The sequence below is a fragment of the Pseudomonas sp. GW821-FHT09C09 genome (assembly GCF_059418105.1).
The window spans coordinates 209,981-324,732 of sequence record NZ_JBWKPF010000007.1; the positions used below are offsets into that span (position 1 = coordinate 209,981).

The following is a 114,752-nucleotide window of genomic DNA, read 5'->3' on the forward strand; positions in this document are numbered from 1 at the left end:
CCGGTTCGACCGAAGAAGAACAGTTCCACTGATCGACTTCGCCTGAGCAAACGGCCTTTGCGGACCGTATAGAAAGCTAACCGCATTGCCGAAAGACTGACGCCCCGACTGGTTCGGGGCGTTTTTTTGCCTGCGACCTGCTGAACGCCGCAGAGCTGGCACAGCCTTTCAGGCGAAACATTGATCCAGAGCGGTATTCGCACGACAAAAATCGGGTAAAACGGGCGCCGCCGCTACTTGCAGTAACGCGGATATAAGACAACTTCCCAACTGCCCACTCGCTGAACAGTTACAAAACCGCCTCAAACGATATTAATTATCATTTAGCAGCAACTATGTTCGTTACATTTCCTACAAAACATAATTCGTGAAATCCCGGCTAATGCCCGCAACGCTTGGGCTACAGGGCCATAGAGGTGCGCTATGTCCTTATTCCAATAAATAATTTCGCTATAGGAATTTTACTTGCAGGGTGTTTAGCCATAAAATCAGCGCGATTGATTGCTGCGACATATCGTCACTGCCTTATTTCTTTATCAAGCTCAGAGACCTTTGCTCTCTGTTAAGGATTTCCAGCATGCCCGAAGCGACAGGACTCATGGCCCACAACTGGGGCTTTGCCATTTTCCTTCTGGGTGTAGTCGGCCTGTGTGCCTTCATGCTCGGCGTCTCCAGCCTCCTCGGGTCAAAAGCCTGGGGCCGCAGCAAAAACGAACCGTTCGAGTCCGGCATGCTACCTACCGGTGGCGCCCGCTTGCGGCTCTCAGCCAAATTCTATCTGGTCGCGATGCTGTTCGTGATCTTCGATATCGAAGCCCTCTTTCTCTTTGCATGGTCTGTGTCCGTCCGCGAAAGCGGCTGGACCGGATTCGTCGAAGCTCTCGTTTTCATAGCAATTCTGTTGGCAGGTCTTGTCTACCTGTTCCGAGTGGGCGCCCTTGACTGGGCTCCGGAAGCTCGTCGCAAGCGGCAGGCGAAGCTGAAACAATGAGGCTTTGGCAATGCAATACAATCTCACCAGAATCGACCCCGATGCTCCTAACGAGCAGTATCCGATCGGCCAGCGGGAAACCGTTTCCGATCCGTTAGAAGATCAAGTCCACAAAAACATTTTCATGGGCAAGCTGGAAGACGTGCTGAGTGGCGCGGTCAACTGGGGACGTAAGAACTCCCTGTGGCCGTACAACTTCGGTCTTTCGTGCTGCTATGTGGAAATGACCACCGCCTTCACGGCGCCCCACGACATCGCGCGCTTCGGCGCCGAAGTTATCCGGGCATCACCGCGTCAGGCTGACTTCATGGTTATCGCCGGGACCTGCTTCATCAAGATGGCGCCGATCATTCAGCGTCTCTACGAGCAGATGCTCGAGCCGAAATGGGTTATCTCCATGGGTTCGTGCGCCAACTCCGGTGGCATGTACGACATCTACTCCGTGGTTCAAGGGGTGGACAAGTTCCTGCCCGTGGACGTCTACGTACCTGGCTGCCCGCCCCGTCCAGAAGCATTTCTGCAAGGCTTGATGCTGTTGCAGGAATCCATTGGCCAGGAGCGTCGCCCACTTTCCTGGGTCGTTGGCGATCAAGGCGTTTATCGCGCCGACATGCCTTCGCAGAAGGAACAGCGCCGCGAACAGCGAATCGCAGTCACCAATCTGCGTAGCCCTGACGAAGTCTGATCCAGATCTGTTTCAAAGAAACGAGAAGCTGGCTTCATTCTTTACGTTGACCGAAAGCGAAAAAATAACCATGACTACAGGCAGTGCTCTGTACATCCCGCCTTACAAGGCAGACGACCAGGATGTGGTCGTCGAACTGAACAACCGTTTTGGCGCCGAAGCGTTCACCGCTCAGCCGACCCGCACCGGCATGCCGGTGCTGTGGGTGGCCCGCGCCAAACTCGTTGAAGTCCTGACTTTCCTGCGCAACCTGCCCAAGCCGTACGTCATGCTCTATGACCTGCACGGCGTGGACGAGCGTCTGCGCACCAAGCGTCAAGGGCTGCCATCGGGCGCCGACTTCACCGTGTTCTATCACCTCATGTCGCTGGAACGTAATAGTGACGTGATGATCAAGGTCGCCTTGTCCGAGAGCGACCTCAGCTTGCCGACCGTCACCAGCATCTGGCCGAACGCCAACTGGTACGAGCGTGAAGTCTGGGACATGTACGGCATCGACTTCAAAGGTCACCCTCACCTGTCGCGCATCATGATGCCGCCGACCTGGGAAGGTCACCCGCTGCGCAAGGACTTCCCGGCGCGCGCCACCGAATTCGATCCGTTCAGCCTGAACCTGGCCAAGCAACAGCTCGAGGAAGAAGCCGCACGCTTCCGTCCTGAAGACTGGGGCATGAAGCGCTCCGGCCCGAACGAGGACTACATGTTCCTCAACCTGGGTCCGAACCACCCTTCGGCTCACGGTGCGTTCCGTATCATCCTGCAACTGGACGGTGAAGAGATCGTCGACTGCGTTCCGGACATCGGCTACCACCACCGTGGCGCCGAGAAGATGGCCGAGCGTCAGTCCTGGCACAGCTTCATTCCGTACACCGACCGTATCGACTACCTCGGCGGCGTGATGAACAACCTGCCGTACGTGCTCTCGGTCGAGAAGCTGGCCGGCATCAAGGTGCCGGAGAAGGTCGACGTCATCCGTATCATGATGGCCGAGTTCTTCCGGATCACCAGCCACCTGCTGTTCCTGGGTACCTACATTCAGGACGTTGGCGCCATGACTCCGGTGTTCTTCACCTTCACCGACCGCCAGAAGGCGTACACGGTGATCGAAGCCATCACCGGTTTCCGTCTGCACCCGGCCTGGTACCGCATCGGTGGCGTCGCCCACGACCTGCCGCGCGGCTGGGAAAAACTGGTGAAAGACTTCGTTGAGTGGCTGCCAAAGCGCCTCGACGAATACACCAAGGCCGCCCTGCAGAACAGCATCCTCAAGGGTCGTACCATCGGCGTTGCCCAGTACAACACCAAAGAGGCCCTGGAATGGGGCGTCACCGGTGCCGGCTTGCGTTCCACCGGTTGCGACTTCGACCTGCGTAAAGCGCGTCCGTACTCCGGCTACGAGAACTTCGAGTTCGAAGTTCCGCTGGCCGCCAACGGCGATGCCTACGACCGCTGCATGGTTCGCGTCGAAGAGATGCGCCAGAGCGTCAAGATCATCGACCAGTGCCTGCGCAACATGCCGGAAGGCCCGTACAAGGCGGATCACCCGCTGACCACGCCGCCGCCGAAAGAGCGCACGCTGCAGCACATCGAAACCCTGATCACGCACTTCCTGCAGGTTTCGTGGGGCCCGGTCATGCCGGCCAACGAATCCTTCCAGATGATCGAAGCGACCAAGGGCATCAACAGTTATTACCTGACGAGCGACGGCGGCACCATGAGCTACCGTACCCGGATCCGCACTCCGAGCTTCCCGCATCTGCAACAGATCCCTTCGGTGATCAAAGGCAGCATGGTCGCGGACCTGATTGCGTACCTGGGTAGTATCGACTTCGTTATGGCCGACGTGGACCGCTAAGCATGAACAGCACGCTTATCCAGACAGACCGTTTCACCCTGAGTGAAACCGAGCGCTCGGCCATCGAGCACGAGCTGCATCACTACGAAGACCCGCGCGCGGCGTCGATCGAAGCCCTGAAGATCGTTCAGAAGGAACGCGGCTGGGTGCCGGACGGCGCTCTGTACGCCATCGGCGAGATCCTCGGCATCCCTGCCAGCGACGTTGAAGGCGTGGCCACGTTCTACAGCCAGATCTTCCGTCAGCCGGTCGGCCGCCACATCATTCGCGTCTGCGACAGCATGGTCTGCTACATCGGCGGCCACGAGTCGGTGGTCAGCGAAATCCAGAACAACCTGGGTATCGGCCTGGGTCAGACCACCGCCGACGGTCGTTTCACCCTGCTGCCGGTCTGCTGCCTCGGCAACTGCGACAAGGCACCGGCGCTGATGATCGATGACGACACCTTTGGCGATGTCCAGCCTGCCGGCGTCGCCAAACTGCTCGAGGGCTACGTATGACCCTGACCTCTTTCGGTCCTGCCAACCGCATCCAGCGTTCGGCCGAGACTCACCCGCTGACCTGGCGCCTGCGTGACGACGGCGAAGCCGTGTGGCTCGACGAGTACCAGGCCAAGAACGGTTACGCCGCTGCGCGCAAGGCCTTCGCTGACATGGATCAGGACGCCATCGTCCAGACCGTGAAAGACGCCGGCCTCAAGGGTCGCGGCGGTGCAGGCTTCCCCACTGGCGTGAAGTGGGGCCTGATGCCAAAAGACGAATCCATCAACATCCGCTACCTGCTGTGCAACGCGGATGAAATGGAGCCGAACACCTGGAAAGACCGCATGCTGATGGAGCAACTGCCCCATCTGCTGATCGAAGGCATGCTGATCAGTGCTCGCGCGCTGAAAACCTACCGTGGCTACATCTTCCTGCGTGGCGAGTACACCACCGCCGCCAAGCACCTGAACCGTGCCGTGGAAGAAGCCAAGGCAGCGGGCCTGCTGGGCAAAAACATCCTGGGCAGCGGCTTCGATTTCGAGCTGTTCGTCCACACCGGTGCCGGGCGTTACATCTGCGGTGAAGAAACCGCACTGATCAACTCCCTCGAAGGCCGCCGCGCCAACCCGCGCTCCAAGCCGCCCTTCCCTGCCGCCGTTGGCGTGTGGGGCAAGCCGACCTGCGTGAACAACGTTGAAACCCTGTGCAACGTGCCGGCGATCATTGCCGACGGCGTGGACTGGTACAAATCGTTGGCCCGCGACGGCAGCGAAGACATGGGCACCAAGCTCATGGGCTTCTCCGGCAAGGTCAAGAACCCGGGCCTGTGGGAACTGCCATTCGGCGTGACCGGTCGCGAGCTGTTCGAAGACTACGCCGGCGGCATGCGCGACGGTTACAAGCTCAAGGCCTGGCAGCCAGGCGGCGCCGGTACCGGTTTCCTGTTGCCGGAACACCTCGACGCACAAATGTACGCCGGCGGCATCGCCAAAGTGGGCACCCGTATGGGTACCGGCCTGGCCATGGCGGTGGACGACAGCGTCAACATGGTGTCCCTGCTGCGCAACATGGAGCAGTTCTTCGCTCGCGAATCCTGCGGTTTCTGCACCCCTTGCCGTGATGGCCTGCCATGGAGCGTCAAGCTGCTGATGGCCATCGAACAAGGCCGCGGCCAGCCAGGCGACATCGAGACCCTGCTGGGTCTGGTCAACTTCCTCGGCCCGGGCAAGACCTTCTGTGCTCACGCACCGGGTGCCGTGGAGCCGTTGGGCAGTGCCATCAAATACTTCCGTCCAGAGTTCGAAGCCGGTATCGCGCCTGCAAGCGCCGCCGTCCCGCCTCTGGCGAAGCCGATCACAGTCGGCGCGTAAACGCTTAAAAAAGGCGAAGGGTCCGTGCCCTTCGCCTTTCGTCCGATGACGCCTTTCGGGGCTGACTGGATTCGGACGGATAACAAGATTCCATTAGCCACGCCCGCTGACACCGGGCCAACGAAGACCTTTGAACCATGGCCACTATCCACGTAGACGGCAAAGCGCTCGAAGTCGACGGGGCAGACAACCTGTTACAGGCATGTCTGTCGCTGGGCCTCGACATCCCTTATTTCTGCTGGCACCCCGCGCTTGGTAGCGTCGGGGCCTGCCGCCAGTGCGCGGTCAAGCAGTACACCGACGAGAACGACACCCGTGGTCGCATCGTCATGTCCTGCATGACCCCGGCCACCGACAACACCTGGATCTCCATCGACGATGAAGAATCCAAGGCGTTCCGCGCCAGTGTCGTCGAATGGCTGATGACCAACCACCCGCACGACTGCCCGGTCTGCGAGGAAGGCGGTCACTGCCACCTGCAAGACATGACTGTGATGACCGGCCACAACGAGCGCCGTTATCGCTTCACCAAACGCACCCACCAGAATCAGCAACTGGGCCCGTTCATTTCCCACGAAATGAACCGCTGCATCGCTTGCTACCGCTGCGTGCGTTTCTACAAGGACTACGCCGGCGGCACCGACCTCGGTGTGTACGGCGCCCACGACAACGTGTACTTCGGTCGCGTTGAAGACGGCACCCTCGAAAGCGAGTTCTCCGGCAACCTCACCGAGGTCTGCCCGACCGGTGTGTTCACCGACAAGACTCACTCCGAGCGCTACAACCGCAAATGGGATATGCAGTTCTCGCCGAGCATCTGCCATGGCTGCTCGAGCGGTTGCAACATCTCCCCGGGCGAGCGTTACGGCGAACTGCGTCGCATCGAAAACCGTTACAACGGTTCGGTGAACCAGTACTTCCTGTGCGACCGTGGCCGTTTCGGTTATGGCTACGTCAACCGCACCGACCGTCCACGTCAGCCATTGCTGGCCGACGGCACCAAACTAAGCCTGGACGACGCGCTGGACAAAGCCGCCGACCTGCTGCGCGGTCGCAACATCGTCGGTATCGGTTCGCCGCGTGCCAGCCTCGAAAGCAACTACGCGTTGCGTGAACTGGTAGGCGCCGAGCACTTCTACTCCGGTATCGAAGCCTCCGAACTGGAACGCATCCGTCTGGTCCTGCAAGTGCTGAAAGATAGCCCGCTGCCAGTGCCGAACATGCGCGACATCGAAGACCACGACGCCGTGTTCGTCCTCGGTGAAGACCTGACCCAGACCGCCGCCCGCATGGCCCTGGCCCTGCGTCAGTCGGTAAAAGGCAAGGCCGAGGACATGGCCGAAGCCATGCGCGTTCAGCCTTGGCTCGACGCCGCGGTGAAGAACATCGGTCAGCACGAGCTGAACCCGCTGTTCATCGCCAGCCTGGCTGAAACCAAGCTCGACGACATCGCCGAAGAGTGTGTACACGCCGCTCCTGACGATCTGGCCCGCATCGGTTTCGCCGTGGCTCACGCCCTGGACGCCAGCGCCCCTGCCGTCGAAGGTCTGGACGCCGAAGCCCTGGAACTGGCCAAGCGCATCGCCGACGCCCTGCTCGCCGCCAAGCGTCCGCTGATCATCGCCGGCACTTCGCTGGGCTCCAAAGCCCTGATCGAAGCAGCTGCGAACATCGCCAAGGCCTTGAAGCTGCGCGAGAAGAACGGTTCGATCAGCCTGATCGTGCCGGAAGCCAACAGCCTCGGCCTGGCCATGCTCGGTGGCGAATCGGTTGATGCCGCGCTGCAAGCCGTGATCGACGGCAAGGCCGACGCCATCGTCGTACTGGAAAACGATCTGTACACCCGCACCTCGAAAGCCAAGGTCGATGCGGCACTGAACGCTGCGAAAACAGTGATCGTTGCCGACCACCAGAAGACTGCCACCAGCGATCGCGCGCATCTGGTTCTGCCAGCCGCCAGCTTCGCTGAAGGCGACGGTACGCTGGTCAGCCAGGAAGGCCGCGCCCAGCGCTTCTTCCAGGTTTTCGACCCGCAATACATGGACGCGAGCATTCTGGTCCACGAAGGCTGGCGCTGGCTGCACGCCCTGCGCGCCACCCTGCTGAACCAGCCGATCGACTGGACGCAACTCGACCACGTGACCGCTGCCGTTGCTTCGAGCACCACGCAACTGGCCCGTATCGTCGACGCCGCGCCGTCCGCCTCGTTCCGCATCAAGGGTCTGAAACTGGCTCGCGAGCCGCTGCGTTATTCCGGTCGCACCGCAATGCGTGCCGACATCAGCGTTCACGAACCGCGCACCCCGCAAGACAAGGACACCGCGTTCGCCTTCTCGATGGAAGGTTACTCGGGCTCCGCCGAACCGCGTCAGCAAGTACCGTTCGCCTGGTCGCCGGGCTGGAACTCGCCGCAAGCCTGGAACAAGTTCCAGGACGAAGTCGGTGGTCACCTGCGCGCTGGCGATCCGGGCACTCGTCTGATCGAAAGCACCGGTGATTCGCTGACCTGGTTCGCTGCTGCGCCACGTGCGTTCAACCCGGCGCCGGGCACCTGGCAAGCCGTGCCGTTCTTCCACCTGTTCGGCAGCGAAGAGAACTCTTCGAAAGCCGCTCCGGTTCAGGAACGCATCCCGGCGGCCTACGTCGCTCTGGCCAAGTCCGAAGCCGATCGCCTGGGCGTCAACGACGGCGCACTGCTGAGCCTCAACGTTGCCGGCCAGACCCTGCGTCTGCCGCTGCGCATCAATGAAGAGCTGGGCGCAGGTCTGGTGGCATTGCCTGCGGGCATCGCCGGCATTCCACCGGCATTCGCCGGCGTATCCGTTGATGGTCTGCAGGAGGCAGCGCAATGACCTGGTTCACCCCTGAAGTGATCGATGTGATCCTGACGGTCATCAAAGCCATCGTGATCCTGCTGGCCGTTGTGGTCGCAGGCGCGTTGCTCAGCTTTGTCGAGCGTCGCCTGCTGGGCTGGTGGCAGGACCGTTACGGTCCGAACCGCGTCGGTCCGTTCGGCATGTTCCAGATCGCTGCCGACATGCTGAAGATGTTCTTCAAGGAAGACTGGACCCCGCCGTTTGCCGACAAGGTGATCTTCACCCTGGCACCGGTCGTGGCCATGTCCGCCCTGCTGATCGCGTTCGCGATCATCCCGATCACCCCGACCTGGGGCGTGGCGGATCTGAACATCGGCCTGCTGTTCTTCTTCGCCATGGCGGGTCTGTCGGTCTACGCGGTGCTGTTCGCCGGCTGGTCGAGTAACAACAAGTTCGCCCTGCTGGGCAGCTTGCGTGCCTCGGCGCAGACCGTGTCCTACGAAGTGTTCATGGGCCTGGCCCTGATGGGCATCGTGGTGCAGGTCGGCTCGTTCAACATGCGCGACATCGTCGAGTACCAGGCGCAGAACCTGTGGTTCATCATTCCGCAGTTCTTCGGCTTCTGTACCTTCTTCATCGCTGGCGTGGCCGTGACTCACCGTCACCCGTTCGACCAGCCGGAAGCGGAACAGGAACTGGCCGACGGTTACCACATTGAATACGCCGGTATGAAATGGGGCATGTTCTTCGTCGGTGAATACATCGGCATCATCCTGATCTCGGCGCTGCTGGTCACCCTGTTCTTCGGTGGCTGGCACGGTCCGTTCGGCATCCTGCCGCAACTGTCCTTCGTCTGGTTCGCATTGAAGACCGCGTTCTTCATCATGCTGTTCATCCTGCTGCGCGCTTCCATCCCGCGTCCGCGTTATGACCAGGTGATGGATTTCAGCTGGAAATTCTGCCTGCCACTGACCCTGATCAATTTGCTGGTGACCGCTGCAATCGTGTTGTGGAACACGCCTGCGGTTGCGGTTCAGTGAGGATTTGACCCATGTTCAAATATATTGGCGACATCGTTAAGGGTACCGGTACCCAGTTGCGCAGCCTGGTCATGGTCTTCGGCCATGGCTTTCGCAAGCGCGACACCCTGCAATACCCGGAAGAGCCGGTCTACCTGCCACCACGCTACCGTGGCCGCATCGTCCTGACCCGCGACCCCGACGGCGAAGAACGCTGCGTAGCCTGCAACCTGTGCGCCGTGGCCTGCCCGGTGGGTTGCATCTCGCTGCAGAAAGCTGAAACCGAAGACGGTCGCTGGTACCCGGACTTCTTCCGTATCAACTTCTCGCGCTGCATTTTCTGCGGTCTCTGCGAGGAAGCCTGCCCGACCACCGCGATCCAGCTGACGCCGGATTTCGAGATGGCCGAGTTCAAACGTCAGGACCTGGTGTACGAGAAAGAAGATCTGCTGATCTCCGGCCCCGGCAAAAACCCTGATTACAACTTCTATCGTGTTGCAGGTATGGCCGTTGCGGGCAAGCCGAAAGGCGCCGCACAAAACGAAGCCGAGCCGATCAACGTGAAGAGCTTGCTGCCTTAAGGAAGAACGATGGAATTCGCTTTCTATTTCGCATCGGGTATCGCTGTTGTGTCCACACTGCGTGTGGTCACCAACACCAATCCTGTGCACGCCCTGCTCTACCTGATCATTTCGCTGATCTCCGTGGCCATGACCTTCTTCGCCCTCGGCGCACCGTTCGCCGGTGTGCTGGAAGTGATCGCCTACGCCGGCGCCATCATGGTGCTGTTCGTGTTCGTGGTGATGATGCTGAACCTGGGCCCGGCCTCGGTTCAGCAGGAACGCACCTGGCTCAAGCCCGGCATCTGGGCAGGACCGGTGATTCTCGCCGCCCTGCTGCTGGCCGAACTGCTGTATGTGCTGTTCGCTCACCAGAGCGGTCAGGCCATCGGTCAAACCACCGTGGACGCGAAGGCCGTGGGCATCAGCCTGTTCGGTCCGTACCTGCTGGTGGTCGAACTCGCCTCGATGCTGCTGCTCGCTGCAGCCGTCACGGCGTTCCATTTGGGCCGTAACGAGGCGAAGGAGTAAGACATGCCTGCTATCCCTCTCGAACATGGTCTGGCGGTTGCCGGCATCCTGTTCTGCCTTGGTCTGGTCGGCCTGATGGTCCGCCGCAACATTTTGTTCGTGTTGATGAGTCTGGAAGTGATGATGAACGCCTCTGCACTGGCTTTTATCGTTGCGGGCGCCCGCTGGGCGCAACCGGATGGACAGATCATGTTCATCCTGGTGATCAGCCTGGCAGCCGCCGAAGCCAGTATTGGCCTGGCGATCCTGCTGCAACTGTATCGCCGCTTCCACACGCTCGATATCGACGCTGCCAGTGAGATGCGCGGATGAACCTACTCTTTCTGACTTTCGTATTCCCTCTGATCGGGTTCCTGTTGCTGTCGTTCTCGCGCGGCCGCTTCTCGGAAAACCTGTCGGCGCTGATCGGTGTCGGCTCCATCGGCCTGTCTGCCATCGTCGCGGCCTACGTGATCTGGCAGTTCAACGTCGCTCCACCAGAAGGTGGCGTGTACGTCCACGTACTGTGGAAGTGGATCTCGGTGGAAGGCTTCCAGCCTAACTTCGCCCTGTACCTGGATGGTCTGTCCGTGACCATGCTGGGTGTGGTGGTCGGCGTGGGTTTCCTGATCCACCTGTTCGCCTCCTGGTACATGCGCGGTGAAGCCGGTTACTCGCGCTTCTTCGCCTACACCAACCTGTTCATCGCCAGCATGCTGTTCCTGGTGCTGGGCGATAACCTGCTGTTCATCTACTTCGGTTGGGAAGGCGTGGGCCTGTGCTCGTACCTGTTGATCGGTTTCTACTACAGCAACCGCAACAACGGTAACGCCGCACTGAAAGCCTTCATCGTCACCCGTATCGGCGACGTGTTCATGGCGATCGGCCTGTTCATCCTGTTCCAGCAACTGGGCACGCTGAATGTCCAGGAACTGCTGGTGAAGGCGCCTGAGCACTTCAAGGTCGGCGATTTCTGGATCGTGCTGGCAACCCTGATGCTGCTGGGTGGTGCGGTCGGTAAATCGGCTCAACTGCCGCTGCAGACCTGGCTCGCGGACGCGATGGCCGGTCCTACCCCGGTTTCGGCACTGATCCACGCTGCAACCATGGTTACTGCGGGTGTCTACCTGATCGCCCGTACCCACGGTCTGTTCGCCCTGGCGCCGGACATCCTGCACCTGGTCGGCATCGTTGGCGGTGTGACCCTGGTTCTGGCAGGTTTTGCCGCACTGGTTCAAACCGACATCAAACGTATCCTCGCCTACTCGACCATGAGCCAGATCGGCTACATGTTCCTGGCGCTGGGCGTTGGTGCCTGGGAAGGCGCGATCTTCCACCTGATGACCCACGCCTTCTTCAAGGCCCTGCTGTTCCTTGCGTCCGGCGCGGTGATCGTTGCCTGCCACCACGAGCAGAACATCTTCAAGATGGGCGGCCTGTGGAAGAAACTGCCGCTGGCCTACGCCAGCTTCATCGTCGGTGGTGCCGCTCTGGCCGCCCTGCCGCTGGTGACCGCAGGTTTCTACTCCAAGGACGAAATCCTCTGGGAAGCGTTCGCCAGCGGCCACAACGGTCTGTTGTACGCCGGTCTGGTCGGTGCGTTCATGACCTCGCTGTACACCTTCCGCCTGATCTTCATCGCGTTCCATGGTGAAGCCAAGACCGAAGCTCACGCCGGTCACGGCATCGCTCACTGGTTGCCACTGTCGGTGCTGATCGTGCTGTCGACTTTCGTCGGCGCCATGATCGTTCCACCGCTGCACGGCGTACTGCCTGAGAGCGTTGGCCATGCCGGTGGCGAAGCCAAGCACAGCCTGGAAATCGCCTCGGGCGCCATCGCCCTGGCCGGTATCCTGCTGGCGGCCCTGCTGTTCCTCGGCAAGCGTCGCTTCGTGACCGCGATCGCCAACAGCGGCATCGGCCGTTTCCTTTCGGCCTGGTGGTTCGCTGCCTGGGGCTTCGACTGGATCTACGACAAACTGTTCGTGAAGCCGTACCTTGCGATCAGCCACATGCTGCGCAAAGACCCGCTCGACCAGACCATCGGTCTGATCCCGCGCATGGCCAAGGGGGGTCACACCGCCCTGAGCCGTACCGAAACCGGTCAACTGCGTTGGTACGCTGCTTCGATGGCTGCTGGTGCCGTGTTGGTCATCGGCGCTGTCGTGCTGGTAGCGGTCTGATATGAACCTTGCGAATTTGCGAAAGGAAACGAGCCCGTCATGATTCTGCCTTGGCTAATCCTGATCCCCTTCATCGGCGGCCTGCTGTGCTGGATGGGTGAGCGCTTCGGCGCTACCCTCCCCCGCTGGATTGCGCTGTTGACCATGACCCTGGAACTCGCCCTCGGCCTCTGGCTGTGGGCCCACGGTGACTATTCATTTGCTCCGGCGCCTGGCGCCGATCCGACCTGGGCGCTTGAGTTCAAGCACGTCTGGATCCAGCGCTTCGGCATCAACGTGCACCTGGCCCTCGACGGCCTGTCGCTGCTGATGATCCTGCTGACCGGTCTGCTGGGTATCCTGTCGGTACTTTGCTCGTGGAAAGAGATCCAGCGTCACGTTGGCTTCTTCCACCTGAACCTGATGTGGATCCTGGGCGGTGTTGTCGGCGTGTTCCTCGCCCTCGACCTGTTCATGTTCTTCTTCTTCTGGGAAATGATGCTGGTGCCGATGTACTTCCTCATCGCGCTCTGGGGTCACAGTTCTTCGGACGGCAAGAAAACCCGTATCTACGCGGCGACCAAGTTCTTCATCTTCACTCAGGCTTCCGGCCTGATCATGCTGGTGGCGATCCTCGGTCTGGTACTGGTCAACTACAACAGCACCGGCGTGATCACCTTCAACTACGCCGACCTGTTGAAGACCAAGATGTCGATGACCACCGAGTACATCCTGATGCTCGGCTTCTTCATCGCCTTCGCGGTCAAGCTGCCGGTGGTTCCGTTCCACTCCTGGCTGCCTGACGCTCACGCCCAGGCGCCGACTGCAGGTTCCGTCGACCTCGCCGGTATCTTGCTGAAAACCGCGGCCTACGGTCTGCTGCGTTTCGCCCTGCCGCTGTTCCCGAACGCCTCGGCCGAATTCGCGCCGATCGCCATGACCCTTGGTCTGATCGGGATCTTCTACGGTGCGTTCCTGGCGTTCGCGCAAACCGACATCAAGCGTCTGATCGCCTTCTCGTCCGTTTCCCACATGGGTTTCGTACTGATCGGCATCTACTCCGGCAGCCAACTGGCGCTGCAAGGCGCCGTGATCCAGATGCTGGCCCACGGTCTGTCGGCCGCGGCACTGTTTATCCTGAGCGGTCAGCTGTACGAGCGCCTGCACACTCGCGACATGCGTGAGATGGGCGGTCTGTGGTCGCGTATCGCTTACCTGCCGGCGATCAGCCTGTTCTTCGCAGCCGCCTCCCTGGGTCTGCCGGGCACCGGTAACTTCGTCGGCGAGTTCCTGATCCTGATCGGCACCTTCGCCAGTGCGCCATGGATCACCGCGATTGCCACCTCCGGTCTGGTGTTCGGTTCGGTCTACTCGCTGATCATGATCCACCGTGCCTACTTCGGTCCGTCCAAATCGGATTCGATCCTGCACGGCATGGACGGTCGCGAACTGATCATGGTGCTGGGCCTTGCGGTACTGCTGATTTACCTCGGCGTCTACCCGCAACCGTTCCTCGACACTTCTGCCGCCACGATGCATGGCGTGCAGCAGTGGCTCGGCACCGCCTTCACTCAACTCGCTTCGGCCCGGTAAGAGCGCTATGGAATTCACGATTCAACACTTTATTGCGCTAGCGCCACTGTTGATCACCAGCCTCACCATTATCGTGGTGATGCTGGCAATCGCCTGGCGCCGCAACCACTCGCAGACCTTCCTGATTTCGGTGGCGGGTCTGAACCTGGCCTTGCTGTCGATCCTGCCGGCCCTGAAAGTCGCGCCTCTGGCCGTGACTCCATTGCTGCAGATCGACACCTTTGCCTGCCTGTACATGGCGCTGATCCTGGTCGCCACCCTCGCCTGTGTCACCCTTGCCCACGCCTACCTCGGTGATGGCGGTTCGGGTTACCCGGGCAACCGTGAAGAACTGTACCTGCTGATCCTGATGGCCGCCGCCGGTGGCCTGGTTCTGGTCAGCGCGCAGCACCTGGCCGGATTGTTCATCGGTCTGGAACTGCTGTCGGTGCCGGTCTACGGTCTGGTGGCCTACGCCTTCTTCAACAAGCGTTCGCTGGAAGCCGGCATCAAGTACATGGTGCTGTCGGCCGCCGGTTCCGCGTTCCTGCTGTTCGGTATGGCGCTGCTGTACGCAGACTCTGGTTCGCTGAGCTTCGTGGGTATCGGTCAGGCACTGGCCACCACCAACCTGCCAAGCTCGCTGGCGCAACTGGGCCTGGGCATGATGCTGATCGGTCTGGCGTTCAAGCTGTCGCTGGTACCGTTCCACCTGTGGACGCCGGACGTGTACGAAGGTGCTCCGGCACCGGTGGCCGCGTTCCTCGCCACCGCGTCGAAAGTGGCTGTGTTCGCGGTAATGGTTCGTCTGTTCCAGATCTCCCCTGCCGCAAGCAGTGGTGTTCTGAGCAACGTCCTGACCATCATCGCCATCGCCTCGATCCTGTTCGGTAACCTGCTGGCCCTGACCCAGAGCAACCTCAAGCGTCTGCTCGGTTACTCCTCCATCGCGCACTTCGGCTACCTGCTGATCGCGCTGGTGGCGAGCAAGGGTCTGGCGGTGGAAGCCATCGGCGTGTATCTGGTCACCTACGTGATCACCAGCCTCGGCGCCTTCGGCGTGATCACCCTGATGTCCTCGCCGTACAACGGCCGTGACGCAGACGCGCTGTACGAGTATCGCGGCCTGTTCTGGCGCCGTCCGTACCTGACCGCCGTACTGACCGTGATGATGCTGTCCCTGGCCGGTATCCCGCTGACCGCTGGCTTCATCGGCAAGTTCTACATCATCGCCACCGGTGTCGAGTCGCACCAATGGTGGCTGGTCGGTTCGCTGGTACTGGGCAGCGCCATCGGCGTGTTCTACTACCTGCGCGTGATGGTCACCCTGTACCTGATCGAACCGAACCTGCGCCGCCACGACGCCCAGCTGCACTGGGAACAGAAGGCAGGCGGCGTAATGCTGCTGGCAATCGCCCTGGTTGCGTTCTTCCTCGGCGTCTACCCACAACCGTTGCTGACCCTGGTTCAGCAGGCGGGTCTGGCGGGCTGATTGCTCTGCTGGAATGGGCTACAAACAGAAACGGCACCTTCGGGTGCCGTTTTTGCGTTTGGGGAATATAGTTCTTGAAAGAGGGGCGGAAAAATTGAGCGAACCTAATAAACCAGCATTGAGCGAACACAAAACCCTGCCCCAAGCACCTGTAAAACCGTCTGCTCCACCATCCAGAAAGACGTACGACGATGTTAACGGTGGTCCCAATAGGAATCAGAAATGAAAGCGACCAACGGCCCGTCCAAACCAGAAAATCTGACTAGACCGACACCACCAAAAAAGCCTTCTGCACCAGTGGTACGCCGTGTTGTCAACGAGAGAGTTATCAATAGAAAGGAAATAGCGTTAGATAACAGGTGACCATCAATCGAAGCCATTCGACCAATATTTATCACTCAAAACAACGGCATCTTCGGATGCCGTTGTTTTTTTCTGCGGTTTCACTTCAAAAGTCTCTGGCATCGGCTGAATCCTGCATCTGGGCGGCTGAGTTTTTTGTAGGAGTTGACGAAGGTAGCGATCCCTTAATCGTAAACGCCACACTCTCCTTAGGAGTTTTCCTGCAATTCACTGGGCAATGTATGACATTCGAAAGGAACCTTTTTCCAGTAAATTCGAAGATCAACTTTCAAGAGGAGATCGCGAACCATGAAGCGAGATATTTTTTCAGAGTTGATGGACGGCCTCGAAGCATTAGCCGAAGAACGTAAAGGCAAAGTCACCTTGAAAAAAACGCGCGCACAACGGATCGGAACCATGAAGGGCAAACTCACACTACCCAATGACATCGACACCTCTCTGCCAGAGGATTTGCTGGATACCTTTGAAAGGTAGAAACACACATCTGCATACATGGAACGATCAGACCCACCCTGTGGTGAGTTTTGCCCGCATCCACCTAACGAAATTGTAATTCCCCGATCACCTTGGCGTTATCCGCAGCCTGCAACGATGTCACCCGGCGACTCTCCCGGCGGGCCCTTGCCCGTCGAACAATAAAACCCACGCCGAAGCACGTTCCCGTTCTGCCGAACTCAGGAGTGATTGATGGTTAACAACACAAAAATATCGATGGCCGCTTTAGCAGTGGTTGTCGGCGCCGGGCCGTCCACGGTGTTTGCAGAAGACAAACCCGAAGGGTTTATCGAAGGCAGCAGCCTGACGGTGCTCAACCGCAACTTCTATTTCAATCGTGATCACCGCAACGGCCAGTCCAGCCCTACCGGCAATGGTTATTCCGAAGCCTGGGCCCATGCGGTCATCAGCAAGTTCGAATCCGGTTTCACCCAGGGCACCGTCGGGGTCGGGGTGGATGCTTTCGCGATGATCGGCCTGAAACTCGACACCGGTGACGGCCGCAACGGTGGCCGCAGTTCGTTCGATGTGTTGCCGGTCGACAGCGACGGTAAAGCGCGGGACGAATACACCAAGGTCGGTGGTGCGGCCAAAGTGCGTGCCTTCGATACGGTGGTGAAAATCGGCGATGTGTTCCCGGCCAACCCGGTAGTTGCAGCGGGTGATTCACGACTGCTGCCGGAAAGCTTTCGCGGTGTGACGGCGACCAACACCAGCATCGAGGGGCTGTCGATCCAGGGTGGCCGGTTGCATGCGATGAGCCAGCCGGTGTCCAGCGACATGCGCGAGAACTTTGCAACCTTCTATGCTGGTCCGGTCAACTCGCCCTGGATCGCCTACGGCGGTGGCGATTATGCGCTGAACAAAAACCTCAGTTTCAGCCTGTACTCCAGTCGCCTGAAAGATGCCTGGAACCAGTATTACGCCGGCACCGCCTGGACGTATCCGCTGTCGGATGACCTGTCGTTGTTCGGTGGCCTGAACTATTACAAGGCGGTCGATGAAGGCAAACAACTGCTCGGTAAATTCAACAACAACATCTGGAGCGGCCGGGTCGGCGTGAAACTCGGCGCGCATTCCGTCGCCCTTTCCCATCAGCGCAACAACGGTAACGATGATTTCGATTACCTGCGCCAGTCCGACTCGATCTTCCTCGACAACTCGATCCAGTACAGCGACTTCAACTCACCCAAAGAGCGTTCGTGGATGGTGCGCTACGACCTCGACATGACCACTTACGGCGTGCCGGGCCTGTCGTTCATGACCCGTTATGCCCGTGGCACCGATGCCGATTATTCCAACGCCAACGCCGTGTACATGCGCCGCGATGCCGAAGGCAATCCGCTGACTGACCAGAAGCGCTGGGAGCGTGATATCGAAGTCAAATACGTGGTGCAGAGCGGTTCGATGAAAGACCTGTCACTGCGTCTGCGCCAGGCCACCACCCGTGCCACGGCGTTCGAGTCGGATCTGGATGAAGTACGGGTGATTGTCGAATACCCGCTGGCGATTCTCTGAGTTTCACGAGCAACACACATTCACCTTTAGAAGCTCCTTGCTCCTTTGGTAAGAGGTGAATTTTTTGGCGTCCTTCGGGGCGCCTTTTTTATGTCTGAAAAAAAGCCCGACTCACTGAACATGAACCGGGCATTTGTGCCGCTACAGGTACTATCCACCCTGCTGACGGCAGGTGCCCATCACGCTGTACGTGACGGTGTTGAGTTGCCCTTTGGAATCTTCATAAGTCATCGCAGCCGGCACCACCGCGCATTCATTTTTCGGCCGGACAACGCTCACCACTTTCTTCACATCCAGCTTCATTCCGTACGTATATTCCTTGACCACCGGCGCAGCTTTGCCCTGGGCCGCCGCGTACTGCTCCATGGCCTGGGCATTGGCGCTGAGCGCCCGGTCAAACGTTCTGTCGCCACCGCCTTCGGCCAACGCATTCAAGGACATCGCCATGACACCGGTGAATGCCAACCACTTTAGAAATTTCATATCCAGCTCCTTCAAAACACGACTCATAAAAAAGCCCACCATCGAAGCGCGATGACGGGCTCATTCACTGGCGGCACGCTTACAGGTCTTGGGTCTGTTCGGCCTTCTTGTCGTTCACGACAACGGGATCCCGGGCCTTTTCCTTGGCAACGAACAGCTCCATGGAGCGGTCATTGTTGGTCATCATCCGGTCGAAAGTGCGGTCGCCGCCACCTTCGGCCATCGCCAGGGAAGACACCGCCAACGCCAACAAAAACGCACCGATCTGTACAGGTTTCATGGTTGATTCCTCATTTAAGTAACTGACGGGATCAAGGTAACAATCCGAACCTTTCGTGACGGTGGCGCCGAAATTACATATCCGTTATGTAGAAAGGCCCGCAGTTGCGGGCCTTTTGTTAAGCAAAAAGTGACTAGGCTGCCGTGGGTGACTCCTCGTCCCGGCGATGCGCAATCTGATAAAGCGCCGGCAGAATCAGCAGCGTGAGAATGGTCGAGGACAGGATCCCGCCGATCACCACTGTGGCCAGCGGTCGTTGCACCTCGGCCCCGGTACCGGTCGCCAGGGCCATCGGAATGAAGCCCAGGGACGCCACCAGCGCGGTCATCAACACCGGTCGCAACCGTGTCAGCGCGCCGACATTGATCGCCTCGGACAGCGAACGCCCTTCCTCCCGCAGATTGCGGATGAACGCAATCATCACCAGGCCATTGAGCACCGCCACACCGGACAATGCGATAAACCCGACACCCGCGGAAATCGACAGCGGAATGTCCCGCAGCCACAACGCCATGACCCCACCGGTCAACGCAAACGGAATCCCGGTAAACACTAGCAAACCGTCCTTGAGGTTGTTGAACATCATGAACAGCAACCCGAACACCAGCAGCAACGCCACCGGCACCACGATCTGCAAGCGCTTGGCCGCCGATTGCAGCTGCTCGAACTGCCCGCCCCAGGTGGTCCAGTAACCCGCCGGCACCTGCACGTCGCGCTCGATCACTTCGCCCGCCTCGGCGACAAAAGAGCCGATATCCCGCCCACGCACGTTGGCGCTGACGATCACCAGGCGCTTGCCGTTCTCGCGGCTGACCTGATTCGGCCCCAGCACCAGATCGAGGCTGGCGACATCCTTGAGCGCAATGAAACCGATCTGACTGACGGCATCACCACCCGCCGCCGGCACCGGAATCAGCAGCGCCGACAGCCCTTCGATGTCCTTGCGCATCGCGTCGGACAAACGCACCACCATGTCGAATCGGCGGTCACCTTCATACATCGTCCCGGCCTTCTGCCCGCCGACAGCCACGGCAATGGTGTCCTGCACATCGCCGACGTTGAGCCCGTAACGCGCCGCCTTGTCGCGATCAATGTTGATGGTCAACACCGGCAGCCCGGTGGTTTGCTCGATCTTGACCTCGGATGCGCCGTTGACCTTCTGCATGGCGGCGGCGATCTTCGCCGCCGTGACGTTGAGCACGTCCATGTCATCGCCGAACACCTTGACCGCCACATCGCTGCGTACGCCGGAGATCAGCTCGTTGAAACGCAACTGAATCGGCTGCGACAGTTCATAGTTGCTGCCCGGCAGCGTTGCCGCGGCTTGCTGCAGTTCGGCCATCAGGGTTTCGCGGGACTTGCCTGGGTCCGGCCATTGGTCCTTGGGCTTGAGCATCACGTAGCTGTCGGAGATGTTTGGCGGCATCGGGTCGGAGGCGATTTCCGCCGTGCCGGTGCGGGCGAATACACGCTCGACTTCCGGGACTTTTTTGAGGATCAACGTTTCCAGCCGCTGCTGCATGTCCACCGATTGCGTCAGGCTGGTGCCCGGCACACGCAACGCCTGCAAGGCAAAATCGCCTTCGCTGAGACTCGGCACAAACTCGCTGCCCATGCGGCTGGTGACCACGCCACTGAGCACGATCACACCCAACGCCGCGCCGACCGCCACAGCACGGTGCGACATCACCCAGTTCAGCGCCGGTGCATAAACGCGACGCGCACCGCGCATCACCACGCCCTCTTCTTCCTTGACCTTGCCGGTGACGAACAGCGCAATCGCGGCAGGCACAAAGGTGACAGACAAGAGCATGGCGCCAAGCAACGCGATGACCACGGTGAACGCCATCGGATGGAACATTTTCCCCTCGACGCCGCTCAGGGCGAAGATCGGCAGGTACACGACCATGATGATCAACTGGCCGAAAATCAGCGGTCGCCGCGCCTCTTTCGCCGCTGCAAACACTTCATGGAAACGCTCGGACCGGGTCAGCAGCCGCCCGTGATGCTGCTGCGCATGGGCCAGCCGTCGCAGGGTGTTTTCGACGATCACCACCGCGCCGTCGACGATGATGCCGAAGTCCAGCGCACCAAGGCTCATCAGGTTGGCGCTGACCTTATTGCTGGACATCCCGGTGAAGGTGAACAGCATCGACAGCGGAATCACCATCGCGGTGATCAGCGCAGCGCGGATGTTGCCGAGGAATAGAAACAGAATCGCGATGACCAGAATCGCGCCTTCGACGAGGTTCTTCTTCACCGTGGCGATGGCCTTGTCGACCAGATGCGTGCGGTCGTACACCGGCACCGCGATCACGCCAGCGGGCAAGGATTTGTTGATCTGTTCGAGCTTGGCGGCGACGGCCTGGGAGACCGTACGGCTGTTTTCGCCGATCAGCATGAACACCGTACCCAGCACCACTTCCCGGCCATTTTCCGTGGCGGCGCCAGAGCGCAGCTCGCGGCCGATATCCACGGTGGCAACGTTCTTGATCCGGATCGGTGTGCCGTCGACGTTGGCCATGACGATGTTGGCGATGTCCTCGGTGCTCGCCACCTGACCGGGTGCGCGAATCAGCAATTGCTCGCCGCTGCGCTCAATGTAACCGGCGCCGACGTTGGCGTTGTTGCGCTCCAGCGCCGTCACCAGATCGGTGAGGGTCAGCTTGTAGGCCGCGAGTTTTTTCGGATCGGGCGCAATCTGGTACTCCTTGGCAAAGCCGCCGATGGTGTTGATCTCGGCCACGCCGGGGACGTTGCGCAGTTGCGGCTTGATGATCCAGTCCTGGATCACCCGCAGATCGGTCGGTGTGTAGGGTGTGCCGTCATCTTTCAGCGCGCCCTCCCTGGTCTCGACCGTCCATAAAAAGATCTCGCCGAGCCCGGTGGAGATCGGCCCCATCACCGCTTCCACGCCCTCGGGCAATTGCTCCTTGGCGGACTGGAGGCGCTCGTTGACCAGTTGCCGGGCAAAGAACAGGTCGGTGCCGTCCTTGAAGATCACCGTGACCTGGGACAACCCCGAGCGCGACAGCGAGCGGGTCTGCTCCAGCGCCGGCAGGCCGGCCATTGCGGTTTCAATCGGAAAAGTGATGCGCTGTTCGGTTTCCAGCGGCGAGAACCCGGCCGCGCCGGTGTTGATCTGCACCTGGACGTTGGTGATATCGGGCACGGCGTCGATCGGCAGTTTCTGGTAACTGGCGATGCCGAGGCCGGCCATGAGCAGAACGGCGAGCAGCACGATGATGCGCTGCTCGATGGCAAACTGGATCAGGCGTTCGAACATGGGAGTCTTCCGCGATTAATGACTGTGCTCGGCCGAGGCTTTGCCCAGCTCCGATTTGAGGACGAAGCTGCCGGCGCTGGCGACTTGCACGCCCGGTTCCAGCCCGGCGGTGACTTCCACCTGCCCCGCCGCGCGACTGCCCAGCTCCACCGCTTGCGCCTTGAAGCCGTCGTCGGTGCGCACGAATACCGTGGGTTTGTCCTCGACGGTCTGGATCGCGGTTTCCGGTACGGCGACCTTGGCCTGACGGCTGTCGGTCGCAACCAGCGCGGTGACAAACAGCCCGGGGCGCCATGAGCCTTGCGGGTTTTCCAGGGTGACGCGCACGGTCGCGGTGCGGGTCTGTTCGCCGAGCAGGCTGCCGACGTATGCCACGGTACCGGTCACTTCAGCGTTCAATTCCGCCGCGCTGACGGTGACGGGTTTACCCACTTGCACCTTGTTGAGATCTTTTGGCGAAACGCCGAAGGTGACCCAAACCCGCGACAAGTCCGAGAGCGTGAACGCCGCCGTGGTTTCATCGACCACTTCCCCCGGCGTCAGGTGTTTTTCCACCACCACACCGTCGAACGGCGCGCGCAGTTCATAGCGATTACCACCAGTGGCAACCACGCTGCCGCTGAGCACGCTGATCTTTTGCCGGGCGTTGCTCACGGCGATCTCGGCTTCTTCCAGGGCCTGACGTGCCTGGAGAAAATCCTGTTCGGCGGAGATCTTGTCCTGCCACAGCTTCTTCTCGCGTTCGAACGTCGTGCGCGCCAGGGCCAGCCGGCGTTGTGCGGCCGCCTGTTCGCTGCGCTGATCGGAAATCTGCTGACTGGCGATCACGGCCAGCAATTGACCTTTCTTCACCGACTGCCCGAGATTGACCGACACCGACTCGACCACCCCCGGTACACGCGGCACCACATGGGCGGTGCGGTCTTCGTCGAAACGCACTTCGCCGGGGAACGGCAAGCCAAGATTGATGCGCTGCGCCTTCGCTTCAGCCACTTGAATCCCCGCCGCCGTGATCTGCTCGGCCGTCAATTCGATGTGCCCTTCTTCGCCATGCTCGCCTTCGGCGGCAGCGCCCTCTTCTGCGTGATCCGCGTGCTCGGAGGCTTCATCGGCATGCGCATCGATGCCCGAGTTGCCCGCCCACATCGAGCCGATACCAATGCCCAACGTCAAGGTCGCCGCAGCGACCACGATCAGTTTTTTATCCATGGAAACTCCTCTGCGCCGTGCCGTCGCGCAGTGATCAGAAAATTGAAATTCAACGGCTGACGCCGAGGTCTCCGAAAATGCGTTCGATGCGGACCCGGGCGTCGGTGGCCTCGCTCACCGCCTGGATGTATTGGCTGCGAGCGGCGATCAATGTGCGCTGAGCGTCGAGTACGTCGAGGAAGCCGAACTTGCCCATTTCGAAACCGCGAGTGGCGCTGTCGACCGCACTTTGCGCGGCGGGAAGGATGGTTTGATTGAACGCCTGGATTTCACCGTTGGCGGTCTGCCATTGCTCAAGGGTGGTCTGGATTTCCGTGCGCAGACGCAGCTCAGTGGCGTTGCGCAGGTCCCGTGCCTGGTCGGCACGCCGCGCCGCCGCCAGTACGTTGCCCTGATTGCGGTTGAACAGCGGAATCGGCATCGACAACCCGACCACGTTGACCCGCTCGCGCTCGGTTTCGCTGTACTGACTGCCGATGCTGACGGTGAGATCGGGAATCCGCTGGGACTTTTCCAGCCCCAGCGACGCCTCGCGTTGATCGATCTGCAACCTGGCCAGGCGCAGCTCCGCCGTTTCGTTCAGACGCTCAAGCAAACGGGTCGGCGGTGGGAAGCTTGGCAGGCCTTGAGCAGCGCTTTGCACCGTGGTCGATGTCGGCAACGGTGCACCCATGACCTGCGCCAGTTGCTGGTACGCATTGGCCTGATCGCGCTCGGCGCGACTCAGCTCCAGGCGCACTTCAGAGAGCTGCACTTGCGCCCGCGTGCCTTCCACCGGCGATGACTTGCCCGCCTCGATCCGCCCTTTGGCCACACGCAAGCCGTGTTCGGCCAATTGCAGCGACTGACGGCTCAGTTGCAAACGTTGCTGCGCAGTTTGCGCACCGTTGAACGCTTGAATGACATCGGCGCGCAACGCATTGCGCTTGCGCTCCAGTTCGAGGCCGGCGGCATCCTGCGCACGGCTCGCCACATCAATCCGCGCGCCACGCTTGCCGCCCAGCTCGATCGGCTGACTGAGCATCACCGTGGTGGTGCGCGACTGGCGCCGAGTGTCTTCGGCCTCCCACGAAACCTCGGGGTTGGGGATCAGGCCTGCCTGTTTGCGGTCACCTTCGGCAATGCCGATTTCCCACTGCGCAGCGGCCAGATCCGGGTTACCGGCGAAGGCGGTTTGCAGGGCCTGATCCAGGGTCAGGGTCGATGCACTGGCAAGGCTTGTACAGGCCAGCAACAAGAGGCCGCTGGCGATTTTTTTCAGGCGTGAGCGCGCCGTCCGTTCTATTAAACCGGGCAATGGAAGACTTCCTTTAATCAAGAATCTTTGATTGCGCCACGGTAGGGTTTTGAACTTATCGACAAGGTGACTGGAAAATTACAAATCCGTTATCCACGGTTTATCGAAGTTGTTTTGCTCTAGGATTCCGGATTCGAATGGCGTTGTAGCAACACATGGAAACAAATACACGTTAGTTATCTGCCGAACAGCACTTGCCGAAATCGAAGTCATGAAAAAAACCGCTCACTTGCTGCGACAGGCTGTCGCGGACAGCCGGTTTAAAGGGCTTACACGTTGACTCTGTAGCCACTACAGCCTTTACCTTGCACGCCATCCAGCAACAGAAACCGTCCGGAAGACCTTACAAAAACAACAACTTTCCTGGCCACCTTAATTAAATATCCATTGAATAAAAGTGGTGAAAGATCATGCGAATCCTTGTCGTCGAGGACGAGCTTAAAGCTGCCGAATACTTGCATCAGGGACTGACCGAAAGTGGTTATATCGTTGACCACGCCGTGAATGGCGCCGATGGATTGCATCTGGCGCAACAACAGGTTTATGACCTGATCATTCTGGATGTGAATCTGCCGGAACTCGACGGCTGGAGCGTGCTTGAACAACTGCGTCGTACTCACTCCACCCGGGTGATGATGCTCACCGCACGCGGTCGCCTGGCGGACAAGATCCGGGGGCTGGATCTGGGCGCCGACGACTATCTGGTCAAACCGTTCGAGTTCCCCGAACTGCTGGCCCGGGTGCGCACCCTGATGCGTCGCAGCGAAAACATCCCGGTGCCGCAGGTACTCAAGGTCGCTGATCTGGAACTTGACCCGGGCCGTCACCGGGCGTTTCGTGGCTCGCAGCGCATCGACCTGACCACCAAGGAATTCGCCCTGCTGCACCTGCTGATGCGCCAGTCCGGTGAAGTGCTGACCCGCACCCAGATCATCTCGCTGGTGTGGGACATGAATTTCGACTGCGACACCAACGTGGTCGAGGTCTCGATCCGCCGCTTGCGGGCGAAGATCGATGACCCGTTCGACAGCAAGCTGATCCACACCCTGCGCGGTGTCGGCTATGTGCTGGAGGCACGGGAATGAAGCCGGCCAGCCTGTCGCTGCGACTGGGGCTGACCGTCAGCATTCTTGGCGCGCTGCTGGTGGTGTTTCTGGCGATCCTCGCGTATTTCGCCCTGACCCATGAACTGAACGCGTTGTCCCGTGACAGCCTGGAAAAGAAGATGGCGCAGGTGGAACACAGCCTGTCGCTGTACGTCGATGCCAATGAAGTCAGCGGCAAGCCGCACATTCTGCTCGATCAGGTCATGGGGCATGACAACCTGACGCTGACGATTTATGACCGGGGCAATTTGCGCTCGCCATTGCTCAAGTCCGGAACAGGATTGACGGACCCACGGATTGAATTGAAAGCGGTGCGGGCAACGACCGATCAGTTGTCGTACACCGACAGCATCGATGCCGAAGGTGCGAAATTTCTCACCGCCTCGAAGCTGATTCGTCTGAAGGACGGCAGCAACGTGCCGGTGTTGTTGTCGATGGACAATGCTCACGATCAGGCCCTGCTCAGCGCCTATTTGCGCTCGACGCTGATGGCCTTGCCGTTGCTGCTGGTGTTCATCGGCCTGACCGCCTGGGGCGCGGTGCAGCGCGGACTGGCGCCGCTGCGCGAGTTTCGCAAGGTGGCGGCCCGGGTGACCACCCAGGACCTCGACCACCGGTTGTCGGTGCTGAACATGCCTCAGGAACTGAGCGAACTGGCACAAGGCATCAACGTCATGCTCGATCGCCTGGACAGCGGCGTGCAGCAGTTGTCGCAGTTCTCCGATGATCTGGCCCACGAACTGCGTACGCCGATCAACAACCTGATGGGCAAGGCGCAGGTCACGCTCTCGCGCAAGCGTACGGTCGAGGACTACAAGGACGTGTTGGTGTCGTGCACTGAGGAACTGGAGCGCATCGCGCGGATTGTCTCGGACATGCTGTTTCTGGCCCAGGCCAGTCAGCCGATGGCGCACGCGTCGTTCGAACCGATTGCACTGGAAGATGAGGCGTTCAGGGTGGCCGACCTGTTTTCCCTGTCGGCGCAGGACAAGCAGATCCATCTGAAGGTGGTCGGCAGCGCCCGGGTGTCGGGCGACCGTTTGATGATCCAGCGGGCGATATCGAACCTGCTGTCCAATGCCCTGCGCCATTGCCCGGCCGGCAAAACCGTTTCGCTGTTCATCGAGCAGGCGCCAACACAAGTGGTTCTGCGGGTAAGCAATCCCGGCGCGGGTATCGAAGCGCAGCACCTGCCGTATCTGTTCGACCGTTTTTACCGGGTCGACAGCAGCCGCGCCCGCTCACAGGGCAGCACCGGTCTGGGGCTGGCCATCGTGCGCTCGATCATGAGCCTGCATTCAGGCACCGCGCAGGTGCAGAGCCGTCCGGGGACGACGGTTTTCAGTCTGGTGTTCCCTGTTTTTGCGGAAAGGCACTAAACCCTTCCAACAAATTTGTGCGGTGTTTTCTCAATCTTCGTCAGAAAAATCACCGCACAAGTGCGCCATACCTCCATGCAAATCCTTCAGTGCGATTTTGCGTCAGTCTCACGATGAAGCGTCTGACAAGGACAGGGAAAAACTTCGCAGACGATTGGTTCCTGATCGTTTCGCTCTCCTTCTTGCACGCCGCTCCCGCCCCTCCAAAACAAGCCTTTGCGTTGATCCTGACGCGCCTATTCAAGATTTATCAGTACGTATTTCGGCGCAGGTAAAAACCGCGAACGGAAACGTCTGGATATTTTTGACCCCCTCGTCACTGCCCTCTTAGATTCGGCTCGTGCTTGCAACAGCACACTCAAACAACAACCAAGGAGAAACCTCATGGGCTACATGGGCAGCTGGAACGCCAACCAGATCGATGAACTCGACGAACAGGAAACCCCTTCGGCCGAGCAGATCGAAGCACTGCAACTGACCGAAGAAGAACAGGCGGAACTGAACGCCGAGTGACAAGACCCGCGAGGGCCGCGCGCCCTCGCGGGCTTTCCAGGAAGGTACTCATGGACAAGACACGGATGGCCGAGCGTGAGCTGACGGCCGATCAGGCAGAGCGACGTATTCAGATCGAGCTTTCACGCCTCGGCCTCACGCCGGTAACCCGCACACTCGGCAGCAAGGTGGTCGCCGTTCAGGCGAGTCTTCACGGCAGCGACAATCGTCATGCCCGTGGCGGTGGCAAGGGTTATACGGATCAGGCACACCTGGGGGCGCTGTATGAAGCCCTCGAACATTATTGGACGGATGAACGCTTTGCGACCGATGTTCACCACGAGACGGAGCGCTATTTCAAAGACTCGCCGATCTTTGCCGATGACTCGCTTCTGCACAGGCTCACCTGTCAGCAGAATGTGCGCATCCCCTGCAGGACCTACGTCTGTCCGCCGTGGCATGACCGTTTTTCCTATCCGGTTGCGCTGACTTCTCCCAACGGCTCACTTCAGCCTTCTTCACCGGACACGGCCGACTGCCGCATGGTGCGACGCTACGCCAGCAACAGCGGCACCGCCATTGGCGCCACTTACAGCGAAGCGATGTTGCACGCCGCCAACGAATGCATCGAGCGCGATGCCGTGTCGCTGTTTCTGCTCAATCATTTCTATTACGAAAACCACCCGCCTCTGCGACGGGTGGCCCGCCCGAGTGACGGCGATGACCTCGGTCGTCTGTGGGCCGATGCCGAACAGGAAATCGGCGGAGAAATCGTGCTGGTGGATATCAGCAGTGAGTTCAAGGCACGAACCTTTCTGGCCTTCACGACGAAACCGGGGCCTCATCCACAGGTTTACGGCAGTGGCTGTTCACTCGACCCACGTCACGCCGCATGGCGTGCGCTCAGTGAACTGGTGCAGTTGCAATTGAGTGCCGCCGAGCCCGAATACCACCAGTCCCTGACCAATGCATTGCGCAACCTGCAGCCCTTCCCGCGCCTGCTGCGCTGCGCGCAATTCGATCCGCAGACGCTGTTGCATCGCTGCCCGCAACACGAAGTAGCGCTGCCCGGCGTCAGTGAGGACATGTCCGTGTACGATCAACTCCACTTGCTGACTCAAGACCTGCAAAGCCACGGCCGTAGGCTGGGCGCTTCGATCCTGCAGCAAACCGGGCTCGGCACAACCCTGCTCAACGTGGTGATTCCCGGACTGGAGAGGTTCTTCGTGGTCTCCAGCGGCAACGTTGTCATCCCACAGGCCCGGGGTCGTACTCTGGAGAGAGCCGCCCCATGAACCGACTCGATCGCTCCCGGGAACTGGCATTGGCCAGTTCCATGGCCCGACACCTGAACGAGAACGGTGGCGTCGGCCATTACCTCGAACCGCCAGGCAGCGGACTGCATCATGTTTTTTTCCTGCGGGTGAATGGCGAGGTCTGGGTCGGCCGCAAGCGCCTGCAACGTGACCGGCATTTTCGATGGCAGTCCAGCAGCGCACTCAAGCCCTGCATGTTGCTGGGTCCGCATCTCCACTCACTATGGGGGGATGAGGGTTTGTCGATCGGCTATCGGACTGCCTCTGTCGAACAGAGGGCGCAGACCTTTGAACGAGCTTTACGTCTGGCTGACAGCGAGATCCTGTTCCCGTTTCCGATAGTTGACGCGGCAGGACGGGAAGTGGTTTGTCCGGCTGACTTCTGGCAATGCAGCGAATCACTGGCCGAACAATTGAACAACGATGAGCAACACCTGCGCGAACAGTGCGCGGGGCTGCTCCAGGCAATCACCGAAACCGGCGCGTTGATCTACGACCCCGCCTGTTCGACGGGCGAATTCATCGCTCACCTCGCCCGCGCCCTGCCCGACTGCCTGTGCCTGGGGAGTGATCGCTCAGCCTCGATGATTGAACACGCCAGGCAATGTCATGGCGGGACGTCCGTTGATTTCCATTTGCTGGATGCGACCGAGGCCTTCAATGCCGGAATTCGCTGCGATGTACTGATCCTGCGTTTCCTCAATGTCGAAGTCTTGACCCGCTCTGAAGCCCGGACCGCATTCGAATCGCTCATTCGTTGCGTCAAGCCTGGCGGCAGAATCCTCGTCTTCGGTCACACCCCGGTGCTGATCCCTGTCGTCTGGCTCGCCGCCGCTCACAACCTGCAACTGGAATCCAGCGTCGCGGCACGTCCGGGACAAACGGAACTGTTCCAGTTCTATTGCCTGAAGGTCGCGAGCGCATGACATTTTCCCTGCAAGGCAGAGGCTTTTACCCGACCGACGACGGTCATCAACTCTATTGGGAACGGCATGGGATCACGGGAGGCGAACCGGTGTTTTTCCTGCATGGAGGCCCCGGCGGGCGAATCAGCCGCCATCACCTGGAATTCTTCGACCTGCGCCGTTTCGACATCATCCTGTTTGACCAACGCGGTTGCGGGCGCTCGACGCCTTACGGCGAATTGCGCGACAACACCACAGGCCTGTGTGTCGAAGACATCGACGCTCTGCGCCAGCATTTCGGCTTCGAAAAGATCAGTGTGCTCGGTGTTTCGTGGGGCAGTTGGCTGGCAATCCAGTACCAGCAGCGCTATCCGCAGCACCTGCTGAAAACCACACTGGTTTCGGTGTTCGTACCTTTCGCGGCCAATGTCCGGGCGTACGACCGGGCACTCAATGAGGGGCCGGCACAATTGCCGCAAACCGCGTCAGGCCATCGCGCCAGGGACATCTTCCGGATACTCGGCGAAGGCTGCCCGTTGCAACAGCGCGTTGCCGCCATCGAATGGCTGAATGCTGTACTGCGCCGCACGGGCCAGACGGTTTGCCCCGGCGCACTGGAGAGCTTCGTCGATCAGGAAGCGGTACTCGCCATCCGTCTGGAATTGCATTACCACCTTCAAGGCTATTTCTTCCAGCCAAGGGACCAGAAGCTGACCCTCGACGACAACACCCTGCTGATCCAGGGCATCCGCGATACCTTCGGCATGGCCAGCGTGCGCTGGCTCAGGCAACGCATGAACATTCACTGTCGTTTGCTGCACGCCGGGCACAACGCCTTCGAAAGCGCCATCCTCAAAACCGTGCGCCGGGCGGTGAAACGTGAAATCGAGAGCTGAAAAAAACGGCACCCGAAGGTGCCGTCCTGTCCCGCACAAACGCTTACTTGCGTGCCGCCTCCCACGACTTGAGCAGTTCGTTGTAGCTCACGGTTTCGCCTTTCGGTTTTTCGTTCGCCAGTTTCGGCTTCGGTGCACCCGGTTGGTCGAACCAGTATTGGGCGTCGCGCTCGGGATTCATTTTCGGCGCGCAGGTGGCCTGGGCCTTGGAGCGTTCCAGACGGGTCATGATCGCGTCCTGATCCTTGGCCAGGCCGTCGAGCGCCTGTTGCGGGGTCTTGTCGCCACTGGCGGCTTCGGCGATGTGGCTCCACCAGAGTTGTGCCAGACGTGGGTAGTCCGGCACGTTGGTGCCGGTCGGCGTCCATTGCACCCGCGCCGGGCTGCGGTAGAACTCGACCAGGCCACCGAGTTTCGGTGCCAGGTCGGTCATGGCTTGCGAGTTGATGTCCGACTCGCGGATTGGCGTCAGGCCGACGATGGTTTTCTTCAGCGACACGGTTTTCGAGGTCACGAACTGTGCGTACAGCCAGGCCGCTAGTTTCTGTTTCTCAGGCGTGGACTTCATGAAGGTCCAGGAACCCACGTCCTGATAACCCAGCTTCATGCCCTCTTCCCAATACGGTCCGCGTGGCGACGGCGCCATCCGCCATTTCGGCGTGCCGTCGGCGTTGACCACCGGCAGGCCCGGTTTGGTCATGTCAGCGGTGAACGCGGTGTACCAGAAGATCTGCTGGGCAATGTTGCCCTGGGACGGCACCGGGCCGGACTCGGAGAAGGTCATGCCTGCCGCCTCCGATGGCGCGTAGGCCTTGAGCCAGTCCACATACTTGGTCGTGGCGAACACCGCGGCCGGGCCATTCGTGTCGCCGCCACGGGTCACGCTGGAGCCCACCGGATGGCAGTCCTCGACGCGGATGCCCCATTCATCCACCGGCAAGCCGTTGGGCAGGCCCTTGTCGCCGCCCCCGGCCATGGAGAACCAGGCATCGGTGAAACGCCAGCCCAGCGACGGGTCTTTCTTGCCGTAGTCCATGTGCCCGTAAATACGCTTGCCGTCGATTTCCTTGACGTCTTCGCTGAAGAATTTGGCGATGTCTTCATAGGCGGACCAGTTCACCGGCACGCCCAGTTCATAGCCGTACTTTTCCTTGAACTTGGCTTTCAGGTCGGCGCGTTCGAACCAGTCGGCGCGAAACCAGTACAAGTTGGCGAATTGCTGGTCAGGCAATTGATAAATCTTGCCGTCCGGCGCAGTGGTGAAGGAAATGCCGATGAAGTCCTTGATATCGAGGGTCGGTGAGGTGAAGTTCTTGCCTTCGTTGGCCATCAGGTCGGTGATCGATTCGGTCTTGCCATAGCGAAAGTGCGTACCGATCAGGTCCGAGTCGTTGACCCAGCCGTCGTAGATGTTCTTGTCCGACTGCATCACCGTCTGCATTTTTTCCACGACATCGCCTTCCTGCAGCAGGTCGTGGGTCAGCTTGATCCCGGTGATTTCGCTGAAGGCCTTGGCCAGCACCTTGGATTCATATTCGTGGGTGGTCAGGGTTTCCGAGACGACCTTGATGTCCATCCCGCGAAACGGCTCGGCGGCCTTGATGAACCACTTCAACTCTTCAAGTTGCTGCTCCGGTGTCAGGGTCGACGGCTTGAACTCGGCGCCGATCCATTTTTTTGCCGCGTCCTCGTAGGCATCGGCCCAGGCGGATGCGCTCAAACCGCTGAGTGCCAGCATGGCTGCCAATGAAATGCTATGTCGCAGCTTATTGTTTTTGTCGAACATAGAGACCTCCTGTTTAAGTTCTGGAGCAACATTGCCGAGCGATTCGACTAGCCCCAACGCATCACAGCCAACAGCCACACCAGGGACAACGCGGACGCCACCCAGATGCTCCAGTCGGTTACGCCGATCACCAGCAGATGCAGGTAGGCGCTGCCGAGAAGACCGATGAACAAGCGATCGCCACGGGTGGTGGCAATCGGCAGAAACCCTCGCCGCAGGATGCTCGGCGAGCGCAGCTCCCAGGTGGTCATGCCCACCAGGATCAAGCCAATCACGATGAAAAACGCCGCCGTCGGGACGGTCCAGCTCATCCATTCCATCATCAGTTCCTCAGACCCGGCCCAGGGCAAAGCCCTTGGCCACGTGGTTGCGAACAAACCAGATCACCAGCATGCCCGGCAGGATGGTCAACACCCCTGCCGCTGCCAGCACGCCCCAGTCGATGCCGGAGGCCGACACCGTGCGCGTCATCACCGCCGCGATCGGCTTGGCATTCACCGACGTCAGCGTGCGCGCCAGCAGCAGTTCGACCCAGGAAAACATGAAGCAGAAAAACGCCGTCACCCCGATCCCGGAGCCGATCAGCGGGATGAAAATCTTCACGAAGAACTTGGGAAAGCTGTAGCCGTCGATGTAGGCGGTTTCATCGATTTCCTTGGGCACACCGGACATGAACCCTTCAAGAATCCACACCGCCAGCGGCACGTTGAACAGGCAGTGCGCCAGCGCCACCGCGATGTGGGTGTCGAACAGGCCAATCGACGAATACAGCTGGAAGAACGGCAGCAGGAACACCGCCGGCGGCGCCATGCGGTTGGTCAGCAGCCAGAAGAACAGGTGCTTGTCGCCGAGAAAGCGATAACGAGAAAACGCGTAAGCCGCCGGCAATGCCACGCTCAGGGAAATCACCGTGTTCAGGCTCACGTAGTACAGCGAGTTGAGATAACCGGTGTACCAGCTCGGATCGGTAAAGATCACCTTGTAGTTGTGCAGCGTGAAATCCTGGGGAAACAGCGTCAGGCCCCCGAGGATTTCGGTGTTGCTCTTGAACGACATGTTCAGCAACCAGTAGATCGGCACCAGCAGGAACAGGATGTAGAGCAGCAGCGGGATCACTTTTCTCTTGCTCATGGCCGGGCCTCAACGGTTGGCATCGCTGTGGGTCATGGCGGTATAGAACAGCCAGGACACCAGCAGGATGATCAGGAAGTACACCAGCGAAAACGCCGCCGCCGGCCCCAGGTCGAATTGGCCTACGGCCATCTGGGTCAACGTCTGACTCAAGAAGGTCGTGGCATTGCCCGGCCCGCCGCCGGTGAGCACGAACGGCTCGGTGTAGATCATGAAGCTGTCCATGAAGCGCAACATCACCGCGATCAGCAGCACGCTTTTCAGCTTGGGCAGTTGAATATGACGGAACACCGCCCAGGCCGAAGCCCGGTCGATCCGCGCCGCCTGGTAATACACATCGGGAATCGCCCGCAGCCCGGAGAAACACAGCAGCGCCACCAGCGACGTCCAGTGCCACACGTCCATCACCAGCACCGTGACCCAGGCGTCCATGGTGTTGGCCGCGTAGTTGTAGCTGATGCCCATCGCATTGAGGCTCGATCCCATCAAGCCAATGTCGGCGCGACCGAAGATCTGCCAGATGGTGCCGACCACGTTCCATGGAATCAGCAGCGGAATCGCCAGCACGATCAGCACCACCGATGACCAGCGGCCCTTGGTCGGCATGGTCAGCGCAATGGCAATTCCCAACGGAATTTCGATCAGCAGCACGCACGCCGAATAGATGAACTGGCGCAACAACGAGTCGTGCAACCGTGGATCGAGCAGCACCTGCTTGTACCAGTCGGCGCCAACGAAGTAGCGGCTGGACTGATCGAAAATGTCCTGCACCGAGTAATTGACCACGGTCATCATCGGGATCACCGCACTGAAGGCCACCAGCAGGAACACCGGCAACACCAGCCACCAGGCCTTGTTGTTCTGCACCTTGTTCATGGCTGCACCTCTTCGCTGGCTTCGAGCAGGAATTCATCGGCGTAGACCATCAGCCACTGCGCCGGAAAGCTGATGTACGCCGTGCCCTGGGGCACCGGTTTGTCTTCGGCCAGGCGCACTTTCAGCGGTGCGCCGTCCAGATCCAGGGTCATGATCTTGTAGGTGCCGAGGTCTTCGACGTGTACGACCCGCGCCTGCATCGCGTCGTCAAACGGCTCATCCCACACATGAATGAACTCGGGGCGGATGCCGACCTTCAGGTTTTTCCATTGGCCGTGTTCGATATGGCGCTGCAAGGCGTCGGAAAGCGGCAGATGGGTCGAGTTGAAACCCACCCCGCCCAGTTGCGGCTGCACCTCGATCAGATTCATCCCTGGGCTGCCGATGAAGTAGCCGACAAAGGTGTGGCTCGGGCGCTCGAACAACTCCCGGGGTGTGCCGAACTGGACGATCTGGCCGCCATACATCACCGCGATCTTGTCGGCGAAGGTCGAGGCCTCCAGTTGATCGTGGGTGACGTAGACCATGGTGATGTTGAACTGCTCGTGGATCTGCTTGAGCTTGCGCCGCAGCTTCCATTTCAGGTGCGGGTCGATCACCGTCAACGGCTCATCGAAGAGGATCGCCGAGACGTCGTCGCGCACCAGCCCACGGCCCATGGAGACTTTCTGTTTTTCATCGGCGGTGAGGTTGCGCGCCTTTTTGCTCAGCAGGTTTTGCAGGTCGAGGACTTCGGCGATTTCCTGGACTTTGCTGTGGACTTTGGCCTCGGCCATGCCCTGATTGCGCAGCGGGAAGGCCAGGTTGTCGAACACGGTCATGGTGTCGTACACCACCGGAAACTGGAAAACCTGGGCGATGTTGCGCTTCTCCGGGGTCAGGTCGTTGACCGCTTTGCCGTCGAACAGCACGTGGCCCTGAGACGGGCTGAGCAGGCCGGAAATGATGTTGAGCAAGGTCGACTTGCCGCAACCCGACGGCCCGAGCAAGGCATAGGCGCCGCCCTGCTCCCAGATGTGGTCCATCTCGCGGATGGCGTAGTCTTCCGGCCCGCCCGGGCTTTTGCTGTAGCTGTGGGCAAGGTGCTGCAAACGGATTTCGGCCATCAGGCAACCCTCGCGACACGCCGGCCCGGCGCCTGCACCAGACGGCCCTGCGCATCGAACACAAACAGTTTATGGGTCGGGATATAGATGCGGATCGGCGCATCGACGTCGTATTCGTGAACACCCGGCAGATGCAGCACCAGCAGGAAGTGCTCGTTGCGCACGTGGAGGAAGGTTTCCGAACCGCTGATCTCCGCCACCTCGACGGTCACCGCCAGTTCGAGATCGTCGTCGTTGCTCGGCACCAGCGAGATATGGCTGGGGCGCACGCCAAAACGGAATTCGCCCTCGCCCACCGGGCGCAGATCGACGTTCAACGGGAAGTGCACGAAGTTGGCGAAACTCACTTCGTTGCCGGCGATGCGCCCCGGCATCAGGTTGATCGGCGGCTCAGAGAACAATTCGGCGGCCAGCACCGTTTGCGGCTGGTGATAGACCTCGGTCGACGGACCGCTCTGGATCACCCGGCCTTCGTGAAGAATGGTGGTGGTGCCGCCCAAGGCCAGCGCTTCGTTGGGCTCGGTGGTGGCGTAGATGGCGATGGTGTGGCGCGCCTTGAACAGCTCGCGCATTTCCTGGCGCAGTTCTTCGCGCAGTTTGTAGTCGAGGTTGACCAGCGGTTCATCGAACAGGATCAGTTCAGCATCCTTGACCAGCGCCCGGGCCATGGCGGTGCGCTGTTGCTGGCCGCCGGAGAGCTCCAGCGGATAGCGCTTCAGGAACTTCTCGATGCGCAGCATCTTTGCGGTTTCCTGCACCTTGCTCTGAATCTGCTCGTTGGAGATCCCGGCCTGACGCAGCGGCGAGGCGATGTTTTCGAACACCGTCATGGTCGGGTAATTGATGAACTGCTGATAGACCATCGACACGTTGCGCAAACGCACCGGGCGCTGGGTGACGTCGACGCCGTTCATCAGGATGCGGCCGCTGTCGGGCTTGTCCAGACCGGCCATCAGGCGCATGAGGCTGGTCTTGCCGGACAGCGTGCGCCCGAGCAGGACGTTGAAGGATCCGGCTTCGAATTTCAGGTTCGCATCGTCGATCCAGGTCTGGCCCTCGACGGTGCGGCTGACGTGCTCCAGGGTGAGTGACATGGCTCGGCCTTTTTATTATTGGAGTCAAGCGACGTGTGCAACAGAGCGACATTCGTGCCAGAAATCCCAAGCCGTTGATTCGCCGCGAAAATCGCCGAAAACGCGGGCAAACCACCTTCATTGCTGAACACATTTGAACAGTTCAACGATTGACAATGAACAATAGTGAACAACACTCTATCGATGCTTTTCAGGTCCCGACGGGCCTCATAACAATAATAAAAACGCTGCTTTCAGAGGCTGACTGCCATGTCCGCACCTGCCCCGCCGCTTTCCCACGAAGCCATCGTCCAGGACTCCTGGTCCCGTTGCCGCGCCTTCGGTCTCAAGCATCAAAGTGCTCCGGCGTTCGACCAGTTGCCCGCCTCCGGTATCGCGCAGCTGCTCGACAGTCACCACTCGCTGGTGCAGACCACCCATCAGGAAGTGCTGCCGTACTACGAGAACATCCTGAGCAATTCCAACTGCCTGATCATGCTGGCCGACAATCAAGGCCAGGTGCTGACATCCTGGGGCACCCAGCGCTTCATCGAGCCAAATCTGGCGCGGGGTTTTCAGGCCGGGGCAAGCTGGATGGAACACGCCAGCGGCACCAATGCCATCGGCACGGCGCTGGCTTGCGAGCAGGCGGTGCACATCGAGCACGACGAGCATTTCCTCAAGGCCAACCGCTTCATGACCGGTTCCGCCGCGCCGATTTTCAACGCCGAACGCAAGGTCATCGCGGTGCTTGATGTGTCCAGCGACAGCTACCTGCCGCCCTCGCACACCCTCGGCATGGTCAAGATGATGAGCCAGACCGTTGAGAACCGGCTGATCCTCAACCTGTTCCACGGCCAGCATTTTCAACTGACCTTTAACACCGGGTTGAACAACCTCGACAGCCAATGGGCAGGACTGCTGATTTTCGATGAGAGCGGTCAGGTGCTGTCGGCCAACCGCCGGGCCGACAATCTGCTGGGTGTGCGGCTTTCGCGGGTGAGTGTCGAGAGTCTGTTCAAGGTGTCGTTGCTGGAGTTGCTGAATCAGCCGGACGGCTTGCCGTTTTCCTTGCAGACGTCGGGGCGCAATCGATTCCAGTGTCTGTTGAAACGGCCCAAGCAGGCACCGATTCAAGCACGAGTGTTTGCGGAAACCGGACCCACCGAACCGAAAGTCGCCGCACCGACGGGAATCAGCCTGAGCACCCTGCACTTCGGCGACAGCCGCGTGGAAAAAGCCGTGCGTCAGGCCGAACGCCTGCTGGAGAAAGATATTCCGCTGTTGATTCACGGTGAAACCGGGGTCGGCAAGGAAGTGTTCGTCAAAGCCCTGCATCAGGCCAGCTCCCGCAGCAAACAGGCGTTCATCGCCGTGAACTGCGCAGCGATCCCCGCCGAACTGGTGGAGTCCGAGCTGTTCGGCTACGAGAAAGGCGCGTTCACCGGCGCCAACCAGAAAGGCAGCATCGGCCTGATCCGCAAGGCCGACAAAGGCACGTTGTTCCTCGACGAAATTGGCGACATGCCGCTGCCGACCCAGGCCCGCCTGCTGCGGGTGTTGCAGGAGCGTTGCGTGCAACCGGTGGGCAGCAGCGAGTTGTTCCCGGTGGATCTGCGGATCATCTCCGCCACCAACCGTTCGTTGCGCGAACAGGTGCAACTGGGGCGCTTTCGCGAGGATTTGTACTACCGCATCGGCGGCCTGACCCTGGAACTGCCACCGCTGCGCGAACGCAGTGACAAACAAGCGTTGTTCAAGCGCTTGTGGGAACAACATCGCGAACCCACGCAATGGGCGGGATTGAGTCGCGAAGTATTGGAATTGTTCGACCGGCATCCATGGCCGGGCAATCTGCGTCAGGTCAGCAGCGTGATGCAGGTCGCGCTGGCCATGGCCGAAGAACAACCGGTAAGGCCTGAGCATCTGCCGGATGATTTTTTTGTCGATCTGGAGATGGAGCCGCTTGAAACACCAGAACCGTTGGGGATCGATCTGAACGACAGTGAGGCGTTGAATCGGGAACTGCAGGCGGCCGGGGGCAATATTTCTCATCTGGCGCGGCGGTTGGGGGTGAGCCGCAATACCCTTTATAAACGCTTGCGCCAGGCTGAAGGCTGACTGCTGTTTGCGAAGGCGCCCGATCCCCCTAAAAAACCCTTCACTGCACCCATTGACCGTACCAGCTAGACTGTGACGAAATGTTTCAGGTTTTCGCCCCCTCTTCCTGATCCTCACAGGGTAAGTTCTTTGACCAACATCTGTTCTACCGGCCTTGATATCGGCTTCGCCTCGCTGGATTACCTGCAGATCGGCATCCTCGGCGTCATTCAAGGCATCACCGAATTGCTGCCCGTTTCCTCCACCGCCCACATGCGCATCGTTCCGGCCCTGCTCGGCTGGCCGGATCCCGGCTCGGCGTTTTCCGCCGCGATGCAACTGGCCGCACTGGCGGCGGTGGTCAGTTATTTCTGGCGCGATGTGAGACAGGTTGCGACCGGCAGTCTGGAGGCGGTGCGACAACGGGATTTCAACAATCAGTGGTTCATCCTCGCGGTGGCCATCGTGCTGGCAACCATCCCCATCGGTATCGCCGGCATCGCCTTGTCCTCGACGCTCAATGCCTGCAACTCGCCGTTGCGCGGTTTGATGGTGATCGGGATTTCCTGCGTGGTGATGGCGGTGCTGCTGGCCATCGCCGAACTCACCTGTCGCCATCGCCGCACCGTTGGCGAAATGCGTCTGCGCGATGCGCTGATCGTGGGTATCGCTCAGATCGGGGCGCTGATTCCGGGCGTTTCGCGCTCCGGCTCGACGCTGACGGCGGCGCTGTTCCTCAACTTCAAACGTGAGGAAGCGGCACGCTTCTCCTTCCTGCTCGGGCTGCCGGCCATCGCACTGGCGGGTTTGAAGGAGTTGTGGGTGTTGTTCCATGCGCAACTGCCGGCGCAGGCCTGGGCGCACCTGATTTTCGGTCTGGTGATTGCCAGTATCTCGGCGTTTTTCGCGATCTGGGGCCTGATGCGCTTTCTGGAGAAATTCTCCACCTGGCCATTCGTGATTTACCGCGCGGTACTGGGGGTTTTCCTGATCGTCGCGGTCAGCACCGGGCTCTTGAGTTAAGGTCCGCCGCAATAAACAAAACCCGCCTGGTGCGGGTTTTGTTTTTTGTGGCTTCGTACAACGCAGGTTACTGGCAGGTCGGTTCAACACTCGTTGATACGGCACCCAAGGTACGCAGCCCCGCCAGCACCACTATCAGCATCCCCAGCCCGGCGAAAACGGCTACGCCGAAACCTGCCCGAGCGCCATAGGCATCAACGATCAAACCCGAGAGCAAACCTCCCAGGGCGACGCCGATGCTGATGCCGGTGGTCATCCATGTCAGCCCTTCGGTGATCCTCGACGGCGGGATGATGATCGTCCCCAGCTTCATGACCACGACCATGGTTGGCGCAAAGGATATGCCGGCGATAAACAGCATCGCCGAGAGGACATAAACGTCAGGTGAGAACAGCGGCAATACGCCTGTGATGGCCGTGACCAATATCCCGATAAAGAACTGCTTTTCTATCGGCAGGGAAACCCTCAAGGCACCGAACGTCAGGCCCGCCACCAGTGAACCGAACGCATAGGCGGCGAGGATGAAGGTCGCTGAGGCAGGCCAGCCTTGCGCATTGGCGAAGGCGACAACGGCGACATCGATCGAGCCTCCGATTGCGCCCATCGCCAACAGCGCCAGCACGATGGTGGGAACGCCGGGAATCAGCAAGGTTGAACCCGTATTCCTCGTTTGACCCACAACAACCTTGGGTTCGGTCTGACGTTGCAGGACAAACGCCGTCACCCCGACGGCCAGCAGCCCGACTGCGACCAGCGGCCCGGCTTCGGCAAAAAGGCTCACGCTCAAACCGATCGCCAAGGGTGGGCCGATGATGTAAGCGAGTTCGGTCAGCACCGTATCCAGAGAGAACGCCGTGTGCAGCTGCGGCTTGCCCCGGAACAGTTGCGTCCAGCGGGCCCGGATCATCGATGGCATGCTCGGCATGGTGCCCGCTAATGCTGCCAGAACAAAAAGCAATGCCGCCGGTGCCCTCATATAGACGGCAAAGATCAGCGCCAGCAACATGCCGATGCTGAAGGTCGTCACGACGGGCAACACACGGCTCTGGCCACGCTGATCGACGAGTTTCGAGATGTACGGGCCGATCAGCGCATTGGCGAGGGTAAACGTACCGGCGACTGCACCGGCCAGCCAGTAGACACCGGTTTGCTCCACCAGCATGGTAATGATGCCAATGCCGATCATCGCTTGCGGTAATCGTGCGATAGCGCTCGCGAGCACCAACCCCGTTGCACCGGGGGTTGTCAGGAGTTCGCGATAGTGGTTTGCCATGATGTCTCCATTCCATAAACGTCGCCGACCAGCATCCCGCTACAAGGGCTGCAGCCCATGTTGGTCGCGTCAGACATCAAGACCTACGCGCAGAGCAAAAGCAACCACCACCTGAACAGCAGAAAAACAAAAACCCGCACAAGGCGGGTTTTGTTTTGAAGCCAACCACAGCAATCAGTCAGCCAGACGCCAGGTCGTGCCGCCTTTGCCGTCTTCCAGCACCACGCCCATGGCGGTGAGCTGGTCGCGGATGCGGTCGGATTCGGCCCAGTCTTTGCCGGCCCGAGCCGCCAGACGCGCAGCGATCAGCGCCTCGACTTCGGCTGCATCGACACGCCCTTCGGCGCCGGCCTGCAGGAAGTCATCGGCTTCGAGCTGCAACACACCCAGCACGCTGGCCAGTTCTTTCAGGCGCGCCGCCAGACCGGCCGCCGCATCGAGATCGCTCTCGCGCAGGCGGTTGATCTCACGCACCATCTCGAACAGCACCGCGCAGGCTTCCGGCGTGCCGAAGTCGTCGTTCATCACCGTGGTGAAACGCTCAACGAACGCTTCGCCACCAGCCGGTGCCACGTTCGGCAGGCCTTTCAACGCGTGGTAGAAACGCTCCAGGGCGCCCTTGGCGTCCTTGAGGTTGTCTTCCGAGTAGTTGATCGCGCTGCGGTAGTGGCTCGACACCAGCAGGTAACGCACGACTTCCGGGTGATACTTGTCGAGCACGTCGCGAATGGTGAAGAAGTTGTTCAAGGACTTGGACATCTTCTCGCCATTGATGCGGATCATGCCGCAATGCATCCACGCGTTGGCGTAGGTCTTGCCGGTGGCCGCTTCGCTCTGGGCGATTTCGTTTTCGTGGTGCGGGAACTCCAGGTCGCTGCCGCCGCCATGAATGTCGAAGGTCTCACCGAGGCAGCAGGTGGACATCACCGAGCACTCGATGTGCCAGCCCGGACGCCCGGCGCCCCACGGCGATTCCCAGCTCGGCTCGCCCGGCTTGACGCCTTTCCACAGCACGAAGTCCAGCGGATCTTCCTTGGCTTCGTCGACCTCGATCCGCGCACCGATGCGCAGGTCTTCGATCTTCTTGCGCGACAGCTTGCCGTAGCCCATGAACTTGCCGACGCGGTAGTACACGTCGCCATTGCCCGGGGCGTAGGCGAAACCCTTGTCGATCAGGGTCTGGATCATCGCGTGCATGCCAGGGATGTGATCCGTGGCGCGCGGCTCCATGTCCGGCTTCTGGATGTTCAGGCGCGCTTCGTCTTCGTGCATCGCCGCGATCATGCGCTCGGTCAACGCTTCGAACGACTCGCCGTTCTCGTTGGCCCGGTTGATGATCTTGTCGTCGATGTCGGTGATGTTGCGCACATAGGTCAGGTCATAACCGCTGAACCGCAACCAGCGGGTCACCAGGTCGAACGCGACCATGCTGCGGCCGTGGCCCAGGTGGCAGTAGTCATACACGGTCATCCCGCAGACGTACATGCGCACCTTGTTGCCATCCAGCGGCTTGAAGACTTCTTTGCTCTTGGTGAGCGTGTTGTAGATCGAAAGCACGATGGTTCCTTAAGACTTGATCACTGGCCCCACGAATCACGCAGGGTCACGGTACGGTTGAATACCGGCTGACCTGGTTTCGAGTCCTTGATATCCGCGACGAAGTAACCTTCGCGCTCGAACTGGAAACGGTCTTCCGGCTGTGCATTGCCCAGCGAGGGTTCAGCACGACAACCGGTCAGCACTTGCAGTGAGTCAGGGTTGATGTTGTCCAGGAAACTCGCGCTGTCCTCGGCCTTCTCCGGGTTCGGAGAACGGAACAGGCGATCGTACAGACGCACTTCACACTCGATGCTGGCAGCGGCCGGCACCCAGTGGATCACGCCCTTGACCTTACGGCCTTCAGGGTTCTTGCCCAGGGTGTCCGGATCGTAGGAGCAACGCAGCTCGACGATGTTGCCGTCGGCGTCCTTGATCGCTTCGTCGGCACGGATCACGTAGCTGCCGCGTAGACGCACTTCGCCGTTCGGCTCCAGGCGCTTGTAGCCTTTTGGCGGCTCTTCCATGAAGTCATCGCGGTCGATGTAGATTTCACGGGCGAACGGCAGCTTGCGCACGCCGAGTTCTTCTTTCTGCGGATGACGCGGCAGTTCGAGGTTTTCGACCTGGTCTTCCGGATAGTTGGTGATCACGACCTTCAACGGACGCAGCACGCACATGGCGCGCGGAGCGTTGGCGTCCAGGTCCTGACGGATGCTGAACTCGAGCATGCCGAAGTCGACCACACCGTCGGAACGGTTGGTGCCGATCATGTCGCAGAAGCTGCGGATCGACGCCGGGGTGTAGCCACGGCGGCGGAAGCCCGAGAGCGTGGACATGCGCGGATCGTCCCAGCCATTGACGTGTTTCTCGTCAACCAGTTGCTTGAGCTTGCGCTTGCTGGTGATGGTGTAGTTGAGGTTCAGACGGCTGAACTCGTACTGACGCGGGTGCGCCGGCACTGGCAGTGCGTCGAGGAACCACTCGTACAGCGGACGATGGCTTTCGAACTCCAGGGTGCAGATCGAGTGGGTGATGCCTTCGATGGCGTCCGACTGACCGTGGGTGAAGTCGTAGTTCGGGTAGATGCACCACTTGTCACCGGTCTGATGGTGATGAGCGTGGCGGATGCGGTACATGATCGGGTCGCGCAGGTTCATGTTCGGCGAGGCCATGTCGATCTTGGCGCGCAGCACGCGGGCACCGTCCGGGAACTCACCGGCGCGCATGCGGGCGAACCAGTCCAGGTTCTCTTCCACCGAACGGTCGCGGAACGGGCTGTTCTTGCCCGGCTCGGTCAGGCTGCCGCGGTATTCCTTGGCCTGCTCAGGCGTCAGGTCGTCGACGTAGGCCTTGCCGGCCTTGATCAGCTCGACGGCCCAGTCGTGCAACTGGTCGAAGTATTGCGAGGCGTAGCGCACTTCGCCGGACCATTCGAAGCCCAGCCATTTGACGTCGCTTTCGATCGCGTCGATGTATTCCTGGTCTTCCTTGGCCGGGTTGGTGTCGTCGAAACGCAGGTGCGTGACGCCGCCGAACTCCTGGGCCAGGCCGAAGTTCACGCAGATCGACTTGGCATGGCCGATGTGCAGGTAGCCGTTGGGCTCAGGCGGGAAACGGGTGACGATCTGGGTGTGCTTGCCCGAGTCCAGGTCTGCCTGGATGATCGGCCGCAGGAAATTGACCGGCACGGCAGGGCCGGACTTGGCATTCGAGGTAGGGTCGACAGTGGGCTTGCTCATAGGATCCTTGACTTACATGTGCGCGGCCGCAAAGGGGGCCAGACAAAACAAAGCCGCTATCATAGCCGATGCTGTCAAGGGCCTGACAGAGCACACTCTTATAAAGGCGCGCATTTAATCGCCGGCAATTGAAAAACTGCCTCGAAATTCGCGCCTGTCACGCTAAACTGCGCTCCTTGGCCTAAGCAGGCTGAACCGGTTGCGGGGCGTGAGGCTCCAAAACCACGAATTCCTTATAAAGAGTACTGACCATGACTCAAGTCAAACTGACCACCAACCACGGTGACATCGTCATCGAACTGAACGCTGAAAAAGCCCCGATCACCGTGGCCAACTTCATCGAGTACGTCAAAGCCGGTCACTACGAAAACACCGTTTTCCACCGTGTCATCGGTAACTTCATGATCCAGGGCGGCGGTTTCGAGCCAGGCATGAAGGAAAAGAAAGACAAGCGTCCAAGCATCCAGAACGAAGCCGACAACGGTCTTTCCAACGACAAGTACACCATCGCCATGGCCCGCACCATGGAGCCGCATTCGGCTTCCGCGCAGTTCTTCATCAACGTGGCCGACAACAGCTTCCTGAACCACAGCGGCAAGAACGTTCAGGGCTGGGGCTACGCCGTATTCGGCAAAGTGACCGCCGGTACTGAAGTGGTCGACAGCATCAAGAAAGTCTCGACCGGCTCCAAGGCTGGCCACCAGGACGTACCAAGCGACGACGTGATCATCGAGAAAGCCGAGATCATCGAAGCGTGATATTGCTGATTTCAGACTTGCATCTGGAAGAGGAGCGCCCGGACATTACCCGGGCGTTTCTGGATTTGCTCGCCGGACGCGCCCGCTCGGCGAGTGCTCTGTACATTCTGGGCGACTTTTTCGAGGCGTGGATCGGCGACGATGCCATGACCCCTTTCCAGCGTTCCATCTGCCAGGCCCTGCGCGAATTGAGCGACAGCGGCACGGCCATATTTCTGATGCACGGCAATCGCGACTTTCTGCTCGGCAAGGCTTTCTGCAAGGAAGCCGGCTGCACGCTGTTGAAGGATCCGAGTGTCGTGCAGTTTTACGGCGAGCCGGTGCTGCTGCTGCACGGCGACAGCCTCTGCACCCGCGACGAAAGCTATATGAAGCTGCGTCGCTACCTGCGCAACCCGGTCACTCTGTTCATCCTGCGGCACCTGCCGTTGAGCACCCGCCACAAACTGGCGCGCAAGCTGCGCAGTGAGAGCCGGGCGCAGACGCGGATGAAAGCCAATGACATCGTTGATGTCACGCCGGAGGAAATTCCGCGGATCATGCAGGAATACGGGGTGAAAACCCTGGTCCACGGGCACACCCACCGCCCGGCCATCCACAAGTTGCAGATCGGCGATCAGGCGGCGAAGCGGATTGTGCTGGGGGATTGGGATCGTCAGGGCTGGGCGTTGCAGGTGGATGAGAACGGGTTTGTGTTGGCGCCGTTCGACTTCGCACCGCCGCCTTCACTGCCCGCCCCTGCCACCGTCTGATCGTTCCCGGACTTAGTTGATCGTTCCCACGCTCTGCGTGGGAACGATCTGCCTGACTTAGTGACCGCTGGCCGCAGGGCCTGCTTTTGCGGCAAACGGCGGCTTGGCCAGCCAGACAATCAATATCAACCCCATAAACCCCCACCCCAACAGCGTGAAGTAATCCACGGTGGAAAGCATGTACGCCTGACTCGTCAGCACATGATCAAGCTGCGCATACGCCGGATTACCCGCCCCGCCCAACTGATTCAACGCCTCACGGGTTGCCGGTTCATAGGTGCTGATGCTTTCACTCATGTAGGCATGATGCTGGTCCGCCCGGCGAATCCAGATCCAGGTGGTCAGCGACGCCGCAAAGCTACCGCCCAAGGTCCGAAGGAACGTCGCCAGACCGGCGCCGTCGGCGATCTGGCTCGGTGGCAGGTCCGACATCAGGATGCTCAGGGTCGGCATGAAGAACAGCGCCACACCGATGCCCATGAACAGTTGCACCAGCGCGATGTGCTGGAAGTCCACTTCGTTGGTGAACTCGGCGCGCATGAAGCAGCTCAGGCCGATCGCCAGGAACGCCAGTCCGGCCAGCAGGCGCAGGTCGAACTTGTGCGCGTACTTGCCGACAAACGGTGACAGCACCACCGGCAGAATGCCGATCGGCGCCACCGCCAGCCCGGCCCAGGTCGCGGTGTAGCCCATCTGGGTCTGCAGCCATTGCGGCAGGATCAGGTTGATGCCGAAGAACCCGGCGTAACCCAACACCAGCACCAGCGTGCCGATGCGGAAGTTGCGGTGGGCGAACAGGCGCAGATTGACCACCGGATGCTGGTCGGTCATTTCCCAGATCACGAACACCGCCAGGGCAATCACCGAAATCGCCGCGCCGATGATGATGAAGTTCGATTCGAACCAGTCCAGGTCATTGCCCTTGTCGAGGATCACCTGCAACGCACCGACGCCGATGATCAGCGTGATCAGCCCGACGTAGTCCATCGGCTGACGACTGGTGACTACCGGGCGTTTCGCCAGTTGCGAACGCACCACCATCACCGCGAACACGCCGATCGGCACGTTGATGAAGAAGATCCACGGCCAGCTGTAACTGTCGGTGATCCAGCCGCCGAGAATCGGGCCGGCAATCGGCGCCACTACCGTCACCATCGCCAATAACGCCAGGGCCATCCCTCGCCTGGCGGGCGGATACACCGCGATCAGCAGCGTCTGGGTCATCGGGTACAGCGGCCCGGCCACCAGCCCTTGCAGGACCCGGAAGCCGATCAGCTCGGGCATCGAAGTGGAAATACCGCAGAGAAACGAGGCCAGCACGAACAGCATGGTGGCCCAGAGAAACAGCTTCACCTCGCCGAAACGCCGGCTCAGCCAGCCGGTGAGCGGCAGCGCGATGGCGTTGCTCACGGCGAACGAGGTGATGACCCAGGTGCCCTGCTCCGAACTCACACCGAGGTTGCCGGAGATGGTCGGCAACGCCACGTTGGCGATGGTGGTGTCGAGCACTTGCATGAAGGTCGCCAGCGACAGGCCGATGGTGCTGAGCAACAGGCTGGGCGGCGAAAAAGAGGCGTTATTGCTCATCGCGAATCCTATGAAACCGGGTTGGCACTGCGTACTTGCAGACGCAGCCGCCCTTGTGGGAGCGAGCTTGCTCGCGATGGCGGTCTGTCAGATAAATTAATGCTGAATGACACACCGCTTTCGCGAGCAAGCTCGCTCCCGCAGGGGAAGGGATCAGCGTTGCGCGGTCTTGCTGACTGCAGCGCTGTTGTCGTGGATCAGTTGCGCGATCATCGCGTCGGCTTCGCCCAACTGGCGGTCGTAGACGCTGGTGCTGAACGAGGCCTGTTGCGGCGGTTGCTGCGCCAGCACCGGACCGCTCTGGTCGTGCAGATTGACCTCGACATTGGTCGACAGACCGACGCGCAGCGGATGCTTGGCCAGTTCTTCGGCGTTGATGTGAATCCGCACCGGTACACGCTGCACGATCTTGATCCAGTTACCGGTGGCGTTCTGCGCCGGCAACAGGGCGAACGCACTGCCGGTGCCCGCACCGAGGCTGTCGACGGTGCCGCTGAATTTCACGTCGCTGCCGTAGATATCGGATTCGATGTCCACCGGCTGGCCGATGCGCATGTCGCGCAGCTGGGTTTCCTTGAAGTTGGCGTCGATCCACAGCTGATCCAGCGGAATCACCGCCATCAGCGCGGTGCCCGGCTGCACGCGCTGGCCGAGTTGCACGGTGCGCTTGGCGACGTAACCGGTAACCGGCGCGATCAGGGTGCTGCGAGCGTTGGTCAGGTAAGCCTGACGCAGATCCGCAGCGGCCGACATCACGTCCGGGTGCGACGAAACCACGGTGTCATCCACCAGCGCGCTGGTGGTCTTAAGTTGTTGCTGGGCGTTGGCCAGGGCGTTTTGCGCCGAGGTCAGGTCATCGCGAGCGTGGGACAATTCTTCCTGGGAAATCGCACCGCCGGCGGCGAGGTTTTTCCGACGGTTGTAGTTGTCCTGGGCTTTCTGCACGTTCGCCTGTTGCGCGTTGACCTGGGCTTTCATGCCGTCGACGTTGCTGTACAAGCCGCGAACCTGACGCACAGTGCGCGCCAGTTTGGCCTGGGCACTTTGCAGGCCGACTTCGGCGTCGTTCGGGTCGAAATTGACCAGCACCTGACCTTCGTGAACCAGATCGCCGTCGTCAGCACCGATGCTGACCACGGTGCCGGTGACCAGCGGGGTGATTTCCACGACGTTGCCGTTGACGTAGGCGTCGTCGGTGCTTTCGTTCCAGCGACCGATGAATTCGTGATACGCCCAGACGCCGGCACCGGCGAGGGCAACCACAACGGCCAGCACCAGCAGCATCACTTTGCGTTTGCGCGGATTGCCGGTGTCGGGGGTGTTGTCTTGAGCTTGAGTGTTTTCGGCAGTGGCCATGACAAATACCTTGAATTAGTTGTGCGTGGTGGCTGGGCTGGCGTTGCTGGCAGTCAGGGTCTGCCCCTGGAAGCCGCCACCCAGCGCTTGCATCAGTTGAATCGACAGGTCGATCTGCTCGGCATTCAGGGTTGCCAGCTGACGCTGGGCCTGCAGCAATTGCTGCTCGATGCTGAGCACGTCCAGGTAGTTGCCGATTCCGGAACCGTAACGCTGGACCACGGTGTTGTAAGAATCCTGGGCAATCTCGGTCGCGTGCTGCTGAGCGCCGATCTGCCGGCCGATGTCACGCAACTGGTTGATGGTGTCGCCGACATCACCCAGGGCTTTCACCAGGCTTTTGTTGTACTGCGCCACGGCCAGGTCGTAATCGGCGTCGCGAGCGTCGAGATTGGCGCGCAAGCGGCCACCGTCGAAGATCGGCAGCGAAATGGTCGGGGCGATGTTGAAGAAGCGACTGGCGGAACCGAACATCGCGTCACCCAATAACGATTCGGCACCAGCGGAGGCCGACAGGTTCAAGTTGGGATAGAAGCGGGTCTTGGCCGAGTCGATGTCCTTGCTCGCGGCCTCGACACGCCAGCGCGCGGCAACCAGATCCGGGCGACGACCGAGCAGTTCCGCGGGCAGAACAGATGGAACAGCAACGGCACTGGCCTGCAGGACTTTCGGCCGGGCGATTTCGTTGCCGCGATCCGGGCCTTTGCCGAGCAGTACCGCCAGGGCGATTTTCGCGCTGTTCAGGCGCTTTTCGGCGTCGATCAGGCTGGCTTCGGAGCTGGCTTCCAGGCTTTGGGTCTGCTGGAACTGGTACTGGCTGTCGATCCCCGAGCTCAAACGACGCTGGCTCAGGTCGAGCATTTGCTTGGTGCGCTTGAGGTCTTCGTTGGCCAGGTCATAAACGATATGCGCCTGACCCAGATCGCTGTAGGCCCGGGCCACGTCGGCGGCGAGGGTCAGTTGTGCAGCCTGACGGTCGACTTCAGCCGCGCGAGCCTGACCAAGTGCGGCTTCCCAGGCGTCACGCTGACCGCCCCAGAGGTCGAAGTTGTAATTGAAGCCGGCGCTGATGTTGCGCACGGTGGCGTAGGCATCGCCCTGCCCTCGCGGGTCCTGATCCTTGGCCAGACGCGAACGGGTAATGCCGGCACTGGCGTCGAGGGTCGGATAACGCTCGGCATCGGCGGCATACGCGGCGGCGCTGGCCTGATGGGCGCGGGCGCCGGCGATCTGCATGTCCGGGCTGTCGTGCAGGGCTTCGCGGATCAGGCCGTCGAGCTGCGGATCGCCGAGGCTGGTCCACCAGTCGCTCTTCGGCCACGCGGCCGGCGACAGTGTCACGCCATTGAGGGACTGGCCGACCTTGAGGTCTTTCGCATCAAGGTTTTTGCCATGGGTATCGAGGCCACTGTAGTTGGCGCAACCGGCGAGAATCATCGCCGACAGCACCAGTGTCAGGCTGCTGCGCAAGGTTTTACCGCTCATTGTGTTCACCTAACCGCTGGATGGTGATGGGGTCACCGGCCGCCAGCAAAATTTTCTTGAGGATGTATTCCAGGGTTTTCAACTCGTCCGGAGTAATGCCGCCGGCCAACTCGTTCATGGCGTCGGCACCGATGTGCGGCAGACGATCGGCCAGCGCCTGACCTTGCCCGGTGAGCTTCAACTGCACCTGACGGCGATCGCCTTCGCTGCGCTGGCGCACCAGGAAGTCTTTCTGCTCCAGACGGTCGAGCATGCGGGTCATCGAACCGCTGTCCAGCGACAGGTGCCGGCACAGCTCGGCCGGGGTGTCGACGCCGTACTGGGCCATGATGATCAACACCTTGAACTGCGCGGCGGTGATGCCGTGGGGTTCCATGTGGGTGTCGATGATCCTGTCCTTGAGCAAGGCTGCACGGCCGAGCAACAGGCCGAGATGGCAATGCTTGAATTCGTCCGGGGTGAAATGCTTCATGTGCGCACCTAATAACTGCCTAGGCAGTGAATGTATGTCGAGATGTTACTGCCTAGGCAGCGAATGTCAACGTAATAGTTAGGTTGCTTTGTAATTAGTTGACCGGCGGACTGGGTTTTTCTGTTGACCGTGCAGACGCCATCGCGAGCAGGCTCGCTCCCACAGGGATCTCATGCATGTGGGAGCGAGCCTGCTCGCTATGGCAGCGACTCGGAGTAGAGCCAGTCAGGATTTGTCGGAGGGATGATTCATCGGTGGCGGGTGAAGTGGATGGACTTCCCGCCCACGCAAGGCGGTTGCCGCATACCCGCAAGCGCGTTTGGCTACCGCATAAATGCTGTGCCAGCCTGGCGGCGTCGGTTCGATGGCTGCATGCAGCGCCCACGCGTAATCAAGCAGCAACCCCGGCGTCCAGGCCATGGCTTCGGCGCGCTTGCGCACCTGGGCCGCGACCCAGAATTCGGGGCTGATGATGACCCGGGCAAAATCCAGCATGCTCGAATGGCCGCGGTTCATCGCGCCTTCAAGGGCAGCCTCAAGGCTATGCGCAACGGCACTCGAGCAATTGCGACTGGTGAGGTTGTAGGTGGTGTTCTGCCGATAGTCCGCCCAGAACGCCTGCAGCCGTGCGGCATCGTAGTGCCCGAAGCTGACCTGAACCGACGACGGGCACCAGTCGTCAACTTCGCTCGCATAGTCTTGCAGAAACCTGCCGGGAACATCGTTGTTCGGCGTGGCCCGCAGCAACCGCACAAAATCCCCCGCCGAACGATCAATGTCATCCAGCGGGTAATGGCTGATGTAGAGGTCCGGCCCACATTCCAGCGCCGCGTGGCCGGCGGAAATGACGCCGTTGATATCGACCGCCGCGATATATCGGTTGAGCACCCGGTTGCGCACCAGGGTGTCGTCAACCGTACCGCTGGGCGTCCAGACATGGATCACCAGCGCACCACCGTTTGCCGGTACGTATACCGGGGAAGGCGTCACCGGCGAATGCCCGTTCCTGAAGCGCAAGGCCTGCTGCAACAAAGCGCAGCCCGAGAGAAAGATACTCATGCCAATGCAGAACGGCACCGTCCCCTTGTAAAGCGTCGGGTACGGTTCGAGGATGAACAGCGCAAAACCGATCTCGAACAACCCCGCCAGCAGTGACATTTGCCAACCGACGAAGCGCACGACTACTGCAGCCGCCAGTCGAAAACCGCCGTCGAGCAGAAAAGCCGCACCGAACAGCACCGCGAGAATCAGGCCGGCAGCATGTTGCCGGTCGACAATCAGCAGCCCCAACAGCAGAAAAGCCAGCCCCCGCGCCTTGCGCAAAGCCGCCACCGTGCCGGTTTGCGGGGCCGGCACCAGCAAGATGATCAAGGCTTCGAGCAACAACAGATAGCCGAACACATGCAGCGGGAAATACAGGACGCCGTCCAGCGCATCGATGAAGATCGCCACCCCGGCCGCGCCCCAGACAACACCGGTCAACGCCAGTGCTGACCAGCGCCGGCGGACAAAATCCTTGCCGAGCAAAACCATACTCAAACGAACCATGGGCGCCCCCGGGACGTTTCGGGCAGTCGCAATCTGCAGCCTTGAAGCTGAGGTCAGTCTAATACATCAAAAAAAAGCCGGATCGTGGGAACACGATCCGGCTCTGTGAGAGCGAGGCCTAGAAGTCCCGCTTGTAGAAGATGTCCAGCGAACTGGCCACGCCGCTGGCGGCTTCGAGGTAGACCTTTTTGCTCAACTTGTAGCGCAAGGCAATGGTGTTGGCCGGCTCGAACACGCCGACGCCGTAACGCAGGCTGAGCTTCTCCGAGATATTGCCGCTGGCCACCACGCTGGTGGTGTTGCCGCTGCCCTGAGTGTCGAGCTGGAAATCCTGAATCCCCAGATCCTTGGCCAGGTTGCTGGTCACCCCGGAACTGCCCATCAGCCCCAGACCCAGCGCCGCTTGCGCGAGCATGTTGTTGTCTTCGCCGTTGCTGCTCAGTGGACGCCCCAGCACCAGATAGGACAACGCCTGCTCCTGGCTCATCGCAGGTTCCGAGAAGATCTGCGTGGTCGGCTGTTCGGCGCTGCCGCTCAGGCGGATGCCGGCGATCACGTCGTCGGTCTGGCGAATCGCTTCGATATCCAGATACGGCTGATCGATCGGCCCGGCAAACAACAGACGCGCACGGCGCACCGTCAGGCGCTGGCCGTAGGCACGGTAGCGACCATCGTTGAGCCAGAGTTCGCCACGGGTGTCCATGTTGTCGCCGATGTGCACGTGACCTTGCAGGTTGGCAGTCAGGCCGAACCCGGCGAAGCTCAGTTTGTCCTCGCCGACCACCACGTCGATGTCCATCTTCATGGCCATCGGTGGTTTGCCCTCTTCGGTCTGCGCACCGACGATGATCGTGTCATCGGAGACTTTCACCGTCGATGGCGGCAGTTCGCGCACGGTGATTTCGCCTCGGGGCACCAGCACTTTGCCGGCAATCGCCAGCTCGTCGCCGGCCATGGAAATCTTCAGGTCCGGCGCCACTTCAAGCTTGGCGTAGGGTTCGACGGTGACCGGCAGTTGCGTGCCCTTTAGCGCCAGATCCACCATCAGCGCCTGACCCCAGGCAACGTTGCCGCTGAGGCTGCCCTGCCCGGTCTTGCCGCTTTTCCAGCCGCCGTCCAGGCGCACCGATTCGCCGGCGATCACCGCTTGCAGTCGCAGATCCTGCAACTGCAACGGCAGTTCCGGGCCGGACACTTCACCGTCACTGAGTTGCACGGTGCCGTTGACCAGCGGCGCGAGCAGCCCACCGGAAATCGTGCCGCTGCCGTTCAGGCGTCCGGTGAGTTTCTCGACCATCGGCACGAACGGCCGCGCCACCGACAGATCCAGCCCGCTGAGACGGAACGAGCCATTCAGCGGCTTGTTCTTCGGCAGCGGATTGAGCTGTGCCTGCACCATCAGTTCACCGAGTTTGCCACCGACGAAGTTGAGGTCAGTGTCGATGCGTTTCGGCGTGAGTTTGCTGGTCAGCTTGAGGGTCTGGTACGGGAAGTCCAGCCACTGATCCTTTTCCTTCATGCGCAAGGTGCCACCGCTGGCATCGACGCTGATCTGGCCGTTCGGGCCGCTGGCCGGCAGGTCCAGTTGCAGGTCGGCATTGAGCTTGCCCTGCCAGGCGAAATCCTTGGGCAACCATTGCGCCAGGCTTTCGATCGGGAATTGCTTGAGGTGGTAACGCAGCTTCGGCTCCGGCATCAACCGCTGGTCTTCGCCGCACAGGCTGGCATTGCCGGACATCCAGCAATGGGCGCCAAAGTTGAGCTTGCCATCGGCCAAACGCTCGAGCTTGGCCGGGTTTTGCAGCTTCCAGTCCTGACCGCCGGCCTGAATGTCACCGCTGGCCAGGCGCCCGCGCCAGTTGCCTTTATCCAGATTGCCGTCCATCCCCAGCGCGAGTTTCAGCTTCGGCCCGAGCAGGTCGAGGTTGAGCTTCTGATTTTTGATATCGCCCTGCGCGCTGACGGTCAGCACACCCAGGTTCGTGTCGCCCGCCTGGATGCCGCTGCCCTTCAGATCGATTTTCGCCCGCTGCGCGCTGTCGAGGGTGGCATCGAGGTTGAGGCTTTGCAGGCGATTGTCCTGAAACACCAGTTGCGAGCCTTGCAGATCGAGCTTGCCTTGCGGGGCTTTCAGCGTACCCGCGACATCGACCCGACCGTTGATCTGTCCGCGCAGTTGCGGCCAGAGCTGGGCCAGACGCGGCAGCTTGATGTCGATCTGCCCGGCGAGCTTCTGTTGCAGGCTGCCCTTGCCGTTGATGCTGTTGTCGCCGAGGCGGATTTGCAGGGCGTTGAGATTCCATTGTTCGCCGGCGCCGTCAGCCTTGGCTTGCAGCACCGCCGGTTGCCCGCGCAGTTTGCCTTTGAGATCGAGGTCGGCGTTGAGGCTCAGGCGCTCGTTCTTCATTTCGCCCGTGCTTTTCAGCGGCCCGGCCAGTGTGCCCGGCAACTCCGCCATCCAGTACGCCGGGTTGAGCGCAGACAGTTCCAGCGCCGTGTCCCACGCAATACCGTCGGCGAACTGCACGTTCACATGCCCTTCGGCCTTGCCCTGCCCCGCTTCGAGTTTGAATTGCGGCAGGAAGATCTGCTTGAGGTTGCCACTGAACGGACTGCTCAGGCTGAACGCCCCGGCCGGGCCATCCAGTGCGGCGGCGAAATTGCCGAGGTATTGGCCGTCGGTGTAGGAGACTTCTCCGGTGAACGTGCGCAAGGCGACTTGCGGCTCGTCGATCTCGGAATAGAGCCGATGCCACGGGAAATCCTGCCAGTTGATGTTGGCCTGGGCGCTGAGGCCTTTGCTCCAGTCGACGTTGCCGGTGAGCTTGAGGCTTTGTTTGTCGTTGGCGGTCAGGTCGAGGCCGGCAATCTGCGCGCCCTTGGCATCGACCTTGCCCTTGAGCAACAGCGCCACCGGGCCTTTATCCGCAGGCAACGTCGCATTGCCGAGGAGTTGATAACCGTTTTTCAGGTCGCCTTCACCGGTCAATACCAGTTGATTGAGTTGCAAGGTGTCTGGCAGATCGGCGCTCGGCTTGAACGCCTCCGAAGTGATGCGCACCTTGGCCGGCAGGTTTTCCGCCAGCGGTTGCAGCTCGCCGCTCAACTGGCCGTCGAGGTAGCCACGGCTGTCGGCGTGCAGATTGAGGGTCTTGAGCAGATCGCCATCGACTTTGAGTGCCAGCGTCCATGGGCCGGTGCCCGGTGACGGCAGGGTCAGATCACCGGCGATGTTCAACGGCCAGTTACCGGTGGGCTGCAACAGGCCGGAGAGGTTCAGGCTCAGGTCGTCGCGTTGCAGCTTCACGCTGTCGATCTGCATACCCTTGGCGGTCCAGTGTGCCGCCAGTTGCAGGCCTTTGAGCTGTTCGCTGCCGTTGAACAGCAGGCTGCCGACTTGCACGTCACCCAGCTCGATGGCCACCGGCAATTGCAGGTCCGGCAGTTTGATCGGGCCGCTGTCGGTGGTTTCTTCGCCGGGCGGGAATTGCAGAATGACCTGATCGGCCTTGAGCTGCTCGATGCACAGCGTCATGCGTGTCAGGCACAGCGGCGACCATTCGAAAATCGGCTTGTTGAGCTCGACGCGGCTGCCGTCCTGCTGCCAGAGCAAGTGATCGGCGCTCCACTGTCCACCGAGGCGACCCTGGAAATTGTCGACACTCAAACCCGGAACCAGACCCAGCACCCAACGGCTGCCAGCCTGGGTGCCGAGCACGGCGGTAATGCCTAATACAATCAACAGCACCAGCGACAACAGCGCCAGCGCCGAAATTTTCAAACCACGCTTCACAGCTCAGGCCCCATGGAAAAGTGCAGCCGGATGCCGCCATCGTCGTCCAGCGCATGGGCCAGGTCGAGGCGGATCGGCCCCACCGGCGAGACCCAGCGCACACCGATACCGACCCCGGTCTTGAGGTTCGGCAGTTCGAGTTTGTTGAAAGAGTTGCCCTGGTCGACGAAGGTCGCGATCCGCCATTTCTCGGCGATCGAGTATTGGTACTCGACGCTGCCGGCCACCATGTAGCGCCCGCCGATGCGGTCGCCTTTGGAGTTTTCCGGGGACAGGCTCTGATAGTCGTAACCGCGCACACTCTGGTCGCCACCGGCGAAGAACCGCAGCGATGGCGGCACCGAGCTGTAACCGTTAGTGGCGCTGCCACCGACCTGGACACGCCCGAGGAACCGGTGGTTGTCGAACACCGTGGTCAGGCCTTTGATCAGCGCCGTGCCATACAGCAGGTTGTTGTCCGAGCCGAGGCCTTCTTTCGCCACCTTGCTTTCGAAGGTCAGCCGATAGCCATTGTGCGGATCGATGCGATTGTCGCTTTTCAGGTAGGAGTAACTGATGCCGGGCATCAGCAAGGTACTCAGACCCGAATCGTCACCGAGCTGGTATTCCTCACGCTGCCATTTCAGCGAAATCACCCGTTGCCAGCCGCTGGGCAGCTTGCTGTGCCATTCCGGGCCGAAGGTCAGCAGCTTGCTCAGGGTGTCGGAACCGTCGATGTCTTCGTACTGATAACCGCCGGCCCAGCGCAGTTTGTCGGTCAGCGGCGGATCCAGCGGAATGTCGTAGAACAGGCCGACGTTCTGCCGTGGCGCCGAGAGTTCGGCCTCCCAGCCGTAACTGTCGCCTTGCGGGTTGACCCAGTGACGGGTCCAGTTGGCCTTGATCCGCGGGCCGACGTCGGTGGAGTAACCGAGACCGAGGCCCATGGTGCGCGGCTTGCGGGTGTCGAGTTTGACGTCCACCGGGATCACGTCGTTTTTTGCGGCGGTCGGCGCGGCGTCGACCCGCACGCCTTCGAAGTAGCCGCTCGATTGCAGGTCGCGATTGAGTTCGGCGATCAGCTCGGAGTCGTAAGGCTCGCCCGGTTTGAACGGCACCATTCGCTGGAGCAGGTCTTCGTCGAACGGGGTGTCGCCTTCGAAACTGACCTTGCCCAGCGCATAACGCGGGCCGCTTTCGTAGATCAATTCGACATCGGCCACCCCGGCGCGGGGATCGACCATCAGTTTCTGGCTGGTGAAATGGCCGCTGAAAAATCCGAAACGCGAGGCCTGATTCTGGATCAGGCGCTTGGCATCTTCGTAGCGGCCATGGTTGAGCACCGCGCCGGGCTTGAGCACGTCGCTTTTCGGTACACGAAAGGATTTGAGGGCGGCAGCGGGTCCGTCGACCCGTACGGTGACATTGCGCAGGCGAATCGGCTCGCCGGGATCGATCTTCAGCACCAGGCGCGGCTTTTCACCGCCCTTCACTTCGCTGTCGATCTGCGGCTGGTAGTAGCCCAAAGCCTGGGCGGCCTTGCGCGCCTGTTCTTCGGCACCGCGACTGAAGCGCTGCAAGGCTTCTTCGTCACGATCGCCGAGGCTGCCGATATAGCCTTCTATATTGGCCTTGAGTTCATCGTTGGACGGTTTGACCCGCACATCCAATTCACTTTGCGCCAGCGCCGCGCAGCTGGTTAACAGCATGAGCACGCCACTGGTAAATCTTCCTGGAAACTTCATAGGGGCGGATGCTATCACGTGCTTGGGAGCGTGATAGAACCAGACTTTTCTGAAAAAGTTCGATGGTTATGCCGTTGCAGTTTGTAACACCTGTGGATTGGCGTGGAAAAACACGTGCTCACGTACCGGGCCGACGGCGACTTCGCCGATCTCCTCATAGCCCTGACGTTTGTAAAATTCCAGGTAGCGCGGGTTGCCGGTATCGAGGATCACGCCCTGGGAGCTTTCGTCCACCGCGCACCAGTTGTGCACCGCTTGCAGCAGCTGTTCGCCGAAGTGCTTGCCCTGAAATTGTGGATGCACACCCAGCAGCGGCAGCATGTGCACCGAGTCGGTCGGCACGCAGGCTTCAACGGCGGCGTGATATTCCAGATAACGGCGGGTGCAGCGAAAACCGGTGCTCAACACCATGCGCAAACGCCAGGCCCAACTCTCGGTGACGCCTAGGCGCCGTTGCGGCGGCGCGATCAGGGCGATGCCGATCAAGCGATCATTGACCAACAGGCCGATGGCCGGCAGATCCTGCAGGAAATGCTGTTTGACCAGTTCCCGCACCGTGGCGCGCACCCGTTGTTCGTAACCTGGGCGTTCGGCCTCGAACAGGTAAGCGAAAGTCGGCTCGTGACGATAGGCCTGATACAGCAGGGATCGCGCTTCCCGGGAATAGCCGCGGTCGAGCATGTGGATGTCGGCGATGGCGGTCGAGGTTTCAGGCATGACGGTGATTCTCCCTGGACGGGACTCAACAGGCCCCGTTCTTGTTATACGAGCCTTGGGCTGAAGGGATCGTTCCCACACCCGAAAGACATTAGCAGCGCATATGGACTACCGCCACGCTGGCCCAGATCCTACATGTCAGCTAGCATCGCCCTTTTGCCAGGACTGCCGACCATGAAGATCGTTTCCTTCAACATCAACGGACTGCGGGCCCGCCCGCATCAGCTGGCGGCGCTGATCGAAAAGCATCAGCCGGACGTCATCGGCCTGCAGGAAACCAAGGTCCACGACGACCAGTTCCCGCTGGAAGAAGTGCGGGCCCTGGGTTATCACGTGTATTTCCACGGCCAGAAAGGCCATTACGGCGTTGCCCTGCTCTCGCGCCAGGAGCCGATTGCCGTGCACAAAGGCTTCGCCACCGATGAAGAAGACGCGCAGCGGCGCTTTATCTGGGGCACTTTCGCCGACGCCAACGGCGTGCCGGTGACGATCATGAACGGCTATTTCCCACAGGGTGAAAGCCGCGACCATCCGACCAAGTTCCCGGCCAAGCAGCGCTTCTACAGCGATCTGCAAACACTGCTGGAAAGCCAGTTCAACAATGAGCAGCCGCTGGTGGTGATGGGCGACGTGAACATTTCCCCGGAAGACTGCGACATCGGCATCGGCCCGGACAACATGAAGCGCTGGCTGAAAACCGGCAAATGCAGCTTCCTGCCGGAAGAGCGCGAGTGGATGGCCCGCCTGAAAAACTGGGGCCTGACCGACAGCTTCCGTCACCTGAACCCGGACGTGGCCGACGTCTTCAGCTGGTTCGACTACCGCAGCCGTGGCTTTGAAGACGAGCCGAAACGTGGTCTGCGGATCGACGTGATCCTGGCTTCCCATGGCTTGCTGCCACGGGTGAAAGCCGCCGGTGTCGACTATGAACTGCGCGGAATGGAAAAGCCTTCGGATCATGCGCCGATCTGGCTGGAATTGAGCTGATAGCAAAATCGCCGCACATCGCTGTGGGAGTTCGCTCCCACAGCCTGAACACTGTCATCTTTCAGAAACTTCCCTGACTTAATCTCCCCGGCAATCCCCTTGGCTGCATTCGGTGCCGGCATGACCCTGCGCGTTCTGTTTGTCTTTCTCCTGAGTGCCTGGCTGCAGGTTTCGGCCGCTGCATTGCCCATTTCCGAGAACGGCCCGGTCCTGCGCATCCAGGGTTCCAACACCATTGGCGCAGCCCTAGGCCCGGCGCTGGTTGAAGGCCTGCTCGAAGAGCAGGGACTTTTGAAAGTCCACAGCGAAACGCCGGACACCGCTAACGAACAACGGGTCGTCGGTCTCACGGCTCAAGGTAAACGGGTCGTGGTGGAAATCGCCGCCCATGGTTCCAGCACCGGTTTCTCCGCGCTCAAAAACAACAGCGCCGATCTCGCTGCGTCTTCGCGCCCGATCAAGGACAGCGAACTCGCCAGCCTTGTTTCGCTTGGCGATCTGAAAAGCCCCGGCGCCGAGCAGGTCATCGCCATCGATGGCCTGGCGATCATCCTTCACCCCGACAATCCGCTGAATCAACTGAACACCGAGCAACTGGCGCGGATCTTCAGCGGCGAGGCGAAGACGTGGGAAGAACTCGGCGGCAAGGGTGGGACGATTCATCTGTATGCGCGGGATGATCAGTCCGGCACCTACGACACGTTCAAAGAACTGGTCCTCAGCCGTCGTGGGAAAACCCTGAACAGTTCGGCGAAACGTTTCGAATCCAGCGAGCAATTGTCCGATGCAGTCAGCGCCGATCCGCAGGGCATCGGTTTTATCGGCCTGCCTTATGTGCGCCAGGCCAAGGCCGTGGCCATCGTCGACGGGCAGTCCCAGGCCATGCTGCCACTGGCCAGCCTGATCGCCACCGAAGACTATCCGCTGTCCCGCCGGCTGTTCTTCTATTTGCCACCCGGCAATCAAAATCCATGGGCCGCAGCCTTGGTGGACTTTGCGCAAAGCCGCCAGGGCCAGGCGATTGTCGCGGCCAACGGCTTTATCGCCCAGACCGTGCACGCCATCTCGGTCACGCCGAATGCGCTGATGCCCGAGGGTTATCAATCCCTCAGCCGGCACGCCCAGCGTCTGACCGTGAATTTCCGTTTCGAAGAAGGCAGCGCCAGCCTCGACAACAAGGCCCGCCAGGATCTGGCCCGGGTGTTCGACTATATAAAGCACCACGACAAGACCGACCGCGCGGTAACACTGGTGGGATTCGGCGATGCCAAGGATGATCCGGCGCGGGCGGATCTGCTGTCGAAGCTGCGGGCGATGGCGGTACGGCGGGAACTGGTGAAGAACGGCGTGGTGCTGCGCGAGGTGCGCGGGTTTGGTGCGCTGATGCCGGTGGCGACCAACAGCGGGGATGAAGGCAGGATCAAGAATCGGCGGGTTGAGGTTTGGGTTTATTGAAGTAATCAATCAACTGCGAACACATGTCTCTAAAAGTCACTTACTTGACCTTTAAAGCCAGTCTCACTGTCACTTCTGACAGGTGATTTCTTTCAAGAAATGCAGCGAAATGCTCCTACCCCATTCCCTTGGGGCAGCACTCAGAGGAACACTCGCATGAATACTTCAACTGCCCCCCGCAAACCTGGAGATCTGGACGAAAGCTTCGGCCTCTTCGGCTCCATCGTCGGCCCCGCAGATGGAATAGTGAAATCTATCGTGGCGGCTGCAGACGATAAACTGACCCTAGCAGTTCAGATCTCGAACCAGAATGCCTTTGAAATTCACCGATTGCTAAGCGAGGGGAGGAAGGACCCGGATTTCGGCAACGACGGTGTCGTCACAGCGCAGTTCGGAAATGACGGGACCTCCATGGCCAGCCGATTGATTCAGCGAGATGAAAAAATCTGGCTGATTGGCGATCTGACTTCAGGCGATGGAGGAGTGCCGGCAATTACCCGTCGCAACGCAGATGGAAGCCCTGACCTGATTTTCGGCACTAAGTTGCTTTCTGCTCCTGCCACTTCATCAAACAGATTTCCGTCGGACGGTTGCCTGCAGGCGGATGGAAAACTGCTTGTTCTGAGCGCACGGATCCAAGATTCAGGTACCACTATCAAAGGGGTGCTGACTCGCTTGCTGAGCAACGGCGAGAATGATTCTGAATTTGGGGTTGACGGCCAGACCGAAGTCACCTTTGGAGATCAGCAAAGCTCAATGGTCAACGTTATCGTTCAGCCTGATGGCAAGATTGTGGTAGGCGGTAACTACAGCGGCGGCGACGGCAATCAAATAGCGTTGATGCAATTTGATCCAAATGGAACGCTCGATAAAACCTTCGGCGACAACGGCCGTATTTTATACGGGCACAACCATAGTTTGGCGCATTTGAGCCAACAGGCGGATGGAAAACTGCTCTGCGCTGGCACCGGAGACTCAGCGGCGCTATTGATGAGATTCACTGCCAACGGCCGGGTTGACACCACCTTCAATGGTGGTCGTGAAGTATTGGCCAATTTGGGGGAGCCACAGGGCGGAGTATGGAGAGCGCTGGTCATCCAGGCCGACGGGAAAATTGTTGCGGCAGGCTGGAACGCCAGCCTCTATCAGAAAATGTTCTGCGGCAGATTAAATCCAGACGGCACTTGGGATCCCTCTTTCGCTAACGAAGGATGGGGTGAAATCCGTGATATTCCAGGAACCCCCTACTCCGCAACAATTCAAAGCCAAAGCAGAATCATCGTCGCCGGCAGCCGTATTCAAGGCTATTTTTCGGTAGTGGCCGGTATTCAGAACTGACTTAATCGCCCATTCGACGGTAATGCGCCAGCAATCAATGATTACTGGCGCGCCCTGCCTTCAGCGCTCGCTACGCAGCATTTCCTTCGGCACATACTTGCCGATCTCGAACTTGCCGATCGCCGCACGGTGCACTTCGTCCGGGCCGTCGGCCAGGCGCAGGGTACGTTGCATGGCGTACATGTAGGCCAGCGGGAAATCGTTCGACACCCCTGCCCCGCCATGAATCTGAATCGCCCGGTCGATCACCCGCAAGGCGACGTTCGGTGCGACGACCTTGATCTGCGCGATTTCACTCTTGGCGACCTTGTTGCCCACGGTGTCCATCATGTACGCCGCTTTCAGGGTCAGCAGACGCGCCATGTCGATTTCCATCCGCGAGTCGGCGATCTTGTCGACGTTACCGCCCAGACGTGCCAACGGTTTGCCGAACGCGGTGCGGCTCACCGAACGTTTGCACATCAGTTCCAGCGCACGTTCGGCCATGCCGATCGAACGCATGCAGTGGTGAATCCGGCCTGGGCCAAGGCGACCTTGAGCGATTTCGAAGCCGCGTCCTTCACCGAGCAGGACGTTTTCGTACGGCACCCGCACGTTGTCGAACAGCACTTCGGCGTGACCGTGCGGCGCGTCATCGTAACCGAACACCGGCAGCGGGCGGACAATCTTCACGCCGGGGGTATCGACCGGCACCAGGATCATCGAGTGCTGGGCGTGTCGCGGGGCATCGGGGTTGCTCAGACCCATGAAGATCAGGATCTTGCAGCGCGGGTCGCAGGCGCCGGAGGTCCACCATTTCTTGCCGTTGATCACCCACTCGTCGCCATCGCGCACGGCGCGGGCGGCCATGTTGGTGGCGTCTGAAGAAGCAACGTCCGGTTCGGTCATGGCGAATGCCGAGCGGATCTCGCCACGTAGCAGCGGCTCGAGCCAGCGCTGTTTCTGTTCTTCGTTGGCGTAACGCACCAGCACTTCCATGTTGCCGGTGTCCGGTGCCGAACAGTTGAACGGCTCGGGGCCCAGCAGCGAACGGCCCATGATTTCCGCCAATGGCGCGTACTCGAGGTTGGTCAGGCCGGCGCCCAGTTCCGACTCAGGCAGAAACAAATTCCACAGTCCTTCAGCCTTGGCCTTGGCCTTGAGCTCTTCCATGATTGCAGTCGGCTGCCAGCGGTCGCCCTCGGCAACCTGCCGTTCGAACACGGCTTCGGCCGGGTAAACGTAAGTGTCCATGAACGCGGTCACGCGCTCACGCAGTTCCTGAACCTTGGGCGAATAGGCGAAATCCATGAGCAATTACCTTCTGTGGCAGAGGTTGTTTAGGTCATGCAATCGATGCTAGAACAGCGCTGATAATTTACCTAGCCTATTCTCGGCGTGTATAAACATTCATCACCGATATATGATTGGTTGATTTTCCTGGCCGCCCTGACCCGCGCCATCCACCTATAAAAAGAGAGCCGCGTAATGAATCTGAGCAAGGTCGACCTCAACCTTTTCATCGTCTTCGACGCGATCTATACCGAAGCCAACCTGACCCGCGCCGGGCAGATTGTCGGCATTACCCAGCCAGCGGTGTCCAACGCCTTGGCGCGGTTGCGCGAGACCTTCAACGACCCGCTCTTCGTACGCACGGCCCAGGGCATGGTGCCGACGCCCATGGCGCAGAACATCATCGGCCCGGTGCGCAACGCGCTGTCGCTGCTGCGGGTATCGGTTCAGGAAAGCCGCATTTTCAACCCCTCGCAAGCGGTCAAGACCTACCGCATCAGCATGACCGACCTGACCGAAGCGGTGATTCTGCCGCCACTGTTCCAGCGTCTGCGTCGCCTGGCGCCGACGGTGATCATCGAGAGCTTCCTGTCCAAACGCCGGGAAACCACCAAGGAACTGGCCGCCGGCCGTCTCGACTTCGCGGTGGATGCGCCGCTCAACACCGACCCGCAGGTGCGCCACGTCAAACTGATGGAAGACCGTTACGTCTGCGCGATGCGCAAGGGCCATCCGCTGGCGACCAAGGAAAAATTCACCCTCGACGATTACCTGTCGCTGACCCACATTCATATTTCCAGCCGTCGCAGTGGCCTGGGCCATGTCGATCTGGCGCTGGGCAAGATGGGCATCCAGCGCAAGATCGCCCTGCGCTCGCAGCACTACCTGATGGCGTCTCAGGTGTTGCAGCAGACCGACATGGTGATGACCGTGCCGGAACGTTTCGCCCGTCGCCACGACCTGCACGCGTTCAATCTGCCGGTCAACGATGTGCCGCCGGTGGAAACCCATTTGTACTGGCACGAAAGCACCGATCAGGACCCGGCCAACCGCTGGATGCGCGAGCAGATGATCGAGCTGTGCCAGCAAGTGACGGCGCACGAGAAGAAGCTCGACAAGCTGCAGGCGCCCGCCACTTGACGTAAACGTCAACCTGCCATTAGCTTAGCGCCAAGACCTTATTTCGAGCGCTTTCATGAGCAGCCAGACCTACAGCATTTCCGACCTCGCCCGCGAGCTGGACATCACCACCCGGGCGATCCGCTTCTATGAAGAACAAGGCCTGCTCAGCCCCGAGCGCCGAGGCCAGGAACGCATCTATTCGCCGCGCGACAAGGTCAGCCTGAAGCTGATCCTGCGGGGCAAGCGCATCGGTTTTTCCCTGGCCGAGTGCCGCGAGCTGATCGAGCTCTACGACCCGTCCAGCGGTAACACCAAACAACTCAACAGCATGCTGGCGAAAATCAGCGAGCGTCGCGAACAGCTCGAGCAGCAATTGCTGGACATCGAACAGATGAAGCTGGAACTCGACACCGCCGAAGAACGCTGTGTGCAGGCGCTGGAGCAGACGCTCAAGAGCCAATCCGTCCAGTAAGCCTACCTCGATCCCCTGTGGGAGCCAGCCTGCTGGCGATAGCCATCGCACATTCAACATAGATGTCGACTGGCCCGGCGCTATCGCCAGCAGGCTGGCTCCCACAGGGTTTACTTGCAATGTTCAGACAATCAGCACAGGTCAACGCCATGTCCCTCCCCTCCCAAGTACGCCTGATCGAAGTCGGCCCCCGTGACGGCCTGCAGAACGAAGCCCAGCCCATCAGCGTTGCCGACAAGGTGCAACTGGTCGACGCATTGAGCACCGCCGGCCTCGGCTATATAGAAGTCGGCAGTTTCGTCTCGCCCAAGTGGGTGCCGCAGATGGCCGGCTCTGCCGACGTGTTCGCGCAGATCCAGCGTAAGCCCGGCGTGACCTATGGCGCACTGGCGCCGAACCTGCGCGGTTTCGAAGATGCGCTGGCCGCCGGGGTCAAGGAAGTTGCGGTGTTTGCTGCGGCATCCGAAGCGTTCTCGCAGCGCAACATCAATTGCTCGATCAGCGAAAGCCTGGCGCGGTTCGCGCCGATCATGGAGTCGGCGAAACAGCACGGCGTTACCGTGCGCGGTTACGTGTCCTGCGTGTTGGGTTGCCCTTATGAAGGCGAGGTCGCCCCGGAGCAAGTGGCCATGGTCGCCCGCGAGCTGTACGCGATGGGCTGCTATGAAGTGTCGCTGGGCGACACCATCGGCACCGGCACCGCAGGCGCCACCCGCCGTCTGTTCGAAGTGGTTTCGAAGCAGGTACCGCGAGAAAAGCTCGCCGGCCACTTCCACGACACCTACGGCCAGGCCATGGCCAACATCTACGCCAGCCTGCTGGAAGGCATCGCGGTGTTCGACAGCTCGATCGCCGGCCTCGGCGGCTGCCCGTACGCCAAAGGCGCCAGCGGTAACGTCGCCACCGAAGACGTGGTGTACCTGCTCAACGGCCTGGGCATCGAGACCGGTATCGACCTCGACGCCTTGATTGCCGCTGGCCAACAGATCAGTGCCGTGCTGGGTCGCCCGACCGGCTCGCGCGTGGCCAAGGCCCGTAGCGCACAGTGAGGGCGAAGGTGTTACCGCTGTGTCCGAAACGTGGGCATAGGCGAGTAACACGGAAACAAATTGTCTGGTTTTGCCTGAAGGAAAAATCCTTCAAAAAACCCAAACCATTGATTTACAAGGATTTTTAAAAGTTGGCACGGCTTCTGCTATCTCTATGGCATAACAAGAATAAAAAGCAGCAAACCAATAAAAATAAGACGTACCGACTCTGACATAACAAAAACAACACGGCAGAGACGCAGCTAACAGATTTTTTTGGAGAAGGTGTGCTTTTCAGGGTGTTCCTCGGAATGACCCGCAACCGGGCAGAGAACAATAAAACTACCTTCAGGTAGCTCCCGAATCGGTTGGATCGCTAGACGAGAAAGCAGATCAGCGCTCAAAAAAATACGTTTGCTCTTGACCCCGGATGGGGGTCGCCAAAAACAGCGGTAAAGGGCCACGGTTGCCAAAAACAACAACAGACCGCCCCTCAATAATAAAAAAGAGCACGCGACGACAAAATTAAAGGGGAGCTTCGGCTCCCCTTTGTGCTGTCTGGCGTTCTGAAATTGTCCGCGACGGATCTCCTCCCCCCATCTCGATTTTCCTATAAGCGCTCACTCTGCATGGTTTCACGCGCCTCGACTTCCAGCCACTCACATGCTGGCAACCCCATCTAAATCACTAAGGATTCACGGCTTTCGCTGTGTGTAAACACGACGGCGCACGGGCGTTTAAAATACACGAACCGTTACGCCATAAGGGCTACAACACCTTGCGTCGTTGCCTACGCGTACGCCAGAATCCGCCGGCTTACGCGGCTATGGGGTGGGCTATATCGTTTCCCTGTCACTGAAAAACAGTGATCGGGTTTGGTAGCCCGTCTGTAATAGCTGTATGGCAACACCGTATGCAGGTCCTTTTGGGGGCTCTGTTTTATGGTGGTCATGCGTGGGGCTCATTCGTGAGCGCCGGGTTCCTATTGCAGCCGGTCTACCAACCCGCGTATGGCCGCCACCCATCGTTTGGTAGCGTGGGTGATGGCTCCTTGAAGTCTGCGATAGGAGTTTCACGTATGTTCAAAGCCACACCAAACCCGCCAGAAACCGATTCAATTCCCTACGACGCCACACTCGAAGCCGAAAACATAAAAACGGCAACCGAGCGGGCTATCAATCATTACCTCGATCCTGGGGCACAGAAGACGTCCAAGCCATCGCGCAAGCCCGGCAGGATCTATCTGGTCAATCCAACGGTGGATGACGAAACGCTGCTGGTCGAAGCGTGCGAAACGCTGTCGTCGGCCAGTGACATGGCCCGGGATATTGGCGACACCGTCGACCCGTCGCAGCGCAAGGCGATGCAGATTCTGCAGCAGGTCATCATGCTGAGTGAGCTGCTGGTCAATCGTGTGCTGGATAACCATCACGTCTCGCGGTAGTTGCCGCCTCGGTGAGGGGCTTGTCCCCTCACTGCCTGGCAGCCGTCTACACAAATTCTCAAGCGACTCTTGTCCGGAGTTTTAGCTGATGTCCACGACCGTCATTCCACCGTTAGAAGATCCGGTGTCCCCCTATGAGTTTCCCGATTCAAGAAAACTCCACGACGCGGCCGAACGCGCCCTCGACTATTACCTGACCCCCGCAGCCCGGATCATGGCCACGCCCTACACCCCAAACGACATGTTCATGGTCAACCCGCAAACCGACACGGAGTCCTTGCTGGCCAACGCCTGCGAATCCCTCGCGTCAGCCACGGTCATGCTCGGTGACTTTGCCGGCCTGCTGGAAGGGCCGAACCGCAAGACCCTGTTGGGCATTGCGCAAGTGGTGATGTTGGGGGAATTGGCAGTTAATCAGGCGTTGGAAAATATAGAAGAGAAGCAATAAGCGTTGCTTTCGAAGCCAGGGTCCGCGCCCTGGCTTCGAAAGCTCTGATCGATATAGAACGTTGAAACTGTGTCAGCCCTCGTTGCTACGCAACTCCTCAATACTGATCTCGCGCATCCGGAATTTCTGGATCTTGCCCGTCACCGTCATCGGAAACTCCTCCACAAACTTGAAATGACGCGGCGTCTTGAAGTGCGCGATGCGTTCCTTGCACCACGTTTGCAGCTCTTGTTCGGTGGCGCTGTGGCCGGGATGGAATTTAATCCAGGCGACGATTTCCTCGCCGTAACGCGAGCAGGGAATGCCGATCACCTGCACGTCCGCCACCGCCAAGTGGGTGAAGAAGAACTCTTCCAGTTCACGCGGATAAATGTTCTCGCCGCCACGGATGATCATGTCCTTGTTACGGCCGGCGATGCACACGTAACCCTCGTCGTTCATGCTCGCCAGGTCGCCGGTATGCATCCAGCCCGCCGCGTCGATGGCTTCGGCGGTGGCATTCGGGTTGTTCCAGTAGCCGAGCATCACGCTGTAGCCACGGGTGCACAGTTCACCGATGGTGCCACGTGGCACCGGATTACCGGCCTCGTCGATGATTTTGCTTTCGAGTTGCGGCTGGGTGCGGCCGACGGTGGTGACGCGCAGTTCCAGTTCGTCCGATGGCCCGGTCTGCAGGGACACGGGGCTGGTTTCGGTCATGCCATAGGCGATCTGCACTTCGCTCATATGCATTTCGCTGATGACCCGGCGCATCACTTCGATCGGGCAAGTGGCGCCGGCCATGATCCCGGTGCGCAGGGTCGACAGGTCGAATTCGGCGCGTTGCGGCTGATCGAGCATGGCGATGAACATGGTCGGCACGCCGTACAGCGCGGTGGCCTTTTCTTCGGCGACGGTGTTCAAGGTCAGCAGTGGATCGAAGGCATCGTTGGGATAAATCATCGTGCTGCCGTGGGTGATGCAGCCGAGGTTGCCCATGACCATGCCGAAGCAGTGATACAGCGGCACCGGGATCACCAGGCGATCGGCGGCGGTCAGGCCGAGGCTTTCGCCGACCATGTAACCGTTGTTGAGGATGTTGTAGTGACTGAGGGTCGCACCCTTGGGGAAACCGGTGGTGCCGGAGGTGTACTGAATGTTGACGGGCTGATCGAAGTGCAGGCTGTCGCTGCGTTCACGCAATTGTTCTGGAGAGACACTGGCGGCCAGATCTGCCAGTTGCGACCACGGGAGAAAACCCGAAGGCGGCTGCGGATCGAGGCTGATCAATCCGCGCAATTCCGGCAGGCGCTCGCTGCGCAGTTCGCCGATGGATTGCTCGGCCAGTTCCGGCAGCAAGCCTTGCAACATGCCGTGATAGTTGGAGCTCTTGAATGCGCCAGCGCAGACCAGCCATTGGCAGCCGGATTGCTTGAGTACGTATTCGAGTTCAGAGCTGCGGTAGGCCGGGTTGATGTTGACCAGGATCACACCGAGCTTCGCGGTGGCGAACTGTGTGATGCACCACTGTGCGCAGTTCGGCGCCCAGATGCCGAGCCGGTCGCCGGCCTGCAAACCCAACGCCAGCAGCGCTCTGGCATGCACGTCCACCGCATCGGCCAGTTGCCGCCAGGTGTAACGCTGCTGCTGATGACGCACCACCAGCGCCTCGCCGTCCGGGTACTGCGCGACGGTCTCGTCGAACTTCTGCCCGATGGTCATCGCCAGCAAGGCTTTGTCCTGGGAACCACGGGTATAGCTGCGCTGCGGGTTTGCACTGGGTTGATCCATGACGACCCCTATTGTCTTTATTAGTGGGTGTTGGACCGGAGCCATATGAGCTCCGACCGTTCAGAACTGGCCCTACTCTCGCTCAAGTTGACGTTAACGTAAAGGGTGATTGACAGCCATTCGTCACAGGCTTACGTTAACGTAAAGGTGAGAGCCAAACCGCCGCCCTCCCCGCCCCACAAAAAAGCCAAAAGGTGACCCATGAGCTACCCATCCCTGAACTTTGCCCTCGGCGAAACCATCGACATGTTGCGCGATCAGGTTCAGTCCTTTGTCGCCAAAGAGATCGCCCCGCGCGCCGCGCAGATCGACAGCGACAACCTGTTCCCGGCCGATCTGTGGCGCAAGTTCGGTGACATGGGCCTGCTCGGCATCACCGTCCCGGAAGAATACGGCGGCGCAGGCCTGGGTTACCTGGCGCACGTGGTGGCGATGGAAGAAATCAGCCGTGGCTCGGCTTCGGTGGCGTTGTCCTACGGCGCTCACTCCAATCTCTGCGTGAACCAGATCAACCGCAACGGCAACCACGAACAGAAATCCAAATACCTGCCAAAACTGATCAGCGGCGAACACGTCGGCGCACTCGCCATGAGCGAACCAAACGCCGGTTCCGACGTGGTTTCGATGAAATTGCGCGCCGATAAACGCGGCGATCGTTTCGTGCTCAACGGCAGCAAGACCTGGATCACCAACGGCCCCGACGCCAACACCTACGTGATCTACGCCAAGACCGACCTGGAAAAAGGCCCGCACGGCATCACCGCGTTCATCGTCGAACGTGACTGGAAAGGCTTCAGCCGCAGCAACAAGTTCGACAAGCTCGGCATGCGTGGCTCCAACACTTGCGAGCTGTTTTTCGATGACGTTGAAGTGCCGGAAGAAAACATCCTCGGCGTGCTCAACGGCGGCGTGAAAGTGCTGATGAGCGGCCTCGATTACGAACGCGTCGTGCTGTCAGGCGGCCCGACCGGGATCATGCAGTCGTGCATGGACCTGATCGTGCCGTACATCCACGACCGCAAGCAGTTCGGCCAGAGCATCGGCGAATTCCAGCTGATCCAGGGCAAAGTCGCCGACATGTACACCCAGCTCAACGCCAGCCGCGCCTACCTCTACGCCGTGGCCCAGGCCTGCGAGCGCAACGAGACCACCCGCAAGGACGCCGCCGGCGTGATCCTCTACACCGCCGAACGCGCCACGCAAATGGCCCTCGACGCAATCCAGATTCTCGGCGGCAACGGTTACATCAACGAATTCCCGGCCGGCCGTCTGCTGCGTGACGCCAAGCTGTACGAAATCGGTGCCGGCACCAGTGAGATCCGTCGCATGCTGATCGGTCGCGAACTGTTCAACGAAACCCGCTAAACGGAGCTGTCCATGGCTATCCTGCATACCCAGCTCAACCCTCGTTCAGCGGAGTTCGCCGCCAACAGCGCGGCGATGCTCGAACAGGTCGACGCCCTGCACACCCTGCTCGCCCAAGTGGCTCAGGGTGGCGGCGCGAAAGCTCAGGAACGGCACACCTCGCGGGGCAAACTGCTGCCCCGTGAGCGGATCAACCGCTTGCTCGATCCGGGCTCTCCGTTTCTGGAAATCAGCCAGTTGGCCGCCCACGCCGTGTATGGCGAAGACGTGCCCGCCGCTGGCGTGATTGCCGGGATCGGCCGCGTGGAAGGCGTCGAGTGCATGATCGTCGCCAACGACGCGACGGTGAAAGGCGGCTCGTACTACCCGCTGACCGTGAAGAAGCACCTGCGCGCCCAGACCATCGCCCAACAGAACCGCCTGCCGTGCATTTATCTGGTGGACTCGGGCGGCGCCAACCTGCCGCGTCAGGACGAAGTGTTCCCGGATCGCGAGCACTTCGGGCGAATCTTCTTCAACCAGGCCAACATGAGCGCCATGGGCATTCCGCAGATTGCCGTGGTCATGGGATCGTGCACCGCCGGCGGCGCCTACGTGCCGGCGATGGCTGACGAAGCGATCATGGTGCGCAATCAGGCGACGATTTTCCTCGCGGGCCCGCCCCTGGTGAAAGCCGCAACCGGTGAAGTGGTCAGCGCCGAGGATCTCGGCGGGGCCGACGTACATTGCAAGATCTCCGGGGTCGCCGACCATTATGCCGAGAGCGATGAACACGCCCTCGCCCTCGCCCGCCGCAGCGTCGCCAACCTCAACTGGCGCAAGCTCGGCGAAGTGCAGCAGCGCGCGCCGATTGCGCCGCTGTACGCCAGCGACGAGTTGTACGGTGTGGTGTCGGCGGACGCCAAACAGCCGTTCGACGTGCGTGAAGTGATTGCGCGACTGGTCGACGGTTCGGTGTTCGATGAATTCAAAGCCTTGTTCGGCACGACGCTGGTGTGCGGTTTCGCCCACCTGCACGGCTACCCGATCGCGATCCTCGCCAACAACGGCATCCTGTTCGCCGAAGCCGCGCAAAAAGGCGCGCACTTCATCGAACTGGCCTGCCAGCGCGGCATCCCGCTGCTGTTCCTGCAGAACATCACAGGCTTCATGGTCGGTCAGAAATACGAGGCCGGCGGCATCGCCAAGCACGGCGCCAAACTGGTGACCGCCGTGGCGTGCGCCAAGGTGCCGAAATTCACCGTGATCATCGGAGGCAGCTTCGGTGCCGGTAACTACGGCATGTGCGGGCGGGCCTACGATCCGCGTTTCCTGTGGATGTGGCCAAACGCGCGGATCGGCGTGATGGGCGCCGAACAGGCGGCCGGCGTGCTGGTCCAGGTCAAGCGCGAGCAGGCCGAACGCAGCGGTCAAGCGTTCAGTGCGGAGCAGGAAAGCGAGATCAAGCAACCGATTCTCGACCAGTACGAAGAACAGGGTCATCCCTACTACTCCAGCGCACGACTGTGGGACGACGGCGTCATCGACCCGGCGCAGACCCGCGATGTACTGGCCCTGGCCTTGTCCGCGTCGCTGAACGCGCCTATCGAACCGAGCCGCTTCGGCGTGTTCCGGATGTGATCGGGAGAACCTCATGAGCGACTTCAACACCCTCGAATTGCACAGCGACCCACGGGGTTTCGCGACCCTGTGGCTCAGCCGCGAAGAAAAGAACAACGCGTTCAACGCCGAGATGATCCGCGAACTGATCCTGGCGCTGGACAAGGTCGCCAGCGACGCCAGCCTGCGTTTTCTGCTGGTGCGTGGACGTGGCAAACACTTCAGCGCCGGCGCGGATCTGGCCTGGATGCAGCAATCGGCCGAACTCGATTACCACACCAACCTCGACGACGCCCGGGAACTGGCGGAGCTGATGTACAACCTCGCCAAATTGAAAATCCCGACCGTTGCCGTGGTGCAAGGCGCGGCGTTCGGTGGCGCGCTGGGTCTGATCAGTTGCTGCGACATGGCGATTGGCGCCGATGACGCGCAGTTCTGTCTGTCGGAAGTGCGCATCGGTCTTGCGCCAGCGGTGATCAGTCCGTTCGTGGTGCAGGCCATCGGCGAGCGCGCAGCACGGCGTTATGCGCTGACGGCCGAGCGTTTCGGCGGGCAGCGGGCGCGGGAAATCGGTTTGTTGTCCGAGAGCTATCCGGCGACCGAGCTTGAACAGAAAGTCGAACAATGGATCGACAACCTGCTGCTCAACAGCCCCGCCGCCATGCGCGCCAGCAAGGATCTGCTGCGTGAAGTCGGCAACGGTGCGCTGACCCCGGCCCTGCGCCGCTACACCGAAAACGCCATCGCCCGCATCCGCGTCAGCCCGGAAGGCCAGGAAGGTCTGCGGGCCTTTCTGCAGAAACGTCCGCCGAGCTGGCAAGCCGCAACCACCACCAAGGAGCCGCGTTGATGAGCGCACCTGTTCTCACTACCCTGCTGGTGGCCAACCGTGGCGAAATCGCTTGCCGGGTCATGCGCACCGCCAAGGCACTGGGCCTGACCACCGTTGCCGTGCACAGCGCCACCGACCGTGAAGCGCGGCACAGCCGTGAAGCGGATATCCGCGTCGATCTGGGCGGCAGCAAAGCGGCCGACAGTTACCTGCAAATCGACAAACTGATCGCAGCGGCCAAGGCCAGCGGCGCTCAGGCGATTCATCCGGGTTACGGCTTTCTTTCGGAGAACGCTGGTTTTGCTCGCGCCATTGAAGCCGCCGGCCTGATTTTCCTCGGCCCGCCTGCCTCGGCCATCGATGCGATGGGCAGCAAATCCGCCGCCAAGGCCCTGATGGAAACTGCCGGCGTGCCACTGGTGCCCGGCTATCACGGTGAGGCCCAGGATCTGGACACGTTCCGCGATGCTTGCGAGCGCATCGGCTACCCGGTGCTGCTCAAGGCCACGGCTGGCGGTGGCGGCAAGGGCATGAAGGTCGTTGAAGACGTCAGCCAACTGGCTGAAGCGTTGGCTTCGGCCCAGCGTGAAGCACAGTCGTCGTTCGGCGATTCGCGGATGCTGGTGGAGAAATACCTGCTCAAGCCGCGTCACGTGGAAATCCAGGTGTTCGCCGATCAGCACGGCAACTGCCTGTATCTGAATGAGCGTGACTGCTCGATCCAGCGCCGGCACCAGAAGGTCGTTGAAGAAGCTCCGGCACCGGGTCTGAGTCCGGAATTACGCCGGGCCATGGGTGAAGCGGCTGTGCGTTCGGCGCAGGCCATCGGTTATGTTGGCGCCGGTACTGTGGAGTTTTTGCTGGATGCGCGCGGCGAGTTTTTCTTCATGGAGATGAACACGCGGTTGCAGGTCGAGCACCCGGTCACCGAGGCCATCACCGGCCTTGATCTGGTGGCCTGGCAGATTCGCGTTGCCCGTGGCGAAACGTTGCCGATCACTCAGGATCAGGTGCCATTGAACGGGCATGCGATTGAAGTGCGGTTGTATGCGGAAGATCCGTCGAATGACTTTTTGCCGGCTACCGGGCGTCTGGAGCTGTATCGCGAATCCGCCGAAGGACCGGGGCGCCGTGTGGACAGCGGCGTTGAGGAAGGCGATGAGATTTCCCCGTTCTACGACCCGATGCTCGGCAAGCTGATCGCTTGGGGCGAGGATCGTGAACAGGCGCGTTTGCGGCTGTTGAGTATGCTCGATGAGTTCGCAATTGGCGGGCTGAAGACCAACATCAACTTCCTGCGGCGGATTATCGGTCATCCGGCGTTTGCGGCGGCGGAGCTGGATACCGGGTTCATTCCGCGCTATCAGGAGCAACTGCTGCCCGCGCCTGCTGCGCTGAGCGATGAGTTCTGGGATGCGGCGGCGCAGGCGTTTGCGCAGAGTTTGCCGGGGGCGGCTCGGGCGGATGATCCGGCTTCGCCTTGGGCGCTTCACAGCGGTTTGCGCGCGGGGCTGCCACGGGAAATCACGTTGCATTTGAGCTGCGAGGGGCAGGATCGGGCGTTGACGCTCGGTGCTGGCGACAGTGCAAAACTGATCGGCGAGCAACTGGTGATCGAGCACGACAGGCTGCGTCGACAGCTGCGGGCGATTCGTCGTGGAGAGGTTCAGTATCTGCAATGGGACGGCGAGTTGCGGCGCGTTGAAACGTACGATCCGATCAGCGCTGTCGAAGCCAGCAACAGTCATCAGGGCGGTCTGACTGCACCGATGAATGGCAGCATCGTGCGGGTTCTGGTGGAGGCCGGGCAATCGGTTGAAGCCGGAGCACAACTGGTGGTGCTGGAAGCGATGAAGATGGAGCACAGCATCCGCGCGCCCCATGCCGGCGTGATCAAGGCGCTGTATTGCCAGGAAGGCGAAATGGTCAGCGAAGGCAGCGCACTGGTCGAGCTGGAAGACGCTTGAGAGGTGGATCGATCCTACGCCTGGCGAGGATCGATCTGACTAGTATTTGGCCGATGCCTGAACCACGACACCGATAATTCGGCACTCGTCGGTAAACAAGGCCTTCGGCCAGGTGGGATTGAGCGGCATCAGGTAACGCTGGCCGCCCTCTTCGACCAGTTTGCGAAAAATCGCTTCATCGCTGTCCGGCCATTGGACGATCACCAGTTTTCCGGGTTCTGCCTCCAGCGCCGGGTCCACCAGGATCATCATCCCCTCGCCAATGCTTTGCCCGGTGGGCGCGGTCATCGAGTTGCCCACTACCGTGAGCCAGAACGCCGGGCCACGGGCGTGGTAATCCGTCAGTTCGAAACGTCGCTTGTCCTTGCCGCTCGAATACGCCGGTTGGGCTTCACGGGCCTCGATCGGGGTTTTCCAGTCGCTGACCGGGTAGCGGAAGTAAGGGTTGTACTTCTGCGCCAGCGGCATTTCGTCGTCCTTGTCGACTTGCGGTTCGCGTATCACCACCGCGACTTCGAGATACTCCATACCCAGCGCTTTCAGCACGCGGTTCATCTGCGTGATGCCGGGCTCACGGCGTTTGTTCAGCCAATGGCCGATACCGCCCTGAGACATGCCGACGCGCTCGCCGAGCTCGACTTGAGTGACGTTGAGTTCACTCATTTTGGCCTTGACCAACTCAATCCATTTATCCATGTGCGGCACCATACGTGCCCGCCTTCGGCCGGCAAAACACATATTGTAGTATTTAAATTCTGGTCACAAATACTCTAGGTACTATTCTTGAGTCACGGATTTGAATCGACCAAGGAGTGACCTTTCACCATGAATATCACCAGCAACGACCTGCCCGACCTTCAAATGGATACCACTTTCAAGTCTCCACAGGGTTGCGCTGCCGCACAGCGGGCATTGGACTATTACTTGAAACCGGCTGTGTCAGAACAGGAAGTGGAAGAACGTTTTTTCGGCGTGAACAGTAATTTGAGTGGCGAAGAATCCCTGGTCCACGCCTCGGACTTGCTGCGGTGTGCGGCGGCCACGGCATTCAAGGCTGCAGACGGCTTGCAGGGCGTCAGTCGGGATCTGGCGTTTTCGGTCGTGCACATGGTGGACATGGCACGGGCGATGGTTGATCACTCGCTTGATGGCGGTGTTCGCTGAAGACGGACAGGAAAGAATTTTCCAATCGCGCAGATAAAAACGTTTGACTTGCAAATGATAATGATTATTATTGCAAGCAACTGGTCGCGAGATCAGTCGATGGACCAGAGACCTTAGGTCGGTCTTCTGGACTATCTCCTCATCAGGCTAATCACGGTTTTTGACCCGGCTTTTTGCCGGGTCTTTTTTTTGCCAGTTTTCTGGCTTGTGGCTTCAGGCTAATGAAGTCTTTGGGTGCTGCAAATTCGGTGGCGCGGATAATATCAAAAGAATATCGCTTGGCAAGGGAACCCCGTCCGCATTGGGGAAAAGTAATGCCAATTAGCACTTGAGAATCAATCGCACAGCTACTAAGCTGCACCCGCGTCATGGAAGACGCCCCCCGCCACACCCCGCAATTTCCCTCGGTTTCACCCCTGTCTTGCGTGTAAAGTAGCCGCCATAAAAATCATATTCAGGAACCGATTATGACCGTGGCCAAATCTTCGTTCGACATCAGCGCCAACTTCGACAGCGGCAACATCCAAGTCATCGACATCAGCAACCCGCTCAACCCGGTTCTGGCAATTCGGCCAGATACCCGCAGCGCCCATTTCCAGTGGTTCCACTTCAAGGCCAGCGGCCTGCATGTTCATCAGGAACACTGGTTCCGCCTGGTCAATGCCAGCCAGTCCTCCTACAACAAGGCCTGGACCGGCTATCAGGCCGTCGCTTCCTACGACCACGTCAACTGGTTCCGCATTCCGACCCAATTCGAAGGCGACAGCCTGCGCTTCTGCCTTGAAGCCGAGCAGACCCACGCCTGGTTCGCCTACTTCGAACCTTACAGCCGTGGCCGTCATGACTGGCTGATCGAGCAAGCGCTGACCAAGGCCGGCACTGAACTATTGGCCACTGGCAAAAGCGTCGAAGGCCGCGACATCCAGCTGCTGCGCAAAGGCACCGGCGCCGAAGGCCGACGCAAGATCTGGATCATCGCCCAGCAGCATCCCGGCGAACACATGGCCGAGTGGTTCATGGAGGGCGTGATCGAGCGTCTGGAACATCACAACGATCCAGTGCTGAACAAGCTGCTGGAAAGTGCCGATCTGTACCTGGTGCCGAACATGAACCCGGACGGCGCCTTCCACGGCCATCTGCGCACCAACGCCATGGGCCAGGACCTGAACCGCGCCTGGCAGAACGCCAGTCAGGAAGTCAGCCCGGAAGTCCTTTTCGTACAGCAGCAGATGGAAAAGTACGGCGTCGATCTGTTCCTCGACGTACACGGCGACGAAGAAATTCCCCACGTATTCACCGCCGGTTGCGAAGGCAATCCGGGCTATACGCCACGGATCGAGAAACTCGAAGAGCACTTCCGCAGCCACCTGAAACACACCACTAAAGACTTCCAGACCAAGTACGGCTACACCCGCGATGAACCGGGTCAGGCCAACATGACCCTGGCCTGCAACAGCGTCGGTCAGAAATTCGACTGCCTGTCGTTGACCCTGGAGATGCCGTTCAAGGATCACGACGACGCGCCGAACCCGCTCACCGGCTGGTCGGGCCAACGCTCGAAACAATTGGGCAAGGACGTGTTGACCACCATCGCCGACATGGTCGACACCCTGCGCTGATCCCCCCTGCTTCTCGCCCCATGAAAGATCGCAGCCCTGTCTGCGATCTTTTTTTTGCGCTGCACTTTCACCCAATCAAGTTGCAAAACAAAACCAGATTATCTACCGTCATTCCAGTTTCCATTTGAAACCAGAAAAGGAATCAGGACATGAACGCGCAAAATCTTGGCAGCAGTGTTGTACTGCTGTTCGCCATCGCCTGCGGCCTGGCCGTGGGCAACGTGTATTACGCCCAACCGTTGCTGGACGCCATGGCCGACGCCTTCAACCTGTCGCCCGCGAGCATCGGCATCGTCATCACGCTGACCCAGGTTGGCTACGGCGTCGGCCTGGTTTTGCTCGTGCCACTCGGCGATCTGCTCAACCGCCGACGCTTGATTGTCACGCAAACCCTGCTGTCGGCCGCAGCATTGCTGATGATCGCCTTGGCAACCAACAGCATCTGGCTGCTGATCGGCATGACCCTGACCGGTCTGCTCGCCGTCGTCACTCAAGTGCTGGTGGCCTACGCTGCAACTCTGGCCATCCCGGCGCAACGCGGTCGTGTCGTCGGCGTGATCACCAGCGGCATCGTGGTCGGCATTTTGCTCGCACGCACCGTGGCGGGCGGGATGGCGGATCTGGCCGGTTGGCGGGCGATTTATCTGTTGTCGGCGGGGCTGACGCTGATCATGGCGCTGTTGTTGTTTCGTGTACTGCCCAAGGACGAGAACCCACAACCGGCAACGTCCTACGCCGCGTTGATTACCTCGGTGTTCAGCCTGTTTCGAGAGGAACCAGTGCTGCGGCAACGGGCGATTCTGGCCCTGCTGACCTTCGCCAGTGCCATGGTCCTGTGGACACCAATGGTTTTGCCGTTGGCCGCCCCGCCGCTGTCGCTTTCCCACAGTGAAATCGGATTGTTCGGACTGGCCGGCGCGGCTGGCGCATTGGCCGCCGCAAGAGCCGGACACCTGGCGGATAGAGGTCTCGGGCAATGGGTCAGCGGCCTGTCCCTACTGCTGATGCTCGGTTCGTGGCTGCCGATCGCATTTACCCAATCCTCGTTGTGGGCGCTGTTGCTCGGGGTGATCACCCTGGATCTGGGCTTGCAGGCTGTGCATGTCACCAGTCAGAGCATGATCTACAGCGTCCACCCAGAGGCACAGAGCCGACTGACCGCCGGCTACATGCTGTTTTACTCGATTGGCAGCGCCCTGGGCTCCATCGCCTCGACGGCCATGTACGCCTGGGCAGGATGGCCGGGCGTCTGCTGGCTCGGTGCTGGAATCAACATCATCGCGCTGCTGTATTGGTGGCGAACATTGGCACCGCAAAAACGTGGCGAGCAGATGTGCACACTCGCCACGCCGGATTAACGTCTGCGGTCAGTTGCGATTGCGTCCCCGCAGCATGCTGTCGAGCACCTCGTCGCGGCGCACCCAACCATGGAACAGCGCCGCCGCCAGGTGCAGCAGCACGGTCAGAAACAACAGATACGCCAGATAACCGTGCGCCTTGCGCAACAGCGCAAACACCTGGGCATCCGCCGGCAGGATTGACGGCAACTGCAACGAATGGCCAAGCATCACCGGATCGCCCGCCGCGCTGATCATCGCCCAGCCCAGCAGCGGCAACACCAGCATCAATGCGTACAGCAACAGGTGCGACGCCTTGGCTGCCATCACCTGCCAGCCCGGCAGATCTTCCGGCAGCGGCGGCTGACGCGTGCCCAGCCGCACCAGAATGCGCACGATCACCAGCAACAGGATCGCGATACCCAGCGGTTTGTGCAGGTTGATCAGCCATTCATGCCGCGCCGACACCGAAGTGACCATGCCGGCCCCGATGAACAACATGGCAATGATCATGACTGCCATCATCCAGTGCAGCAGCCGCGCCAGCGGATTGAAATGTGTCGGTGGCGTTCTCATGGGCGTGCCTCCTGCTTGCCAGTGGGCAATTGACTGACTTCGCTGGTGCGGCGCAGGTAGGAATCGGCGTAACCGGCTGAACGAGCGGCAAGCAACGGGTCGTCGGAACCTTCAATCCCGGCGGGCAGGACCAGTGGGTCGTAGTTGATGTCGCGGCATTCGCCACTGAGTTGCGGCTGGGTCTTTTCCAGCACCAGGGTGCCGGCGTTCAGCATTTTGCGACCGGCAGGCCAGACCTTGCTCGCGTCGTTCACCGGATCGTCAGCGTTGGCCAACGTGATGTTCAGCTGAAAGCGCAGCGGCCCCTCGGCCAGACGTTGCACCAAGTCTTTTTCGAGAAAGTCGCTACCTTCCGGAGCCGTAGCTCCCGCTGCATCCTGCGTCAGCGGCGCCATGCTCCAGCGCACGGCCTGCTTCTTGCCGCTCGCGTCGACCAGATAGAACGCGTTGACACTGTTGTAAGTCTCGGTCACGTAGCTGGCCGAAGGTTTGGCCGTCTTCACCCAGGTCAGGAACGGCACGGCTTCAGGGTGGGCAGCAAAAAATGCCGGGACTTTGGCGGGATCGGGTTTGCCGGTCGCCGAATCCGGCGACTGCGCCTGCTGCAACTGATAGAACGCTTCCGGGGTGCCCACCGGAAACACCGGCATGCTGTTCATCCCGGTGCGCCACTGCTGGCCGTTGGCCTGGGTGAAACGCAGCGCCAGGCTGCGAATCGGTACGGCGCTGTCCGGTGCATAAGGATTACCCGCCGGCAGCGCGAATCGCCCGACGACCGGAGTGCGTGGCTCATTGAACACCTGCGCGACAGAGTAAGGACGCGCCTCGCCACTGCTTTCGAAATGGCCGATGACGCAAACACCCTTGGCGTGATTGCGACGAAACCCAGGATGCACGCCGTTGTTCTTTTCCAGCACATCGACCAACGCCTTGGGCGTCAGTCGTTGTGGGTCAAAGTAGCCGTGAACGTAGGCAAACGCCCCGGCCACGGCTGCGACAACCACGGCGATACCGCCGAGACGCAACACCAGGCTCGCGGCACTTAGAGGCGGGCGTTGTGGCCCGCCGGGCGGTGAGCTGCGATCAACCATGAAAGACTCCAGGGCCATCGGCCATAGGGAAAGGTGCTATGAGACGCACGCCTCGTAGGTTTATTCCCTTTGAACTGTAGTTTCTTTCACGCAGTGACGCGCGAGCCCACCTCCGGGGCCAGCTACATCAGATCAAACCGTGGCTCGCGCTTTTCCAGAAATGCCTGCATGCCCTCCTTTTGGCCGGGTGTGGCAAACAAGCCGTGAAACGAACGTCGCTCGAACAGAAGGCCTTCGCGCAACCCTGATTCATTGGCCCGGTCCACCGCCTCCCGCGCGGCCCGTGTCGCGGTGCGAGGGAAGCCGCCAATCCGCCGTGCAACCGCCAATCCTTCTTCGAGCAAATGCTCGGTGGCGATCACCCGCGATACCAGACCTGACTGTTCCGCCTCACGAGCGGACATCGAGCGGCCCGTGAGAATCATGTCCATGGCTTTTGCACGACCGATCAAACGAGTCAGACGCTGCGTGCCACCCATGCCCGGCATCACTCCCAAGGTGATTTCAGGCAGACCGAACGTTGCGGACTCGGCCGCCACAATTACGTCACACATCATTGCCAACTCACACCCTCCGCCATAGGCAAACCCCGCGACTGCCGCGACCTTCGGAGTACGCAGCGCGGCGAACGCGTCCCAACCGGCAAAGTAATCTTCCCGAATCATGTCCAGACAAGACTTTTCGTACATCTCCTTGATGTCGGCGCCTGCCGCGAAGTAATCCTTCGTACCGGTGATCAGGAAACACCCGACCCCAGGATCGTCATCCAGTGCTTGCAGGGTTTTCAGCAGCTCGCGCATCAATTGTGTGCTGAGTGCGTTCCGGGCCTGGGGCCGGTTGAGGCGGATCAACACCACGCGATCCAGTCTTTCGATCAATATATTCATCGCAGTCTCTTTCTATGTAAGGGGAAGGAAAACGGTAATACGCCCGTCAGGAATCCCAGATCGCACCGTAGGCCGGAATGCCCCGCCCCTCCATTTCCTTGACCACACGCTCCGTCAACGTCTGGTTGGAAATGCAAATCACCGCCTCCGCGCCGTGGTTTTGAACAGCTGAGTAAGCCAGCGCCACCAGGTCTGGCTTGCCCAACAGATCGGTGTCCCAGATATGGGCATCGGGTTGGGCTTGAAGAATTTCATCGACCAGCGCATCGCCGTAGGTCTTTCGCGGACTGCGAGTCGACCAGATCAGATGAATGGGCACCTGCCCCGCCAACAGATGCGGCAAAACCGGGCCGATCCCGCTGCCAGTGGCGACATAAACCACTGACTTGAACAGGGTTTCGATACGGGCGACCCCGGCGGTGGTGATGCCCTTGACCCAGACATGGGTTGGCGGTTGCTCGATCAGTTCGCCTGTCCAGTCACCCGCCCGGGAAATGATCAAACGAAAACCGCGCTCGCCTGGTGCAGGAATATTCGCAAAGGAATGCCATTCCCACAGCGGATTGCGACTGATTGCAGTTGAGGATCCAGCGAACGGCGTATGGTGATCGAAGCGGGCAATGACCGCGTGTGACGAGGGTTTGACCAACGTCACCGGCACCCTGCGCAGACGCAGCCAGGGCAACGCAATGCTGAGCGTCAGCACCGGCAGCATCCAGAACGACACAGACGTCAGCAACACCTGTGTCAGATCCGTCGCTGGATTGCGGTCACGGGCAAACACCAGCGTCATGGCCCAGAACAGCAGCAAGGCAGCCCAACCGGCAAAACGGTGTGTACGTTCAAAACCGTTGTGAAAGCGCGAACGAATCCCTGGCATCGCCATGATCGCCATCAGCAACAACAACCCCAACAACGTGCCGCTGATCGCCAACAGCGTCAGCGAAACCCCACCTACGCCTTCGATCCGTTGCCAGACCAGCGAGCCGAACAGCGCGATAAACCAGGCAATCGCCGCCATCGCTCCACCACTATGCAACCCCCCAAAGTGATAGACCTTGGCCAGAGACCGACGAATTGCCAAAGGCCAGGTCGTAGGTGCACGAGTGGCCAGCCAGAACAGTATGTTGATCAGGTACTGCTGACGTATCAGGATCGCCATCGACAAGTTGATCAGCACCAGTTGCGACAACACTTCCAGATCGCTTCCCGACGCTGACCACCACTGTCCGGCAGTCAATCCATGCCCGAGCGCAACGAAATTGCAGATCAACACCAGCGCGACCAGCCGGTTGTAATGGGAAAACAGCGGCAACGTGCCCAGACGTCGCCATAACGCACGTGGCTCGGGCAAGGTGACGCCTGTGTCCAGGCCACTCATTGCACCGCCTCCTGTTCGGCGGCGACACGCTGTGCGTGGTGCGCCTGCGCTCGCTCGAGCAACAGGCGTTTGTCGACCTTGCCCCGCGAGGTCAGTGGAATTTCATCGACCGGCAGAATCATCGAAGGAACGCAGTAATAGGCCAGACGCTCTTCGCAACGGCGTCGTGCCGCATCGACGTCCGTGGAAGCGGGATAGACGAAAGCCACCAGATTGCGGTTATCGAACTTCAATGTGACGGCGCGCTCACAACCCGGTGTCGACTCCAGTGCGGCCGACACCGAATCCAGCTCGACCCGAAAGCCCCTGACTTTCACCTGATCATCCACACGTCCCAGGTGCTCCAGTTCGCCCTCATCGGTCCAGCGCCCCAGATCGCGGGTGCGAAACATCATGCGTCCCTGCCCCAGAAACGGATCGAGACGATAGCGTTCAGCAGTCAGTGCGGGGTTGCCCAGATAGCCAGCCGTCACACAATCGCCACCGGCCCACATCTCGCCCTGTTCGCCCGGCCCGCACAATTGCCCCGCTTCATCCAGCACATAAACCGTGTTGTTCGGCGTCGGTTTTCCGATCGTCAACCGGCCCGTGCCCTTGTAATGCTGCAGGGTGTTGATGATGGTGGTTTCGGTGGGCCCACAGGCGTTATAAAAATTGCAAAAGGACGCCCAGCGATCGGCCAACGGCTGAGGACAGGGTTCGCCTGCAAGGGCTACCACCTTCACCTGACTGCAGCGCGCGGGGTCCAGCGTGGCGAGAATCGATGGCGTTGCGATCAACACATCGCATTGCTCGGCCGTCTCGGCGATGTCCTTGCTGCGAATCATCAGTGTTGCGCCATGAGCCAGGCAGCCCAGAACTTCCCAGGCCGCCATGTCGAAAGCGATGTTGAGGATCTGGCCGACTTTCAAACCCGGCCGCATACCGAGATTGCCGGGAGCGGTCAGCAGAATATTGCAGACATTGCGTTGGGTAACCCTGACGCCATTGGGTTGCCCGGTCGTGCCGGACGTGAACAACACAAAGCACAGCGCATCCTCGGAGGGCGCGCCACTCCCCACGTTCAAGTCATCGGCGATCGAGCCTGGCGAATCGATGAACGCGTCCAGATGGATGCATTGCTGCCCCGCCGTCAGGGGAATGGCAGGCGCCAGTGTGGAAAGCGTCAGCACCACCCGCGTCGAGGCGACTTCCATGATGTGGCGCAATTGAGTCGCAGGCGTTATGCCAACATGTTGTGGAATATAGGCGGCCCCTACCTTCAATGCGGCAAGCATGCCCACCAGCATCGGGATAGAGCGCTCGACAAACAAAGCGACATGATCACCAGGCACCACGCCATGAGCCTTCAGCGCTGTGGCCAGCCGGTTGGCCTGACGGTTCAGTTCACCGTACGTGAGGGTTTGCCCCTGAAAACACGCGGCCAGATTCTGCGGGTGAGCCGCAGCCTGCTCTTCAATTGCGCGATGGATCAACGAGAATCCAGGCTCGACCACCGGACCGCATCCGTACTGACGCCAAGCGTCAGACTCGACCGAAGATGTAAACGGGGTACCCATTGCGATTGCATGCATCTCAAACTTTCCTATTGCTCAAATTGTCGTTCCAGCCAAATCAGCCACCGGCCGCCGTCAGGCTGTTTCGATGGTTGTTTGCGCGTGTCGGACGGGTTGAGCCGGGAAATTTGAATCCATTACACGGACTACAAGATGCGGTGAGTTTTCCTACATAGCGGGTTATAAAATCTTTCAGCCCGCAGGATGGAATAAGCTGTGTCGAGAGGCGTCTCTCCTTATGACCACCGCGCTTCTGAGCCAGAGCATGCCCCCTGCCATGAACATCCTCGACGAACAACTTCGCGAAGTGATCCCCCGATTGCGGCGCTTTGCCGTGTCGTTGACGCGCAACGCCAGCAGCGCCGACGACCTGGTCCAGGCCAGCCTCGAGCGTGCCCTCTCCAGTTGGGCTGACAAGCGCGCCGAGGGCGATCTGCGCGCGTGGCTGTTTTCGATCCTGTACCGCCAGTTCCTCGATGCGCACCGGCGCTCCCGGCGCTATGCCCGAATGCTCGAATTCTTCACTGGCCGTGATGACGCCGAACCCTCGGTGGAGCGCACCGTCATTGCCCGATCGACCCTGCAAGCCTTCGATCGCCTGCCCACCGAACAGCGCGCCCTGCTGCTGATGGTGTCGGTGGAAGGCTTGACCTATAAGGAGGTCGCCGAGATTCTCGACGTCCCCACCGGCACCGTGATGTCGCGCCTGTCCCGCGCCCGCCAGGCTTTGCGCCAGCTCAGCGACGGCGAAATCAGCAGCCCTTCCTTGCGGATACTCAAATGATCAGCCTGCCCCCCAGCGAGCGTGATTTGCACGCCTACATCGACCACCAGCTCAGCGACGCCGACCGGCGTGTGCTGGAAAACTGGCTGGCCAGCCACCCGGAAGACGCCGCATTGATCCGCGCCTGGCAACAGGATGCCCAGCACCTGCGCGCGGCCCTCGGTGGCGCATTGCAGCAACCGGCCAACCCGGATCTGGACCCGGCGCTGATCCGCCAGCGGCTCAAGCATCGATCACGCCGACGCTGGGCCAGCGCGGCCGTGTTGCTGATAGCGGTCAGCCTCGGTGGCGTCAGTGGCTGGCAGGCCCGGGAAATGACCCTCGTGCGCTCGATAGCGCCGATGAGCGATGCCCTGCAGGCGTACCGTCTGATCGCTCAGCAAGGGATCCTGCCGGCGGACTACAAGGACGGCGGCGCAGGTGACATGCAGCGCTGGCTCGACCGCTACTTCACGCAGGCCAACCGTCTGCCGGACCTGACGGCAGCCGGGTTTCAACCGGTCAGCGGCCGCCTGCTGAGTACCGATGAAGGCCCGGCAGCGATGGTCATGTATGAGGATCAAAACGGGCACAAGGTCAGTTTCTACGTGCGCCCGCCAGGGCCGAAAAACACCTTTCTGCCACGGGGTAGCCGTCGCGACGGGGATCTGCAGGCCGAGTACTGGTCCGGCGACGGTTACAACTATGCAATGGTCAGTCCGACCGACACCCCGGCGGCGCCGTTGCTCCAGCACACCGAGCGCTTCTGACCGGTTCAGAAGCCGACATCCAGCACCACATTGTCCAGATAGGTGCCGGCGGGCGGCGTGGTCTGGTCGGTGTAGATCTTCGCGTTGTAGTTGAAGATCTGGCTGCCGGTGCCCAGGCCATTGCCGGGATTGACCTCGGCATCGGTGCTGGCCCGACGTGCTGCGCCGACACTGCCCCAGCGGGTGGTGCCGGCGCTTTTGAAAATATCGTAGGCCAGATAGTTACTGCCCGAGATCATCCGTCGCCGCCCGCCCGCACTCACTGGATTCTGCCCGTCGCCCAAGCCCACGGTGTAGGCGCTGCCCTTGGTGCACGCCAGATTGATGGTCTGCCCGGTCACCGGGGTAAACGCACTGATCACCGGTGCGCTGCCGAAAGCGATGTTGGGCGCGGTGATGGTGCAATCGTTGGACACGGTCAGGTTGACCGTCAGGGTCGTGGTGCCGCTGTTGATATCGCGGCCCAGGCAGAGTCCGCCGACCCCGATGCCCGAACAGTAATTCCAGTTCCAGAAAATGCTCAGGGTCTCGGTGTACACCCCGGCTGCCACATTGCTGCCAATCGTTGTGCCGAAGTACAGCGGCACGGTTTTCGGCACCGTGCCATTGAGCAACCCCAGCGCATCGATGATGCCGTTACGGGCGAAGTCGTAGGCAGTGCCGCGGGTCAGCGGGTAACTGGTGCTGTTGTTGGCGTAGATCGTGTAGCCGATGACATCGCCAGTGGGCCCGAGCAAGCCGCTCTGGGTGGAGGTTACCGTGGCCCAGAAGTGATCGTTGTTGGCCAATAGCGACAACAGCGAACCTGTACAGCTCAACCCGCCGTTGAGCGTGGAGCTCGGTTGCGACGTGGTGCGTACCGCAATCGAACTGATCGTGCCGAACCCGGCCGGTGTGGTCGTGACCACCGAACACACTGCTTGCGCAGCTCCCGGCAGCATCAGTACCAGCCAAAGGAACATCCGCATGAGATTCATTGACACACCAGCGGCCCGATCAGCGGGATCTGATCCTGTTGCAGGTCAACTTTGAACTGCGCCTGACAGGTCTTGCCATCGACCAGCGTCACCCTCAGCGAGTTCTGCGCCTGCAGGTTTTCCAGATAGACCAGCCCATCCCAGCCCACCACCGTGCGCGTGCCACTCTCCTCATGCAGCACGCCGCTGCCGAGCGGCAACTCCTGCTGCTGCGCATCCACCAGCACGATGCTCGCGGCAATCACCCGGCTCAGCGGAAACTCCAGCAGATAGCCACTGCCTCGACGCACGGCAATGCGCTGTTCGACATTCGGACTGCGCACGTTGGCCGGCAGGTTCAACGGATCGATTTCGTATTTGCCGCGGTAGTAGGCGCTGCTCCAGGGCACCAGCAAATGGCCGTTGCGATCCGTCTGGCCGACCTGCTGGTTCTCGTAGCGCACCGGAACATCCGCATAACCGTCGGTGCTGACCACCACGAACGCATCGTCGATGCGATTGGCGGCGAACACTTGGTGATCCATCCACACCAGCGAACCACTGGCATCGGCCCAGCGGGTTTCGGCGTCCGAAGTGCCATAGACACCGGCCTGCAACTGCACCGATTGCAGTCGCCACGTCACGTCAGCCTGACGGTAATCAGGACCGTCACCGTTGGCGTAGCCGAGGTTGAAGCCCACCCCGCCCTCGGACGGTACGGCGCGGCTGTAGTTGACGCGTTGTTGAGTCTGCCCGGTCTTGCTGCGTTCGCTGCTGATGGCCAGGCTGCCGCGCAGGTCGAAGGGGATCACCAGTTGCGCCTGCACCGCCCAGTTGGCGTCGCCGATTTCGCGGTTGGCCGACAGGTAGAAACTGCTGTTGCGCCACAACGGCTTGCTCCAGCTCAGGTTGAGCAACCGCGTGCGGGAATCGTCCGCCGCCCGGATATCGAAATAACCGACACCCAGACTGCCCCAGCGCTCTAGGTTGAGGCTCAGGGTCGCCTGCTCGCTGCGCTTGCTGAGGCTGGTGTAAGGACTGTCGACCACCGTGAGGTCGGCGTACTGGTCACGCCGTTGCAACCGTTGCCAGGAAAAGCTGAAACGCTGGGCGCTGTACTGATAACCGAGGCTGTATTGTTGACCACCGTCACCGTCGAAACGGCTCTGGCTGATCGCACTGTTGAGCACCCCGAAATTGCTCAGCCGCAGATTGCCGCCGAGGCCGCCGAGGGTCAGTGAATCGGCTGCTTCGGCGTGGCTTTCCAGCGTGAAGCTGTCGCTGATGCCATAACGCAGGCTGCCCGATGTCACGCCCGGCCCATAGCTGAAATCCTTCAGCCCATAATCGCGACGCAGCGTACCGGCGCTGATCGAGAAATCGCTCAAGCCCTTCTGCAACAGGCTGCTGGTGACATAGAACGGCACGGTGGTCGATACCTGCCGACCCAGCGCATCAGTGGTCACCACCACGGCTTCGCCCGCACCGTTGATGAAGGGGATGTTGGTCAGGGTGTACGGGCCCGGTTGCAAATCGGTGCTGCTGGACTTGTAGCCGTTGATGAACAGATCCACCGAGGACGGCACCGCCGCCTCACCGGCGAACTGCGGCAGCGGATAGGTCACCAGATCCGGGCGCACCGCGAAATCCCGGGAGAACTGCACGCCCCCCAGACGCACCGAACTGCTCCACGGCAAGGCGCCGCTGACCACGTCCCCCGCCTCGTAAGTCAGCATCCGCTCGTCGTCGGAGTAACGCCACGTGGTGTCGTAGCGCAAATAACCGTTACTCAGCGTGCTGACCGAATCACCCGACAAGGTACGCCGGTACTGCCCGGTGTTGGAGAGCGTGCCCCAACTGTCAAACACCCGCACCTCGTTCCATGCCGCCAGATAAGTCCCGGCATCATCGGTGTCGTTGAGGTACAGGTCATAGTTCAACAAAGCGCCGAAACTGCTCAGCGCCGGGGTACGTGGATAGACCTGACGATTGCCGATGAACTGCTCCGGCAGCCAGTCCGGCGGCACGTCGAGCAGCAGTCGCTGGCCGACGCTGTCGTAGTCGCTGTGAAGCCCCGGCAGGCCGTCGAGATCGACTTCGGCGCCGGCACTCTCGGGCAGTGTCATGCCGGTGTCGCGCAATACACTGGCCGGCAGGAACAACCGCCCGCCGCGCTGCTCCACTGCCACTACGCGTCCGGTATTCATCTGGTTGACCACCAGTTCCAGAAACAACTGAGCATCGCTGACGGCCTCCATGCCGCTGGGAGGCGGCGGCAGTTCGCCGGCCCCGGATGGATGAATGAACATCAGGCAACACGCGCCGGTGACAAGCCACAACGGACGCTGAATACGGCGAGCCCATCCCGGGCTCATTAGCGTGTTTCGTCCGTCAATGGACTGGTTCCTCCTGAAACCGCTGTTGCCCGTCGGCCAATCGCTTGCCCGGCGGCCCCGCACTACCCGGCCCGCAGGCCGAAATCCTTACTTCGCCGGAGCGATGCTCTGTACCTGTGCCGCGCCATTGATCCGACCCGCCAGTTCTCCCGTTGTTGATCCCGGCGCCGGCCAGCGCATGACCGCGCCGGGCAACACATAACCCAACAGCCCCTCCGCCAACGGCTTGCTCTGCCCGCCCTGTTTGAGCGCGACATCAGTCAACCGCGCATGCACCGCGCCCTGGTTGCGCACTTCCACATAGGGTTTACCGTCGACCGAGACCGTGCGCCAGCTCAATTGCGGCAGGCCGATACCCTTGGGATCACGCTGTCGGGTCGTGTCTTCCTTGCTCCACAAGCCGGCACCGTAAGCAAACAGGGGCACCGAATAGCGCATCTGGAAGCGAATGGCCGCAGCCGTCTTTCCTGCATCGGCGACAGGTGGCTGCGCCGAAGGAATTTCGTCGATGATGATCCGGTAGGCCAGTTCCTGGCCGGGCGGCACGTCTTTGGTCCTGGTCAGGCGCACCAGTTGTTTCTGCCCCGGCTCGATCTTCGCCACGGGCGGACTGCCGATCACGTCACGCTGGTTCTGGTATTGCTCCTGGTAACCGTTCTGGCTCCAGCCAAACACGCGAATCTGCAGATTCGCGGTTTCACTGCCACGATTTTCCAGCCACAGCGCGCTGGCCTGCTGATCGGCTTCGAGCACCGGATCGATGGGCCAGATCAGCACCGAACTGGCCGCCTGTGCCTTGATCACGCCGAGTGAAGCCAACACCAGCATTGTGCAACCCGCCCGCAACAGCCGCGACGAGACAACCCCCATAAACCCGCTCCTTGTGCCTTTCATTACCACGACAGTTGCACCTGCAACACGTCGCTGTACGTCCCCCCGGGCTGATTGCCCGGCAACTGAACCTGACCGTAGATCGGCAGGCTGATGTTGTTGGCGTCGCTATAAGCCACCGCCACGCTCTGCCCGATACCCAGACTCTGGCTGTAGGCCGCATCGCGAAACAGCGCATACGCCACCTTCGCGCTGCCGCCACTGATCTGCATGCGGCGCCCGCCGCTGTTGTACTGGCCGCCATCGACCGTCATGTTCAGCGTCACCCCCGGCGTGCATTGCAACTGCACACCACCGGTCAATGCCACTTGCACCGTGCCGGTGGCCAGGGCCGAACTCGAACCGAAATTCAGTCCGCCATAGTTCGACACGCCCCCCACCACCAGGCAGCCCGGTGTGATCGTCGCGCTGACCTGAAAGCTCTGGCTGGTCACCGCCGCCAGCGGCAACGGCACAGCCCCCGCGCACAGCACCAGCAGCGCCGCACAACCATGCCGGCCCATGGCACTAGAACGTCAGTTCGACGGAAATCGTGTCGGTGTAAGTGCCCGCCGGCAGCCCGGCCTTGCCCACCGCCTGACCGTAGAGGTTCACGGTCTGCGCCACACCGGTGCTGGCGGCGAGGTTGATCACGCCGTCGATAGCCAGCAATTGCGAGTGCCCGGCATCGGTGTACAGGTCGTAGGGCACGTAGTTGGCAACACCGTCGTAAAGCGCACGGGTTCCACCGGGCGACAACCCGTCATGGGCACCGGCCCGCACCTTGACCGACGGCGTGGTACCGGCCGAGCAGAGAATCGACAACGCCCCGCCACCGCCGCCCAGCACTTGTCCGGTCGCGGTGGTGAACAGGCTGTTGGCGGTGCCGAAGTTCAGGGCACCGAAGTTCAGCCCGGTGGACCCGCCGGAGCCGTTGACCTGACAACTGCTGATCAGGATCAGGCTGGAAGTGATCTGACCGGTGACCGTGGTAGCGGCATTGACGCTGGTGGCCAGCGTCAGGCCGAGCAACGACAAACCTATCCTTGATGCAATCGTACCCATGGTGTCCTTCCTCTACGGTTTACCAATCGAGCGTCACCGTCAGGGTGTCGGTATAGACACCGGCCGGTACCGCACGGGTGTTCGCCACCACCGAGCCAAATACCGGGATGGGTATCTGCGCGCCGCTGGTGACAGCGAAATTGTGTTGTTGGCCGATGCTGTAGCTCTGGCTGCCCGAAGCATCGAGAAACAGTTGATAGGGGATGGTCTGGCGACCGTTGCTCAGGCGACGGGTATTGCCGTCGCCGTGAGTGCCGCCGTCGATGCTCACGGTGAAACCGGTCACTGAAGGGTTGCAGGCCACGTTGAGCCTGCCGCTGCTGTCGTTGGCCAGGCTGGCCTTGATGGGAGCATTCCAGGTCGGGCCCTGCTGGCCGAAATCGAGTTTGCCGAAATCGCCTACCGGGCTGGCGGGGCTGGATGTATTGGTCACTTCGCAGCCGGCGATCAGGGTCAGGCGGGCGTGAATCTGCCCGTTGATGGCCGCCTGGGCATCTTCGGTGAGCAACAGCAATGCGCCTGCGGTGATGACCAGCCAGTGCTTGCCTGTCATTGCATCCCTACTCCTTCCGATCCCTGACCGCGTTCGTCATTGAACGCTCCTTCCGCACACGCTCCCGGCCGATCACCAGGTCACCGTCACCTTGACCAGATCCGAATACCGACCGGCTCTCGGCACCTCGGCCATTCGTTCGATCCGGCCGTACAGCGGCAGGTCTACCGAACCGCTGTCGGGCACCCGCCCGCTGACCGGCACGTCCACCACCAGCGGCACCCGCCGTGCGGCGTCCTGGTACAAGCGGTAAGGAATGGCTTTGCCACCCGCCTCGCCCGTCATGTAGCGCACTTCGCCGGTCCCGCCATGCAGTCCGCCATCGACGCGCAGCTGATACGGCGTGTCGGGATTGCACTCCAGGCGCGGCAATCGCGCATTCATCAGCGCCGCCCCGAGCGGCCCGGCCGGATCGTCAAGGCGTGCCGTGCTGCCGAAGTCGAGCACGCCCAGTTGCTCGATACCGGCTCCGCGCTGCTGACCGATCAACTGGCAACCGCGCTGCACATCGACCCGCACTTCGACCTGCAGATCGGCCGCCTGCACCGGTGTTGCGAGCCCGCCCAGCAATGCCCAGACCATCCCTGCATTCACTGCCCGTTCCTTGTCGGCGACAGCACCTGTGTCGTTACAGTGTTTCAGGTTAGCAACGGACGCCGATTGCGCCAGTCGATTGGATCCACTGAACGTGCGGGATATGTTTCGAAAAGTTGTCGATCCGTTACCCCATGGCTCTGAAAAAACCTGTACGCGCCGCAGATTACTGTCCAGAAAGACCGTTGGCCGATAAAGCGCAGTGGAAGGAAAACTACCCATCTGGTTACACTACGCCGCCGCGCTCGGGGGGAGCCGGCCCGACGATGACGGAGTGACCTCACCGTGCCCGCCCGACCGCCCGAACGTTCGCGTCTGTCCCAGCGCCTTTCAGGGTTGCGCCGTTTGTTCGGCACGCGAAATCTGGCCAGTGCCGGCCATTGCGCCAGCGCCCAGTCAATCCGCGATTACTTCCGGCTCAAGGCCCATGGCCAGGGTTATACCCTCAGCCACAGCCAGCAGCGGGTAATCGACTGCATGGCGCAACAGGCCGGAATGTTGTTCGGTCCTGCCGCGCAAACCCCGCCCAGTCTTTATCTGTACGGTGCCGTCGGGCGCGGCAAGAGCTGGTTGCTCGACGGTTTTTTTCAGGCCTTGCCGATCCAGCAGAAACAACGCCTGCACTTCCATGAATTCTTCGCCCGCCTGCATCAGGGCATGTTCCGGCATCGCGAAGAGGACGATGCCCTCGGCGCCACCCTTGATGAATTGCTGCAGGACTGCCGGGTGCTGTGTTTCGATGAATTCCATGTGCATGACATCGGCGACGCGATGCTCATTACCCGGTTGTACAAGGCCTTGTTCCAGCGCGGGATCCTGTTGCTGGTGACCTCCAACTACCCGCCGGAAGGCCTGTTGCCCAACCCGCTGTATCACGCGCGGTTCAAACCGGTGATCGACCTGATCAACGCGCGCATGCAGGTCATGGAAGTCGGCGGCCCCCATGACTATCGCAGCCAGGCGCGCAATCACGCGCATCAGTTGTTCACCCAGGGCCATTACGTGTGGCCGGCCACACCGGCACAACGGCTGGCGCTGGATTTGCCGCCACGGGATACCGCGCCGCAACCGATAACGGTTGGCAACCGAGTCTTGCAGGCGCGTCTGTGTGAAGGCCGCCGCGTCGGGTTCACCTTCAATGACCTGTGCGAACAGCCCACGGCCGTGATGGATTATCTGGAATTGTGCCGGCGCTTCGACCACTGGATCATCGATGAACTGCCGGAGCTGGACGAATGCTCGATTGCCGTCCAGCAGCGTTTCATCAACCTGATCGACGTGCTCTACGATCAGGACAAACACCTGACGCTGCTCGGGCGCCAGCCTCTGCATGAAAGCCTGGCCGGCAACGCCATCGATCTGGCTCGCACCCGCAGCCGGCTGGGCCAATTGGCGGAAGTGCGCGAACCGGCCTGATTTGCCGTTATCATGCCGCCCATTCCCGGCGTCACGGCGCCCTCTCGACAGCGACCTTATTTACATGCACACCCTTGCTCAACTGCGCGCCGGCGAACTGTCGGGCATCACCCGGCTGGATCTGGTCGAAGGCTTGACCGAGTTCCCCCGCGAAATCTTCGACCTGGCCGACACGCTGGAGATACTTAACCTCAGCGGCAACAAACTGAGCAGCCTGCCGGACGACTTACATCGTTTGTCCCGTCTGCGAGTGCTTTTCTGTTCCGACAACCGGTTCACCGAGCTGCCCGAGTGCCTCGGTCAGTGCCTGGCCCTGAGCATGATCGGCTTCAAGGCCAACGGGATCGTCCGAGTGTCCGGCACCGCCCTGCCACCACAGTTGCGCTGGCTGATCCTGACCGACAACCTCATCGAAACCCTGCCCGCCGAACTGGGCGAGCGCCCGCTCCTGCAAAAGCTCATGCTTGCCGGCAATCGTCTGCGTGCTTTGCCGCCATCCTTGAGCCAGTGCCATCGCCTGGAGCTGATCCGCATCGCCGCCAACCAGTTGACGGAACTGCCGCAGTGGCTGCTGACCCTGCCGAGCCTGACCTGGCTGGCCTACGCCGGCAATCCGTTGGAGACCGAGGCCGATGCCGCCGCGCTGGAAGCCACGCCGTTGATCGACTGGTCGAGCCTGCGTCTCGAACAGCGGCTGGGCGAAGGCGCGTCCGGGGTCATTTCCCGTGCGTCGTGGCAGCCGGTCGGCCAGCCTGAGCGTTCGGTGGCGGTCAAACTCTACAAGGGCGAGATGACCAGCGACGGCTCGCCGCTGCACGAGATGAACGCCTGCATCACCGCCGGGCTGCACCCGAACCTGATCCGGGTCGAGGGCCGCATCGGCAACCATCCCGAGGGCCAGCAAGGGCTGGTGATGCAACTGATCGATCCGAGCTATCGCAACCTCGCCGCATTGCCGAGCCTGGCGTCCTGTTCGCGGGATATCTACACCGATGACTGCCGATTCAGTGCCGATGTCGCCTTGCGCATCGCCAAGGGGATTGCGTCGGTCGCCGAACATTTGCATGAACAAGGCATCACCCATGGCGACCTCTATGGGCACAACATCTTGTTGAACGATCAGGGCGACTGTCTGCTGGGGGATTTTGGCGCGGCGTCGTTCCATGCCACCACGGATAACCCGGAAACCCGCGCGCTGCAACGCATCGAAGTGCGAGCTTTCGGGATTTTGCTGGGGGAATTGCTGGCGCGCATCGACTCGGGGCTGAGTGCGGATCGGCGTGAGGTGCTGGAGGCGCTGGAACAGCGCTGCTGTCAGCCGGATGTGCTGGCGCGACCGGGGTTCAACGAGGTCGTGCAGCAGCTGGAATCGTTGTAACCGCTACACTGCCATCGCGAGCCGTGCTCGCGATGGCAGCAATTATGACGCAGCGGATCAGCCGGCCAGGCCGACGAACATTTCCTGCACGTCGTCGTGGTTGTCGAGGCCTTCGAGGAACGCTTCGACTTCAGCCATCTGCTCGTCGCTCAGACCGCTGACCGGGTTCTTCGGCTGATAGCCCAGCTTGGCCGACAGCACGGTGAAACCTTGCTCCGGCAGGGCTTTCTGCACGGCGTCGAGGTCGGTCGGATCGGTCAGGAACAGGGTCGCACCGTCTTCGCCCGGCTCGAAATCCTGGGCACCAGCTTCGATCGCGGCCATTTCCGGATCGGCGTCCGGGGTGTCCGGCGAGGCTTCGATCATGCCGACGTGGTTGAAGTCCCACGCTACAGAACCGGAAGCGCCCAGTTGGCCCTTGCGGAACGCCACGCGGATTTCCGCCACGGTGCGGTTGATGTTGTCGGTGACGCACTCGACGATCAACGGAACCTGGTGCGGAGCGAAACCTTCGTAAGTCACGCGATGGTACTGAACGGTCTCACCCAGCAGGCCCGCGCCTTTCTTGATCGCGCGATCCAGGGTTTCCTTGGGCATCGAGGCTTTCTTGGCCTGTTCGACCACCAGACGCAGGTGTGCGTTGGTGGCGGTATCGGCACCGTTGCGGGCAGCGATGGTGATTTCTTTCACCAGTTTGCCGAAGATCTTGCCCTTGGCGTTGGCTGCCGCTTCTTTGTGTTTAACCTTCCACTGTGCGCCCATTACTCACTCTCTTGATCTGTGGCGCCGAGACATCTATTGGCCGACGCGTGGCGCCAAGTTTATACGGCCTAAAGTCGGCAATCGACCAAAAATTCCGTCACGTGTCGACATCTTCTACACACCTTGTAGGGCGATTCTGAAAAACCGGTTTGTCATGACCATTTCGCACCGCGGTTTCGTACCCTCTGTGGCCCGTATTACCCGACAGAGCCCGTCCGAATGCTCAATGACAAGGAAAGTCCCTTCACGCTGACACTCACCGACGGTGGTCTGTGCCTGCCGGTGCTGCGCTTCAGCGGCCACGAAGCGTTGAACCGACCCTACCGATTCGAGATTGAAGTCATTGGCCTGGCCCCGGCCCTGGCCCCCGCCAGTCTGTTGCATCGCCCGGCGTTCCTGCAGTTGAGTGAAGAGCATGGCCTGCACGGCACCCTACACAGCGCCGGTTGCGAACACCGCGGCGCCCACCGGATCGGTTACCAGGTGGTGCTGGTGCCAGACCTGCAGAAACTGGAGCAACAGCCCAGACGCCGGGTGTTCACCCGATTGAGCGTGCCGGACATTCTCGAACGCTTGCTGACAGAACATCGCCTGCCCGCGAACGGCTTCCGCTTCGATCTGACGGTGGGGTACTACCCGCCGCGCCCGTTCTGCATCCAGTACGACGAGTCGGACCTGGCACTGCTGCATCGACTGTGTGAAGAAGAAGGCATCCACTATCACTTCGAGCACCGGCCGGATGGCCATGTCGTGGTGTTTGCCGATGACAGCCTGAACCTGCCGCAGCCCCCGATACCCGTGCCCTTCAGCCCGGAGAACGAGGCACATGCTCCCACCCTCAGTACGCTGTTCCTGCGTCACGACCCCGTCACTGCGCAGGTGTCGCACACCGTCCGCGAACGCGGGCAGCCCGGCAACGACGATGAAGCGGCCAATCACGCGGTAACGGGCGTCATACCCCTGCGAGGATTACCGCCCTCCGGTCAACGCTATACTGATCAACGCAGCCGCCGACAGATGGAGCGCCAGCGCTGCCACTACCGCTGCATCGAGGGGCGCAGCGATTGCTTGCAGCTGCTCAGCGGCCGTTTGCTGCAGGTCACGGATCATCCGGTGGGTGCGTTCAACGACCAGTGGCTGATCACCGAATTGCGCCATCAGGGTCAACAGCCGTCGATTCTCGATCCGATGTCCACACCCCGTCGTTATCACAACGATTTCACTGCACAGCCCTGGTCAACCGAGTTTCGCCCTCCGTTGCGACAGCCACGTCCGAGCATTCCGGGTTATCACCCGGCGCAAGTGCTGGGCTCGCCCGGGCAGCCTGCGCAGCTGGACGATCTGGGTCGACTCGCCGTGCGGTTATGGCCCGCGCTGACACACAATGCCGACACTGACGGCTTGTGGCTGACGATTGCCGTGGTCGGCACCGGTGGCCGGATCAACAGGGAAGCGCTGCCCCGCGCCGGCAGCGAAGTCTGGGTGAGTTTTCTCGACAGCGATCCGGATCGACCGATCCTGTGCCTGGATGTCAGCCAGCCTCGCCCGGCGCGCAAAACCCCGGAACCGTCCGACAACGGTCTGTTGCTCGACTGGCTGCTCAACCGCGCCCCGCCTTCGTCCTGATGTTCAACCCTTGTCGGCCTTGCCGGCAGCGGCGGCGAATTTCGCCAGGCGCACATCGAGATGCCGTGGTCGCCGTCCGTGATCTTCGGCGCGCTCCTTGCGGCGAATCGCGTTGCGCACCATCAGCGAGCCGAGATAACGGATCGGCTCCGGTGGAAAATAGCCCAGCGGCCCGTTGACCAGTGGCGAGCGTGTCCAAGGGTTGTCGAGGCCTTGCACCAGCGAGGCGAGAATCTGCCCGCCCATATGGCACGGTCCGACACCGCTGCCGGAATAACCGAAACCGTAGAACACATTGCCGGCGGCACTCATCTGGCCGAAAAACGGCAGGCCGGTGACCGAGCGATCCGACGGGCCGTTCCACGTTGCGTCGACTTTCACATCGGCGAAGGCCGGGAAGAAATCGTCGAGACTGCGCTTGAGCAACCCGGCGTAAGGCGATGGCTGATCGAACACCGGCAGCATCCGCCCGCCATAAGCGAAGGTGTTGCCGCCCTTGCCGAGCATGATCCGGCCGTCCGGGGTGTTGTGGTAGTAGTGCACGAAGATCCGCGAATCGAGCACCGTCACGCCGCTGGTCAGGCCGATTTCCTGCAGCAGTTCCGGGCGCGGTTCGGTGATCAGCATGTCGCTGGAAACGATCGCCACGCTGCGCTCGAACTGTGGAAAAGCCCGGGCCATCCAGGCATTCATCGCCAGCACCACACGGTCGGTGACTACGCTGCCACAGGCCGTCTGAATGCGCGCCGGACGGCCCTCCTCAAGCCCGGTCATCGCGGTGTTTTCATGGATCCTGACGCCGAGTTGCAGCGCGACTCGACGTAAACCACGCACCAGTTTGCCCGGCTGGACACTGGCGGCGGCCGGCGAAAACCAGCCTTCCAGATGCTTGTCTGAACCGGCCATTCGCTGCACATCCGCAACGGGGCGCTGGGTGAATGAGTTGATGCCGTTGCGCTCGAGCGCGGCAATCACCGCATCAGTCGAGCCGCACTGCGCGCGGTTGGTGGCGGTGTAAAGCGTGCCGTCGAGGCGGTAATCGGCATCGACGCCGTACTGCTCGCAGAACTCGCCGATGGCGTGGATGCTGCGCTCGGACTCCTTGACCAGCCGCACCGCTTCTTCGACGCCGAACAGCCGCTCGAGGGTGAAATACTTCGCCGACCAAGACAGCGCACAACCGCCGTTGCGCCCACTGGCGCCGGCGCCGCAGATGTCGGCCTCGATCAGCAACACATCGAGTTCGGGGTTCTGTTGCTTGAGCATGATCGCCGTCCACAGCCCGGTGTACCCCCCCCCGACGATGCACACGTCGGTGCGCACTTCGCCTTGCAGCGGCGGGCACGGTTCGGATGAATCGAGCTGCAAGGCCTGTTCCAGCCAAAACGGTCTCATGAACATTCTCCAGTCAGTCGGCCACGGCACAGCCTGCCGCGAATGCCGCAGCAGGCCGCGAGGCAGGTTTTTCAGTTACGCAGAGGTTTGATGGTCAGAGCCCGATTGGGCACAGAAGCACGGGGTTCCATGACGCCGACCGGCCGGCTGTTCCAGTGTGGTATCAGCACCAGCGCCGAGAACAGCGCACAACCGGCGAACACGATGAACACCGTCACCGAATCGAAATAGCCCGGCAGCAAACCACCGAGCACCGCGCCGACCGAGCCGCAGCCGTTGACGAATCCAGCGGCGGTGGCACCGGCCTTGGCCTTGCCGAAATCGATGGCGGCCGCGCCGCTGATCATCGAATCCGGGCCATACAGGGTCAGGCCCATCACGAACAACAGCGCCACCACCAGCATCACGCTGCCGGTGTGCAAGGCGCCCATGAACAGCGCCAGGGTCACGGTCAGCGCCAGCAAGCTCAGGACGCAGGCCGGCATACGCCGGGCGCCGAACAGTTTGTCCGAGGCCATGCCGATCATGATCGGCCCGAGCAGCCCGGCCAGTTCGAACGCGGTAGGAATGATCGCCGCACCGACCTTGCCGACCGTCGGCATCTGTTCAAAGACGATCACCGGGCCCCACAGCAGAATCGCGTAACGCGCCGGTTTCAGCAGAAAGTACGCCAGACCCAGCACCAGCACCGTGCGGTTGCGCAGGATTTCCTTGAGCGGTTCCCAGACGCTGAGTTTGCTGTTGGCTTCGGCTTCTTCGGCACTGATGACCGGTTCCGGCTCCACGGCGGGCAGGCCGACATCTTCCGGCTTGTTGCGCTGAAAGATGAAGAACAACAGCGCCACCACGGCCACCACCGCCGCACTGGAAATGAACGCCGCGTGCCACGAACCGATCAGCGTGTAAGCCCACCAACCGGCGAACGGCGACGCCACCAGGCCGCCAAACGCGTAGCAGGAACTCCACAACCCGAGCACTCGCCCGCGCTGTTCGGCGGGGAAGAAGCTGCCGAGGTTCTTGCACAATCCCGACCAGCCGGTGGACTGCGCCAGGCCCTGAATCAGCATGCAAGTGGCGAAGATCGGCAGGGTCGCGAAACTGCCCATTACCAATGCCGCCGCAGCGGAAATCAGCAACCCGCCGAGGACCACGACCCGTGGACCGAAGCGGTCGGCGAGCATGCCCCAGGTGAACTGACCGATGGCGTAGGCCGCCAGATAAATCGCGTCGAGGTTGGCCATGGCCATTTTGTCGAGCATGAAACTCGGGTCTTCGGCGATGCCCAGTTTGGCCACCGAAAAGGCTTTGCGGGTGAAATAGAACGCGGCGTAAGCGAGCCAGGTGACAGCGAAAATCTGCATGCGCCAACGCGCAATGGTGCCGATGTGCTTGTTCATTGTGGTTCTGACCTCAGGGTGTGAGTGTGCCGGCAGAATCGTTAAGTAAACGCCTGTGTTTTTTATTGTTGAGCACTGCGATATCACCCCGTCCCTTCGGCGATACCGGTCAGATGAGTCCTGCTGATGCACGCACAGGCTCATGGCCAGCGTCGCTGCCCGACCGGGCAGTCAGCGTTGGCGTGAGCGGATCAAAGCAATTACTGTTTAATAAATAAAATCGATTTATCGTATTTCACACATAAGCTCAGCTTGTTACTGAATGCCATCTGTCAATGAGGAATCAGCGATGTCGGTTTCCCACGCCCAGCTCAAAGCCTTTCACGCCGTGGCCGTGCACGGAAGCTTCACCAAGGCCGCCGAGCGGCTTTATCTGACGCAACCGGCGATTTCCGACCAGGTGCGCAAGCTGGAAGAACGCTTCGGTGTGCTCCTGTTCCATCGCAACAAACGCTCGGTGCGCCTGACGGATCTGGGCGAGCGCCTCCTGGCAATCACCCAGCGCCTGTTCGTGGTCGAGGCCGAAGCCCAGGAGTTGCTGCAGGAATCCCAGGCGTTGCAGACCGGCAGCCTGATTCTGGCGGTGGACGCGCCGGTGCACGTGCTGCCGCAGATCGCCCGGTTCTGCGAGCGCTACCCCGGGATCAGTGTGAAGATCGAGACCGGCAACACCGATGAATCATTGTTCCGCCTGTTCAACTATCAGGCCGATCTGGCGCTGCTCGGGCGCGATGTCAGCGATGAACGCCTGCTGTGCGTGCCGTTGCGTAACGATCCGATGGTGGCATTCGTCTCGCGTCATCATCCGTGGGCCGAGCGCGAATCGATCTGCCTGGCCGACCTCGATGACACGCCACTGGTGCTGCGCGAACACGGCTCGGTGACTCGTCAGACCCTGGAAGAAGAAATGGCCCGCGCCGGTTTCCGCATCCGCCCGGCGATCCAGGTCGAAGGCCGGGAAGCCGCGCGGGAAGCGGTGGTGGTGGGGATTGGCGTGGGCGTGGTGTCGGCGGCGGAGTTTGGCGCGGACTCACGGGTCTGCGCGCTGCCGATCACCGATTGCACCCGGCGGTTGACCGAAACACTGGTGTGCCTGCGTGAGCAAAGCTCGCGGCGGGTGGTGGCGACGTTTCTCGAGATGGTGCGCGAAAGCCTTGTTCAGACCGGCGCCAAACCGAAGAACGCCTGAATCAAGCGCAACTCCCGTCGCCGCTCCACGCAACCGATCATGTGCCGGTTCACCAGCCCTTCTCCCGCGATTGGAATCGCGACGACACGGGGGTCGTGGCTGACTTCCACCGATGACACCACGCCAACCCCCAACTCAGCCGCCACCGCCTCCGTCACCGCCTCACGGCTGTCCAGTTCCAGCAACACCCGTGGATTGACCGATGCCTGGGCACAGGCCTGATCGAAGGTGCGTCGGGTAATCGAACTCGGCTCGCGCAAGACCATGATCACCTGATCCAGCTCCTTGAGCCTGACTTCGCCGCTGCGTGTCGCCCAGGGATGCCCGGCCGGCACCAGTGCGCAGATTCGCGATTCGCTCAGCGCTTGCAAGTGCAGGCCCTTGCGCGGCTCGACTTCGGTCAGCACCGCCACGTCCGCGTGCTCGGACAACAACGCCGCCAGGGTTTCCTGAGCGTTGCCCAAACGCAGGTTCACGGTAATTCCCGGATAGCGCGCCCGCAGGCTGGCGAGCATCGGCATGACCATGTGCGGGCCGTCCGCCGCGACCTCCAGACGCCCCGTGAGCAACTGCCGATTGGCTTCCAACAGCGCCTGGGCCTCTTCGGCCATGCCGAACATCGCCCGGGTGATCGCCGCCAGTTTGGTGCCCTCCTCGGTCAGCTCGACCCGGCGCGCCGTCCGTCGCAACAGGGTGATCTGGTAATGCTCCTCCAGCGCCTTGATGTGCCCGGTGACCGCCGGCTGGCTGATGAACAACCGCGCGGCGGCACGGGTGAAGCTGCCTTCCCGGGCCACGGCGTCGAAGGCGCGGAGCTGGAACAGATTCATGAATAACCCTCACTGATGGCTGGCATAACAACAAACAATTTGATTGATGATCCGCCGAATTGCAACGTATGCCCCGTAGCTTCATCCCACAGCGCTATCGCGAGGACACACGAATGAGTACTGCCGCACCCATCCTGCTCACTCCCGGCCCGTTGACCACCTCGGCCCGCACCCGTCAGGCGATGATGGTCGACTGGGGTTCATGGGATGACCGCTTCAATCAACTGACCGCTAGCCTCTGCGAACAGCTGCTGGCCATCATCAACGGCGCCGACAGCCACCACTGCGTGCCTTTGCAGGGCAGCGGCACCTTCGCCGTCGAAGCTGCCATCGGCACCCTCGTCCCTCGCGACGGCAAGGTGCTGGTGCTGATCAACGGCGCCTACGGCAAGCGTCTGGCGAAAATCTGCGAAGTCCTCGGCCGCTCCTTCAGCACCTTTGAAACCGCTGAGGACGAGCCGACTACTGCGGCCGACGTCGACCGCCTGCTGCATGCCGACAGCGACATTACCCACGTCGCGCTGATCCACTGCGAAACCAGCACCGGCATCCTCAACCCGCTGCCGGAAATCGCCCAGGTCGTCGAACAGCACGGCAAGCGCCTGATCATCGATGCCATGAGTTCCTTCGGCGCGTTGCCGGTGGATGCACAGAAGGTCCCGTTCGATGCACTGATCGCCGCCTCCGGCAAATGCCTCGAAGGCGTACCGGGCATGGGCTTCGTGTTCGCCCGCAAGGAATCCCTGGCGGCTGCCGCCGGCAACTCCCATTCGCTGGCGATGGACCTGTTCGACCAGCACAGCTACATGAAGAAGACCGGCCAATGGCGGTTCACCCCGCCGACCCACGTGGTCGCGGCGCTGCACGAAGCCCTGCTGCAATACAACGAAGAAGGCGGCCTGCCGGCCCGGCATGCGCGTTACGCCGCCAACTGCCAGGCGTTGATGGAAGAGATGGGCAAACTCGGCTTGCGCAGCTTCCTGCCCGCCGCGATTCAGGCGCCGATCATCGCGACCTTTCACGCACCGAAAGATCCGCGCTACCAGTTCAAGGACTTCTACGAACGGGTCAAGGCCAAGGGTTACATCCTCTACCCCGGCAAGCTGACTCAGGTCGAAACCTTCCGCGTCGGCTGCATCGGCCACGTCAGCCCGGCGCAGATGCGCGAAGCCGTCGCGGCGGTGGGTGAAGTGCTGCGCGAGATGGAAGTGCTCGACATCTGATTCACCCGGCCCGCTCCCTTATTTGAATTGCATTGCCAACACAGGATTTTGACCAGCATGAACTACAACAACCCAACCAAACTGCAAGCCGCCATCCTCGACTGGGCCGGCACCGTCGTCGACTTCGGTTCGTTCGCCCCGACTCAGATCTTCGTCGAAGCCTTCGCCGAATTCGATGTCCAGGTTTCCATCGAAGAGGCCCGTGGCCCGATGGGCATGGGCAAGTGGGATCACATCCGCACCCTGTGTGACCAGCCGCAGGTTGCCGAGCGTTATCGCAAGGCGTTCGGCCGCACCCCGACCGACGATGACGTGACCGCGATCTACAACCGCTTCATGCCGCTGCAGATCGAAAAAATCGCCGAGCACTCGGCGCTGATTCCCGGCGCGCTGGAGACCATCGCCAACCTGCGCCAGCAAGGGATCAAGATCGGCTCCTGCTCCGGTTATCCGAAGCAGGTGATGGACAAAGTCGTGGCACTGGCCGCCACCAACGGCTACATCGCCGACCACGTGGTGGCCACCGACGAAGTGCCGAACGGCCGCCCATGGCCGGCCCAGGCCCTGGCCAACGTGATTGCGCTGGGCATCGACGATGTCGCCGCCTGCGTGAAGATCGACGACACCGTACCGGGAATCCTCGAAGGTCGACGCGCCGGGATGTGGACCGTGGCGCTGATCTGCTCCGGCAACGCGCTGGGCCTGGATTACGAAGGCTACCGCGCCCTGGGCAGCGACGCCCTGGCCAGCGAGCGCAAGCGTATCCACGCCCTGTTCGAAGGCTCGCGTCCGCACTACATGATCGACACCATCACCGACCTGCCGGAAGTGATCGCCGACATCAACAAGCGCCTGGCCAAGGGTGAGATGCCGCAAAGCAGCTGATGACGCCGCCTGCAGCAAACAAAAACGCCAGTGTCTGCCCGACACTGGCGTTTTTTTTGGGCAAACCCCTGATTTCGCGCAATGAAAGAGTTTTTAGACGCGGGCAATTCGGCCAAAGCGGATTACAGTTAAAGCATGCCGTCGCTCAAGAACGGCACGTTTCGACCCTGATCCGTGAGGAAATACCGTATGCCGTGGACAAGTTCCGAATCACGCTACAGCACCGTGTCAGTCCTGTTGCACTGGTTGATGCTGGTGTTGTTGGTGCTGGTGTATGCCAGCATGGAATTGCGAGGCATCTTTCCCAAGGGCAGTGGCGGCCGCTCGCTGATCCGCGAAGTGCATTACATGCTTGGCCTGACCGTGTTCGTGCTGGTGTGGTTTCGCCTGCTGGCCCGCAGCATCGGCCCGGCGCCGAAGATCTTCCCCGCCTCACCGCAGTGGCAGACCGCACTGGCCCGGCTGATGCACTGGGTCTTGTACCTGTTCATGATCGCCATGCCGATCCTCGGCTGGCTGATCACCAGCGCCGAGGGGCATCAAGTGATGTTCTACGGTTTCGACCTGCCGTTGCTGGTGCACGAGGACAAAGCCTTCGCCAAACAGGTTGAACACTGGCACGTACTGATCGGCAACATCGGCTACTGGCTGATCGGCCTGCATGCGCTGGCCGGGCTGTATCACCATTACGTGGTGGGCGATAACACGCTGTTGCGGATGATGCCCAAGCGCAATCAGGGTTGACCGTCGAACCCACGCCGGCCCTGCAAGCCGCCGGTGTGGACGAAGATCAGGCGCGTTCCGCTCTTGAAACGGCCCGCCTCGATTTGCTGTTTGAGCGCGAGCAAGGCCTTGCCGGTGTACAGCGGTTCGAAGGGAACGCCGCTGGCCTGTTCGGTCTGCGCGATGAATTCAAGCAACGGCGCATCGACTCTGGCGAAGCCGCCACGGCTGGCGTCGATCAGCTCGTAGCCGCCGATATCACCGACAATCGCCTGGACATTGGCCGCAACGCCGTGATCATCGGGCACGGCCATTGCGCCAAACACCGGGTGTTTACCCGCCTCTGCCAGCACCAGTCCCGCAAGCGTGGTGCCGGTGCCACAGGCCAGCCACCAGCCGTCATGGTTGTCCCAACCGAGCTTGCCGAGTTGATTACTCACTTGATTCTTCAGTGATGCGCAACCCTGCGCACCGGGCAACCCGCCTCCACCTTCGGGCACCGGATGCAGCGTCGGGTATTGCGCCTGCCATGGCTCCCAGAAACCCGGCTCGTGCCGCGCCCGATAGCCGCCAAACCCGAGCCAGTGCAACTGCATGCCGAAATCCTGCAGATCCCTGACCGTCGGCGTGTCCTGCGGATGCCCGCGCAGCAGGCCGACCGTTGTAAACCCCAGGCGCTTGCCCGCTGCGGCCAGTGCATGCAGATGATTGGAGTGCGCACCGCCCAGGCTGATGATGCCTTCGGCGCCCGCACGATCGGCGGCTTTCAGGTGTTCGACGAGTTTGAACCACTTGTTGCCGCTGATCAGCGGGTCGATCCGGTCCAGACGCAGGATCGCCACTTCAATGCCGGCGGCAGTGAGCCAGTCCAGATGAAGCGGTTCGAGAGGGGCTGGGGCCAGCCAATCGGTGGGAGGCAGAAACATGAAGGCCGGCTCTGTAAAAAGAGCCGGCATTCTAGGGTGGATCAGAGCTCGGCGGCCAGACGCGAACCCTGATTGATCGCACGTTTGGCATCCAGTTCGGCCGCCACATCGGCGCCGCCGATCAGGTGCACGTTCTGCCCGGCAGCCACCAGACCGCCGTGCAACTCACGCAGCGGATCCTGGCCGGCGCAGATGACGATGTTGTCCACCGGAAGCACTTGCGGCTCGCCGGTTTCGCCGATGCGGATGTGCAGGCCTTCGTCGTCGATCTTCAGGTATTCGACGCTGTTGAGCATCTGCACCTGCTTGTTCTTCAGACCGGTACGGTGAATCCAGCCGGTGGTCTTGCCCAGACCGTCGCCGACCTTGGATTTCTTGCGTTGCAGCAGGAACACGTCACGGGCCGGTGCGTGCGGTGCAGCCTTGATCCCGGCCACGCCACCACGGGCTTCCAGATTGGTGTCGATGCCCCACTCTTTCCAGAACGCGGCGCGATCCTGACTGGTGGCCACGCCTTCATGGACGAGGAATTCCGAGACGTCGAAACCGATACCGCCGGCGCCGATCACCGCCACCCGCTTGCCGACCGGTTTGCGCTCGAGCAGCACATCCAGATAGCTCAGCACTTTGGCGTTCTCGACACCCGGAATCGCCGGCAGACGCGGCGCAATGCCGGTGGCCAGAATGACTTCGTCGTAACCGCCTTCTACCAGTTTCGCCACATCGACGCGGGTGTTCAGGCACACCTCGACGTTGGTGGTCTGCAGTTTGCGTTTGAAATAGCGCAGGGTTTCGTAGAACTCTTCCTTGCCCGGTACGCGTTTTGCGACATTGAACTGGCCGCCGATTTCACTGGCCGAATCGAACAGCGTCACCTGATGCCCGCGCTCGGCGGCCACGGTGGCAGCGGACAGGCCCGCAGGACCGGCACCGACCACGGCGATTTTCTTGATCTGCTTGACCGGCAGATAGTTGAGCTCGGTCTCGTGGCAGGCACGTGGGTTGACCAGGCAACTGGTGAGCTTGCCGCCGAAGGTGTGATCGAGGCAGGCCTGGTTGCAGCCGATGCAGGTGTTGATTTCGTCGGCGCGGCCTTCGGCAGCCTTGTTGACGAAATCCGGGTCGGCGAGGAACGGCCGCGCCATCGAGACCATGTCGGCATCGCCTTCGGCCAGGATCTGCTCGGCGACTTCCGGGGTGTTGATACGGTTGGTGGTGATCAGCGGAATCTTCACCGAGCCACGCAGCTTGGCCGTGACCTTGCTGAACGCCGCACGCGGCACTTTGGTGGCGATGGTCGGAATTCGCGCTTCGTGCCAGCCGATACCGGTGTTGATAATGGTCGCACCGGCCTGCTCGATAGCTTTGGCCAAGGTGACGATTTCTTCCCAGGTGCTGCCGCCCTCGACCAGATCGAGCATCGACAGACGGAAGATGATGATGAAGTTCGGGCCAACCGCCTCACGCACCCGGCGAACGATTTCCACCGGCAGGCGCATGCGGTTTTCGTAGCTGCCGCCCCAGCGGTCGGTGCGGTGGTTGGTGTGGGCCGCGAGGAACTGGTTGATGAAGTAACCTTCGGAACCCATGATTTCCACGCCGTCATACTCGGCGGTCTGGGCCAGTACCGAGCAGGTGACGAAATCGCTGATCTGTTTCTCGATGCCTTCCTCGTCCAGCTCTTTGGGCTTGAACGGGTTGATCGGCGCCTGGATTGCGCTCGGTGCGACCTGTTTCGGGCTGTAGGCATAACGCCCGGCGTGGAGAATCTGCATGCAGATCTTGCCGCCTGCTTCATGCACGGCGCGGGTGACGATGCGGTGCTTGAGGGCTTCTTCCTCGGTGGTCAGCTTGGCTGCGCCGGAATACACGCCGCCCTCGTCGTTCGGGCCGATACCGCCGGTCACCATCAGGCCGACGCCGCCACGGGCGCGCTCGGCAAAATACGCCGCCATCCGCTCGAAACCACCCGGTTTCTCTTCCAGTCCGGTGTGCATCGAGCCCATCAGGGTGCGGTTGCGCAGCGTGGTGAATCCCAGGTCCAGCGGGGCCAGCAGGTGCGGGTAAGTGGCGGTCATCGGTAACTCCACAGCGAGCGATCACGGAAAATGCGGGAGCTCTGCGTCCCCCGTCAGTCATGTTCGACAGCCTAAGAGTCGCATCGCTGTCACTCAATGACCGTAACTGACAAGTTATTGATCCAAATGCGCAGCGCCCCTTGGCAAGCGCAGGCATGGGCCCTACCCTAGTCCCACACCCTGTACCCGGCTGTTGTTGGATTTCATGCGCAAACTTCTGTACCTGACCTTTTCCATGGCGCTGGTCGCCGCGCTCACCTTTTACGCCATGTGGGCGGCTGACCGTCCGGCCGGTCATTACCTGTCGGACCTGCGGATCAAACTGGCGGTCGATCAGGGTACCCGCGCCGACCGTGGCAACCTGCTGGGCATTCAGCCGGAACTGTTCCCCACCGACTATCAAAGCTCCGAACGCCTGCACCGCAAACTCGCGGCCTATCTGCAGCAAGCGCAGGATCAGGGTCTGCTCAATGACAAAACCATCGTGGTGCTGCCCGAGCATGTCGGCACCTGGCTGATGATCAGCGGCGAAAAAGACGAGCTGTACCAGGCGCCCACCCTCGAAGAGGCGATGAACTGGCTGGCCGCCAGCAACCCGTTGCAGTTCGCCCGCGCCTGGCTCACCGCCAGGGGCAGCAGCCGTCTGGATGACGCCCACCTGCGGATGAAATCCCGAGACATGGCCAAGGACTATCAGCTGCTGTTCGGCGGTCTGGCCAGGGAATTCCATATCACTCTAGTGGCCGGTTCGATCGTGCTGCCCGAGCCGAACATCATCGACGGCCGACTCAAGGCCGGCAGCGGTGCGCTGTACAACACCAGCGTGGTGTTCGGTCGTGACGGCGCCCCGCTCGGCCAGCCACAGCGGCAGATGCGCCCGATCTTCGATCAGGATCAAGCAGCCGGCACCAGCGAAGCTTCACAGATCAATGTGGTCGACACCCCCGCCGGACGCCTCGGTGTGCTGATCGGCAACGACAGTTGGTATCCGGACAACTATCGCAAGCTCGACGAGCAAGGTGCGCAATTGATCGCGGTGCCTGCGTTCGTCATCGGGCATGGCGTGTGGGACCAGCCCTGGCAGGGTTACAGGGGCTTGAACGTGCCGGACTCAGTCAACCTCAAACCGGGAGAGATCAGCGAAGGCCAGGCCTGGCATCGCCTGACCCTCACGGCACAACCGCCGGGCAGCCGGGCGATTGCCGGCATGAGCGTGTTCCTGCGCGGGCAGTTCTGGGACAAGCCGAGTTCCGGGCAGAGCTTCCTCAGCAGCAATGGCCAGCAGTTCGCCGACGGCGAAGCCCGTGGCGCGCGCCTGCTCAATCTCTGGTTGTAGACCATGAAGCCGCTGCCGATGCGTCTCGGGGATCTGTCGGTGGGCTTCGTCCATAGCCTGGCCGATGCCGTGCGCAGTCATGACGCCGACCCGCAGCCGTTACTCGAACAATATGGGCTCGACACCGCACGACTGGCCGAGGCCGGCGCACGCCTGTCGATCCCGCGCTACATGCGCCTGGGTCATGGTGCAATTCAGTTGACCGGCGATCCGGCGCTGGGTTTGCGCATGGGCCAGCTCAGTCGTCTGAGCCAGGCGGGATTGGCCGGCGTCACCGCAGCGCAGGCGCCGACCGTGCGCGAGGCCGCCCGCTGCCTGACGCGCTTCGAACCGTTGTACGGCTCCAATTATCGGGGTCAGTCGAGTTTCCACGAAGATGCCAGCGGCGCGTGGCTGCGTTTCTACTCGATCAGCCCGTACAACGCCTACAACCGTTTTGTGGTGGATTCGATCATCGCCGGGTGGCTGCATCAGTTGTCCAGCGTCAGCCCCGAACCGCTGCGCGCGGAACGAATCGAAATCGAGTTCGACACACCGGACTACCGCGACGCCTACGCCGTGCTCGGCGAGTGCCCGATCCAGTTCGGCGCCGAACACAATCAACTGCGCCTGAGCCTCGCCAGCCTGGCCGCACGCAATCCGGAGCACTGCCCCAGCACCTGGAAACACCTGCTGCAACTGTGTGAACGGGAACTGGAACAACTGACGCGAACCCGCAGCCTGCGTGAGCGCATCACGCAATTGCTCGGGCCGTTGCTCAATGGCGGCCGGGAACCCGACCTGGAAGAAGTGGCGGCACGCCTGAAGCTGCCAACCTGGACGTTACGGCGCAAGCTGGCCGAAGAAGGCACGCAGTTTCGCGCGATCCTCAACGATACCCGCCGTGATCTGGCGATGACCTACATCCGCGACACTGAACTGGCGTTCGGTGAAATCGCCTACCTGCTGGGGTTTGCCTCGGCCGAAGCTTTCCAGCGCGCCTTCAAACGCTGGAACGGCCAGACACCGGGCGAGTTCCGCCGCAGTCACCGCAAGACCGGTTGAAGCCTCAGAGCTCGGTGGCGTCTTCCGCAGGCTCCGGCGAATCCAGTTCGTAAGCCTGGAATTCAAGCAGTTCTTCTTGATAGTCATCCATCGTGTAATCCCCCTCACTGCTTTGCTGAAATGGCCTGGAGCAAATGACCAGTGCCTCGAGCATAAAGTGCCCGTATGAAGGAAAAATGAAACACGGCCTTCATGAAATAAACGTAGCAGGCGGTCAGGGATTTATCGCGGGGATACCGACATTTCAGCTCACACAGGAATCGAAGCGGGAGCGACGTTGCGTCGCTCCCACGACCGGTCAATGCCCGCTTGGCATCGCCGGGATCGGCTCTGATGGCGGCGGCAAGTCAGTCGGATTGGCCGGTGGCGTGATGACTTCCGGTGCCGGCGCTGATGTTGGAACCAGCTCCGAACCCGGGGCCGGGGTGATCGGCGCCGCCTCGGCAGGTGGAACGACCGGCTCCGAGCTGACCGGAGTAGTCTCTGCGGCGGCAGGCGCCGGGTTCGTGGCCGGCTCGGCGGCCGGGGCTGGCGTCGGAGTCGGAGTCGGCTCGGCCGCTGGCGTCGGGGCCAGCGCGGCCGGCGCAGCCTTGGGCTCCGGTACGCCCAGATCGGCTTTCGGCTTCTCGGTGATGTGTGCAGCTTTCTTCGCTTCGGCCGGCAGGAACAGCTCGACCAGGGTGAAGAAGCGCTCGTAGAACTTCTGCGAGGACACGGTTTCGCTGGCCACCTTGACCATCGAGTCGTCAGAGGAGCCGATCGGCATCGACACCGAGCCCAGCACACCAACCCCGAGGCTGGCCGAGTTGTTGGTCTTCTTCAGCGCGTAGCGGTCCTGCAGGGCGTTGGCGAACACTGTCGCGTGGTGCGCGGAGCTGCCGTCATCGGTGCACACCACGTTGAAGCTGATCTCCATGTGGGTTTCACCGGTCTGCTGGAAGCTCTTGTGCCCGCTGACCAGTTTCGGGTCGCTGCTGGTGATGATGTAGCCCTGGCTGAGCAACGCACGGCGCGCCGCTTCGCAGCTGGCGGCATCGGTGACCGGATAGTTGCGCGAAAAGGTGCCGGAGTCGTCGAAGTTCTCATGCTCGTAGATAGGCTTGTCCTTGGAGCAGCCGGCAGCGGCGGTCAGCAACAACGCCAACCCGAAAAAACGCACGGGAATAGAATTCAACATTAAACATCCTGAGGGAAAACGGTCCGGGGCGTATTGTGCAACAGATCGCTGCCCCGCGGCGTACCGATTAGTGTCTTAAAACAGTTACAACTCTACTGACCCTCGGCGACCGGAAAAAGTCGCGCCGACAAATGATCGACGAACACCCGCAATTTGGCGGTTGCATGGCGACTTGATGGCCATAGCACCCAGAACTGTCCGACATGCTCCAGATGCTCATCCAGCACCCGCTGCAGGCGCCCCTGCCTTTGCGCCTCGTGGGTCATGAAGTCCGGCAGGCAGGCGATGCCCAGACCGGCCATTGCCGCATGGCTGACCGCTTCAATTGATGCGCTGACCAGGCGTGTCGGCAAGCTCGGTTCGGGAACGCCCTCCTCGCGCTTCAGCGGCCAGGGTTCCAGTTTGCCCGTGGCGTGAAACGTGTGGCGCAGACAGGCGTGCTGCGCCAGATCGGCGGGGATCAGCGGCACACCGCGTTCGCGCAGATACCCGGGGCTGGCCACCAGCACCATGTAAAATTTCCCCAAAGGCCGGGCCATGAGCCGAGAATCCCGAGGTTTTCCGGTGCGGATGACCGCATCGAAGCCTTCCTCGACGACATCGACCATGCGATCGGTCAGGTCCAGATCCAGCTCGATCTGCGGGTACAGCGCCATGAATTCATTCATGACCGGCATCACCAGTTCATGCACCTGGGGCAAGCTGACCCGTAACTTGCCGTGAGGCGCCGATGCGGCATCGCACAACTCGAATTCAGCCGCCTCGACCTCGGCGAGAATCTTGCGGCAGCGTTCGAGAAACAGCGCGCCTTCACTGGTGAGCGTGATGCTGCGAGTGGTGCGATGGAACAACCTGACCCCAAGCCGCGCCTCCAGCCGCGCGATGCTCTTGCCCACCGCCGAAGATGACACGCCTTGCAAGCGGCCCGCCTCGGTAAAACTGCGGGTTTCCGCTACCTGCACGAACACCGAAATACTGCCCAGACTGTCCATTCTTTCCCCCTGATTCACGACATTCCTGTCCGAGATGTTCGGAACCCTAACCTGTTTTTCCCGAATGTGCAGCGTCCTACCCTGTGGCCTTCATCTCCCTCGGCAAAATGGATGCTGGCTCATGAACGATGCACAACTCACTTCTGCAACGCTTGCCAACCCGGTCGAACCCGCAGAACGATTACCGTTGGGTGCCTTGCTCGCACTGGCCACCGCCGGATTCATTACCGTACTGACCGAAGCCATGCCCGCCGGACTGTTACCGCAGATGAGCGCGGGTCTCGGCGTCTCTCAGGCACTGATCGGGCAACTGGTCACGCTGTACGCCATCGGATCGATGCTGGCGGCCATTCCGCTGACCATCGCTACTCGAGGCTGGCGTCGCCGACCGCTGCTGTTATCGGCCATTGGCGGTTTTGCCATCGCCAACAGCATCACCGCGTTGTCGGAGTGGTACTGGCTGACATTGATTGCACGCTTTATTGCCGGCGTGTTTGCCGGGCTGCTCTGGGCGTTGCTGGCAGGGTATGCGAGCCGCATGGTGGCCCCGCATCTGCAGGGCCGCGCCATCACCGTGGCCATGCTCGGCGCCCCTCTCGCGCTTTCGTTGGGCATACCGGCCGGCACGCTGCTCGGCACCGTGGTCGGCTGGCGGCTGAGCTTCGCGATCATGAGCGCGATGACCGTGCTGCTGGTGATCTGGGTACGCTGGCAAGTGCCAGACTTTGCCGGTGAGCGTGCCGGAAAGCGCCTGCCCCTGCGTCAGGTGTTTACCCTGCCGGGCGTGCGATCCGTGTTGTTCGTGACGCTGTCCTACGTGGTCGCTCACAACCTTCTGTACACCTACATCGCGCCGTTCCTCGAACCCTCCGGGCTCGGTGCCGAAATCGACCGGGTGTTACTGGTGTTCGGTCTGGCGTCGGTATTGAGCCTGTGGATTGTCGGCAGCCTGATTGATCGCTGGCTGCGGGAGCTGGTGCTGATCAGCGCCACATTGTTCATGCTTTCCGCTATTGCCCTGGCCCTGTGGCGGGAAATGCCCGGCGTGGTCTACGCCGCCACTGCCGTGTGGGGGCTGGCCTTCGGCGCAATGCCTTCACTGCTGCAGACGGCCTCGGCGAAAACCGCGAAGGACGCCGCCGACACCGCACAATCGATGCTGGTGACCCTGTGGAATGTCGGCATTGCCGGTGGCGGACTGGCGGGTGGCCTGTTGCTGGCGAATCCGGGCGTCAATGCCTTTCCCTGGATCGTTGCGGGCTTGTTGATTCTGACCCTCTGGGCGACCGCGAATGCGCGGCAACATGGATTCCCACGCGCT

100 protein-coding genes (2 of these 100 running past the window's edge) are annotated in these 114,752 nt (G+C 60.9%); 53 read left to right on the forward strand and 47 right to left on the reverse strand.

Going from position 1 to position 114,752, the window contains the following annotated elements:
* From aceA to AC07NR_RS22300, 16 genes are all read left to right on the forward strand, one after another.
* A protein-coding gene (gene aceA, locus AC07NR_RS22225; RefSeq protein ID WP_039767419.1) for an isocitrate lyase crosses the window boundary here: on the forward strand, positions 1-32 show its end. Its footprint begins 1,294 nt before the window's first position; 32 of the gene's 1,326 nt are visible here — the last part of the coding sequence; its start codon lies off the left edge, out of view; the stop codon is at positions 30-32.
* 545 nt (positions 33-577) lie between these two features.
* A complete protein-coding gene (locus AC07NR_RS22230) occupies positions 578-991 on the forward strand; it encodes an NADH-quinone oxidoreductase subunit A (protein WP_003223812.1) in 414 nt (137 codons plus the stop codon).
* Between the two features lie 10 nt (positions 992-1,001).
* Positions 1,002-1,676, forward strand: coding sequence for a NuoB/complex I 20 kDa subunit family protein (locus tag AC07NR_RS22235; protein WP_007951456.1), 675 nt, complete (start codon positions 1,002-1,004; stop codon positions 1,674-1,676).
* Between the two features lie 70 nt (positions 1,677-1,746).
* The gene (gene nuoC / locus AC07NR_RS22240; protein WP_085745981.1) at positions 1,747-3,531 is read left to right on the forward strand and encodes an NADH-quinone oxidoreductase subunit C/D; all 1,785 of its coding nucleotides are present in this window, start codon (positions 1,747-1,749) and stop codon (positions 3,529-3,531) included.
* 2 nt (positions 3,532-3,533) lie between these two features.
* Positions 3,534-4,031, forward strand: a complete 498-nt coding sequence (gene nuoE, locus AC07NR_RS22245) for an NADH-quinone oxidoreductase subunit NuoE (RefSeq protein WP_003223804.1) — start codon at positions 3,534-3,536, stop codon at positions 4,029-4,031.
* On the forward strand, positions 4,028-5,383 hold the full coding sequence (gene nuoF, locus AC07NR_RS22250; protein WP_064597744.1) for an NADH-quinone oxidoreductase subunit NuoF: 1,356 nt from the start codon (positions 4,028-4,030) through the stop codon (positions 5,381-5,383). The genes nuoE and nuoF overlap by 4 nt, the downstream gene beginning before the upstream one ends.
* A gap of 137 nt (positions 5,384-5,520) precedes the next feature.
* Positions 5,521-8,235, forward strand: coding sequence for an NADH-quinone oxidoreductase subunit NuoG (gene nuoG / locus AC07NR_RS22255; RefSeq protein ID WP_495079479.1), 2,715 nt, complete (start codon positions 5,521-5,523; stop codon positions 8,233-8,235).
* Positions 8,232-9,239 (forward strand): NADH-quinone oxidoreductase subunit NuoH, encoded by a 1,008-nt coding sequence (nuoH, locus tag AC07NR_RS22260; RefSeq protein WP_007951460.1) that lies wholly within the window; start codon positions 8,232-8,234, stop codon positions 9,237-9,239. The genes nuoG and nuoH overlap by 4 nt, the downstream gene beginning before the upstream one ends.
* Positions 9,240-9,250: 11 nt before the next feature.
* Positions 9,251-9,799 carry an NADH-quinone oxidoreductase subunit NuoI gene (gene nuoI / locus AC07NR_RS22265; protein ID WP_007951461.1) on the forward strand — a complete coding sequence of 183 codons (549 nt, stop codon included), beginning with the start codon at positions 9,251-9,253 and terminating at the stop codon, positions 9,797-9,799.
* A gap of 9 nt (positions 9,800-9,808) precedes the next feature.
* On the forward strand, positions 9,809-10,309 hold the full coding sequence (nuoJ, locus tag AC07NR_RS22270; RefSeq protein WP_085690004.1) for an NADH-quinone oxidoreductase subunit J: 501 nt from the start codon (positions 9,809-9,811) through the stop codon (positions 10,307-10,309).
* Positions 10,310-10,312: 3 nt separating this feature from the next.
* Positions 10,313-10,621 (forward strand): NADH-quinone oxidoreductase subunit NuoK, encoded by a 309-nt coding sequence (gene nuoK / locus AC07NR_RS22275; protein WP_003180046.1) that lies wholly within the window; start codon positions 10,313-10,315, stop codon positions 10,619-10,621.
* On the forward strand, positions 10,618-12,471 hold the full coding sequence (gene nuoL, locus AC07NR_RS22280; protein WP_495079480.1) for an NADH-quinone oxidoreductase subunit L: 1,854 nt from the start codon (positions 10,618-10,620) through the stop codon (positions 12,469-12,471). Before nuoK ends, nuoL begins: the two co-directional genes overlap by 4 nt.
* A gap of 39 nt (positions 12,472-12,510) precedes the next feature.
* On the forward strand, positions 12,511-14,043 hold the full coding sequence (nuoM, locus tag AC07NR_RS22285; protein ID WP_007951464.1) for an NADH-quinone oxidoreductase subunit M: 1,533 nt from the start codon (positions 12,511-12,513) through the stop codon (positions 14,041-14,043).
* A 7-nt stretch (positions 14,044-14,050) separates the two neighbouring features.
* Complete coding sequence (gene nuoN, locus AC07NR_RS22290) at positions 14,051-15,514, forward strand: NADH-quinone oxidoreductase subunit NuoN (RefSeq protein WP_102622478.1); 1,464 nt, start codon at positions 14,051-14,053, stop codon at positions 15,512-15,514.
* 651 nt (positions 15,515-16,165) lie between these two features.
* Positions 16,166-16,351 (forward strand): hypothetical protein, encoded by a 186-nt coding sequence (locus AC07NR_RS22295; protein ID WP_432217116.1) that lies wholly within the window; start codon positions 16,166-16,168, stop codon positions 16,349-16,351.
* Positions 16,352-16,564: 213 nt separating this feature from the next.
* Positions 16,565-17,890: an OprD family porin gene (locus tag AC07NR_RS22300; RefSeq protein ID WP_495079481.1), complete on the forward strand. Its 1,326-nt coding sequence runs from the start codon at positions 16,565-16,567 to the stop codon at positions 17,888-17,890.
* Positions 17,891-18,040: 150 nt separating this feature from the next.
* On the opposite strand, the gene AC07NR_RS22305 is transcribed toward AC07NR_RS22300, so the two are convergent.
* The 5 genes from AC07NR_RS22305 to AC07NR_RS22325 all read right to left on the reverse strand — a co-directional run bounded on the left by AC07NR_RS22305 (position 18,041) and on the right by AC07NR_RS22325 (position 24,445).
* Positions 18,041-18,373 (reverse strand): DUF2790 domain-containing protein, encoded by a 333-nt coding sequence (locus tag AC07NR_RS22305; RefSeq protein ID WP_248743190.1) that lies wholly within the window; start codon positions 18,371-18,373, stop codon positions 18,041-18,043.
* A gap of 79 nt (positions 18,374-18,452) precedes the next feature.
* A complete protein-coding gene (locus tag AC07NR_RS22310) occupies positions 18,453-18,653 on the reverse strand; it encodes a co-regulatory protein PtrA N-terminal domain-containing protein (RefSeq protein ID WP_248743191.1) in 201 nt (66 codons plus the stop codon).
* A gap of 133 nt (positions 18,654-18,786) precedes the next feature.
* Positions 18,787-21,939: an efflux RND transporter permease subunit gene (locus AC07NR_RS22315; protein ID WP_495079482.1), complete on the reverse strand. Its 3,153-nt coding sequence runs from the start codon at positions 21,937-21,939 to the stop codon at positions 18,787-18,789.
* Positions 21,940-21,954: 15 nt separating this feature from the next.
* Positions 21,955-23,148 (reverse strand): efflux RND transporter periplasmic adaptor subunit, encoded by a 1,194-nt coding sequence (locus AC07NR_RS22320; RefSeq protein WP_423203821.1) that lies wholly within the window; start codon positions 23,146-23,148, stop codon positions 21,955-21,957.
* A gap of 49 nt (positions 23,149-23,197) precedes the next feature.
* The gene (locus tag AC07NR_RS22325) at positions 23,198-24,445 is read right to left on the reverse strand and encodes a TolC family protein (protein ID WP_495079483.1); all 1,248 of its coding nucleotides are present in this window, start codon (positions 24,443-24,445) and stop codon (positions 23,198-23,200) included.
* A 410-nt stretch (positions 24,446-24,855) separates the two neighbouring features.
* On the opposite strand from AC07NR_RS22325, the gene AC07NR_RS22330 reads away from it, so the two are divergent.
* From AC07NR_RS22330 to AC07NR_RS22355, 6 genes are all read left to right on the forward strand, one after another.
* On the forward strand, positions 24,856-25,530 hold the full coding sequence (locus tag AC07NR_RS22330) for a heavy metal response regulator transcription factor (protein WP_085745970.1): 675 nt from the start codon (positions 24,856-24,858) through the stop codon (positions 25,528-25,530).
* The gene (locus AC07NR_RS22335) at positions 25,527-26,930 is read left to right on the forward strand and encodes a heavy metal sensor histidine kinase (RefSeq protein WP_495079484.1); all 1,404 of its coding nucleotides are present in this window, start codon (positions 25,527-25,529) and stop codon (positions 26,928-26,930) included. The genes AC07NR_RS22330 and AC07NR_RS22335 overlap by 4 nt, the downstream gene beginning before the upstream one ends.
* Positions 26,931-27,314: 384 nt before the next feature.
* Positions 27,315-27,443, forward strand: coding sequence for a hypothetical protein (locus AC07NR_RS22340; protein WP_256576931.1), 129 nt, complete (start codon positions 27,315-27,317; stop codon positions 27,441-27,443).
* 50 nt (positions 27,444-27,493) lie between these two features.
* Positions 27,494-28,717, forward strand: a complete 1,224-nt coding sequence (locus tag AC07NR_RS22345) for a YcaO-like family protein (protein ID WP_495079485.1) — start codon at positions 27,494-27,496, stop codon at positions 28,715-28,717.
* On the forward strand, positions 28,714-29,664 hold the full coding sequence (locus AC07NR_RS22350; protein WP_495079486.1) for a class I SAM-dependent methyltransferase: 951 nt from the start codon (positions 28,714-28,716) through the stop codon (positions 29,662-29,664). Before AC07NR_RS22345 ends, AC07NR_RS22350 begins: the two co-directional genes overlap by 4 nt.
* Entirely contained in the window at positions 29,661-30,539 is an 879-nt protein-coding gene (locus AC07NR_RS22355) for an alpha/beta fold hydrolase (protein ID WP_495079487.1), read from the forward strand. The genes AC07NR_RS22350 and AC07NR_RS22355 overlap by 4 nt, the downstream gene beginning before the upstream one ends.
* Positions 30,540-30,582: 43 nt before the next feature.
* Here the strand turns inward: AC07NR_RS22355 and AC07NR_RS22360 are convergent, their stop codons facing one another.
* Genes AC07NR_RS22360 through AC07NR_RS22385 form a run of 6 tightly spaced genes read right to left on the reverse strand, consistent with a single transcriptional unit; the run spans position 30,583 to position 36,532 of the window.
* Entirely contained in the window at positions 30,583-32,325 is a 1,743-nt protein-coding gene (locus AC07NR_RS22360; protein ID WP_495079488.1) for an ABC transporter substrate-binding protein, read from the reverse strand.
* Between the two features lie 47 nt (positions 32,326-32,372).
* Entirely contained in the window at positions 32,373-32,645 is a 273-nt protein-coding gene (locus tag AC07NR_RS22365) for a DUF2160 domain-containing protein (protein WP_039767461.1), read from the reverse strand.
* A 10-nt stretch (positions 32,646-32,655) separates the two neighbouring features.
* Positions 32,656-33,456 carry a carbohydrate ABC transporter permease gene (locus AC07NR_RS22370; RefSeq protein WP_119428986.1) on the reverse strand — a complete coding sequence of 267 codons (801 nt, stop codon included), beginning with the start codon at positions 33,454-33,456 and terminating at the stop codon, positions 32,656-32,658.
* Positions 33,457-33,465: 9 nt separating this feature from the next.
* Positions 33,466-34,332, reverse strand: coding sequence for a carbohydrate ABC transporter permease (locus AC07NR_RS22375; RefSeq protein WP_085712412.1), 867 nt, complete (start codon positions 34,330-34,332; stop codon positions 33,466-33,468).
* On the reverse strand, positions 34,329-35,438 hold the full coding sequence (locus tag AC07NR_RS22380; RefSeq protein ID WP_495079489.1) for an ABC transporter ATP-binding protein: 1,110 nt from the start codon (positions 35,436-35,438) through the stop codon (positions 34,329-34,331). Before AC07NR_RS22380 ends, AC07NR_RS22375 begins: the two co-directional genes overlap by 4 nt.
* Positions 35,438-36,532: an ABC transporter ATP-binding protein gene (locus AC07NR_RS22385; RefSeq protein WP_192552013.1), complete on the reverse strand. Its 1,095-nt coding sequence runs from the start codon at positions 36,530-36,532 to the stop codon at positions 35,438-35,440. The genes AC07NR_RS22380 and AC07NR_RS22385 overlap by 1 nt, the downstream gene beginning before the upstream one ends.
* Positions 36,533-36,781: 249 nt before the next feature.
* Here AC07NR_RS22385 and AC07NR_RS22390 point away from each other — a divergent pair, with 249 nt between their 5' ends.
* Positions 36,782-38,632, forward strand: a complete 1,851-nt coding sequence (locus AC07NR_RS22390) for a sigma-54-dependent Fis family transcriptional regulator (RefSeq protein ID WP_495079490.1) — start codon at positions 36,782-36,784, stop codon at positions 38,630-38,632.
* A 129-nt stretch (positions 38,633-38,761) separates the two neighbouring features.
* Positions 38,762-39,634 (forward strand): undecaprenyl-diphosphate phosphatase, encoded by an 873-nt coding sequence (locus AC07NR_RS22395; RefSeq protein ID WP_119428988.1) that lies wholly within the window; start codon positions 38,762-38,764, stop codon positions 39,632-39,634.
* A gap of 67 nt (positions 39,635-39,701) precedes the next feature.
* On the opposite strand, the gene AC07NR_RS22400 is transcribed toward AC07NR_RS22395, so the two are convergent.
* From AC07NR_RS22400 to AC07NR_RS22410, 3 genes are all read right to left on the reverse strand, one after another.
* Positions 39,702-40,907, reverse strand: coding sequence for an MFS transporter (locus AC07NR_RS22400; protein WP_495079491.1), 1,206 nt, complete (start codon positions 40,905-40,907; stop codon positions 39,702-39,704).
* Between the two features lie 174 nt (positions 40,908-41,081).
* Positions 41,082-42,464 carry a cysteine--tRNA ligase gene (gene cysS, locus AC07NR_RS22405; protein ID WP_085732169.1) on the reverse strand — a complete coding sequence of 461 codons (1,383 nt, stop codon included), beginning with the start codon at positions 42,462-42,464 and terminating at the stop codon, positions 41,082-41,084.
* Positions 42,465-42,484: 20 nt separating this feature from the next.
* Positions 42,485-44,185 (reverse strand): glutamine--tRNA ligase/YqeY domain fusion protein, encoded by a 1,701-nt coding sequence (locus AC07NR_RS22410; RefSeq protein ID WP_305833956.1) that lies wholly within the window; start codon positions 44,183-44,185, stop codon positions 42,485-42,487.
* Positions 44,186-44,436: 251 nt separating this feature from the next.
* Here AC07NR_RS22410 and AC07NR_RS22415 point away from each other — a divergent pair, with 251 nt between their 5' ends.
* Together AC07NR_RS22415 and lpxH are read left to right on the forward strand one after the other, a co-directional pair.
* Positions 44,437-44,943 (forward strand): peptidylprolyl isomerase, encoded by a 507-nt coding sequence (locus tag AC07NR_RS22415; protein WP_085712420.1) that lies wholly within the window; start codon positions 44,437-44,439, stop codon positions 44,941-44,943.
* Positions 44,940-45,695: a UDP-2,3-diacylglucosamine diphosphatase gene (gene lpxH / locus AC07NR_RS22420; RefSeq protein WP_495079492.1), complete on the forward strand. Its 756-nt coding sequence runs from the start codon at positions 44,940-44,942 to the stop codon at positions 45,693-45,695. Before AC07NR_RS22415 ends, lpxH begins: the two co-directional genes overlap by 4 nt.
* A 57-nt stretch (positions 45,696-45,752) precedes the next feature.
* Here the strand turns inward: lpxH and AC07NR_RS22425 are convergent, their stop codons facing one another.
* From AC07NR_RS22425 to AC07NR_RS22460, 8 genes are all read right to left on the reverse strand, one after another.
* The gene (locus AC07NR_RS22425; RefSeq protein WP_085712422.1) at positions 45,753-47,282 is read right to left on the reverse strand and encodes a DHA2 family efflux MFS transporter permease subunit; all 1,530 of its coding nucleotides are present in this window, start codon (positions 47,280-47,282) and stop codon (positions 45,753-45,755) included.
* 153 nt (positions 47,283-47,435) lie between these two features.
* Positions 47,436-48,638 carry an HlyD family secretion protein gene (locus tag AC07NR_RS22430; RefSeq protein WP_085712423.1) on the reverse strand — a complete coding sequence of 401 codons (1,203 nt, stop codon included), beginning with the start codon at positions 48,636-48,638 and terminating at the stop codon, positions 47,436-47,438.
* 15 nt (positions 48,639-48,653) lie between these two features.
* Positions 48,654-50,123 (reverse strand): efflux transporter outer membrane subunit, encoded by a 1,470-nt coding sequence (locus AC07NR_RS22435; RefSeq protein ID WP_495079493.1) that lies wholly within the window; start codon positions 50,121-50,123, stop codon positions 48,654-48,656.
* Positions 50,113-50,595, reverse strand: coding sequence for a MarR family winged helix-turn-helix transcriptional regulator (locus AC07NR_RS22440; protein ID WP_085712425.1), 483 nt, complete (start codon positions 50,593-50,595; stop codon positions 50,113-50,115). The genes AC07NR_RS22435 and AC07NR_RS22440 overlap by 11 nt, the downstream gene beginning before the upstream one ends.
* A gap of 225 nt (positions 50,596-50,820) precedes the next feature.
* Positions 50,821-52,143: a hypothetical protein gene (locus tag AC07NR_RS22445; protein ID WP_495079494.1), complete on the reverse strand. Its 1,323-nt coding sequence runs from the start codon at positions 52,141-52,143 to the stop codon at positions 50,821-50,823.
* A gap of 118 nt (positions 52,144-52,261) precedes the next feature.
* Positions 52,262-55,936, reverse strand: a complete 3,675-nt coding sequence (locus AC07NR_RS22450; protein WP_495079495.1) for a translocation/assembly module TamB domain-containing protein — start codon at positions 55,934-55,936, stop codon at positions 52,262-52,264.
* Positions 55,933-57,660 (reverse strand): autotransporter assembly complex protein TamA, encoded by a 1,728-nt coding sequence (locus tag AC07NR_RS22455; RefSeq protein ID WP_495079496.1) that lies wholly within the window; start codon positions 57,658-57,660, stop codon positions 55,933-55,935. The genes AC07NR_RS22450 and AC07NR_RS22455 overlap by 4 nt, the downstream gene beginning before the upstream one ends.
* Positions 57,661-57,726: 66 nt before the next feature.
* Positions 57,727-58,377, reverse strand: coding sequence for a GNAT family N-acetyltransferase (locus AC07NR_RS22460; protein WP_085712429.1), 651 nt, complete (start codon positions 58,375-58,377; stop codon positions 57,727-57,729).
* Between the two features lie 174 nt (positions 58,378-58,551).
* On the opposite strand from AC07NR_RS22460, the gene xthA reads away from it, so the two are divergent.
* The 3 genes from xthA to AC07NR_RS22475 all read left to right on the forward strand — a co-directional run bounded on the left by xthA (position 58,552) and on the right by AC07NR_RS22475 (position 62,157).
* On the forward strand, positions 58,552-59,364 hold the full coding sequence (gene xthA, locus AC07NR_RS22465; protein ID WP_085712430.1) for an exodeoxyribonuclease III: 813 nt from the start codon (positions 58,552-58,554) through the stop codon (positions 59,362-59,364).
* A gap of 120 nt (positions 59,365-59,484) precedes the next feature.
* A complete protein-coding gene (locus tag AC07NR_RS22470) occupies positions 59,485-60,819 on the forward strand; it encodes a substrate-binding domain-containing protein (RefSeq protein WP_495079544.1) in 1,335 nt (444 codons plus the stop codon).
* A gap of 156 nt (positions 60,820-60,975) precedes the next feature.
* On the forward strand, positions 60,976-62,157 hold the full coding sequence (locus AC07NR_RS22475) for a delta-60 repeat domain-containing protein (protein WP_248740992.1): 1,182 nt from the start codon (positions 60,976-60,978) through the stop codon (positions 62,155-62,157).
* Between the two features lie 60 nt (positions 62,158-62,217).
* On the opposite strand, the gene AC07NR_RS22480 is transcribed toward AC07NR_RS22475, so the two are convergent.
* Complete coding sequence (locus AC07NR_RS22480; protein WP_041075051.1) at positions 62,218-63,447, reverse strand: acyl-CoA dehydrogenase; 1,230 nt, start codon at positions 63,445-63,447, stop codon at positions 62,218-62,220.
* 177 nt (positions 63,448-63,624) lie between these two features.
* On the opposite strand from AC07NR_RS22480, the gene AC07NR_RS22485 reads away from it, so the two are divergent.
* The 5 genes from AC07NR_RS22485 to AC07NR_RS22505 all read left to right on the forward strand — a co-directional run bounded on the left by AC07NR_RS22485 (position 63,625) and on the right by AC07NR_RS22505 (position 67,943).
* The gene (locus AC07NR_RS22485; RefSeq protein ID WP_011334997.1) at positions 63,625-64,569 is read left to right on the forward strand and encodes a LysR family transcriptional regulator; all 945 of its coding nucleotides are present in this window, start codon (positions 63,625-63,627) and stop codon (positions 64,567-64,569) included.
* A 55-nt stretch (positions 64,570-64,624) separates the two neighbouring features.
* A complete protein-coding gene (locus AC07NR_RS22490; RefSeq protein WP_085648263.1) occupies positions 64,625-65,023 on the forward strand; it encodes a MerR family transcriptional regulator in 399 nt (132 codons plus the stop codon).
* Positions 65,024-65,172: 149 nt separating this feature from the next.
* The gene (locus tag AC07NR_RS22495) at positions 65,173-66,072 is read left to right on the forward strand and encodes a hydroxymethylglutaryl-CoA lyase (protein WP_495079497.1); all 900 of its coding nucleotides are present in this window, start codon (positions 65,173-65,175) and stop codon (positions 66,070-66,072) included.
* Between the two features lie 1,057 nt (positions 66,073-67,129).
* Entirely contained in the window at positions 67,130-67,495 is a 366-nt protein-coding gene (locus AC07NR_RS22500) for a DUF6124 family protein (protein ID WP_495079498.1), read from the forward strand.
* 88 nt (positions 67,496-67,583) lie between these two features.
* Positions 67,584-67,943, forward strand: coding sequence for a DUF6124 family protein (locus AC07NR_RS22505; RefSeq protein ID WP_495079499.1), 360 nt, complete (start codon positions 67,584-67,586; stop codon positions 67,941-67,943).
* Positions 67,944-68,015: 72 nt separating this feature from the next.
* Here the strand turns inward: AC07NR_RS22505 and AC07NR_RS22510 are convergent, their stop codons facing one another.
* Positions 68,016-69,713, reverse strand: coding sequence for an AMP-binding protein (locus AC07NR_RS22510; protein WP_495079500.1), 1,698 nt, complete (start codon positions 69,711-69,713; stop codon positions 68,016-68,018).
* 201 nt (positions 69,714-69,914) lie between these two features.
* Here AC07NR_RS22510 and AC07NR_RS22515 point away from each other — a divergent pair, with 201 nt between their 5' ends.
* The 4 genes from AC07NR_RS22515 to AC07NR_RS22530 are packed head-to-tail and all read left to right on the forward strand — an operon-like array spanning position 69,915 to position 75,476.
* Complete coding sequence (locus AC07NR_RS22515) at positions 69,915-71,078, forward strand: isovaleryl-CoA dehydrogenase (protein WP_085712435.1); 1,164 nt, start codon at positions 69,915-69,917, stop codon at positions 71,076-71,078.
* A 12-nt stretch (positions 71,079-71,090) separates the two neighbouring features.
* Positions 71,091-72,698: a carboxyl transferase domain-containing protein gene (locus tag AC07NR_RS22520; protein ID WP_007951515.1), complete on the forward strand. Its 1,608-nt coding sequence runs from the start codon at positions 71,091-71,093 to the stop codon at positions 72,696-72,698.
* A 13-nt stretch (positions 72,699-72,711) separates the two neighbouring features.
* Entirely contained in the window at positions 72,712-73,527 is an 816-nt protein-coding gene (locus AC07NR_RS22525) for a gamma-carboxygeranoyl-CoA hydratase (protein WP_085745947.1), read from the forward strand.
* Positions 73,527-75,476, forward strand: coding sequence for an acetyl/propionyl/methylcrotonyl-CoA carboxylase subunit alpha (locus AC07NR_RS22530; protein ID WP_495079501.1), 1,950 nt, complete (start codon positions 73,527-73,529; stop codon positions 75,474-75,476). The genes AC07NR_RS22525 and AC07NR_RS22530 overlap by 1 nt, the downstream gene beginning before the upstream one ends.
* Before the next feature lie 39 nt (positions 75,477-75,515).
* Here the strand turns inward: AC07NR_RS22530 and AC07NR_RS22535 are convergent, their stop codons facing one another.
* Positions 75,516-76,172 (reverse strand): LexA family protein, encoded by a 657-nt coding sequence (locus AC07NR_RS22535; RefSeq protein WP_495079502.1) that lies wholly within the window; start codon positions 76,170-76,172, stop codon positions 75,516-75,518.
* A 129-nt stretch (positions 76,173-76,301) separates the two neighbouring features.
* Between AC07NR_RS22535 and AC07NR_RS22540 the strand changes: the two genes are divergently transcribed.
* Complete coding sequence (locus AC07NR_RS22540) at positions 76,302-76,640, forward strand: DUF6124 family protein (protein WP_114884082.1); 339 nt, start codon at positions 76,302-76,304, stop codon at positions 76,638-76,640.
* A 151-nt stretch (positions 76,641-76,791) separates the two neighbouring features.
* On the opposite strand, the gene AC07NR_RS22545 is transcribed toward AC07NR_RS22540, so the two are convergent.
* Positions 76,792-77,010 carry a hypothetical protein gene (locus AC07NR_RS22545; RefSeq protein WP_134827404.1) on the reverse strand — a complete coding sequence of 73 codons (219 nt, stop codon included), beginning with the start codon at positions 77,008-77,010 and terminating at the stop codon, positions 76,792-76,794.
* Positions 77,011-77,107: 97 nt separating this feature from the next.
* Between AC07NR_RS22545 and AC07NR_RS22550 the strand changes: the two genes are divergently transcribed.
* Both AC07NR_RS22550 and AC07NR_RS22555 read left to right on the forward strand, forming a co-directional pair.
* Complete coding sequence (locus AC07NR_RS22550) at positions 77,108-78,259, forward strand: M14 family metallopeptidase (RefSeq protein ID WP_248743216.1); 1,152 nt, start codon at positions 77,108-77,110, stop codon at positions 78,257-78,259.
* 149 nt (positions 78,260-78,408) lie between these two features.
* A complete protein-coding gene (locus tag AC07NR_RS22555) occupies positions 78,409-79,617 on the forward strand; it encodes an MFS transporter (RefSeq protein WP_495079503.1) in 1,209 nt (402 codons plus the stop codon).
* A gap of 9 nt (positions 79,618-79,626) precedes the next feature.
* Here the strand turns inward: AC07NR_RS22555 and AC07NR_RS22560 are convergent, their stop codons facing one another.
* The 5 genes from AC07NR_RS22560 to AC07NR_RS22580 form a co-directional block, all read right to left on the reverse strand.
* Positions 79,627-80,172, reverse strand: coding sequence for a cytochrome b (locus tag AC07NR_RS22560; RefSeq protein ID WP_248741083.1), 546 nt, complete (start codon positions 80,170-80,172; stop codon positions 79,627-79,629).
* Positions 80,169-81,263 carry a catalase family peroxidase gene (locus AC07NR_RS22565; RefSeq protein WP_495079504.1) on the reverse strand — a complete coding sequence of 365 codons (1,095 nt, stop codon included), beginning with the start codon at positions 81,261-81,263 and terminating at the stop codon, positions 80,169-80,171. Before AC07NR_RS22565 ends, AC07NR_RS22560 begins: the two co-directional genes overlap by 4 nt.
* Before the next feature lie 122 nt (positions 81,264-81,385).
* On the reverse strand, positions 81,386-82,150 hold the full coding sequence (locus AC07NR_RS22570; protein WP_495079505.1) for an enoyl-CoA hydratase-related protein: 765 nt from the start codon (positions 82,148-82,150) through the stop codon (positions 81,386-81,388).
* 46 nt (positions 82,151-82,196) lie between these two features.
* The gene (locus tag AC07NR_RS22575) at positions 82,197-83,531 is read right to left on the reverse strand and encodes a hypothetical protein (protein ID WP_495079506.1); all 1,335 of its coding nucleotides are present in this window, start codon (positions 83,529-83,531) and stop codon (positions 82,197-82,199) included.
* Positions 83,528-85,090, reverse strand: a complete 1,563-nt coding sequence (locus tag AC07NR_RS22580; protein WP_495079545.1) for an amino acid adenylation domain-containing protein — start codon at positions 85,088-85,090, stop codon at positions 83,528-83,530. Before AC07NR_RS22580 ends, AC07NR_RS22575 begins: the two co-directional genes overlap by 4 nt.
* 274 nt (positions 85,091-85,364) lie before the next feature.
* Here AC07NR_RS22580 and AC07NR_RS22585 point away from each other — a divergent pair, with 274 nt between their 5' ends.
* Positions 85,365-85,871 (forward strand): RNA polymerase sigma factor, encoded by a 507-nt coding sequence (locus AC07NR_RS22585; RefSeq protein ID WP_495079546.1) that lies wholly within the window; start codon positions 85,365-85,367, stop codon positions 85,869-85,871.
* Complete coding sequence (locus AC07NR_RS22590) at positions 85,868-86,620, forward strand: anti-sigma factor family protein (protein WP_119428030.1); 753 nt, start codon at positions 85,868-85,870, stop codon at positions 86,618-86,620. Before AC07NR_RS22585 ends, AC07NR_RS22590 begins: the two co-directional genes overlap by 4 nt.
* A 5-nt stretch (positions 86,621-86,625) precedes the next feature.
* Here the strand turns inward: AC07NR_RS22590 and AC07NR_RS22595 are convergent, their stop codons facing one another.
* From AC07NR_RS22595 to AC07NR_RS22625, 7 genes are all read right to left on the reverse strand, one after another.
* Entirely contained in the window at positions 86,626-87,597 is a 972-nt protein-coding gene (locus AC07NR_RS22595) for a Csu type fimbrial protein (RefSeq protein WP_423203848.1), read from the reverse strand.
* Entirely contained in the window at positions 87,594-89,951 is a 2,358-nt protein-coding gene (locus AC07NR_RS22600; RefSeq protein ID WP_495079507.1) for a fimbria/pilus outer membrane usher protein, read from the reverse strand. The genes AC07NR_RS22595 and AC07NR_RS22600 overlap by 4 nt, the downstream gene beginning before the upstream one ends.
* Positions 89,952-90,059: 108 nt before the next feature.
* Complete coding sequence (locus AC07NR_RS22605; protein WP_423203850.1) at positions 90,060-90,842, reverse strand: fimbrial biogenesis chaperone; 783 nt, start codon at positions 90,840-90,842, stop codon at positions 90,060-90,062.
* A gap of 23 nt (positions 90,843-90,865) precedes the next feature.
* A complete protein-coding gene (locus AC07NR_RS22610) occupies positions 90,866-91,366 on the reverse strand; it encodes a Csu type fimbrial protein (protein WP_495037285.1) in 501 nt (166 codons plus the stop codon).
* A gap of 4 nt (positions 91,367-91,370) precedes the next feature.
* The gene (locus tag AC07NR_RS22615; protein WP_134827413.1) at positions 91,371-91,907 is read right to left on the reverse strand and encodes a Csu type fimbrial protein; all 537 of its coding nucleotides are present in this window, start codon (positions 91,905-91,907) and stop codon (positions 91,371-91,373) included.
* 19 nt (positions 91,908-91,926) lie between these two features.
* Positions 91,927-92,460 carry a Csu type fimbrial protein gene (locus AC07NR_RS22620; RefSeq protein ID WP_085712451.1) on the reverse strand — a complete coding sequence of 178 codons (534 nt, stop codon included), beginning with the start codon at positions 92,458-92,460 and terminating at the stop codon, positions 91,927-91,929.
* A gap of 72 nt (positions 92,461-92,532) precedes the next feature.
* Positions 92,533-93,042, reverse strand: coding sequence for a Csu type fimbrial protein (locus tag AC07NR_RS22625; RefSeq protein ID WP_495079547.1), 510 nt, complete (start codon positions 93,040-93,042; stop codon positions 92,533-92,535).
* A gap of 297 nt (positions 93,043-93,339) precedes the next feature.
* Between AC07NR_RS22625 and zapE the strand changes: the two genes are divergently transcribed.
* Positions 93,340-94,470, forward strand: a complete 1,131-nt coding sequence (zapE, locus tag AC07NR_RS22630; RefSeq protein ID WP_495079508.1) for a cell division protein ZapE — start codon at positions 93,340-93,342, stop codon at positions 94,468-94,470.
* A gap of 64 nt (positions 94,471-94,534) precedes the next feature.
* Positions 94,535-95,848, forward strand: a complete 1,314-nt coding sequence (locus tag AC07NR_RS22635; protein ID WP_495079509.1) for a protein kinase — start codon at positions 94,535-94,537, stop codon at positions 95,846-95,848.
* Positions 95,849-95,905: 57 nt separating this feature from the next.
* Here AC07NR_RS22635 and AC07NR_RS22640 read toward each other — a convergent pair whose 3' ends face one another.
* A complete protein-coding gene (locus AC07NR_RS22640; protein ID WP_085732202.1) occupies positions 95,906-96,610 on the reverse strand; it encodes a YebC/PmpR family DNA-binding transcriptional regulator in 705 nt (234 codons plus the stop codon).
* Positions 96,611-96,829: 219 nt separating this feature from the next.
* Between AC07NR_RS22640 and AC07NR_RS22645 the strand changes: the two genes are divergently transcribed.
* The gene (locus AC07NR_RS22645) at positions 96,830-98,236 is read left to right on the forward strand and encodes a type VI secretion system Vgr family protein (RefSeq protein WP_495079510.1); all 1,407 of its coding nucleotides are present in this window, start codon (positions 96,830-96,832) and stop codon (positions 98,234-98,236) included.
* Between the two features lie 3 nt (positions 98,237-98,239).
* Here AC07NR_RS22645 and AC07NR_RS22650 read toward each other — a convergent pair whose 3' ends face one another.
* The gene (locus tag AC07NR_RS22650; protein ID WP_495079511.1) at positions 98,240-99,637 is read right to left on the reverse strand and encodes an FAD-dependent oxidoreductase; all 1,398 of its coding nucleotides are present in this window, start codon (positions 99,635-99,637) and stop codon (positions 98,240-98,242) included.
* 65 nt (positions 99,638-99,702) lie between these two features.
* Positions 99,703-101,028, reverse strand: a complete 1,326-nt coding sequence (locus tag AC07NR_RS22655; RefSeq protein WP_423203854.1) for an MFS transporter — start codon at positions 101,026-101,028, stop codon at positions 99,703-99,705.
* A 289-nt stretch (positions 101,029-101,317) separates the two neighbouring features.
* Here AC07NR_RS22655 and AC07NR_RS22660 point away from each other — a divergent pair, with 289 nt between their 5' ends.
* Positions 101,318-102,217, forward strand: a complete 900-nt coding sequence (locus AC07NR_RS22660; protein ID WP_265813904.1) for a LysR family transcriptional regulator — start codon at positions 101,318-101,320, stop codon at positions 102,215-102,217.
* On the opposite strand, the gene AC07NR_RS22665 is transcribed toward AC07NR_RS22660, so the two are convergent.
* The gene (locus tag AC07NR_RS22665) at positions 102,187-103,047 is read right to left on the reverse strand and encodes a LysR substrate-binding domain-containing protein (RefSeq protein WP_248743230.1); all 861 of its coding nucleotides are present in this window, start codon (positions 103,045-103,047) and stop codon (positions 102,187-102,189) included. The two genes, AC07NR_RS22660 and AC07NR_RS22665, sit on opposite strands and share 31 nt — an antisense overlap.
* A gap of 113 nt (positions 103,048-103,160) precedes the next feature.
* Here AC07NR_RS22665 and AC07NR_RS22670 point away from each other — a divergent pair, with 113 nt between their 5' ends.
* The 3 genes from AC07NR_RS22670 (at position 103,161) to AC07NR_RS22680 (ending at position 105,899) form a co-directional block, all read left to right on the forward strand.
* A complete protein-coding gene (locus AC07NR_RS22670; RefSeq protein WP_495079512.1) occupies positions 103,161-104,270 on the forward strand; it encodes a 2-aminoethylphosphonate--pyruvate transaminase in 1,110 nt (369 codons plus the stop codon).
* A 57-nt stretch (positions 104,271-104,327) separates the two neighbouring features.
* Complete coding sequence (phnX, locus tag AC07NR_RS22675; RefSeq protein WP_248741103.1) at positions 104,328-105,155, forward strand: phosphonoacetaldehyde hydrolase; 828 nt, start codon at positions 104,328-104,330, stop codon at positions 105,153-105,155.
* Positions 105,156-105,344: 189 nt separating this feature from the next.
* Entirely contained in the window at positions 105,345-105,899 is a 555-nt protein-coding gene (locus AC07NR_RS22680) for a cytochrome b (RefSeq protein WP_085712462.1), read from the forward strand.
* On the opposite strand, the gene AC07NR_RS22685 is transcribed toward AC07NR_RS22680, so the two are convergent.
* Entirely contained in the window at positions 105,890-106,804 is a 915-nt protein-coding gene (locus tag AC07NR_RS22685) for a 1-aminocyclopropane-1-carboxylate deaminase/D-cysteine desulfhydrase (RefSeq protein ID WP_495079513.1), read from the reverse strand. The two genes, AC07NR_RS22680 and AC07NR_RS22685, sit on opposite strands and share 10 nt — an antisense overlap.
* A 41-nt stretch (positions 106,805-106,845) precedes the next feature.
* Positions 106,846-108,882 carry a 2,4-dienoyl-CoA reductase FMN-binding domain-containing protein gene (locus AC07NR_RS22690; protein WP_495079514.1) on the reverse strand — a complete coding sequence of 679 codons (2,037 nt, stop codon included), beginning with the start codon at positions 108,880-108,882 and terminating at the stop codon, positions 106,846-106,848.
* Positions 108,883-109,087: 205 nt separating this feature from the next.
* On the opposite strand from AC07NR_RS22690, the gene AC07NR_RS22695 reads away from it, so the two are divergent.
* Both AC07NR_RS22695 and AC07NR_RS22700 read left to right on the forward strand, forming a co-directional pair.
* The gene (locus AC07NR_RS22695; RefSeq protein WP_495079515.1) at positions 109,088-110,218 is read left to right on the forward strand and encodes a carbon-nitrogen hydrolase family protein; all 1,131 of its coding nucleotides are present in this window, start codon (positions 109,088-109,090) and stop codon (positions 110,216-110,218) included.
* Positions 110,219-110,221: 3 nt separating this feature from the next.
* Positions 110,222-111,262 (forward strand): AraC family transcriptional regulator, encoded by a 1,041-nt coding sequence (locus tag AC07NR_RS22700; RefSeq protein ID WP_495079516.1) that lies wholly within the window; start codon positions 110,222-110,224, stop codon positions 111,260-111,262.
* 4 nt (positions 111,263-111,266) lie between these two features.
* Here AC07NR_RS22700 and AC07NR_RS22705 read toward each other — a convergent pair whose 3' ends face one another.
* The 3 genes from AC07NR_RS22705 to AC07NR_RS22715 all read right to left on the reverse strand — a co-directional run bounded on the left by AC07NR_RS22705 (position 111,267) and on the right by AC07NR_RS22715 (position 113,431).
* Complete coding sequence (locus tag AC07NR_RS22705) at positions 111,267-111,416, reverse strand: hypothetical protein (protein ID WP_170929600.1); 150 nt, start codon at positions 111,414-111,416, stop codon at positions 111,267-111,269.
* A gap of 144 nt (positions 111,417-111,560) precedes the next feature.
* Entirely contained in the window at positions 111,561-112,439 is an 879-nt protein-coding gene (locus AC07NR_RS22710) for a DUF2242 domain-containing protein (protein ID WP_248741108.1), read from the reverse strand.
* Positions 112,440-112,531: 92 nt separating this feature from the next.
* Positions 112,532-113,431, reverse strand: coding sequence for a LysR family transcriptional regulator (locus tag AC07NR_RS22715; RefSeq protein ID WP_495079517.1), 900 nt, complete (start codon positions 113,429-113,431; stop codon positions 112,532-112,534).
* Positions 113,432-113,552: 121 nt separating this feature from the next.
* On the opposite strand from AC07NR_RS22715, the gene AC07NR_RS22720 reads away from it, so the two are divergent.
* Positions 113,553-114,752: the 5' portion of an MFS transporter gene (locus AC07NR_RS22720; protein WP_495079518.1), read on the forward strand. Its footprint extends 6 nt past the window's final position; only the first 1,200 of its 1,206 coding nucleotides appear in the window; its start codon is at positions 113,553-113,555; its stop codon lies off the right edge, out of view.

What these genes read in the sequence shown, in the direction of transcription:
- AC07NR_RS22230 (WP_003223812.1), top strand. Translation starts at nt 578, where the DNA reads ATGCCCGAAGCGACAGGACTCATGGCCCACAACTGGGGCTTTGCCATT.
- AC07NR_RS22235 (WP_007951456.1), top strand. Translation starts at nt 1,002, where the DNA reads ATGCAATACAATCTCACCAGAATCGACCCCGATGCTCCTAACGAGCAG.
- nuoC (WP_085745981.1), top strand. Translation starts at nt 1,747, where the DNA reads ATGACTACAGGCAGTGCTCTGTACATCCCGCCTTACAAGGCAGACGAC.
- nuoE (WP_003223804.1), top strand. Translation starts at nt 3,534, where the DNA reads ATGAACAGCACGCTTATCCAGACAGACCGTTTCACCCTGAGTGAAACC.
- nuoF (WP_064597744.1), top strand. Translation starts at nt 4,028, where the DNA reads ATGACCCTGACCTCTTTCGGTCCTGCCAACCGCATCCAGCGTTCGGCC.
- nuoG (WP_495079479.1), top strand. Translation starts at nt 5,521, where the DNA reads ATGGCCACTATCCACGTAGACGGCAAAGCGCTCGAAGTCGACGGGGCA.
- nuoH (WP_007951460.1), top strand. Translation starts at nt 8,232, where the DNA reads ATGACCTGGTTCACCCCTGAAGTGATCGATGTGATCCTGACGGTCATC.
- nuoI (WP_007951461.1), top strand. Translation starts at nt 9,251, where the DNA reads ATGTTCAAATATATTGGCGACATCGTTAAGGGTACCGGTACCCAGTTG.
- nuoJ (WP_085690004.1), top strand. Translation starts at nt 9,809, where the DNA reads ATGGAATTCGCTTTCTATTTCGCATCGGGTATCGCTGTTGTGTCCACA.
- nuoK (WP_003180046.1), top strand. Translation starts at nt 10,313, where the DNA reads ATGCCTGCTATCCCTCTCGAACATGGTCTGGCGGTTGCCGGCATCCTG.
- nuoL (WP_495079480.1), top strand. Translation starts at nt 10,618, where the DNA reads ATGAACCTACTCTTTCTGACTTTCGTATTCCCTCTGATCGGGTTCCTG.
- nuoM (WP_007951464.1), top strand. Translation starts at nt 12,511, where the DNA reads ATGATTCTGCCTTGGCTAATCCTGATCCCCTTCATCGGCGGCCTGCTG.
- nuoN (WP_102622478.1), top strand. Translation starts at nt 14,051, where the DNA reads ATGGAATTCACGATTCAACACTTTATTGCGCTAGCGCCACTGTTGATC.
- AC07NR_RS22295 (WP_432217116.1), top strand. Translation starts at nt 16,166, where the DNA reads ATGAAGCGAGATATTTTTTCAGAGTTGATGGACGGCCTCGAAGCATTA.
- AC07NR_RS22300 (WP_495079481.1), top strand. Translation starts at nt 16,565, where the DNA reads ATGGTTAACAACACAAAAATATCGATGGCCGCTTTAGCAGTGGTTGTC.
- AC07NR_RS22305 (WP_248743190.1), bottom strand. Translation starts at nt 18,373, where the DNA reads ATGAAATTTCTAAAGTGGTTGGCATTCACCGGTGTCATGGCGATGTCC.
- AC07NR_RS22310 (WP_248743191.1), bottom strand. Translation starts at nt 18,653, where the DNA reads ATGAAACCTGTACAGATCGGTGCGTTTTTGTTGGCGTTGGCGGTGTCT.
- AC07NR_RS22315 (WP_495079482.1), bottom strand. Translation starts at nt 21,939, where the DNA reads ATGTTCGAACGCCTGATCCAGTTTGCCATCGAGCAGCGCATCATCGTG.
- AC07NR_RS22320 (WP_423203821.1), bottom strand. Translation starts at nt 23,148, where the DNA reads ATGGATAAAAAACTGATCGTGGTCGCTGCGGCGACCTTGACGTTGGGC.
- AC07NR_RS22330 (WP_085745970.1), top strand. Translation starts at nt 24,856, where the DNA reads ATGCGAATCCTTGTCGTCGAGGACGAGCTTAAAGCTGCCGAATACTTG.
- AC07NR_RS22335 (WP_495079484.1), top strand. Translation starts at nt 25,527, where the DNA reads ATGAAGCCGGCCAGCCTGTCGCTGCGACTGGGGCTGACCGTCAGCATT.
- AC07NR_RS22340 (WP_256576931.1), top strand. Translation starts at nt 27,315, where the DNA reads ATGGGCTACATGGGCAGCTGGAACGCCAACCAGATCGATGAACTCGAC.
- AC07NR_RS22345 (WP_495079485.1), top strand. Translation starts at nt 27,494, where the DNA reads ATGGACAAGACACGGATGGCCGAGCGTGAGCTGACGGCCGATCAGGCA.
- AC07NR_RS22350 (WP_495079486.1), top strand. Translation starts at nt 28,714, where the DNA reads ATGAACCGACTCGATCGCTCCCGGGAACTGGCATTGGCCAGTTCCATG.
- AC07NR_RS22355 (WP_495079487.1), top strand. Translation starts at nt 29,661, where the DNA reads ATGACATTTTCCCTGCAAGGCAGAGGCTTTTACCCGACCGACGACGGT.
- AC07NR_RS22360 (WP_495079488.1), bottom strand. Translation starts at nt 32,325, where the DNA reads ATGTTCGACAAAAACAATAAGCTGCGACATAGCATTTCATTGGCAGCC.
- AC07NR_RS22365 (WP_039767461.1), bottom strand. Translation starts at nt 32,645, where the DNA reads ATGGAATGGATGAGCTGGACCGTCCCGACGGCGGCGTTTTTCATCGTG.
- AC07NR_RS22370 (WP_119428986.1), bottom strand. Translation starts at nt 33,456, where the DNA reads ATGAGCAAGAGAAAAGTGATCCCGCTGCTGCTCTACATCCTGTTCCTG.
- AC07NR_RS22375 (WP_085712412.1), bottom strand. Translation starts at nt 34,332, where the DNA reads ATGAACAAGGTGCAGAACAACAAGGCCTGGTGGCTGGTGTTGCCGGTG.
- AC07NR_RS22380 (WP_495079489.1), bottom strand. Translation starts at nt 35,438, where the DNA reads ATGGCCGAAATCCGTTTGCAGCACCTTGCCCACAGCTACAGCAAAAGC.
- AC07NR_RS22385 (WP_192552013.1), bottom strand. Translation starts at nt 36,532, where the DNA reads ATGTCACTCACCCTGGAGCACGTCAGCCGCACCGTCGAGGGCCAGACC.
- AC07NR_RS22390 (WP_495079490.1), top strand. Translation starts at nt 36,782, where the DNA reads ATGTCCGCACCTGCCCCGCCGCTTTCCCACGAAGCCATCGTCCAGGAC.
- AC07NR_RS22400 (WP_495079491.1), bottom strand. Translation starts at nt 40,907, where the DNA reads ATGGCAAACCACTATCGCGAACTCCTGACAACCCCCGGTGCAACGGGG.
- AC07NR_RS22410 (WP_305833956.1), bottom strand. Translation starts at nt 44,185, where the DNA reads ATGAGCAAGCCCACTGTCGACCCTACCTCGAATGCCAAGTCCGGCCCT.
- AC07NR_RS22415 (WP_085712420.1), top strand. Translation starts at nt 44,437, where the DNA reads ATGACTCAAGTCAAACTGACCACCAACCACGGTGACATCGTCATCGAA.
- AC07NR_RS22425 (WP_085712422.1), bottom strand. Translation starts at nt 47,282, where the DNA reads ATGAGCAATAACGCCTCTTTTTCGCCGCCCAGCCTGTTGCTCAGCACC.
- AC07NR_RS22430 (WP_085712423.1), bottom strand. Translation starts at nt 48,638, where the DNA reads ATGGCCACTGCCGAAAACACTCAAGCTCAAGACAACACCCCCGACACC.
- AC07NR_RS22435 (WP_495079493.1), bottom strand. Translation starts at nt 50,123, where the DNA reads ATGAGCGGTAAAACCTTGCGCAGCAGCCTGACACTGGTGCTGTCGGCG.
- AC07NR_RS22440 (WP_085712425.1), bottom strand. Translation starts at nt 50,595, where the DNA reads ATGAAGCATTTCACCCCGGACGAATTCAAGCATTGCCATCTCGGCCTG.
- AC07NR_RS22445 (WP_495079494.1), bottom strand. Translation starts at nt 52,143, where the DNA reads ATGGTTCGTTTGAGTATGGTTTTGCTCGGCAAGGATTTTGTCCGCCGG.
- AC07NR_RS22455 (WP_495079496.1), bottom strand. Translation starts at nt 57,660, where the DNA reads ATGAAGTTTCCAGGAAGATTTACCAGTGGCGTGCTCATGCTGTTAACC.
- AC07NR_RS22460 (WP_085712429.1), bottom strand. Translation starts at nt 58,377, where the DNA reads ATGCCTGAAACCTCGACCGCCATCGCCGACATCCACATGCTCGACCGC.
- xthA (WP_085712430.1), top strand. Translation starts at nt 58,552, where the DNA reads ATGAAGATCGTTTCCTTCAACATCAACGGACTGCGGGCCCGCCCGCAT.
- AC07NR_RS22470 (WP_495079544.1), top strand. Translation starts at nt 59,485, where the DNA reads ATGACCCTGCGCGTTCTGTTTGTCTTTCTCCTGAGTGCCTGGCTGCAG.
- AC07NR_RS22475 (WP_248740992.1), top strand. Translation starts at nt 60,976, where the DNA reads ATGAATACTTCAACTGCCCCCCGCAAACCTGGAGATCTGGACGAAAGC.
- AC07NR_RS22480 (WP_041075051.1), bottom strand. Translation starts at nt 63,447, where the DNA reads ATGGATTTCGCCTATTCGCCCAAGGTTCAGGAACTGCGTGAGCGCGTG.
- AC07NR_RS22485 (WP_011334997.1), top strand. Translation starts at nt 63,625, where the DNA reads ATGAATCTGAGCAAGGTCGACCTCAACCTTTTCATCGTCTTCGACGCG.
- AC07NR_RS22490 (WP_085648263.1), top strand. Translation starts at nt 64,625, where the DNA reads ATGAGCAGCCAGACCTACAGCATTTCCGACCTCGCCCGCGAGCTGGAC.
- AC07NR_RS22495 (WP_495079497.1), top strand. Translation starts at nt 65,173, where the DNA reads ATGTCCCTCCCCTCCCAAGTACGCCTGATCGAAGTCGGCCCCCGTGAC.
- AC07NR_RS22500 (WP_495079498.1), top strand. Translation starts at nt 67,130, where the DNA reads ATGTTCAAAGCCACACCAAACCCGCCAGAAACCGATTCAATTCCCTAC.
- AC07NR_RS22505 (WP_495079499.1), top strand. Translation starts at nt 67,584, where the DNA reads ATGTCCACGACCGTCATTCCACCGTTAGAAGATCCGGTGTCCCCCTAT.
- AC07NR_RS22510 (WP_495079500.1), bottom strand. Translation starts at nt 69,713, where the DNA reads ATGGATCAACCCAGTGCAAACCCGCAGCGCAGCTATACCCGTGGTTCC.
- AC07NR_RS22515 (WP_085712435.1), top strand. Translation starts at nt 69,915, where the DNA reads ATGAGCTACCCATCCCTGAACTTTGCCCTCGGCGAAACCATCGACATG.
- AC07NR_RS22520 (WP_007951515.1), top strand. Translation starts at nt 71,091, where the DNA reads ATGGCTATCCTGCATACCCAGCTCAACCCTCGTTCAGCGGAGTTCGCC.
- AC07NR_RS22525 (WP_085745947.1), top strand. Translation starts at nt 72,712, where the DNA reads ATGAGCGACTTCAACACCCTCGAATTGCACAGCGACCCACGGGGTTTC.
- AC07NR_RS22530 (WP_495079501.1), top strand. Translation starts at nt 73,527, where the DNA reads ATGAGCGCACCTGTTCTCACTACCCTGCTGGTGGCCAACCGTGGCGAA.
- AC07NR_RS22535 (WP_495079502.1), bottom strand. Translation starts at nt 76,172, where the DNA reads ATGGATAAATGGATTGAGTTGGTCAAGGCCAAAATGAGTGAACTCAAC.
- AC07NR_RS22540 (WP_114884082.1), top strand. Translation starts at nt 76,302, where the DNA reads ATGAATATCACCAGCAACGACCTGCCCGACCTTCAAATGGATACCACT.
- AC07NR_RS22545 (WP_134827404.1), bottom strand. Translation starts at nt 77,010, where the DNA reads ATGACGCGGGTGCAGCTTAGTAGCTGTGCGATTGATTCTCAAGTGCTA.
- AC07NR_RS22550 (WP_248743216.1), top strand. Translation starts at nt 77,108, where the DNA reads ATGACCGTGGCCAAATCTTCGTTCGACATCAGCGCCAACTTCGACAGC.
- AC07NR_RS22555 (WP_495079503.1), top strand. Translation starts at nt 78,409, where the DNA reads ATGAACGCGCAAAATCTTGGCAGCAGTGTTGTACTGCTGTTCGCCATC.
- AC07NR_RS22560 (WP_248741083.1), bottom strand. Translation starts at nt 80,172, where the DNA reads ATGAGAACGCCACCGACACATTTCAATCCGCTGGCGCGGCTGCTGCAC.
- AC07NR_RS22565 (WP_495079504.1), bottom strand. Translation starts at nt 81,263, where the DNA reads ATGGTTGATCGCAGCTCACCGCCCGGCGGGCCACAACGCCCGCCTCTA.
- AC07NR_RS22570 (WP_495079505.1), bottom strand. Translation starts at nt 82,150, where the DNA reads ATGAATATATTGATCGAAAGACTGGATCGCGTGGTGTTGATCCGCCTC.
- AC07NR_RS22575 (WP_495079506.1), bottom strand. Translation starts at nt 83,531, where the DNA reads ATGAGTGGCCTGGACACAGGCGTCACCTTGCCCGAGCCACGTGCGTTA.
- AC07NR_RS22580 (WP_495079545.1), bottom strand. Translation starts at nt 85,090, where the DNA reads ATGGGTACCCCGTTTACATCTTCGGTCGAGTCTGACGCTTGGCGTCAG.
- AC07NR_RS22585 (WP_495079546.1), top strand. Translation starts at nt 85,365, where the DNA reads ATGAACATCCTCGACGAACAACTTCGCGAAGTGATCCCCCGATTGCGG.
- AC07NR_RS22590 (WP_119428030.1), top strand. Translation starts at nt 85,868, where the DNA reads ATGATCAGCCTGCCCCCCAGCGAGCGTGATTTGCACGCCTACATCGAC.
- AC07NR_RS22595 (WP_423203848.1), bottom strand. Translation starts at nt 87,597, where the DNA reads ATGAATCTCATGCGGATGTTCCTTTGGCTGGTACTGATGCTGCCGGGA.
- AC07NR_RS22600 (WP_495079507.1), bottom strand. Translation starts at nt 89,951, where the DNA reads ATGAGCCCGGGATGGGCTCGCCGTATTCAGCGTCCGTTGTGGCTTGTC.
- AC07NR_RS22605 (WP_423203850.1), bottom strand. Translation starts at nt 90,842, where the DNA reads ATGGGGGTTGTCTCGTCGCGGCTGTTGCGGGCGGGTTGCACAATGCTG.
- AC07NR_RS22610 (WP_495037285.1), bottom strand. Translation starts at nt 91,366, where the DNA reads ATGGGCCGGCATGGTTGTGCGGCGCTGCTGGTGCTGTGCGCGGGGGCT.
- AC07NR_RS22615 (WP_134827413.1), bottom strand. Translation starts at nt 91,907, where the DNA reads ATGGGTACGATTGCATCAAGGATAGGTTTGTCGTTGCTCGGCCTGACG.
- AC07NR_RS22620 (WP_085712451.1), bottom strand. Translation starts at nt 92,460, where the DNA reads ATGACAGGCAAGCACTGGCTGGTCATCACCGCAGGCGCATTGCTGTTG.
- AC07NR_RS22625 (WP_495079547.1), bottom strand. Translation starts at nt 93,042, where the DNA reads ATGGTCTGGGCATTGCTGGGCGGGCTCGCAACACCGGTGCAGGCGGCC.
- AC07NR_RS22635 (WP_495079509.1), top strand. Translation starts at nt 94,535, where the DNA reads ATGCACACCCTTGCTCAACTGCGCGCCGGCGAACTGTCGGGCATCACC.
- AC07NR_RS22640 (WP_085732202.1), bottom strand. Translation starts at nt 96,610, where the DNA reads ATGGGCGCACAGTGGAAGGTTAAACACAAAGAAGCGGCAGCCAACGCC.
- AC07NR_RS22645 (WP_495079510.1), top strand. Translation starts at nt 96,830, where the DNA reads ATGCTCAATGACAAGGAAAGTCCCTTCACGCTGACACTCACCGACGGT.
- AC07NR_RS22650 (WP_495079511.1), bottom strand. Translation starts at nt 99,637, where the DNA reads ATGTTCATGAGACCGTTTTGGCTGGAACAGGCCTTGCAGCTCGATTCA.
- AC07NR_RS22655 (WP_423203854.1), bottom strand. Translation starts at nt 101,028, where the DNA reads ATGAACAAGCACATCGGCACCATTGCGCGTTGGCGCATGCAGATTTTC.
- AC07NR_RS22660 (WP_265813904.1), top strand. Translation starts at nt 101,318, where the DNA reads ATGTCGGTTTCCCACGCCCAGCTCAAAGCCTTTCACGCCGTGGCCGTG.
- AC07NR_RS22665 (WP_248743230.1), bottom strand. Translation starts at nt 103,047, where the DNA reads ATGAATCTGTTCCAGCTCCGCGCCTTCGACGCCGTGGCCCGGGAAGGC.
- AC07NR_RS22670 (WP_495079512.1), top strand. Translation starts at nt 103,161, where the DNA reads ATGAGTACTGCCGCACCCATCCTGCTCACTCCCGGCCCGTTGACCACC.
- phnX (WP_248741103.1), top strand. Translation starts at nt 104,328, where the DNA reads ATGAACTACAACAACCCAACCAAACTGCAAGCCGCCATCCTCGACTGG.
- AC07NR_RS22680 (WP_085712462.1), top strand. Translation starts at nt 105,345, where the DNA reads ATGCCGTGGACAAGTTCCGAATCACGCTACAGCACCGTGTCAGTCCTG.
- AC07NR_RS22685 (WP_495079513.1), bottom strand. Translation starts at nt 106,804, where the DNA reads ATGTTTCTGCCTCCCACCGATTGGCTGGCCCCAGCCCCTCTCGAACCG.
- AC07NR_RS22690 (WP_495079514.1), bottom strand. Translation starts at nt 108,882, where the DNA reads ATGACCGCCACTTACCCGCACCTGCTGGCCCCGCTGGACCTGGGATTC.
- AC07NR_RS22695 (WP_495079515.1), top strand. Translation starts at nt 109,088, where the DNA reads ATGCGCAAACTTCTGTACCTGACCTTTTCCATGGCGCTGGTCGCCGCG.
- AC07NR_RS22700 (WP_495079516.1), top strand. Translation starts at nt 110,222, where the DNA reads ATGAAGCCGCTGCCGATGCGTCTCGGGGATCTGTCGGTGGGCTTCGTC.
- AC07NR_RS22705 (WP_170929600.1), bottom strand. Translation starts at nt 111,416, where the DNA reads ATGCTCGAGGCACTGGTCATTTGCTCCAGGCCATTTCAGCAAAGCAGT.
- AC07NR_RS22710 (WP_248741108.1), bottom strand. Translation starts at nt 112,439, where the DNA reads ATGTTGAATTCTATTCCCGTGCGTTTTTTCGGGTTGGCGTTGTTGCTG.
- AC07NR_RS22715 (WP_495079517.1), bottom strand. Translation starts at nt 113,431, where the DNA reads ATGGACAGTCTGGGCAGTATTTCGGTGTTCGTGCAGGTAGCGGAAACC.